110 protein-coding genes and 2 tRNA genes (1 of these 112 running past the window's edge) are annotated in these 115,343 nt (G+C 38.1%); 61 read left to right on the top strand and 51 right to left on the bottom strand.

The features are described from left to right. On the bottom strand, positions 1–101 hold the start of the coding sequence (locus C3K47_RS08025) for a VOC family protein (protein ID WP_103788606.1). The gene continues 331 nt to the left of window position 1, outside the view; only the first 101 of its 432 coding nucleotides appear in the window; it begins with the start codon at positions 99–101; its stop codon lies off the left edge, out of view. A 26-nt stretch (positions 102–127) separates the two neighbouring features. Beyond that, positions 128–658: an SRPBCC family protein gene (locus C3K47_RS08020; protein ID WP_103788816.1), complete on the bottom strand. Its 531-nt coding sequence runs from the start codon at positions 656–658 to the stop codon at positions 128–130. Positions 659–807: 149 nt separating this feature from the next. On the opposite strand from C3K47_RS08020, the gene C3K47_RS08015 reads away from it, so the two are divergent. From C3K47_RS08015 to C3K47_RS08005, 3 genes are all read left to right on the top strand, one after another. Continuing rightward, on the top strand, positions 808–1,791 hold the full coding sequence (locus C3K47_RS08015; protein ID WP_103788605.1) for a GlxA family transcriptional regulator: 984 nt from the start codon (positions 808–810) through the stop codon (positions 1,789–1,791). Positions 1,792–1,920: 129 nt separating this feature from the next. After that, positions 1,921–2,175 carry a hypothetical protein gene (locus C3K47_RS08010; protein ID WP_103788604.1) on the top strand — a complete coding sequence of 85 codons (255 nt, stop codon included), beginning with the start codon at positions 1,921–1,923 and terminating at the stop codon, positions 2,173–2,175. Positions 2,176–2,186: 11 nt separating this feature from the next. Next, positions 2,187–2,984: an SDR family NAD(P)-dependent oxidoreductase gene (locus C3K47_RS08005; RefSeq protein WP_103788603.1), complete on the top strand. Its 798-nt coding sequence runs from the start codon at positions 2,187–2,189 to the stop codon at positions 2,982–2,984. A 4-nt stretch (positions 2,985–2,988) separates the two neighbouring features. Here the strand turns inward: C3K47_RS08005 and C3K47_RS19680 are convergent, their stop codons facing one another. The 3 genes from C3K47_RS19680 to C3K47_RS07995 are packed head-to-tail and all read right to left on the bottom strand — an operon-like array spanning position 2,989 to position 7,348. Next, a complete protein-coding gene (locus tag C3K47_RS19680; RefSeq protein WP_207765258.1) occupies positions 2,989–3,705 on the bottom strand; it encodes a (Fe-S)-binding protein in 717 nt (238 codons plus the stop codon). An 8-nt stretch (positions 3,706–3,713) separates the two neighbouring features. Beyond that, positions 3,714–5,816: an FAD-binding and (Fe-S)-binding domain-containing protein gene (locus tag C3K47_RS08000; RefSeq protein ID WP_207765257.1), complete on the bottom strand. Its 2,103-nt coding sequence runs from the start codon at positions 5,814–5,816 to the stop codon at positions 3,714–3,716. A gap of 17 nt (positions 5,817–5,833) precedes the next feature. Further along, entirely contained in the window at positions 5,834–7,348 is a 1,515-nt protein-coding gene (locus C3K47_RS07995) for an L-lactate permease (protein WP_103788602.1), read from the bottom strand. A 290-nt stretch (positions 7,349–7,638) separates the two neighbouring features. On the opposite strand from C3K47_RS07995, the gene C3K47_RS07990 reads away from it, so the two are divergent. The 26 genes from C3K47_RS07990 to C3K47_RS07860 all read left to right on the top strand — a co-directional run bounded on the left by C3K47_RS07990 (position 7,639) and on the right by C3K47_RS07860 (position 33,851). After that, entirely contained in the window at positions 7,639–8,316 is a 678-nt protein-coding gene (locus C3K47_RS07990) for a response regulator transcription factor (RefSeq protein ID WP_103788601.1), read from the top strand. Continuing rightward, positions 8,313–9,590: a sensor histidine kinase gene (locus C3K47_RS07985; protein WP_103788600.1), complete on the top strand. Its 1,278-nt coding sequence runs from the start codon at positions 8,313–8,315 to the stop codon at positions 9,588–9,590. Before C3K47_RS07990 ends, C3K47_RS07985 begins: the two co-directional genes overlap by 4 nt. A 57-nt stretch (positions 9,591–9,647) precedes the next feature. After that, the gene (locus C3K47_RS07980) at positions 9,648–11,810 is read left to right on the top strand and encodes a TonB-dependent receptor (RefSeq protein WP_165784656.1); all 2,163 of its coding nucleotides are present in this window, start codon (positions 9,648–9,650) and stop codon (positions 11,808–11,810) included. 6 nt (positions 11,811–11,816) lie between these two features. Then, the gene (locus C3K47_RS07975) at positions 11,817–12,623 is read left to right on the top strand and encodes a phosphatase PAP2 family protein (RefSeq protein ID WP_243392516.1); all 807 of its coding nucleotides are present in this window, start codon (positions 11,817–11,819) and stop codon (positions 12,621–12,623) included. A gap of 425 nt (positions 12,624–13,048) precedes the next feature. Then, complete coding sequence (locus C3K47_RS07965) at positions 13,049–15,658, top strand: glycoside hydrolase family 3 N-terminal domain-containing protein (protein WP_207765256.1); 2,610 nt, start codon at positions 13,049–13,051, stop codon at positions 15,656–15,658. Between the two features lie 317 nt (positions 15,659–15,975). Beyond that, positions 15,976–17,181, top strand: a complete 1,206-nt coding sequence (locus tag C3K47_RS07960; RefSeq protein WP_103788597.1) for a site-specific integrase — start codon at positions 15,976–15,978, stop codon at positions 17,179–17,181. 452 nt (positions 17,182–17,633) lie between these two features. Then, entirely contained in the window at positions 17,634–17,912 is a 279-nt protein-coding gene (locus C3K47_RS07955) for a helix-turn-helix domain-containing protein (RefSeq protein ID WP_103788596.1), read from the top strand. Between the two features lie 2 nt (positions 17,913–17,914). Then, on the top strand, positions 17,915–18,277 hold the full coding sequence (locus C3K47_RS07950) for a hypothetical protein (RefSeq protein WP_103788595.1): 363 nt from the start codon (positions 17,915–17,917) through the stop codon (positions 18,275–18,277). Between the two features lie 153 nt (positions 18,278–18,430). Beyond that, on the top strand, positions 18,431–19,579 hold the full coding sequence (locus C3K47_RS07945; protein ID WP_103788594.1) for a hypothetical protein: 1,149 nt from the start codon (positions 18,431–18,433) through the stop codon (positions 19,577–19,579). A gap of 326 nt (positions 19,580–19,905) precedes the next feature. Beyond that, positions 19,906–20,604, top strand: coding sequence for an HAD family hydrolase (locus C3K47_RS07940; RefSeq protein ID WP_103788593.1), 699 nt, complete (start codon positions 19,906–19,908; stop codon positions 20,602–20,604). Beyond that, positions 20,604–21,449 (top strand): phosphoribosyltransferase family protein, encoded by an 846-nt coding sequence (locus C3K47_RS07935; protein WP_103788592.1) that lies wholly within the window; start codon positions 20,604–20,606, stop codon positions 21,447–21,449. The genes C3K47_RS07940 and C3K47_RS07935 overlap by 1 nt, the downstream gene beginning before the upstream one ends. Beyond that, the gene (locus tag C3K47_RS07930; protein WP_103788591.1) at positions 21,439–21,990 is read left to right on the top strand and encodes a TerD family protein; all 552 of its coding nucleotides are present in this window, start codon (positions 21,439–21,441) and stop codon (positions 21,988–21,990) included. Before C3K47_RS07935 ends, C3K47_RS07930 begins: the two co-directional genes overlap by 11 nt. Before the next feature lie 10 nt (positions 21,991–22,000). After that, complete coding sequence (locus tag C3K47_RS07925; protein WP_103788590.1) at positions 22,001–22,612, top strand: TerD family protein; 612 nt, start codon at positions 22,001–22,003, stop codon at positions 22,610–22,612. A 64-nt stretch (positions 22,613–22,676) separates the two neighbouring features. After that, on the top strand, positions 22,677–23,774 hold the full coding sequence (locus tag C3K47_RS07920; protein ID WP_103788589.1) for a toxic anion resistance protein: 1,098 nt from the start codon (positions 22,677–22,679) through the stop codon (positions 23,772–23,774). Between the two features lie 13 nt (positions 23,775–23,787). After that, complete coding sequence (locus tag C3K47_RS07915; protein WP_103788588.1) at positions 23,788–24,750, top strand: hypothetical protein; 963 nt, start codon at positions 23,788–23,790, stop codon at positions 24,748–24,750. A 53-nt stretch (positions 24,751–24,803) separates the two neighbouring features. Further along, on the top strand, positions 24,804–25,358 hold the full coding sequence (locus tag C3K47_RS07910; RefSeq protein WP_103788587.1) for a TerD family protein: 555 nt from the start codon (positions 24,804–24,806) through the stop codon (positions 25,356–25,358). Positions 25,359–25,364: 6 nt separating this feature from the next. Next, positions 25,365–26,024, top strand: a complete 660-nt coding sequence (locus tag C3K47_RS07905; protein WP_103788586.1) for a TerD family protein — start codon at positions 25,365–25,367, stop codon at positions 26,022–26,024. Between the two features lie 17 nt (positions 26,025–26,041). Further along, positions 26,042–26,680, top strand: coding sequence for a vWA domain-containing protein (locus C3K47_RS07900; RefSeq protein ID WP_103788585.1), 639 nt, complete (start codon positions 26,042–26,044; stop codon positions 26,678–26,680). 17 nt (positions 26,681–26,697) lie between these two features. Next, positions 26,698–27,288, top strand: coding sequence for a hypothetical protein (locus C3K47_RS07895; protein WP_103788584.1), 591 nt, complete (start codon positions 26,698–26,700; stop codon positions 27,286–27,288). Next, positions 27,281–27,439 (top strand): hypothetical protein, encoded by a 159-nt coding sequence (locus C3K47_RS19475; protein WP_165784655.1) that lies wholly within the window; start codon positions 27,281–27,283, stop codon positions 27,437–27,439. Before C3K47_RS07895 ends, C3K47_RS19475 begins: the two co-directional genes overlap by 8 nt. 2 nt (positions 27,440–27,441) lie before the next feature. Continuing rightward, positions 27,442–28,077 (top strand): vWA domain-containing protein, encoded by a 636-nt coding sequence (locus C3K47_RS07890; RefSeq protein ID WP_103788583.1) that lies wholly within the window; start codon positions 27,442–27,444, stop codon positions 28,075–28,077. 292 nt (positions 28,078–28,369) lie between these two features. Then, complete coding sequence (locus C3K47_RS07880; protein WP_103788581.1) at positions 28,370–29,416, top strand: TerY-C metal binding domain-containing protein; 1,047 nt, start codon at positions 28,370–28,372, stop codon at positions 29,414–29,416. Positions 29,417–29,420: 4 nt separating this feature from the next. Continuing rightward, the gene (locus tag C3K47_RS07875) at positions 29,421–30,830 is read left to right on the top strand and encodes a PP2C family serine/threonine-protein phosphatase (protein ID WP_103788813.1); all 1,410 of its coding nucleotides are present in this window, start codon (positions 29,421–29,423) and stop codon (positions 30,828–30,830) included. 137 nt (positions 30,831–30,967) lie between these two features. After that, entirely contained in the window at positions 30,968–32,356 is a 1,389-nt protein-coding gene (locus C3K47_RS07870; RefSeq protein WP_243392515.1) for a helix-hairpin-helix domain-containing protein, read from the top strand. Positions 32,357–32,387: 31 nt separating this feature from the next. Continuing rightward, on the top strand, positions 32,388–33,173 hold the full coding sequence (locus C3K47_RS07865) for a TerC family protein (protein ID WP_243392512.1): 786 nt from the start codon (positions 32,388–32,390) through the stop codon (positions 33,171–33,173). A gap of 318 nt (positions 33,174–33,491) precedes the next feature. Then, the gene (locus tag C3K47_RS07860; RefSeq protein WP_103788578.1) at positions 33,492–33,851 is read left to right on the top strand and encodes an SH3 domain-containing protein; all 360 of its coding nucleotides are present in this window, start codon (positions 33,492–33,494) and stop codon (positions 33,849–33,851) included. Between the two features lie 265 nt (positions 33,852–34,116). Here the strand turns inward: C3K47_RS07860 and C3K47_RS19470 are convergent, their stop codons facing one another. Further along, positions 34,117–34,272: a hypothetical protein gene (locus C3K47_RS19470; RefSeq protein ID WP_165784654.1), complete on the bottom strand. Its 156-nt coding sequence runs from the start codon at positions 34,270–34,272 to the stop codon at positions 34,117–34,119. Positions 34,273–34,735: 463 nt separating this feature from the next. Here C3K47_RS19470 and C3K47_RS07855 point away from each other — a divergent pair, with 463 nt between their 5' ends. The 3 genes from C3K47_RS07855 to C3K47_RS07845 all read left to right on the top strand — a co-directional run bounded on the left by C3K47_RS07855 (position 34,736) and on the right by C3K47_RS07845 (position 36,654). Beyond that, complete coding sequence (locus C3K47_RS07855) at positions 34,736–35,164, top strand: hypothetical protein (protein ID WP_103788577.1); 429 nt, start codon at positions 34,736–34,738, stop codon at positions 35,162–35,164. Positions 35,165–35,276: 112 nt separating this feature from the next. After that, positions 35,277–35,807, top strand: coding sequence for a hypothetical protein (locus tag C3K47_RS07850; protein ID WP_103788576.1), 531 nt, complete (start codon positions 35,277–35,279; stop codon positions 35,805–35,807). Positions 35,808–36,003: 196 nt separating this feature from the next. Then, entirely contained in the window at positions 36,004–36,654 is a 651-nt protein-coding gene (locus C3K47_RS07845) for a hypothetical protein (protein ID WP_133159351.1), read from the top strand. A 508-nt stretch (positions 36,655–37,162) separates the two neighbouring features. Here C3K47_RS07845 and C3K47_RS07840 read toward each other — a convergent pair. From C3K47_RS07840 to metG, 7 genes are all read right to left on the bottom strand, one after another. Continuing rightward, positions 37,163–37,384 (bottom strand): hypothetical protein, encoded by a 222-nt coding sequence (locus tag C3K47_RS07840; RefSeq protein WP_103788574.1) that lies wholly within the window; start codon positions 37,382–37,384, stop codon positions 37,163–37,165. Then, complete coding sequence (locus C3K47_RS07835) at positions 37,374–37,622, bottom strand: hypothetical protein (protein WP_103788573.1); 249 nt, start codon at positions 37,620–37,622, stop codon at positions 37,374–37,376. The genes C3K47_RS07840 and C3K47_RS07835 overlap by 11 nt, the downstream gene beginning before the upstream one ends. A gap of 2 nt (positions 37,623–37,624) precedes the next feature. Beyond that, positions 37,625–38,077: a DUF5675 family protein gene (locus C3K47_RS07830; protein ID WP_103788572.1), complete on the bottom strand. Its 453-nt coding sequence runs from the start codon at positions 38,075–38,077 to the stop codon at positions 37,625–37,627. A 1-nt stretch (position 38,078) separates the two neighbouring features. Beyond that, on the bottom strand, positions 38,079–38,882 hold the full coding sequence (locus tag C3K47_RS07825; RefSeq protein WP_103788571.1) for a hypothetical protein: 804 nt from the start codon (positions 38,880–38,882) through the stop codon (positions 38,079–38,081). A 238-nt stretch (positions 38,883–39,120) separates the two neighbouring features. After that, positions 39,121–39,192, bottom strand: a tRNA-Arg gene (locus tag C3K47_RS07820). Positions 39,193–39,203: 11 nt separating this feature from the next. Beyond that, positions 39,204–39,275 (bottom strand) — tRNA-Arg (locus C3K47_RS07815). A 58-nt stretch (positions 39,276–39,333) separates the two neighbouring features. Then, on the bottom strand, positions 39,334–41,445 hold the full coding sequence (gene metG / locus C3K47_RS07810; RefSeq protein WP_103788570.1) for a methionine--tRNA ligase: 2,112 nt from the start codon (positions 41,443–41,445) through the stop codon (positions 39,334–39,336). Positions 41,446–41,629: 184 nt separating this feature from the next. Here metG and C3K47_RS07805 point away from each other — a divergent pair, with 184 nt between their 5' ends. Continuing rightward, positions 41,630–42,535, top strand: a complete 906-nt coding sequence (locus tag C3K47_RS07805) for a S66 peptidase family protein (protein ID WP_103788569.1) — start codon at positions 41,630–41,632, stop codon at positions 42,533–42,535. Between the two features lie 33 nt (positions 42,536–42,568). Here C3K47_RS07805 and C3K47_RS07800 read toward each other — a convergent pair whose 3' ends face one another. The 7 genes from C3K47_RS07800 to C3K47_RS07770 all read right to left on the bottom strand — a co-directional run bounded on the left by C3K47_RS07800 (position 42,569) and on the right by C3K47_RS07770 (position 56,006). Beyond that, complete coding sequence (locus tag C3K47_RS07800; protein WP_103788568.1) at positions 42,569–43,414, bottom strand: hypothetical protein; 846 nt, start codon at positions 43,412–43,414, stop codon at positions 42,569–42,571. Positions 43,415–43,446: 32 nt separating this feature from the next. Beyond that, positions 43,447–45,162: a SusD/RagB family nutrient-binding outer membrane lipoprotein gene (locus tag C3K47_RS07795; protein WP_103788567.1), complete on the bottom strand. Its 1,716-nt coding sequence runs from the start codon at positions 45,160–45,162 to the stop codon at positions 43,447–43,449. Positions 45,163–45,174: 12 nt separating this feature from the next. Next, on the bottom strand, positions 45,175–48,339 hold the full coding sequence (locus C3K47_RS07790; protein WP_103788566.1) for a SusC/RagA family TonB-linked outer membrane protein: 3,165 nt from the start codon (positions 48,337–48,339) through the stop codon (positions 45,175–45,177). Between the two features lie 511 nt (positions 48,340–48,850). Next, positions 48,851–50,227: a SusD/RagB family nutrient-binding outer membrane lipoprotein gene (locus C3K47_RS07785; protein WP_103788565.1), complete on the bottom strand. Its 1,377-nt coding sequence runs from the start codon at positions 50,225–50,227 to the stop codon at positions 48,851–48,853. 12 nt (positions 50,228–50,239) lie between these two features. Then, positions 50,240–53,371, bottom strand: a complete 3,132-nt coding sequence (locus C3K47_RS07780; RefSeq protein ID WP_103788564.1) for a SusC/RagA family TonB-linked outer membrane protein — start codon at positions 53,369–53,371, stop codon at positions 50,240–50,242. A gap of 236 nt (positions 53,372–53,607) precedes the next feature. Further along, entirely contained in the window at positions 53,608–53,859 is a 252-nt protein-coding gene (locus C3K47_RS07775; RefSeq protein ID WP_133159350.1) for a hypothetical protein, read from the bottom strand. An 11-nt stretch (positions 53,860–53,870) separates the two neighbouring features. Beyond that, entirely contained in the window at positions 53,871–56,006 is a 2,136-nt protein-coding gene (locus C3K47_RS07770; RefSeq protein WP_103788562.1) for an elongation factor G, read from the bottom strand. A gap of 317 nt (positions 56,007–56,323) precedes the next feature. Between C3K47_RS07770 and C3K47_RS07765 the strand changes: the two genes are divergently transcribed. After that, entirely contained in the window at positions 56,324–56,893 is a 570-nt protein-coding gene (locus C3K47_RS07765) for a hypothetical protein (RefSeq protein WP_103788561.1), read from the top strand. An 82-nt stretch (positions 56,894–56,975) separates the two neighbouring features. Here C3K47_RS07765 and argH read toward each other — a convergent pair whose 3' ends face one another. The 12 genes from argH to C3K47_RS19795 form a co-directional block, all read right to left on the bottom strand. Further along, on the bottom strand, positions 56,976–58,307 hold the full coding sequence (gene argH, locus C3K47_RS07760; protein WP_103788560.1) for an argininosuccinate lyase: 1,332 nt from the start codon (positions 58,305–58,307) through the stop codon (positions 56,976–56,978). 94 nt (positions 58,308–58,401) lie between these two features. Then, positions 58,402–59,220 carry a class I SAM-dependent methyltransferase gene (locus C3K47_RS07755; RefSeq protein WP_103788559.1) on the bottom strand — a complete coding sequence of 273 codons (819 nt, stop codon included), beginning with the start codon at positions 59,218–59,220 and terminating at the stop codon, positions 58,402–58,404. Positions 59,221–59,352: 132 nt separating this feature from the next. Further along, positions 59,353–60,420, bottom strand: a complete 1,068-nt coding sequence (locus tag C3K47_RS07750; RefSeq protein WP_103788558.1) for a M20 family metallo-hydrolase — start codon at positions 60,418–60,420, stop codon at positions 59,353–59,355. A gap of 107 nt (positions 60,421–60,527) precedes the next feature. Further along, the gene (gene proC, locus C3K47_RS07745; protein ID WP_103788557.1) at positions 60,528–61,346 is read right to left on the bottom strand and encodes a pyrroline-5-carboxylate reductase; all 819 of its coding nucleotides are present in this window, start codon (positions 61,344–61,346) and stop codon (positions 60,528–60,530) included. A 68-nt stretch (positions 61,347–61,414) separates the two neighbouring features. Further along, positions 61,415–62,200 (bottom strand): acetylglutamate kinase, encoded by a 786-nt coding sequence (gene argB, locus C3K47_RS07740; protein ID WP_103788556.1) that lies wholly within the window; start codon positions 62,198–62,200, stop codon positions 61,415–61,417. Between the two features lie 93 nt (positions 62,201–62,293). Beyond that, entirely contained in the window at positions 62,294–63,259 is a 966-nt protein-coding gene (locus tag C3K47_RS07735) for a Rossmann-fold NAD(P)-binding domain-containing protein (RefSeq protein ID WP_103788555.1), read from the bottom strand. Positions 63,260–63,331: 72 nt separating this feature from the next. Continuing rightward, complete coding sequence (locus tag C3K47_RS07730; RefSeq protein WP_103788554.1) at positions 63,332–64,474, bottom strand: aspartate aminotransferase family protein; 1,143 nt, start codon at positions 64,472–64,474, stop codon at positions 63,332–63,334. Positions 64,475–64,535: 61 nt separating this feature from the next. Next, positions 64,536–64,895: a four helix bundle protein gene (locus tag C3K47_RS07725; protein WP_103788553.1), complete on the bottom strand. Its 360-nt coding sequence runs from the start codon at positions 64,893–64,895 to the stop codon at positions 64,536–64,538. 36 nt (positions 64,896–64,931) lie between these two features. Beyond that, positions 64,932–65,939 carry an N-acetyl-gamma-glutamyl-phosphate reductase gene (gene argC / locus C3K47_RS07720; RefSeq protein ID WP_243392511.1) on the bottom strand — a complete coding sequence of 336 codons (1,008 nt, stop codon included), beginning with the start codon at positions 65,937–65,939 and terminating at the stop codon, positions 64,932–64,934. Between the two features lie 82 nt (positions 65,940–66,021). Further along, positions 66,022–67,209: an argininosuccinate synthase gene (locus tag C3K47_RS07715; protein WP_103788551.1), complete on the bottom strand. Its 1,188-nt coding sequence runs from the start codon at positions 67,207–67,209 to the stop codon at positions 66,022–66,024. A 120-nt stretch (positions 67,210–67,329) separates the two neighbouring features. After that, positions 67,330–68,013 (bottom strand): GNAT family N-acetyltransferase, encoded by a 684-nt coding sequence (locus C3K47_RS07710; protein WP_103788550.1) that lies wholly within the window; start codon positions 68,011–68,013, stop codon positions 67,330–67,332. 153 nt (positions 68,014–68,166) lie between these two features. Continuing rightward, positions 68,167–68,292 (bottom strand): hypothetical protein, encoded by a 126-nt coding sequence (locus C3K47_RS19795; protein ID WP_256471391.1) that lies wholly within the window; start codon positions 68,290–68,292, stop codon positions 68,167–68,169. Between the two features lie 264 nt (positions 68,293–68,556). Between C3K47_RS19795 and C3K47_RS07705 the strand changes: the two genes are divergently transcribed. The 10 genes from C3K47_RS07705 (at position 68,557) to C3K47_RS07660 (ending at position 76,572) form a co-directional block, all read left to right on the top strand. Next, positions 68,557–68,844, top strand: a complete 288-nt coding sequence (locus tag C3K47_RS07705; RefSeq protein ID WP_133159349.1) for a hypothetical protein — start codon at positions 68,557–68,559, stop codon at positions 68,842–68,844. 106 nt (positions 68,845–68,950) lie between these two features. Continuing rightward, complete coding sequence (locus C3K47_RS07700) at positions 68,951–69,436, top strand: tetratricopeptide repeat protein (protein ID WP_103788548.1); 486 nt, start codon at positions 68,951–68,953, stop codon at positions 69,434–69,436. Positions 69,437–69,545: 109 nt separating this feature from the next. Then, positions 69,546–70,724 carry a DUF4407 domain-containing protein gene (locus tag C3K47_RS07695; protein WP_103788547.1) on the top strand — a complete coding sequence of 393 codons (1,179 nt, stop codon included), beginning with the start codon at positions 69,546–69,548 and terminating at the stop codon, positions 70,722–70,724. Positions 70,725–70,731: 7 nt separating this feature from the next. Beyond that, a complete protein-coding gene (locus tag C3K47_RS07690) occupies positions 70,732–72,120 on the top strand; it encodes a M28 family metallopeptidase (RefSeq protein WP_103788546.1) in 1,389 nt (462 codons plus the stop codon). Between the two features lie 155 nt (positions 72,121–72,275). Then, positions 72,276–72,761 carry a CHRD domain-containing protein gene (locus C3K47_RS07685; RefSeq protein ID WP_103788545.1) on the top strand — a complete coding sequence of 162 codons (486 nt, stop codon included), beginning with the start codon at positions 72,276–72,278 and terminating at the stop codon, positions 72,759–72,761. Between the two features lie 10 nt (positions 72,762–72,771). Continuing rightward, positions 72,772–73,149, top strand: coding sequence for a hypothetical protein (locus C3K47_RS07680; RefSeq protein ID WP_103788544.1), 378 nt, complete (start codon positions 72,772–72,774; stop codon positions 73,147–73,149). Positions 73,150–73,162: 13 nt separating this feature from the next. After that, positions 73,163–73,726, top strand: coding sequence for a YceI family protein (locus C3K47_RS07675; RefSeq protein ID WP_103788543.1), 564 nt, complete (start codon positions 73,163–73,165; stop codon positions 73,724–73,726). Between the two features lie 7 nt (positions 73,727–73,733). Beyond that, positions 73,734–74,687, top strand: a complete 954-nt coding sequence (locus C3K47_RS07670) for a DUF5777 family beta-barrel protein (RefSeq protein WP_103788812.1) — start codon at positions 73,734–73,736, stop codon at positions 74,685–74,687. Between the two features lie 59 nt (positions 74,688–74,746). Then, positions 74,747–75,334 carry an RNA polymerase sigma factor gene (locus C3K47_RS07665; RefSeq protein ID WP_103788542.1) on the top strand — a complete coding sequence of 196 codons (588 nt, stop codon included), beginning with the start codon at positions 74,747–74,749 and terminating at the stop codon, positions 75,332–75,334. Between the two features lie 11 nt (positions 75,335–75,345). Next, entirely contained in the window at positions 75,346–76,572 is a 1,227-nt protein-coding gene (locus tag C3K47_RS07660) for a hypothetical protein (RefSeq protein ID WP_103788541.1), read from the top strand. Here the strand turns inward: C3K47_RS07660 and C3K47_RS07655 are convergent. Then, complete coding sequence (locus C3K47_RS07655; RefSeq protein ID WP_103788540.1) at positions 76,569–77,063, bottom strand: GNAT family N-acetyltransferase; 495 nt, start codon at positions 77,061–77,063, stop codon at positions 76,569–76,571. The genes C3K47_RS07660 and C3K47_RS07655 overlap by 4 nt on opposite strands. Then, entirely contained in the window at positions 77,063–77,644 is a 582-nt protein-coding gene (locus C3K47_RS07650; protein WP_103788539.1) for a hypothetical protein, read from the bottom strand. The genes C3K47_RS07655 and C3K47_RS07650 overlap by 1 nt, the downstream gene beginning before the upstream one ends. Positions 77,645–77,787: 143 nt before the next feature. On the opposite strand from C3K47_RS07650, the gene C3K47_RS07645 reads away from it, so the two are divergent. Together C3K47_RS07645 and C3K47_RS07640 are read left to right on the top strand one after the other, a co-directional pair. Next, the gene (locus C3K47_RS07645; RefSeq protein WP_103788538.1) at positions 77,788–78,639 is read left to right on the top strand and encodes an alpha/beta hydrolase; all 852 of its coding nucleotides are present in this window, start codon (positions 77,788–77,790) and stop codon (positions 78,637–78,639) included. Positions 78,640–78,677: 38 nt separating this feature from the next. Next, on the top strand, positions 78,678–79,526 hold the full coding sequence (locus C3K47_RS07640) for an alpha/beta hydrolase (protein WP_103788537.1): 849 nt from the start codon (positions 78,678–78,680) through the stop codon (positions 79,524–79,526). Positions 79,527–79,590: 64 nt separating this feature from the next. Here C3K47_RS07640 and thiE read toward each other — a convergent pair whose 3' ends face one another. The 5 genes from thiE to C3K47_RS07615 all read right to left on the bottom strand — a co-directional run bounded on the left by thiE (position 79,591) and on the right by C3K47_RS07615 (position 86,501). Next, positions 79,591–80,229: a thiamine phosphate synthase gene (gene thiE, locus C3K47_RS07635; protein WP_103788536.1), complete on the bottom strand. Its 639-nt coding sequence runs from the start codon at positions 80,227–80,229 to the stop codon at positions 79,591–79,593. 84 nt (positions 80,230–80,313) lie between these two features. Then, entirely contained in the window at positions 80,314–80,814 is a 501-nt protein-coding gene (locus C3K47_RS07630) for a DinB family protein (protein ID WP_133159348.1), read from the bottom strand. A gap of 122 nt (positions 80,815–80,936) precedes the next feature. After that, a complete protein-coding gene (locus C3K47_RS07625) occupies positions 80,937–83,414 on the bottom strand; it encodes a TonB-dependent receptor (RefSeq protein WP_103788534.1) in 2,478 nt (825 codons plus the stop codon). A 345-nt stretch (positions 83,415–83,759) separates the two neighbouring features. Further along, positions 83,760–84,293 carry an AAA family ATPase gene (locus tag C3K47_RS07620; protein ID WP_103788533.1) on the bottom strand — a complete coding sequence of 178 codons (534 nt, stop codon included), beginning with the start codon at positions 84,291–84,293 and terminating at the stop codon, positions 83,760–83,762. Between the two features lie 159 nt (positions 84,294–84,452). Continuing rightward, on the bottom strand, positions 84,453–86,501 hold the full coding sequence (locus C3K47_RS07615) for a M13 family metallopeptidase (protein ID WP_103788532.1): 2,049 nt from the start codon (positions 86,499–86,501) through the stop codon (positions 84,453–84,455). Positions 86,502–86,803: 302 nt separating this feature from the next. On the opposite strand from C3K47_RS07615, the gene C3K47_RS07610 reads away from it, so the two are divergent. The 3 genes from C3K47_RS07610 to C3K47_RS07600 all read left to right on the top strand — a co-directional run bounded on the left by C3K47_RS07610 (position 86,804) and on the right by C3K47_RS07600 (position 90,952). After that, entirely contained in the window at positions 86,804–87,118 is a 315-nt protein-coding gene (locus C3K47_RS07610) for a peptidase associated/transthyretin-like domain-containing protein (protein ID WP_103788531.1), read from the top strand. Between the two features lie 249 nt (positions 87,119–87,367). Beyond that, the gene (gene carB / locus C3K47_RS07605) at positions 87,368–90,181 is read left to right on the top strand and encodes a carbamoyl-phosphate synthase large subunit (protein WP_103788530.1); all 2,814 of its coding nucleotides are present in this window, start codon (positions 87,368–87,370) and stop codon (positions 90,179–90,181) included. A 189-nt stretch (positions 90,182–90,370) separates the two neighbouring features. After that, positions 90,371–90,952 (top strand): hypothetical protein, encoded by a 582-nt coding sequence (locus tag C3K47_RS07600; RefSeq protein WP_103788529.1) that lies wholly within the window; start codon positions 90,371–90,373, stop codon positions 90,950–90,952. 29 nt (positions 90,953–90,981) lie between these two features. Here the strand turns inward: C3K47_RS07600 and C3K47_RS07595 are convergent, their stop codons facing one another. Next, entirely contained in the window at positions 90,982–91,545 is a 564-nt protein-coding gene (locus C3K47_RS07595; protein WP_103788528.1) for a 2'-5' RNA ligase family protein, read from the bottom strand. Between the two features lie 86 nt (positions 91,546–91,631). Here C3K47_RS07595 and C3K47_RS07590 point away from each other — a divergent pair, with 86 nt between their 5' ends. Continuing rightward, positions 91,632–93,527, top strand: coding sequence for an AMP-dependent synthetase/ligase (locus C3K47_RS07590; RefSeq protein ID WP_103788527.1), 1,896 nt, complete (start codon positions 91,632–91,634; stop codon positions 93,525–93,527). Positions 93,528–93,585: 58 nt separating this feature from the next. On the opposite strand, the gene C3K47_RS07585 is transcribed toward C3K47_RS07590, so the two are convergent. From C3K47_RS07585 to radA, 3 genes are all read right to left on the bottom strand, one after another. Further along, on the bottom strand, positions 93,586–93,891 hold the full coding sequence (locus tag C3K47_RS07585) for a hypothetical protein (RefSeq protein ID WP_103788526.1): 306 nt from the start codon (positions 93,889–93,891) through the stop codon (positions 93,586–93,588). Positions 93,892–94,058: 167 nt separating this feature from the next. Further along, on the bottom strand, positions 94,059–94,592 hold the full coding sequence (locus C3K47_RS07580) for a DUF1572 family protein (RefSeq protein WP_103788525.1): 534 nt from the start codon (positions 94,590–94,592) through the stop codon (positions 94,059–94,061). A 2-nt stretch (positions 94,593–94,594) separates the two neighbouring features. Then, positions 94,595–95,983: a DNA repair protein RadA gene (radA, locus tag C3K47_RS07575; protein ID WP_103788524.1), complete on the bottom strand. Its 1,389-nt coding sequence runs from the start codon at positions 95,981–95,983 to the stop codon at positions 94,595–94,597. Between the two features lie 170 nt (positions 95,984–96,153). On the opposite strand from radA, the gene C3K47_RS19865 reads away from it, so the two are divergent. Beyond that, a complete protein-coding gene (locus C3K47_RS19865; RefSeq protein ID WP_103788523.1) occupies positions 96,154–96,387 on the top strand; it encodes a PLDc N-terminal domain-containing protein in 234 nt (77 codons plus the stop codon). A gap of 107 nt (positions 96,388–96,494) precedes the next feature. Here C3K47_RS19865 and C3K47_RS07565 read toward each other — a convergent pair whose 3' ends face one another. The 3 genes from C3K47_RS07565 to C3K47_RS07555 all read right to left on the bottom strand — a co-directional run bounded on the left by C3K47_RS07565 (position 96,495) and on the right by C3K47_RS07555 (position 99,537). Beyond that, positions 96,495–98,045 (bottom strand): Rne/Rng family ribonuclease, encoded by a 1,551-nt coding sequence (locus tag C3K47_RS07565; RefSeq protein WP_103788811.1) that lies wholly within the window; start codon positions 98,043–98,045, stop codon positions 96,495–96,497. A gap of 280 nt (positions 98,046–98,325) precedes the next feature. After that, positions 98,326–99,156: a tetratricopeptide repeat protein gene (locus tag C3K47_RS07560; RefSeq protein ID WP_103788522.1), complete on the bottom strand. Its 831-nt coding sequence runs from the start codon at positions 99,154–99,156 to the stop codon at positions 98,326–98,328. 18 nt (positions 99,157–99,174) lie between these two features. After that, positions 99,175–99,537 (bottom strand): HU family DNA-binding protein, encoded by a 363-nt coding sequence (locus C3K47_RS07555; protein WP_262508178.1) that lies wholly within the window; start codon positions 99,535–99,537, stop codon positions 99,175–99,177. Between the two features lie 61 nt (positions 99,538–99,598). Here C3K47_RS07555 and mutY point away from each other — a divergent pair, with 61 nt between their 5' ends. The 3 genes from mutY to C3K47_RS07540 all read left to right on the top strand — a co-directional run bounded on the left by mutY (position 99,599) and on the right by C3K47_RS07540 (position 102,563). Beyond that, positions 99,599–100,642, top strand: a complete 1,044-nt coding sequence (gene mutY, locus C3K47_RS07550; protein WP_103788520.1) for an A/G-specific adenine glycosylase — start codon at positions 99,599–99,601, stop codon at positions 100,640–100,642. A gap of 44 nt (positions 100,643–100,686) precedes the next feature. Continuing rightward, a complete protein-coding gene (locus tag C3K47_RS07545; RefSeq protein ID WP_103788519.1) occupies positions 100,687–101,154 on the top strand; it encodes a single-stranded DNA-binding protein in 468 nt (155 codons plus the stop codon). Positions 101,155–101,306: 152 nt separating this feature from the next. Further along, the gene (locus C3K47_RS07540) at positions 101,307–102,563 is read left to right on the top strand and encodes an OmpA family protein (protein ID WP_103788518.1); all 1,257 of its coding nucleotides are present in this window, start codon (positions 101,307–101,309) and stop codon (positions 102,561–102,563) included. A gap of 46 nt (positions 102,564–102,609) precedes the next feature. On the opposite strand, the gene C3K47_RS07535 is transcribed toward C3K47_RS07540, so the two are convergent. Further along, entirely contained in the window at positions 102,610–103,929 is a 1,320-nt protein-coding gene (locus C3K47_RS07535) for an amidohydrolase (protein WP_103788517.1), read from the bottom strand. A 117-nt stretch (positions 103,930–104,046) separates the two neighbouring features. Next, the gene (aspS, locus tag C3K47_RS07530) at positions 104,047–105,792 is read right to left on the bottom strand and encodes an aspartate--tRNA ligase (RefSeq protein WP_103788516.1); all 1,746 of its coding nucleotides are present in this window, start codon (positions 105,790–105,792) and stop codon (positions 104,047–104,049) included. A 193-nt stretch (positions 105,793–105,985) separates the two neighbouring features. Between aspS and C3K47_RS07525 the strand changes: the two genes are divergently transcribed. The 4 genes from C3K47_RS07525 to C3K47_RS07510 all read left to right on the top strand — a co-directional run bounded on the left by C3K47_RS07525 (position 105,986) and on the right by C3K47_RS07510 (position 109,184). After that, positions 105,986–106,555: an RNA polymerase sigma factor gene (locus C3K47_RS07525; protein ID WP_207765255.1), complete on the top strand. Its 570-nt coding sequence runs from the start codon at positions 105,986–105,988 to the stop codon at positions 106,553–106,555. Between the two features lie 123 nt (positions 106,556–106,678). Further along, the gene (locus C3K47_RS07520; RefSeq protein ID WP_103788515.1) at positions 106,679–107,224 is read left to right on the top strand and encodes a hypothetical protein; all 546 of its coding nucleotides are present in this window, start codon (positions 106,679–106,681) and stop codon (positions 107,222–107,224) included. Beyond that, the gene (locus tag C3K47_RS07515) at positions 107,199–108,254 is read left to right on the top strand and encodes a hypothetical protein (protein ID WP_133159347.1); all 1,056 of its coding nucleotides are present in this window, start codon (positions 107,199–107,201) and stop codon (positions 108,252–108,254) included. Before C3K47_RS07520 ends, C3K47_RS07515 begins: the two co-directional genes overlap by 26 nt. A gap of 114 nt (positions 108,255–108,368) precedes the next feature. Then, positions 108,369–109,184 carry a TerC family protein gene (locus tag C3K47_RS07510; protein ID WP_103788513.1) on the top strand — a complete coding sequence of 272 codons (816 nt, stop codon included), beginning with the start codon at positions 108,369–108,371 and terminating at the stop codon, positions 109,182–109,184. Between the two features lie 83 nt (positions 109,185–109,267). Here C3K47_RS07510 and C3K47_RS07505 read toward each other — a convergent pair whose 3' ends face one another. Beyond that, positions 109,268–110,455 carry a class I SAM-dependent rRNA methyltransferase gene (locus C3K47_RS07505; RefSeq protein ID WP_103788512.1) on the bottom strand — a complete coding sequence of 396 codons (1,188 nt, stop codon included), beginning with the start codon at positions 110,453–110,455 and terminating at the stop codon, positions 109,268–109,270. 55 nt (positions 110,456–110,510) lie between these two features. Between C3K47_RS07505 and C3K47_RS07500 the strand changes: the two genes are divergently transcribed. After that, entirely contained in the window at positions 110,511–110,975 is a 465-nt protein-coding gene (locus tag C3K47_RS07500; RefSeq protein WP_103788511.1) for a nucleoside deaminase, read from the top strand. Between the two features lie 199 nt (positions 110,976–111,174). Next, positions 111,175–111,780: a superoxide dismutase gene (locus tag C3K47_RS07495; RefSeq protein ID WP_103788510.1), complete on the top strand. Its 606-nt coding sequence runs from the start codon at positions 111,175–111,177 to the stop codon at positions 111,778–111,780. Positions 111,781–111,853: 73 nt separating this feature from the next. On the opposite strand, the gene C3K47_RS07490 is transcribed toward C3K47_RS07495, so the two are convergent. Continuing rightward, positions 111,854–113,254, bottom strand: coding sequence for a DUF4270 family protein (locus tag C3K47_RS07490; RefSeq protein ID WP_103788509.1), 1,401 nt, complete (start codon positions 113,252–113,254; stop codon positions 111,854–111,856). 31 nt (positions 113,255–113,285) lie between these two features. Beyond that, the gene (locus C3K47_RS07485) at positions 113,286–114,107 is read right to left on the bottom strand and encodes a glycogen/starch synthase (protein ID WP_103788508.1); all 822 of its coding nucleotides are present in this window, start codon (positions 114,105–114,107) and stop codon (positions 113,286–113,288) included. A 113-nt stretch (positions 114,108–114,220) separates the two neighbouring features. Here C3K47_RS07485 and panC point away from each other — a divergent pair, with 113 nt between their 5' ends. Next, a complete protein-coding gene (gene panC, locus C3K47_RS07480; RefSeq protein ID WP_317043015.1) occupies positions 114,221–115,096 on the top strand; it encodes a pantoate--beta-alanine ligase in 876 nt (291 codons plus the stop codon). Positions 115,097–115,343 lie beyond the last annotated feature (247 nt).

The raw sequence follows: 115,343 nt of genomic DNA, 5'->3' as shown, positions 1-115,343 counted from the left end.
CGTAAAAGCATGGAGAATTCACCACCAAAAACTGTTTTGTAATGATTGAAAGCGGCTTCTGTAGTGCCTAAAAAGTTCAGATAAGGATTAACGATTGCCATAACTTTAGAATTTAAGAGTAAACGGACTATTGTTTTTCAAGAATTGCTTTAAGGTTGCCCAGGCTTTCATCGAGGCTTTCGCCTAAGGTTTTATTCATAATGAGGTTCATTAGGTTCATTGGAAAAGGATTTCTACCACTCATTTCCCACTTTACCCGGGTTTGCTGAAGCGAAATAGGTTTAGCGTTTATTGAGGTGTTGGCAATACCTTCAAAAGGCTTTATAAACCGAAGTTGAATATCGATCTGGTCCTGGCTGATATGCTTGATCTGTTGTTCACCCTGACCGGCTTGTTTGTTGCCATTCCATGAATAAACAAAACCCACTGTTCCATCTGTGCCTTTAAAATCTTTTTGCAGGTTAGGGTCCATCATTACCCATTTGTTATAATGGTCCTGGTTTTTTAGCAGCTTGATATAATCAAAAACTTGCTGCTGTGGTTTGTTGATCACAATTTCGCGCTCTACTTTATAGTCGTTTTTCACAAATAGGGCGGTAATTAGCAATAAAATCACGACAGAGACCACGATTAGAATTAAGATTCCGATGATTTTCATAATAAGCTGTTTTGAAGTTGAAGTTTGTTTTTTTATCCTGTGATGATCGATCATCAACACAAACCTAGACGAATATTGACTAAGCTAAAAGGCGTATATACGGCATTGTTGAGGGTTGATTGCGACAAGTGTTATCGTTAATTTTAAGTATGAAACACATCTCAATCTTAATACCAGAAGGAACCTCTAGTTTGAGTAATATTGATGGTTCTTATCAGATCTTTTCTGAGGTAAACAACCTGCTTACTAGTCAGGGCAAAGAGGCCATGTTTAATATTCAGCTTGTGGGCTTATCAAAAGCTTCTACCCAACGCAACGGCACCTTTACCATTGTCCCCAATTATTTGATCAATGAGGTTCCAAAAACAGACCTGATCATAATTCCCGCCATGTTTGGTGAAATAAGTACTGTGCATGAAATGAACAAGGAATTTATCCCGTGGATATTGGATCAATATAGAAAAGGAGCAGAGGTGGTGAGCCTTTGTATTGCCGCCTTTTTCCTTGCTTCTACAGGTCTGCTAAATGGTAAACGTTGCGCCACCCATTGGAAATTTGCCAATGAGTTTAGGGCAATGTACCCCGAGGCAATACTCATGGATGATAAAATAATGACCGAGGATCATGGAATATATACCAGTGGAGGGGCATTCTCTTACCTTAACCTGTTAGTGTATTTGGTTGAGAAGTTTGCAGGTCGCGAAATAGCGATCATAATAGCAAAAGCATTTATGATTGATATTGACCGTGCCAGCCAATCGCCGTTTATTATTTTTCAGGGACAAAAAATGCATGAGGATGAGCCTGTGAAAAAAGCTCAGGATTATATTGAAACTAATTTTCATGAAAAAATCACGGTTGACGAATTAGCAGATATGCTTGCTATTGGTCGACGTAGCCTGGAGCGACGATTTAAGAAAGCAACCTGTAATACCGTTACAGAATACATTCAACGCGTTAAAATTGAAGCCGCAAAAAAGGACTTTGAAAGCAGTAGAAAAAACATAAACGAAGTAATGTATGAGGTGGGTTATTCGGATACGAAAGCCTTTAGAACCACATTCAAAAAAATCACTGGTCTTTCACCTATCGATTACAAACATAAGTACAATAAAGAAACAGCCCTTGCATAGTACGGTTTGAAATATTTGTCATAATAACCCCTAAAGAATGCCGTTTTTACACCTCATAAACGGTTGTCAGTTAAAGTAAATTTGAGTAAACATCAGACAAACAGTTGTTTAATCAAATTTACTTTAGCTATGATAGAAGTATTTAAAACGAATGTCCGGATCGAGCATCAGGCCATTGGGCTGATACAGTTGATCCATAAAACCTTCGAAGGATATAAGGCCAATTTCGATTTGCAGGATCGTGATCGCATCCTCCGCGTGGAAAGCAACGACGAACTTATCAACTCCTCAGAATTAATTCTATTATTAAACCGGCTCGGGTTTTCTATCGAAATTCTTGCTGATGAAGTACCTTTTTCATTTCCGGAAATTTTGGTGAACTAAATACTATCGATATGCTCTTATTACACAATAATGCGGTTGTCTACGGAGGTTCAGGAGCCATTGGCAGCGCCGTCGCAAAGGCATTTGCCCAAGAAGGAGCCAAGGTTTTTATTGTTGGCCGAAAGCATGACAAATTGGAAAATGTGGTTACCCAAATTGAAAGCTTTGGTGGATATGTAGAGGCGGCTTCCTTCGATACCTTGGAGGATGAATCGGTAGAAAATCATCTTGCCAATATTGTTGAACGAATGGGAAGCATAGATATCTCATTTAATTGTACCGGTGTATATCATGTGCAGGGCGCACCGCTGGCGGTTATGCGCTTAGAAGATTTTACTTTTCCAATTACAACCTATCTTACTTCAAACTTTAACACTTCAACTGCAGCCGCACGTTATATGGTGAAAGCAAATAGGGGAGTGATACTAACTATTTCCACCCCTGGTGCATTAATGAGCAATGGTTACGCTGGAGGATTTGGTGTAGCATGTGCGGCCATTGAGGGTTTAACCCGACAATTGGCAGGAGAGCTGGGGCCATCAAATATCAGGGTGATCTGTTTACGTCCTGACGCAATCCCGGAAGCCGTTTATGCAGGCTCGCATAGCAGGGAAGTGTTTATGAACCGGGCCGGATTAATGGGGATGTCACTGAATGAATTATTAGAAGGTTCGCAAAACGGAACATTACTGCAACGCTCACCAACCTTACAGGAAGTGGCTAATGCTGCAGTGTTTCTGGCCTCTGATAAAGCCAGCGCTTTTACAGCTACGGTTGCTAATTTAAGTTGCGGATCTGTGGTGGGGTGAGATTCTACCGTGTCACTTCCTCAATAAGATAAAAGATCGATTTAAAATCAATTCCACTCATTTTTTCAAAACCAATTTCGCAGGTTCTGCTGGTGGAATAACCTTGGTTGCAGTTTACCGGAATCTGTTCTTTAAGTTCACGCAGTCCATATTCATTCAACTCAGGAACAAGAAAGCCACGGTCACCGGCAAAACCACAACAATTGCTGTCTATCATGGTTACATTATTTGCACATAGGAGCGACAAGGCTTTTAGTTGTTCCGTTTTACCTATTTTTTTAACTGAACAAACAGGGAAAACAGCAATGGTGTCTTTCTTATTTTTTATGTTCAAATGTGGCATCACGTAATCGAGCATAAACTCAATAGGATCCACAATTTTTAACGTTTTCGGAAATTCTTCTTTCGAATGATAAAAACAGGGGCTCATATCATACAAGATTGGATATTTGCCATTTTCTGAAGCTTTTAGAAGAACGTTTTCTAATGCTTTTGATTTATCATGGTTAGCCTCAGCAAAGCCTTTGCTCGAAAACGGCATTCCACAACAGTGTGAATCCAGTGCTTCGGGGTAAATTATAGTAAAACCTGCACGAGACAACAGCTGCTCGGTTAGCGCCGTCAGTTGAAGGTCGTCAGCACTTTGAAAACTATTTTTCCCCATGCTTCGGTTAATGCACGAAGGAAAATAAACAACTTTTAAATCAGAGGTTGCATTCATTTTTACTGTTATTTCGTGTTTATTTTGCTGGCTCCTTTTGGCATTTCAGGAATCCATTTAGGGACCTTGCCAAATGTGATGTAATGAAAACCATTCGATAAGCCTTTTAAAATGGTTGTCCCCAAGATGGCGTGGAATACTTGAATGATTTTGAGGCTTGTTCGTACTGTTGCCGTTGTTCCGGCCATGTGTGATCCAATGTAGGCTGCAACTTTTTTATTGCCATCCACAAGTTCGTTGGCGCGCCATTTTTTTACAAATTTTCCCGTATCAATATTTACCGGACACGCCAATGCACAAAGTCCATCGGTAGCGCAGGTTTCGTCTAATTGATAAGTAACATCCTTTCTGATATCCGCCAGTCGATCCGGGTCGGCTTTTGAACTTTCCAGTCGGCTAATTTCCCTGGCAATAACAATTCGCTGGCGTGGAGATAAGGTCATTCCTTCCGAAACACAATGCGGTTCGCAAAAGCCACATTCCATGCACTTATCTACAATGCTGTCGCATTCAGGCAAAGGTTTCAGGTTTTTGAGGTGGGCCTTTGGATCAGGATTGATCAGCACATCAGGATTGATCTTATTGTTTGGATCGAAGATCTTCTTGATCCGTTTCATAATCGTATAGGCGGCTGCTCCCCATTCTTTTTCTACAAAAGGAGCCATGTTTCTACCGGTTCCGTGTTCGGCCTTTAAAGAGCCATTAAAACGATCCACCACTAACTCCGCTAGTTCCGACATTAGCTGCTCATATCGATCTATTTCAGCCTGATTTGAAAAGTCCTGAGAGAAAACAAAGTGAAGGTTGCCTTCCAGTGCGTGTCCAAACAATACAGCATCATGATATGCATATTTTTTAAACAGATCTTTCAGGGCTAAGCTGGCATCCGCAAGTTGAGGTAATGGAAAGGCAATGTCTTCAATAATAACAGTTGTTCCTGTTTTTCTTAGTCCTCCAACCGTTGGCAATAAGCCTTTCCGGGCTTTCCAGTTAAAATTATATTGCTTCGGCTCGCTGGTGAACTCATAATCCGAGAACGTTGGAATCGATTGAATTTGCGCGCGTATTTCAACCTGCTTCTGAATTAAAAATGCAAAATCATTGTCTCTGCATTCAACCAACAGGGCACAGGCCGATTCGGGCAATGTTTTGAAAAAGTCGGGAGCATCATTATCATTTTCTACTGAACGGATGGACTCTCTATCGAGCAATTCTACCGCTGCCACCGGACTCGATTTTAACAAAATAGTGGCATTGCAGGCATCCTGAATCGTGTTAAAGATAATCAGCGAACAGGCTTTGTATTTTTCGTCGATGACCGTTTTTAAGGTAACGTTTGAAATAAAAGCAAGTGTTCCTTCTGAACCTACCATTAAGTGTTTAATGATCTCTATGGGGTCCTGATAGTCTACTAAGGCATTGATGCTATAGCCTGTGGTGTTTTTAATTTTGAACTTATTTTTAATAAGATGGTAAAGAGTATCATCATTTTTGATCTCGTCCCTAAGTGCTTCAATTTCTTCAATCAAAGCTGGCTGACTACTTTTAAATGAAGCAACACTTTCCGGTTTGGAAGTATCAAGAATGGTTCCGTCACTTAGTATAATGCGGATATCTGCTATTGTTTGATAAGAATTTTGAGCCGTTCCACAGCACATTCCACTGGCGTTGTTGGCCACAATTCCACCGATCATGGCGGCTCCAATTGAAGCAGGATCCGGACCAATTTTCAAACCATGAGGTGCCAGCAGTGTATTTGCCTTTGCGCCAATAATACCTGGTTCCAATTTTACTTTTTCCTTGTTATTGGAAAGTTCAAATTGTTTCCAGCCATGGGTAGCAACCACCAGCACTGAATCGGTAATGGCCTGTCCTGATAAACTGGTTCCTGCAGCACGGAAGGTTAAAGCAATGTTTAGCAGTTTGGCTTGTTTAATAATTTCAATTACTTCCGTTTCGTTGCGAACCAGAATTACAATTTGCGGAATCAGCCGGTAAAAGCTGGCATCGGTTCCGTAAGCAAGGGTTTGCAAAGGACTGGTTAAAATCCGCTTTGGATCAATAGAAACTGATAAAATATCTTTTAACTTTTGATAGGCCGGAGCTAACATTTTATTGCAATTTTAAATTATTTGCCAAAAAAATACACCATTAAGCCAGCTATAATAATATAAAAGATGGCATATGGCAAAGCTTTTTTCATAATATCACCTTCTTTGCCTTGTTGGTTACAGGCCGAGGTAGCAATTGCTATACTTTGTGGTGATATAATTTTGCCTCCTGTGGCCCCAACTGTATTGGCGGCCGCAAACCAGCTCGGTTCGGCTCCAATGTGGTTGGCGACATTTGCCTGCAGCTTTCCAAATAGAATATTTGAAGAAGTATCGCTTCCTGTTAAAAAAGCGCCTAAGCAACCTATTGCTGGTGCAAAGAATGGATAGAATGTTCCGGTTGCCGTGGCAAGGGCTATGCCTAGCACGGTTATCATTCCGGATAAATCCATGATAGTAGAAAGGACAATCAGACAGATCACAGTTACATATGTCTTTTTCAACTGTATTACGCTTTTCCAAAGTACATCAAATAGTTCGCTTAGCTTTGCTCCTTGCAACAATCCTCCAATAATAGTTCCTAGGAATAGCAAAACTCCTCCATCGGTCAACCAGAATATTTTAATCAACTTGTCCGAACCGTTAATGGTTAAATGTATAGGAGTGGCACTGATGGATTGAAGAAAAGTTCTGAAAGAATTAAACAATGGACTAGTACCGATGATAAACAACAAGATCAGACCGTAAATGGACCAGGCATTCATGATCTCTTTGTTGCTTTTGCTTTGCAGTAGGGTGTCATCGTCTTTTTTTGCTGAAAGCTTACCCCATATAACAATTACAATAATGGAAGCGATGCTGCCTAATATTGCGGGCGTTTCTATTCCGATATAGATAACGGAAAAATATTGAACAGCAATTGATACAAGTCCTACCACTACGCTAAGTGCAATATTTTTGGGCAAAGCTTTCATGCTTGGATCCGTTAATGTTACAATAATAAATGGAATGATAACCATTAATGGGATCAGTTGAAAAACCACTTCAGCACCCAAATGCTGCAGGTTTGTGTGCCCTATCTCTATGGCAACTGCTTTTACCGGAATGCCGACCGCTCCGAACGCGGTAGGTACACTGTTTGAAAGTAGACTCACCAATGCTGAAAAAAGCGGCTTGAAGCCCAGTCCAATTAAAATAGCAGCCGGAATAGCAACTGCTGTTCCAAAGCCTGCCATGCCTTCTAATAAGCCACCAAAGCCCCATGTGAGTAGTAAAACCTGGATGGTTTTATCGGTGGAGATGTTAGAAAACTGGAACTTCAGAACTTCCATTTTTTTTGTAAACACCAAAACATTATAGCTATAGATAGCCATAATGATGATTAAAATGATGGGGAAAATAGCTTTAAGTGTGCCGAAAATGATGGATAGCCCAACCGCCACCATTGAAAATTTAAAGCCCAAAACAGCTAATACAATAGTGGTTATTAGTGTGAAAAGGGCGCTTTTATCTCCCGAAACCTTAAGAAAGCCAAGTAAAAGAATGAGTAGGAAAACAGGAGTTAAGGCAAGAGCAATAGCCAAGTAATCCATAAGCGTTAGTTTGATTAAAATCAATAGTATTAATTTACTAAAAAAAGATTAAAACTAACTTATTTTCAAGCAATTGTGGATAATCGTGATAGTGTTCAAATCACTTTAAAAATCAATAAGCTAGTTTTTAAAATGGCCATTGCTGCAGTTGTTTATTAAGGATTAAGTCAATTCAAATTAACTAACCTTGTAGTAAACTAACTCGTTTTAGAAAGAATCACCTTTATGCTTGATTCTGCTCCCAAATTTCTCCAGATTTATTAATTTGTTTTATCTCGAAAGATTGGGGCATGAAATTACTTATCGTTGAAGATGAACCTTCATTAAATAAAAGCATCGTGGAGTTTCTTACCTCACAGCAATATTTATGTGAATCGGTTGACAATTATCAGGATGCTGCAGATAAGATTAGTTGCTACGAATACGATTGCATCGTACTCGATATTATGCTGCCCGGCGGTAATGGATTGTTATTGTTGCAATTGCTAAAGGAACAAAATAAAACAGACGGCGTGATCATTATATCAGCCCGAAATGAACTGGATGACAAAATAAAGGGCATTCAACTTGGTGCCGACGATTATTTAACTAAACCATTCCATCTTTCTGAATTAAGTGTAAGGATAGCAGCAATCATTCGCCGCAAAAGCCAATACGGAAGCAGCTTGTTAACATTTCATGAAATTCAACTCGATACACTGGCTAAGTCGGTAAATATTAATGGACAAACGCTGGTGCTTACCCGGAAAGAATACGATTTACTTTTGTATTTTATAGTTAATAAAAACAGGGTATTGTCGAAGAACACAATAGCCGAACATTTATGGGGCGACGACATGGATTTGGCAGATAACTATGATTTTATTTATACCCACATAAAAAATCTACGCAAAAAATTACTGCATTATGGCGCCCGCGACTATATCCAAAGTATTTATGGTATGGGCTATAAATTTACTGATCAGTGAAACTAGCTACTAAATACAACCGCATTACCATTGCTGCGTCAATCTTCATTTTTTTGGTTGGTAGCGTAGCTTTTTATTTTGTACTGAAGTACATCCTGCTTAAACAACTTGACGATACCTTAAGAACCGAACAACAAGAAATTGTACAATACACCAAAGAACATCATCAGTTACCTGAAATTTTGCCTGCATATGGGCAGAAGATAGTTTATAAAAGTGTAACTGATTCCTTAGCTTTTTCTGGATTCAGATCTGTAAAACAATGGAGTGATCACGAAAAAGAACTTGAGTGGCAGCGGGAATTAACCTTTCAAATTAATGTTTCAGGTAAACCATACGAAGTAATCGTTAGCAAGTCGCAGGTAGAAACGGAAGACCTGTTAGAACTGGTAATACTAGTTACGGTGAGCATGATTGCCCTGATACTGCTTGTGGGTTATTTAATAAATAGAACTATTCTGAACCGTTTGTGGCAGCCTTTTTATCAAAGCATGATACAGGTGAAAACGTATAACCTCTCTGACCATAAAACGCTAAACTTACCTGCTACTGACATTGATGAGTTTTCGCTTTTGAATCAGAGCCTCAATAGCATGACCGATAGGGCCCAGAAAGATTACTCCATCCTAAAAGAGTTTACCGGAAATGCAGCTCATGAGATGCAAACGCCCTTAGCAGTAATTCGGTCAAAACTGGAAATGCTCATGCAGAACGAGCGCTCGCTTGAACATAATGCAGAACCTCTGCTCGAAATGGAGCACTTTGTTAATAAACTTTCGCGGTTGAATCAGTCACTGTTACTGCTTACCAAAATAGAAGTAAAACGGTTTGAATTAGATGAAGAAATTCAGTTCGATGAGATCCTAAAACAGAAAATAAACGAATTGACCGAATTAATTTCAGCAAATCATCTCGTCTTTAAAACTGAAATCGAAAAATTAACGATTCCTTTTAATCGTCAACTGGCGGAAATCATCATTGGCAATTTGTTAAACAACGCCGTTCGGTATAATTACTCCGGAGGAGATATCGATATTTCTTTAAAAGAAGGCTCTTTGGTTATCTCAAATACATCCTCACTCCCTGAATTAGACAAAGAGAAAGTATTTCAGCGCTTTTACCGTCATCCTGATACAAAGACGGATGGAAATGGTTTAGGACTTTCTATCGTTAGGCAAATTTGCGAAGTAGCAAATTTTCGATGCATTTACCAGTATAAAAACGGTCGACATGTTTTTGTCATTAGGTTGTTAGATCGCTTTTCTTCTCAATAATTTCCTCTCCAATATTACTTCAGAATTGAGTCTTTTCTTTATCTCGATATAAAGAAAATGAATAAAGTAACCCTTCTCATTTTACTGCTGATGAGCATAAATGCCCATGCTCAGCATGTTTTTAGGGCAATAGTAAAGGATTCTCTTTCCCAACAGCCTATTGTAAATGTTTCTGTAAGTGAAGGGAAAAATAAGCGCTCATTAAGTTCTGATAATGGTAAAGTACTGTTTTCTGATTTACAGGCAGGCAAACATCTAATTGTATTTTCTTTAGAAGGATATGACGCTAAGGAAATTCAGATAACCCTGCCCGACACAACCTGGCATGTGATACTATTAAAAGCGAAACAGAAAGAGTTAGCGGAAGTAACTGTTATTGCCTCTTCGCGAAATAACCTGAGAATGGAAAATTCTCCATTAAAAGTGGAGGTGTTAGGAAAGGAAGAGTTAGAGGAAGAGAATACCATCAAGCCCGGAAATATAGCAAGTCTGCTTAGCGATGTTAGCGGCATTCAAATTCAACAATCTTCAGCAGTGTCGGGCAATGCGAATGTCCGAATTCAAGGTCTGGAAGGCCGGTACACTCAGCTGCTTAGAGATGGCGTGCCCTTGTTTGATGGTTTTTCAGGAGGATTTGGAGTCTTGCAAATCCCTCCGCTCGATTTAAAACAGGTAGAACTGATCAAGGGTTGTGCTTCTACTTTATATGGAAGTGGTGCCATAGGCGGACTGATCAATCTTATTTCAAAGCAACCTGTAGAACAGCAGGAGGCCGTTGCAACGCTAAATCAAACTTCGCTTAAAGAAAGTAATGTCAACCTTTATGCTTCAAAACGCTACAATCACTTCGGCTACACGTTCTTTACAGGCCTAACCCACCAAAATGCCGCGGACGTAAATAAAGACGGGTTTTCGGACGTCCCAACACTTCACAGTGTGGTTGTTCACCCGCGCCTATTCTTTTATCCAAATGAAAAAACCAAGATCATCGCTGGATATACTGGGACCTTCGAGAATCGCTTGGGCGGTGATATGAAGGTTATTGGCAATAAGTCAGATGAAATACACCGGTTTTTTGAGCGGAACAACATTGATCGTCATTCCGCTGAACTTTCTTTAGATCATACATTTGCCAAATCTGACCGGCTAAGTGTAAGAGCCAGTTTAAGTTCATTTACCCGGGGGATAAGCACTGCTGATCTTTATTTTAAGGGAAGACAAGTAAGTTATTTTACGGAAGCAGCAGTAATGGTTCCGTTTTCAAAAAACAGCGTGGTTGCCGGACTAAATGTAAGTGGTAACCTTTTCAAAAAACTGCCTTCTGATCCAATCGCGTTAAATAATTTTCAAAACAATACAATAGGGGCTTTCGCCCATTTCACCGCCTGGTTGCCCGGAAATTCAACATTCGAACTAGGCTTAAGAGGCGATCATGACAATTTTGGAAACTTTCTTTTGCCAAGAGTTGCTTTATTGCATCGATTTAATGATGTTTGGGCTGCCCGGCTAGGCATAGGTTTCAGTTACAAATCGCCAAATCCATTGGCACCACAAAATATCGATTATCCGATAGAGACCATTCAGCCATTGCCTGCCGGAATAAAGGCTGAAAGATCGTTAGGCTATAATGCGGAAGTGAATTACAAAAAGACAATAGGAGAGAACTCCTCCCTATTTATCAATCACGCATTTTTCTTTACCGAGGTCAGGCAACCCATTGTCACTATTCAATTGCCAGATGAATCGGTGGTTTTTAATAATGCCACCAAAGCGATTAACACGAAAGGGCTGGATACTTATATCCAGCTAACACTGAACGGTTGGGAGGTTTATGCCGGGTATACTTTAACGGTGGCTGAAAGAAAATACCTGACAACTAACCAGTTCCTGCCTTTAACTACTAAGCATCGCGTAGCTTTTACGCTAGTTAAGGAATTTGAAGAACATTGGCGCTTTGGGCTGGAGGGTTCATATACTGGCTCGCAATACAGAGACAATGAGAGTAAAACTCCCGGATATGTTTTTTTTGCTGCTATGGTGGAGCGAAAATTTGGCAAGTATGTAAGCTTGGTGTTGAATACGGAGAATCTACTTGATTATCGTCAAAGCAGATATGAGTCATTATATACCGGTACAATTACAAATCCAACATTTAAACCGTTGTGGGCACCAATCGAAGGTAGAGTAATAAATATGAGTTTAAGAATTGGATTGTTATAAGAATTTATGAAGAAGGATCAAATGCGGAAGGTTAATAGGTTATCACTGGCTTTACTTTTTGTTTCAATATCGTTTAATGTATTTGCACAACGGGCAGATACTATGATAATGAAACAAGAGCCAACCCTAAAATATGGGCAGTCCACCCCAACCAATGGTTTATTAGAAAAGGCCGTTTTCATAGGAGTGCCCATAGCAATGGTCACTTATGGCTATTGTGCCTTAGACAATGACAAACTGATGGAAATTAATTTGAATACGAAAACTGAAATAAGAGAGGATTATCCTCGGTTTGCAACAAGTGTCGATAATTACCTTCAATTTGCTCCAGCGGTTGCCGTTTATGGCTTAAATGCCATGAATGTGCCAGGGAAAAATAATTTCCGCGACCGATCAATGATCTATTTATTGTCTACAGTTTTTATGAGTACCACCGTTCGGGGGCTTAAAAACGCAACTCACGAACAACGCCCAGATGGATCGGATTACCTGTCTTTTCCTTCCGGGCATACGGCTACAGCCTTTGCTGCTGCCGAGTTTCTGCGACAAGAATATAAAGATCAATCCATATGGTATGGCATTGCAGGATACGGGGTTGCAACTGCAACGGGAGCATTACGCATGTATAATAATAAACACTGGTTCAGTGATGTAGTAGCCGGGGCGGGAATTGGTATTTTATCTACGGAAATGGCTTATTGGGTTTATCCACCAATAAAAAAGCTTTTATTCAAGGATAAATCGCCAAAAGTGTTGATTGTTCCAAATTATAATAATAGAAACCTTGGGCTGGGGATGATGGTTAAGCTATAAATCCTCAAACTTTCATCCTGAGGCGCATGGGGCTAAGCTATCGGGAGGAATTTTCTCATGATGTTGCCGAAGATCAAGCCAAAGTACCCAGGCTCACTGAAACTGTAACGGTGCCATTCAGGCATTTTACTTATTGTTTAAAACCCCTTGTATAACTCCCCTAGACCCAACAGTAAAAGAATTCAAATTTTATGCCCAAGGAGTTGGCTCTGTACTGGAAGTTCAGGATGAAGAAAGACTTGAACTGATCTCAATTAAAACTGATTGCTCGAATAAAAGCCTTTGCTGCTATAAATCAGAGCATCAGAAAAATCTTGTCTTTGTGTGAATTTTACGCAATCGGTTGCACTGTTGCTGGCTCATTTCTTTCATTATTTTTGTGAACCGCCTCTCATTTTTTTCGTGTTATTCAATTATAAAATAATATGTCGCCATTAAAAATCATTGTTTCATTTGGATTGGTATTAGCCTTCTTTTCTTGTACTAAAGGAATGGCTCAGCAGAATGTGGAACTTTATAAAGATCCAAATCAACCTGTTGAGGCACGGGTAAAAGATTTACTCCACCGAATGACACTGGAAGAAAAAATTGCACAGATGCGTCATGTTCACTCGGAGCAATATGATGTAAAGGGCAAGCCAGACATTCAAAAACTGAATGAATTTACCAATGGCATGAGCTTTGGATGTGTGGAAGCTCTCCCTTATTCATCAGAACAATTCCTGAAAGCCATCTATCATATTCAAAAGCATTTGAAGGAAAAAACACGGTTAGGGATTCCGATTATACCAATTATGGAAGGCTTACACGGCACAGTTCAGGATGGTTGTACTATTTATCCCCAGTCTATAGCGTTGGCGAGTACTTTTAATCCAGAACTGGCTCAAAAAATGGCTGAACAGATTGCCGGTGAAATGAAGGTGATGGGGGTTAAACAAGCGTTGGCTCCTGATTTAGATTTGGCACGTGAACAGCGTTGGGGCAGGGTTGAAGAAACCTATGGAGAAGACCCTTTTTTAGTAGGCCGGATGGGTGTTGCTTATGTTAAGGGTTTACGGAAATACAACCTAATTGCCACTCCCAAACATTTTGTTGCACATGGAACTCCGTTGGGAGGCATAAACCTGTCATCAGTGGAAGGAGGAGATCGACAATTGTTTTCAATGTATTTACCTCCCTTTGAAAAAGTGATTAAAGAGGCTAATCCCCTTTCTATAATGAATTGTTACAGTTCTTATGATGGTGTTCCTATCACAGGCTCTTCTTATTTCTTAACTGACATTCTGCGAAAAAGAATAGGGTTTAAGGGATATGTCTATTCCGATTGGGGCTCTGTTTCCATGCTTTACTATTTTCATAAAACAGCCACTAATGGCTCAGATGCAGCTTTGCAGTCGGTAAAGGCAGGGGTAGATTTAGAAGCAGGAGGTGAAGATTATGCAAATTTGTTAAAACTCGTTCAAGAGAAAAAACTAGACGAAAAGTATATCGATTCAGCAGTTAGTCATATTCTGTATGCAAAGTTCTCGTCAGGTTTATTTGAAGATCCTTTGCCTGATACGTTGAATTTTAAACAATATTTCCATACTAAAGAGTCTGTCGCATTATCGAAAAAGATTGCAAATGAGAGTATTGTTTTGCTTAAGAATGAATCCAATATATTACCGTTTGATATCAATAAGATTAAGTCATTGGCAGTAGTTGGCCCTAATGCCGACCAAGTACAGTTTGGCGACTATAGTTGGAGTAGGAATAACAAGGATGGCATTACGCCGCTTGCAGGACTTAGGAAATTATTGGGAAATCGGGTTAAACTAAATTATGCTTCAGGTTGTGATTTGACCAGCCTGAATAAGGACGGCTTTGCAAATGCGATAAAAGCAGCACAAAATAGTGACGCTGTGGTGGTTTTTGTGGGGTCACAAAGTGCATCGTTGGCCCGCGAATATCAAAATTCTACCAGTGGAGAGGGGTTTGACTTATCAAGTCTAACATTGCCTGGAGTGCAGGAAGAACTAATTCAAGCTTTACATGCTACCGGCAAACAGGTTATTGTAGTGTTGGTAAGTGGACGACCGTTTGCACTTCCATTTGAGGCCAAAAATATACCAGCGATTCTTGTACAATGGTATGGAGGAGAGCAGGCCGGAGCAGCAATTGCCGAAGTGCTTTTTGGCGATGTAAATCCTTCAGGAAAGTTACCAATCTCATTTGCTAAAAGTGAAGGGCATTTACCTGCTTATTATAATCATTTGCCTACAGACAAAGGCTATTACAAAAGTCCGGGGACTAATGAAAAGCCAGGTAGAGATTATGTTTTTTCATCACCTGAGGCTTTGTATTCATTTGGTCATGGATTGAGTTATACCAAATTTGACTATACGAACTTGAAAGTCTCAAAAACACAAGTGCAGGAGAATGATACGATTACTATATCGGTTGAAGTTAAAAATACAGGGGATAAAGATGGAGCAGAAGTAGTTCAGCTTTATGTAAGGGATGTGGTTAGTTCGGTGGCTACGCCAGTTAAACAACTGAAGGGTTTTTCGAAGCTGGAAATTAAAGCGGGTGAAATGCAAATCGCGAATATTCAACTTCCAATATCCGAATTGTTCCTTTATAATCAGCAAATGCAAAAAGTAGTAGAGCCAGGTGAATTTGAATTGCAAATTGGAGCCTCATCATCCGATATCAAACTTAAAAAAACGATTACTTTAGTTGATAATAGCATTTCATCGATTGAGAATTCGTTGCCAAAGAGTATTAGTAAGCAAGAAATCACTAATCCTAATGATGGCAAACAATACCTTATAACCGGCACGGTTCGAGATGTACAAGCAACGGTGCTGCCTGGCGTGACTGTGATGTTAAAAGGAAAAAGTCAAAAAACGATCACTAATTCCAAAGGTTCTTACCAAATACAAGCAGGGGTTAATGATGTGCTTCAGTTTTCTGTGGATGGATACACTACCCGAGAGGTAAAAGTTGGAAAAAGTAAGGTGATAGATATACGACTGGCTCCTAGTGGCAAATAAACCGAAGCCGAATTTGGGCTGAAGTAGCCTTTTTTCATGAGGCAGACGGAAATGATTAACTTATATTATACTCTTAAAACGAAAACAGCTGCAAATCAATAATTTGCAGCTGTTTTCGTTTAAGTTGTGGTCCCTACAGGAAGGTAAAATGGCCCCCTTTCTGAAAGAAAAGCGCCTTTTTGAACCATTAAAGCCACTTTTTTTATTTTTTTGATTGCAATTCGCAGCGCCAAAATGCAAGGAGTACTCGCAAATGTTTAACCCATTGTTTTACCAAATAATTGCGAGGAAGTTAGGAAACTAAATACTTTCTTCATATGGCAACATTAAAATTATTCCTTAACACACAAAAAAGGAACAAACAAGACGAGGCCCCTCTATACCTTCGTATTATCAAGGATAGACGTTCAAAATACATATCCACAGGCATCTACATTAAAGAAAAAGATTGGGACAATAAGAATCGAAGAGTCAAAAAATCACATCCAAATTCTGTGAGGATAAATCATGTTATCGCTAATAAACTTTTGGAAGCGGAAGGACAGATAATGGAAATTCAATTAAAGGATAAGTATGCCGATACGAACACCATTAAACGGATTCTCACTGGGCAAGACGATCTAATGTTTAATCAGTTTTCAGATTATTATAAAAAGTCGGTAGAGCACAAATACAAAATAGCAACTCTAAATAAGTTAGACACGGCCATTAAGCGAATCAAAGAGTTCAATGATAACAACGATTTATATTTCCATGAAATTAATGTAGCCTGGCTGAGGAGCTTTGAAAGTTTTCTTAGAACGGATTGCAAGAACGGAACAAATACCATCCATACAACTTTAAAGCACTTGCGCAGGATAATTAACCAGGCAATTCAGGAGGAGCTTTATCCTTTGGAAAAAAATCCATTCTTAAGGTATAAACTTAAGTGGGAAAAGACCAAGCAAGAATATCTTACAATGGAAGAACTAAAGAAAATAGAAGATTTAGCATTGATACCTGGATCGAAAAAAGCAACCCATAGGGATATTTTTGTCTTTTCGGCTTATGTAGGAGGGCTTCGAATTTCAGATATTCTTCAACTGAAATGGGAGAATTATACAGGAGATAAAATAATCATTCAAACTCACAAAACGAGCTCGCTCGTATCAATAAAAATGCCTAATAAAGCGTTACAAATTCTGCATAAATATCATCGTCCAAACATTGAAAAAGAACAGTTCATTTTTCCAATATTAAATCAGAAAGAAGATTATACGGACAGGTTAGTTTTACATAGCGCTATTAGTAGTGCAACGGCATATGCAAACAAAGATTTAAAGCTTTTAGGTGAATCAGCTGACATTGATAAAAAACTTCACTTTCATATGGCTCGACACACTTTTGCAACCATGGCATTAATGAAAGGTATGCGGATCGAATATGTTTCTAAATTGATGGGCCATTCTAATATCACCACCACCCAGATCTACGCCAAAATTGTAAACGAAGAACTCGATAAAGCAATGGAAGTATTCAATTAACACCTATTCAACTACAAATTAGTAGTTAAGTTATCCTTAACTACTAATTGTTTTAATAATGCGTTAACAATGTTGAAAAGTCACTTTTTTCTTCTACTATAATTAAATGATCTAAACTTATCTGTTAATTTTAAGGACCGTCCGATTATTAACACAGCTATCGCAAAGCCCACACTTACAATTTTGTCAGCGACGATATTTCTGGCTTGCAGCCCATTTAAAACGCCATTTTATTGCTGCGCTGATTGCAAAATTCAAAAAATTGAAACTTCATACATGCAAGGAATTTATCAGGTCCCCAAAACCGGCGGGGACCTCCTAAATTCAATCGCCCTCTATTGCTTGCAAACGCGCTTTTTTCTATAAAAATGGTCCCCGGGACCTTTTTGGGACCCGGGGACTTATTCTTTTATTCCTCTTTCGCTTCCATAAAATTTTAAAACATCAAAAACATGGAAGCAGTAATTCTAACTAAAGATGCCTACAATGACCTGGTGGGGAAACTCGAAACAATCCAAAATCTCATCACTCGTAAGGAACGTCCTGAAGACAAGTTCATCGACAATCAGGACTTTCTATTCCTGATGAAAATCTCCAAACGTACTGCCCAAACCTGGCGCGACGAAGGAAAGATTGCTTTCTCTCAAATCGGTGCTAAAATTTATTACCGAATGACCGATGTTCAAGAGCTCCTTAACAAAAACTACAACAAACCTTTTGGGAGGAAATAAATATGGAAACCGGTAAGCCATTAAACTTTCAAAGTTTGTTAAATGAAAGCCAAGCCGTAATTAACGCGGATGCTGAAAAGCTCGAATGGTCAACACAGTTTTATAATAAAGCTCGTAACGACAAAAACTATAATGCAGAGCAGTTGCAAAAAATGTACGATCGACTACAATCAGATTTAAAACGGCAACATCTTTTTTCCGAACTCCTAATCCGTTTATTCGATCGAAATTATGCCCAATGCATTATTGGTATGGAGCAATGCTTTATTGATCAATTAAAACTGAATGGCAATCTACCCATGGATTACGTTTTCTATTACCGTAAAGAAAACGATCAATTCAAAGTTTATTTCATGCCCTTATAGATGAATTATTCCCAACCTATAATCCTTTTAAACAGGTGAGGGGTATAGGTTGGGAATTCGTGTAATTCGTTTTATTAGAGCAATTCGTGTTCTACAATTCGTGTGTTATCGATCAGTGTAATCTAATTTCTAATCAATGTAATCTCAACAAATATGCAAACTCTACCACCGCCTATAAGCTCCACCAATACCGTGGCCAATGAAACTAATCTCCAAAAACTTCTCGAAAGTCAATCCAAAATTCGAGAAAACAAATCGCGCCCTATAACCTTTGCATCCCCGATTTTAAGTCAAAACGAAAATCCAGTATTCTTTCCTCGAACCATTAATGTTATCCAGGGGAAAGCCGGAGTACATAAAAGTCGTTTAGCCGAAACCGTATGCGCCACTTTTCTAAAACAACCACACAGCAACCGTGATTTGTTAGGCTTCAAGTCACAATCAAATTATGGTAACTCTGCAGGGGTAGCAGTTTGCTACGTTGATACTGAACGTAACCTATCCGATCAATTACCCTACGCACTGCAACAAATCCAATTAAAAGCCGGTTATCAAATAGAAGATCATCCAGAGCTCTTCGATTATATTTCACTATTAGAGTTCGGAAGAGAGGAACGCTTCGAAATGTTGAACATGTATTTAGATTATATACGAAACAAGTTTCAAACGCATGTTTTCATTGTATTGGACGTAGTCACTGATTGTATCGAAAATTTCAACGACTCCAAGGATTCAATGCGGTTAATTGATATGATGAATCGGTCCATCAATCGATATAATGTTTCTTTTCTTTGCCTCATTCACGAAAACCCAGGCAACACCGATAAAGCCCGTGGCCATTTAGGCACCGAGATCATGAACAAGGCTTCCACAGTTATTCAGGTAGGTTTTGAAAAAGATTCAGAGAACCGTTTTACTGACTTGATAAAAGTTGCCTATCTAAAATGCCGTAGCTCTCGTAAGCACGAACCATTTTATGTACAGTATTCAGATGAAGATAAAGGACTGATCATTGCCAAACCGGAGTCCGTTGCTGAAATCTTAGGTGAAAGAATTAAAAAAGCGGAGTTAGATGATCTCTGCGAATTTTTAGGAAGAACTCTCGTTGAACCTATGAGCAAACAAACTTTATTCGATATCCTGGCTGAAGAATTCGATTGCAAGCCCCGCACCTTAGAAAACCGAATCAAGCAAATAATGCAAGTTCCCATTACCATTGTAAATGAAAATGGCGAATTCCTAATTCTGTGCAAAAGGCAGGAAAAGAAGGAAGTGTTATACTTTCTGAAAAAGGGCGTTTAGGGCCCATTTTTATCCTTTCTTGACGTTTGCAAACACGCAAGCCCTATATATGGAAAATGCTTTTGCAAACGTCAGAAAGGAGCAGTTACGCATTTGGATTATTTCACTAGTTTTCACTATTTTGCTAACGTATTTAATTAGCTGCAATCGAAATGACTCTGATTACAAATAACAAACATCTGAATCCGAGAAAAGCATTAAATAAAACCTTTTTAAAAGTTAAGCCTAATCCTTGTAGAAGTGAAAATTTAAGACCAATTGATTCATTTAAAGGCTCAGATTAACGAGAATGAACTATCAGCAACGACAATTTATAGTACCAATAAATGACTTTTTATCAGCATTATTCTTTTGATTTGTGGCTTACACTTATTAAATCGAATCCATTATTTAAAACCAAACGCACTCTTTTTTTCTATGAGAATTTTAATACTAAAGGTAAATCTTTAGATGAAGTGGGAGTTGTTTTCCGACAAGTAGATTTGCTATGCAATAGCATTAATGAAAAAACAGGTGGCAACATTGATGCTGAAGAAATGTACCTGATGGTTATAAGTATTATCAATGATTATAGCATTTGTTTTGATGATGTGGATATAAACAGGTTATACGAAGAAATGGAGCTACTTCTATTCAATTTCTTACCACTTGTTTACTGTGATCAAACGCTCAATGTTCTTGAGCGATTAAAAAACAGAGAGAATACAACGATAAGTTTATTAAGTAATACTGGTTTTATAAAAGGGCGTACTTTGCGAAAAGTACTACAGGAATTAGAGGTTGATCAATATTTGGATTTTCAATTGTATTCTGACGAAGAAGGTTTGTCTAAGCCTAATGAAAAGTTATTTCAACTTATGATTAACGAAATTAAAGACTTTAGGAAAGAGGAAATAATAAATAAAAAGCAGATTATTCATATTGGTGACAACGAACACGCAGATTTTTATGGAGCTCAAACTATTGGCGTAAATAGTTACCTAATTAACTCAAATAACAAAAGTATTACCTCTTTAATCTACTAATGAAGATTACCTATTCTTTACATAAAATAACAAATACTGACGATTTTGGATTCTGTCCGGATGATTATAGCCGTTTTAAATTTGGTGACGAACTGATTGCAAAAAAGTTCGGAACTCAATTGGCTAATGGGTTTATTCAGGATCAGTTAGCGAAAGCGCCTATTAAGGAACAAATTGTTGTAGTATCTAGTCCCTATTCATTTATTCCAACGGCTACATTTGCTATGAAGAACCATTTTGTTTTTGCGTTAAACAGATGGTTAGCAACTAATAATTTACCGGTAGTTCAGGAAACAAAAGTGCATCGTACTATTACTTATAAAGAAGATTATGGTGAACTAAATGCAGAAGAGAGAATGCGCTTGATCGGGAATGATTCATTTCATATAGACAAGATGTTTTTAGAAGGAAAAACAATTGTTTTTTTGGATGATATAAGAATCACTGGTGGTCACGAACGTATGATCTTGAAAATGACGCAAGAATACGACTTAACAAATGATATCTACTTGCTCTATTATGGAGAACTCGTCAATAAAGACATTCATCCAAATGTTGAAAACCATTTAAACTATCACAGCGTAAAAAATATTTTTGATCTAGAGGAGATTATTAAGAGTGGACATTTCTCTGTGAATACTAGAATAGTTAAGTATATACTTAACTATGACCCTGCTGCTTTTAGCCTGTTTATTCAAAATCAAAGCAGAGCATTTATAGATCAATTATATAACATGGCACTTGGTAATGGTTACCACACAATCGGAGCTTATTCTTCAAATTTAACTGTTATTAAAGATTATTTAATCAATCACAATTTAAAGGAAATACAATATGGCAATTAACTTGCAAAAAGGACAACGCGAAAAAATTGATGCTCCCAAATTTACTGTTGGTTTAGGATGGGATGCTAACAACTCATCAACAGGTACTGCTTTTGACCTCGACGCCTCTGTTTTTATTTTGGGTGAAAATAAAAAGTTATTATCTGACCAACATTTTATTTTTTACAATAACGTGAAAACTGCAAATGGTTCTGTTGAATATACAGGTGATAATTTAACAGGAGCAGGAGATGGTGATGATGAGCAGATCAAGGTAGACCTATCATCAATTGAAGCTGCAGCTGTTGAAATTTGTATTGTGGTAACTATCCATGAAGCCGAAGCCAGAAAACAAAATTTTGGTCAAGTAAGAAATTCTTATGTACGCGTTTTTGATCAAAATAATGCGGATATATTGAAGTACGAACTTGATGAAGACTTTTCTATTGAAACTGCAGTAGAGTTTGGTCGAATCTACAAACGTAATGGCGAGTGGAAATTTGAAGCAGTTGGAATTGGAATGAAAGGTGGATTGGAGGATTATCTCACAAAATATAACTAATCAAAGAAATATGGCAATTAATCTGCAAAAAGGGCAGCGTATCAACCTTGAGAAAAACAATGGTAGCAAGCTCCAAAATATTTGTGTAGGAATTAACTGGGGGGCAATAGAGAAAAAAAGTTTATTCGGCTCAGTTAGTAAAGAAGCAGTTGATTTAGATGCAAGCTGTGCTTTATATAATGATAGCAAACAAGTAATTGAAACTGTTTATTTTAGAAATCTTCAATCTAAAGATGGTGCAATTAGGCATAGTGGAGATGATTTGACAGGTGATTTGGATGGGGATGATGGTTTAGATAATGAGATTATCACCGTTGATTTTTCAAAATTAAACCCTGCTGTTTCTTTCGTTACGTTTATATTAAATAGTTACCGAGGTCAAGATTTTGGAACTATTCCATTTGCATCTATTCGCATTTATGAAGGAACACCTTCAAAAGTAACTGAGGTATTTGCTAAATATGATATCGTAAATGATGCCGGCTTTAAAGGTCATGTTTCCATGATTATGGGTGTTTTTTACAAAAGAAACGGTGAATGGAAATTTAACGCTATTGGTGAACCTACAAAAGATAAAAGATTAGAAGAAACAGTTAATACTGCAGCTCAAAATTATTTGTAGAACCTATTATTACCTAATGTATTATCTATTTATTAGTGCAATTAAATAAAGACTAAAAATTACAATGGAAGTAAATTCAAATACCGATCATCAGGATACTCTTGTAAAATTGGATAAAGAAGGAAATGTAGATTTATCTTTAATTACATCAGAGGATGCAAGAAAATTTGATGAAATTAACAAAAGTTTAGTTTCTACAGATGTGAATTCTATTTTAAACTATGGCGTCGAGGTTCAAAACTCGATGGAAAAATATAGTAATGAATTCTTATCCTCTGTACGTACATATAATTCGGGAGAAGTAGGTGGATTGATCAATGATTTGTTAACTGAATTGAATTATATCGATGTTGATGAACTTGAACAAGGGACTTTTAAGCAAATTATCTCCAGGATCCCATTTTTGAAGAAACTGATTTTTGACACTAAAAAGTTATTTCAGAAATACGATACCGTTGTTAGTAATATTGATAAAATCACCAATAAAATTAAAGTTGGCAGAGTAAATTCTATTAAAGACAATAGCTCTCTCCAAACAATGTTTGATAGTAATGTAAATTATATCAAACAAATGGAAGAGTTAATCATAGCAGGACAATTAAAGCATTCCCAACTTACTGAAACATTAGCTCAAATGGAAGCTAATGCGTCTAATTATAATGACTATGAAATCGCTGATTTAAGAGAGTTTGTTAACCGTTTAGATAAAAGGTTAGCAGACATGAAGATTGTCCGTTTTATTATGATGCAATCTTTAGCTCAGATTAGAGTAGTTCAAAATAATAATACATCTATTGCTGAAAAAGCACAATCAATTATTTCCACTACCATTCCTGTGTGGAAGAATCAACTAACGATTGCTGTTGCCCTTCAACGCCAAAAAGCAAATGTTGAAATGCAAAAGAAAATCTCTGAAACAACAAATACCATTTTGCAAAAGAATGCTGAATTGCTGAAACAGAACAGTATTGATGTTGCAAAAGAAAACGAGAAAACAGTTGTTTCACTTGAAACCTTAAAACAAACTACCAATTCTTTAATTGAAACCTTAAATGAGGTTAAACGAATTCACGAGGAAGGAAATCAAAACAGAAAAGTTTTAAATACTGAATTGCAGAATTTAGAAACCGAATTAAAGAAAAATGTAACAAACCTTAATTGATTGTCTTTTAATAATGAATGAAGATCGGGCAAGGATATTAAAGGAATCAGTCGCATTTATAAACAGATTACAATTGCTTTCGGCCTTTTTTGAGGAAGAAATTGTATATAAAATTTATTTGCGAAGCCAGATTATTCATCGATCCTTTGAAAACAATACCGAAATAGATATTAATAAACTGGAACTTTTTCATCTTCAGTTTACCAGCAGTGTGATTGAATTGTTGAAAAAGATCAAAAAAAGCAATGAACAAAAAATAAAACTGATCTATGATGAAATTGATTTAAATACGGCATTAGTTGAAAAATTACACAACTCAACAAGTAATGAAGCTGACTTTGATGAAGAAAGGGCAGAACATATTAAAAAGATTAACCTTTCTATACAAAACTTGTATAATAATCTTTCAGATTATTCAAAAGATAATCCTTTTGCCAAGAACATTAATGAGTTCGCAATTCGTTATGCCAAAGAGTTTTTTCATGATATAACTACTGATGTTTTCAATCAATTAATTCATCATGATTCAGATGATGTTTATAAAAATGCCTACGCAACAATTCATAAAAAGCTGTTAGGGATCCAGTGTAAATATAATTTCAAAAATACTTTTATCGGTGGGTTAAGATCTGGCGATGAGGTGCTTGAAGTTTATAAAATAATGGGAACCAGCAAGTATTTTGTGTACTATGGGGAGTCTCGTTTATTTCTGCTTTGTGATATTGCAACAATCCAAAATGTGGATTGGAAAAATACGGTGTCAAAAAAAGTAAAAATAATCCAGGACATGGAAGATAGAAATTGCTTACTGGAAACTCAGGTAACAATAACCAAAAGTTATATCTCTGAAGATGCTAAGCAATTACTTACGGCCTATTATGATAAGATAGAAGATGTGAGTTTTCTGGAAAACATAACCAATATTGACGTGCAGGCAAATATCTTAAAAACAATGCTCAATACAGATTTAATGTAATTGGCGGAACTTATAATTTATCAGAAAGAATTAATTATTCAATATAATAGAACATGGCAATTAATCTTCAAAAAGGACAACGTGAAGTTATCGCTGCCCCAAAGTTTGCGATTGGATTAGGCTGGGATACCAACAATGCATCAACCGGCTCCGGCTTTGATTTAGATGCTTCAGTATTTATTCTTGGTGAGAATAAAAAGCTCTTATCAGATGAACATTTTGTTTTTTATAATAATTTAAAAACAGTAGATGGTTCTGTGGAGCACACTGGAGATAATCTTACTGGTGATGGTGATGGAGATGATGAAACAATTAATGTAGATCTTTCAAAAATTGATGCTAGAGCTACTGAACTATGTGTGGTTGTAACCATTCATGATGCTGAAAAGAGAAAGCAGAATTTTGGTCAGGTTAGAAACTCATTCGTTCGCATTTACAATGTTGATACAAATGCAGAAATTCTAAAGTATGAATTAGAAGAAGATTTCTCTATTGAAACTGCAGTTGAATTTGGCAGAATTTATAAACGTAATAACGAGTGGAAATTTGAAGCTGTTGGAGTTGGAATGCAGGGAGGATTACAAGAATATTTAAATAGATATAACTAAACCTATATGGCAATTAATCTTCAAAAAGGGCAACGTATTGACTTACGTAAACAAAGCGGCGATAGCCTTACAAATTTTTGTGTTGGTGTAAACTGGGGTGCAATTGAATCAAAAGCACTTTTCGGGCTTTCAAAAAAAGTTACCAGTGTAGATCTTGATTTAAGTTGCATTATGCTTAATTCAGCAAAACAAGTATGTGATCACTTGTATTCACCTTTGTACCGTCAGGATGTGTTAAAACAGTTTGGTTTACCGTTAGGCAAATTGGTTACCCGAGAAGGGGCTTTGCGCCATTCAGGTGACGATCTAGCTGGTGATACAGGAGGAGATGATGGTTTAGATAACGAGATAATCACTGTTGATCTTTCTAAATTAAGCGCAGATGTAGAGCAAATTTATTTCTTTCTTAACAACGTTGGTAAAGAAGACTTCTCTCAAATTCCTTTTGCGAAAATTAGAATGTACGAAGGAACAACTAAATCTGTAAAAGAAGTATTTGCTTCTTATAATGTCGCTGCTGAGTCTCAGTATACTGGACGAAAAGCGTTGATTATGGGTAAACTTTATAAAAAAGATGGTGAATGGAAATTCAATGCCATTGGTGATCCTACCGAAGATGTGTTTTTTGGACAAACAATCCAGAGACTATTGCAATCATACGCATAACATTTATCAATAGTTATATGAGAAGACTTCCAGTTTATCTGTTATTAGATACATCAGGCTCCATGAGCGGTGAGCCTATTGAAGCTGTAAAAAATGGGGTGCAAGTAATGATTAGTTCATTACGTCAAAATCCACAGGCTATAGAAACTGCATTTATTAGTGTAATTACATTTGATAGTTCAGCCAATCAAATAATACCCCTTACTGATTTAGCATCTTTCCAAATGGTTGATTTAAAAGCCACAGGCACAACTGCTTTAGGGGATGCGCTAAAATTAGTAAGTAATAAAATTGATAATGAGGTAACTAAAACAACCTCTGAACAAAGAGGAGACTGGAAACCTCTTGTATTTATTATGACTGATGGAATACCAACGGATGATTGGCAAAGTGGATTAAACGAATTCAAAAAAAGAAAAACAGCATTCACTGTAGCTTGTGCAGCTGGAAATGGAGCTGATACAAATATATTAAAGCAAATAACAGCAAATGTAGTAAGTCTTGATACTGCTGATAGCCAAAGTATTTCTAAATTTTTCACTTGGGTAACAGCATCTATTGGGGTAAGCTCTACTAAAGTTGAAGACAGTGGTAAAGAAGTAACTGGATTGAATGAGTTACCTCCTCCTCCCTCAGAATTAAATATTGTTGTTTAATTTCAGATAAGTCACTTTTGAAAATTACTGGGCAAGTTCACAAACCAAATATTACAGTTGGGGAACGAAGAAGTTTTGCATTAGATTCTATCGTACTGTGTGAAATTAATATTGATGCGGACTGTACTTTTAATGATTTGGAACGTTTCGATTCCTTTGTCTTTATTTCAAAAAATGGTGTAATACACAAAAATACAGACTTGGTGTTTTACAACAATTTATCAGATGATAAAAAAATAGTGACTGAAAGTCTTGTTGAAAGCCCAACATACGATATTCAATTAAGATTTAAAGTATCAGAATTAAATTCTATCGATGAAAAGATAGAGGTTTATTTACGGTTTGATTTTTTTAAACCAACGAAGACAATTTTCGATTATTTTAAAAAAACGGTTTCAAAGAAATTAAACATCCAATTTATATTACTTGATAAAAAAATGATTCAGTTTGAAAAGGGTGAGACAAACTTGATGCCATGTAACACTTTGAAATTATTCGAATTGTCGAAGTTAAATGATGAAACTTTTCAAGTTCAATTCACATCTGAAACCAGCGATATTACAATAGAGGAAATCATTGAAAATAAATTAAAAAAAGCTGATGGGTAAATTTGGATTTTCTTTTTCATGGAAAAGGGCATTGGGCATTACTTCTGCAAAACAGAAGTTTGCCCGAAGTACCGGTATTCCCACTTCTAAAAGTGGAGTTGAACAAAAATTAGGGAAACTAATATTAAAGGCGCTATTCAGTAAAAAATAAAAATGAGAAGATTACCCGTTTATTTTTTGTTAGATACTTCTGGTTCTATGTATGGTGAACCTATTCAGGCATTAAATAATGCCTTAAGTGGCATGATAAATACTCTTAGAACCGATCCGCAGGCATTGGATTCACTTTGGATAAGTGTCATAACCTTTGATCGTGAAGTAAAAGAAATAGTACCATTAACTGAATTGGTAAGTTTTCAATTACCCGAAATTGTTTGCCCTCAAAGTGGACCAACACACACTGGAGCTGCTCTAGAAGTGCTTTACCAAAAAGTGATTACAGACGTACGAAAAGGCACTTCAGATCAAAAGGGAGATTGGAAACCCCTTTTCTTTTTGTTTACCGATGGTAAGCCGTCCGATATACAATTGTATAGGCAAATGATATCGCAAATAAAAAGTTTAAACTTTGGAGCGGTTGTAGGATGTGCTGCAGGTCATTTAGCTGATGACAGCTTACTTAAGGAATTAACCGATTCAGTAGTACACCTGGATACTTGTGACAGCACAACACTAAAAACTTTTTTTAAATGGGTATCTGATACTATTGAACAAGGTAATAAAAGCCAAGGAACTGGGGAAAGTGTAGAATTGCCAGCACCGCCTAGTGAAATACATTTAGTTATATGAAATTAATGCTTTTCTTAATTATTAGCTTTTTGATTGTAGGATTATTTCTATACTCAAAATTATTACCTCATAAAGATAGACTTGATAAGCAATACAAAGGGTTGTTTAATTTTTGCAATAGCATTTTTAGTCCATTATTGAACTTTTTGAGATCAATTATCAAGCCGATGAAGGTTGGTCAAGGTTTGGCTGTGGATATGGCACAATTGATTTTATTGATACTGTTTTTAATTCTTATAAAAATACTTTAGGAACCTTTAACTCTATTTCTCCACCAAAAAAACGATCAGTAATGAGAAGACTCCCTATATATTTTTTAATTGATATTTCCGAATCCATGGTTGGAGAACAAATCCAACAGGTTGAAGAGGGTATTGCCACCATTATTAAAGAATTAAAAACGGATCCATATGCTATAGAAACCGCTTGGATATCGATTATTGTTTTTGCAGGTCAAGCAAAAACTTTGGTTCCATTACAAGAGATTGTTAATTTCTATCCACCGAAATTCCCTATTGGGAGTGGCACTTCCCTTAGTAAAGGTTTAGGCCACTTAATGTATGAGCTAAGAAGCAATGTTGTAAAAACTACCGCCGAGCGAAAAGGAGACTGGAAGCCTCTTATATTTTTATTTACAGACGGTGTGCCCACTGATGACACTAAGGCTGCAATTGCAGAATGGAAACTTAATTGGCAACATTCTACTAATATGGTGGCCGTTTCTTTCGGGAGTGAAACTGATACGCAAATATTGAGCGAGCTTACAGAAAATGTATTGTCGTTTAAAAATACAACTACGGCCTCCTATAAAGAATTTTTTAAATGGGTCACAGCTTCGATAAAAACAACCAGTATTAGTGTCGAGAATAATTCAACAGGTTTTGATCTTCCAAGGTTCGAAACAGACATTATCTCGAAGATCGATCTTTCAAAATCTCCTTTAAATAAACAACTTGTTGATAATAACTTCGTGATTCTTGCTGCCAAATGCCAAAACTCACAAAGACCTTATCTAATGAAGTACCGCAAAACAATTAATCCGTCAGGATTTTCTGATTTTCAAACCCTTTCATACAAATTAGTTGGCGCATATCAGATTGACCAAAATTATTTTGAATTATCGGATCAGTCAGGCGTTAATCAAAAAATACATACTGATGAATTAATTGGCTCTCCGACATGCCCTTGTTGTGGTAATCAAATAGGTTTTGCGATGTGTCATTGTGGGGGAATTCATTGTATTGGTGATAGTGAAATTAATACTTGCCCTTGGTGTGAAAATACTAGTCAATACGGAATTGGCCAAGGAGGATTTGATGTAAACCGTACACAAGGTTAAAATGATGAGTGAAGAAATTATATACATTAAAAATCTTTTTGCTAACCGGGGTATCATCCTGAACAACAAGCTTGAGCATCTTTTCGATGCTTTTGTTAAGGATGAATTTAATATTAAAGCTGTACAACAAATCTTAGAAAATCAAAAAATGCTCACTGAAAAATGGAAATTGAAAAATAGGATCTCCGATATACTTCAACAACCGGTAAGCATTCCCAATGGAACTGTAAATAAACCTTATGAAGCCAAGCTTGATTTTATAAAATTAGGTTGGAATGAAATTGTTTTTTTCGAGCTCTTTGGGTTAGATGATCTAGGCTTAATTTATGAACCTCTAGAAGAGGTTATTTCAGGTATACCTTTAAAAAATGGAGATCTTAAATTTGTTTTAAAATTTAGAGTCGAAGGAGAATTAGAAGATTCAGAACTGCACGAAAAAACAATTTCTTTCGTAGTTAACCCCGATCCTAAATCTTTATGGAAAGATATTAAAAGCGACGAATCAGACCCTTACTGGAAAGAGGATAATATAACATCTTCTGGAAAGTTGGGAGAAAAAAATATAGTTGTAGCTTCCAAGAGAGGTCGTTCTCATGCAAATGTCGGATCTTTTCGAGACGATCATTTTACATTTAAACATTTAGATAATACTGGATGGAGTATTATTGCTCTAGCTGACGGCGCAGGAAGTTCCAAGATATCAAGGGACGGTTCAAAAACTGCCTGTGATGGAATTATTAACTATTTTTCAGAGAATTTAAGCACTGAAATCTTTAAAGAGTTTGATATTTTATTAAAGGATCATTGTGTAGGTTCTGGAGAAAACACATTGAAAAAGCTAAACCATTTTGTATACAACAATTTAGGAAAAGCAGCTTTAGATATTCATAAGTCTTTAGAGCAACGGGCCAATAAATTAGAAGTCAACTTAAAGGATTTACACACAACCTTAATATTTGTTCTTTTGAAAAAATATGAGTTTGGATATGCAATTCTTTCCTTTGGTGTTGGAGATTGTCCCATAGGCTTAATCAATAAAGATTTATCATCAGTGAATTTAATGAACTGGCTTGATGTGGGTGAATTTGGCGGGGGCACCAGATTTATTACAATGCCTGAAATATTTCAAAGTGAAAAATTTGCTACCAGGTTCGGATTTAAAATTGTCGAAGACTTTTCTTATTTAATGCTGATGACCGATGGTATTTATGACCCAAAATTTGTAGTTGAAGCGAATCTTGATAAGATAGAGAAATGGCTAGAGTTTCTTGAAGATCTAAATGGGAAAAATGAGGATAATATAAAAGTTGATTTCATAAAAGATAATACTGAAATAGAAACTCAATTATCAAAATGGATGGATTTCTGGAGCCCCGGCAATCATGATGACAGAACGTTAGCAGTAATTTTTTAAAATAAAATTAATTTATAATGACTAAAACCATATCGGTTTCATCAACAATTACGGGTAAATCATACCAATACATTGACACGGGTGAGCCTATGCGAGGCGGCATGAAGGATGTTTTTTTTAGTCCGGATAAGTCTTATGTGGTTGCCTTTTACAGGGATATTCAGGATTTCAATTCCAAAGAACGCCTCAAGAAAATTGTTACTCAATATTATGATAACTTTTTCAATCGAGAAGGTGGTAGCTATTATAAAGATCTGTATTGCTGGCCTACCGACATGGTGGAATTGGATAAAAAAATAGGTTTAATAGTGCCCTCTTACAATAAGAATTTCTTTTTCAAAAAGGGCTATGCCACAAGCGATTTGATTAAAGGAGAAGAAAAACAAGGCAAATGGTTTGCTTCTCCAAAATTTAGAAACAAACAATTTTCTTTACGACTTGATGAGTCGGAGTTAGGTAATTGGTTGAGTTACTTTCAGATATGCGTAAACATTGCCAGAGGGGTAAAAAGATTACATTCGGCAGGTTTGGCTCATTCTGATTTATCATATAAAAATGTATTAGTTGATCCGATAAGTAAATCTGCAGCTATAATCGATATTGATGGGTTAGTAGTCCCAGGCTTATTTCCGCCCGATGTGATTGGAACAGCTGATTTTATCGCACCCGAAGTCTTAGCTACAAAGCATTTAAATATAAAAGATAGTAACAGAAAACTACCCAACCGTTTAACAGATTTACACGCATTGGCAGTGTTGATTTATATGTATTTACTTTATCGGCATCCTTTAAAAGGAGGTAAAATACATGATATAGATCCAGAAAAAGATGACCTGCTTGCAATGGGAGAAAAAGCCCTTTTTATCGAACATCCAACAGATAATAGTAATAAGCCTAAACTAAATCAGATTAACCCAAAAGAATTGCCTTGGGCAGATACTTCTAAATTGAGCTATAAAATAACTGGACCCTATTTAAAATCGTTATTTGAAAGGGCATTTATTGATGGGTTACATAACCCAATGTTGCGCCCTACAGCGGATGAATGGGAACAGGCTCTATTGAAAACAACTGATTTAATGCAAACCTGTCTTAACTCATCTTGTGAGCAGAAATGGTATGTTTTTGATAATACAAATAATCCCAGATGTCCGTTTTGTGGGACTGCTCATAGAGGTACATTGCCTGTTCTCGACTTATATTATCAATTCAGGCCAGCCATATGGAAACCTGAAAACCATCGCTTAATGGTTTATAATAACCAATATTTATTTCAATGGCATGTTAATAGAAATATTATAAGAAACGAAAAATTAACTGAAGCTGATAAAATGCCGGTGGGTTATTTCACTTTTCACAATAATAAATGGGTTTTAGTAAATCAAAAATTATCCTCACTAAAAGATTTAACAGAAGATAAAGAAGTACCCCCTGGAACTATGGTTGAAATAACCGATGGAAAAAAACTATTACTGTCAAAAGAGGATGGTGGTAGAGTAATATTAATTACAATGGCAAATAAATAATTATAAACAAACTTAAATACTAATAAATAACATGATGGATTTTTTGCACCAAATTCTTGGAAACGATTTACAAGCTGCTCTCCTTATTATTTTAAACCTAATAGTAATTGAAAGTCTCCTATCTGTCGATAATGCTGCAGTATTGGCAACTATGGTTATGGACTTACCCAAAGAAGAAAGAAATAAAGCTTTAAGATATGGTATTATCGGAGCCTACTTCTTTAGAGGAGTTTGCTTATTATTGGCTACTTGGTTAGTTAAAATTTGGTGGTTAAAACCCTTAGGAGGTTTATATCTTTTATATCTCACTTATGGATATTTCAAAGGAAAGTCAACTCCACAAGAAGATGATGATATAATTGATAAAAAAGGGAACTGGATATATCGTATGACTGTTGGAGCTATGGGTAATTTTTGGGCAACAGTCGCCTTGGTGGAAGTAATGGACTTAGCTTTTTCCATTGATAATGTTTTTGCCGCAGTGGCTTTCACTGATAATATTTATTTAATATGTACTGGTGTTTTCATCGGGATATTAGCTATGCGTTTTGTTGCTCAAGGTTTTGTAAAGTTGATGGAAAAATTTTCATTCCTTGAAACTGTAGCGTTTATAGTAATTGGAGTATTAGGGTTAAAGCTCTCAATTTCTTTATACACACATTTCTATTCAAATACTGAATTTGCAAAATTATTAGAGAGTGAAAAAACGGATCTTTTTGTGTCAATTTTCACTGTAGGTATTTTTGTTATCCCTGTTTTGACATCTTATTTATTTAATTTTCCAAATAAAACTGCTCAAGCAATTGGGAATGATTAATTTTTTCAGGAGAGAGACTACAAATCTCTCTCCTTTTTAGTAATTAACTTATAGAGTTTTAAATAAATATGGCATCTTGTTATCACTGTGGACGGGGTGGTGCAAGCTACAGGAGAAATGTAGTAACCGGTCTTTCAAATACAACTTATTACGGTAATAGAAATACAAGTTATAGCACAAGAACGTATTCAGGATTAAGAACTGTTTGTGAAAAATGTGCTTTTGACATTGATAAAGGTAGACTCGTCAGAAGTATAATAGGTCTATGGATTTTAAATATTGTATTAGCAGGTTTAATTATTTATTTTAAGTTTTAAAATGGCTGATTGGAGTTCTCTCAAACCTCTTAAGAACCATTCAACGGTTCTTAAATTAATAGCTGTAATTTTAGTTTCTATATTAATTTTCCTTCCAAGACATGCTTTTAATCTAAGCAGTAATTTACTTATTAACGATAAGAAAGCGACTTCCAAAGTTATCGCGATTAGCGGTCTTTCGATTAGAGATAAACCGAGCAAGAGAGGAATTTTACTTACAACGGTACCTTACCAAGAAAAATTGGCAATCATTGACACAAGCGTTTCCCAAGATTATGTAAATGGTAAGAATGGGTATTGGTATAAAGTAGAGTATCAAGGAATAATTGGTTTTGCATGGGGTAACTATATAACACAATAACCATTATTATTGATGATTTGAGGTTGAATATGAAATGAGAGCTATGTTGCATTGGCTTTACCTAGCTCAATAAAGTTTTTTAAAGATCTTATTTTGGCTGTTTTCTAGTTGACCATGAAAAATATATCGTGAGAGGGCATTACAGATATATTTATTTATCTAGGAAATAGTAGGAAATTTCACCATGTATTAACAGTCAAAGTTTCCCACCGCACGACAGGTAAATAGGCATTCCTCAATCGTCGCCGGCAATGGGTACGCCAGCCTATAAAGTAACAATTGGCATTAACACTTTATACCCTTCGGGTGCCTGGCGGCAGGCTGTCATACCCATTGCTTTCGGCTCCTCATTCGTCATAGCAGCTCTCTCCGTGTTGGCAGCCGCTTCATTCCTTACGCCTCGTACCTCGGCTCCATTCATTCAGCCGCTACCATCCCGGTCGCTGCTCGTGTTTAGGCTCGCCTGCTGGTCGGTCAGGCTGCGGGTTGTCATACTTTTTGCCAAGCGTCACCCTGAGCGCAGTCGAAGGGCAAAAAGTCCGCCAACCCTTGTGTAGTGCAGTCCGCCAGGCTTTTGTCCGTACACAACCCCGACTTCCAAAAGCCGCGTCCTTTCTACATAGGTCGCAAACCGCCCTCGTACCTCGGGCTGTAGTTTGCTCCCACCATTCCCTCCACTCGCAAGCGGCTCGCGGCACAAGGCCAACACACGCTCAAGGCTGTTTTACCTCTACCCACTCGCATTCTACAATCTAATATTTGGTTTAAGAAAACAATGGCTATTTTAGCGCAAAATCAATGCTATATGACGTATAGACGCAACTTTATTGCGTCTATTTAATTGTTGTGCGTCATGCGTTTGGACAAGGTGACAACAATTAATTATGGGACTTATAATCGGACTTTTTATGTTTTCAAAATTATTCTCCGGGACAGAGCAGGACGACAAATTTGTTGTGGGACAGGTTTGGGAGTATCACACGAGAAAGGGAGAAGAAAAATCAACTTTGACAATTGTGGGAGTTGAGAAACATAAAAAACTTTGGACAATAATCAACATCTACGTTGGCGGACTTAAGATTAAGAATCCAAATGCAGACAATGGACTTTCTGATGAAATTCAACATCTTCCATTTTCAAAAGAGGCTATTGATAAAAGCGTTACAAAGTTAATTGGGACAACGAAGAAACTGCCAGACTACAAAGACGGCTATGATGAATGGAGGACAGCATTTGACAAGGGTAAAGCCGGAGTTTTTTCTATTACCGTTATGGAATCAATTGACGTAATGGAGAAAACGCTGAATCAATAACAAGAGTGGAGTAAAACGCACGAACGCACAACAATGTGTATATGCAATTTAAATTTGATTAATCATTTTTAAAGGAAAATTTAAACTGCACATACACTAGCGTTATGCGATAATGAAAATGCGCCAAAAAACCATCCTACTAACTCTTTTTGTCCTTACTCTTGCTGGTTGCAAGAGGATAGATAATAATTGGAAATTAAAAACGAAGATTAAAGAAATTACTACCAAAGCTGATCAAGCAAAGAACTCAGTCTATAAGTTTCGTTTGGATAGTTTGACTGATTTTCCATGGAATGAGGCTTACTTTTTTTCAGGAGACTCTGGAGGTATTGGGTTAGATTATATAAGCAAGAACATAGGAGCACAGTGGGATGGACCAAATCTAGATGATGGAGAACTCAGGCTGATATTTGTAAACGACCACGTGGTTGTGTCATACGTTGACTTCGACTTAAATGATCATATTTGGTTTTTAAGTTGTGATTCTTTACCTATGAGTGACCAAAATTCTTTTACATATATCAAAAAAAGTACCTCTAATCAATTTATCACTTATTTACATTGCAATAATACTACTAAAACGAGAATGTTTGTACCGATTCATTGTTACGAAATATTTAAGGATAGAACCGATTGTAAATAATCATCATCGCATAACAACCGCTTGCCGCAATCGCGGTGGACGTGCAATTTTGAACTGAATACTTAATTTATAAATTTACATTCAACATTCGTTCTTCAATTGAACTTCAGTTCCTTCGGCAATACACAAAACATGAGGTGCAAGCGTAAAGAAACCATCAACTAAAACAATTTGCATTCGGATGATAGTTCCATCTATGACCGTTCAAGAAATTCACAAAGAGGTTTTTGAGGATATAAAAGGACTCAAGAACAAGTTGGATGCGTGTAAAAAAAATTTTGAAAGATTAGTTTTAAAATCTACGCGATATCCAGTAATGCAATCATATGCTTGTACAACTCTCGAACGGAAAAATAAATTTACCATCTATTATACGGCGCGTAAGCGAAGCGAACGTAGAACACCAATATTGCACATAATTGGTGTTTATTCTCGACCTGAAGGAAAATATGCCGTTGCTCCTACTTTAGATATGAACCTCGTCTCTATTTATCCTCCGCATTTTTTCAAAAGATATCGTGAAAGAATATTAAAAGATGATTCTATTTCAAACGAAGAAATTATCAATTTGTATTTTAAAAATGATTGGGGTTTTGTAGGCGCAGTTATAAATGAACAGTACGAATCAATTTATCATAGTTTTGAAAATTCCGAAGCGGAAGACAAAGTGAGCTTTGTGGCAGCAACTTCCCAAGGATATTGCTTTGGAGAAAGACAAGGTACAGTGAATATATTGAAAACGATAATTTCAGAGGATATGTTGTTCGACAATCAAAAAGCTATATTCATGAAACTCAAAAATGAATTTAATAATATGATTAAAGACATGTACGGGAATATAAAATAAATATGTCGCCAGCAGCACCTAAAACACACTAAACACAATGCGCGAAGTTGACTAAAAGGAAGAACTAGTTTCGCATTTTTTATCTTCCCCGAGCAATCACCGCCCATAGCGGGGGACCGTTAGCGCTACATCCAAACCTGGCGTCGGCCCCGTTCATCCAACCTTAAACCTCGCTTCCGCCCAAGTTAACCTTTTTTACAGCTATCAAGCCCTACGGGTTTGCAAGCGGTCAGCGGCATAAACCCTCAAGGCAATCTGCACAGTCCATTTATACGCTGCCTCGCTTGCAAAATAGCCGTAAAAAGTTTTGGGTTGCCTAACCGAAGTTTAAGAAGTTCTGTCGGGTTGACATTATTGTCATTTTCAGACGTGGTCAGACTGCTTTCCTTCATGCCTTTAACTACATTTAAGTCATTCTTAAAGAATACATATTTAATGTTTAGCTAAGCGGCTAACAAAAAAGTCCCCGCAATTTGCCAGGACTTTAATTCGATAGATAAAATATAACTTAATCGCGAACGGCCGTTTGGCTTACTGCCGAGGCCACCACGCCAATTGTTGCCAGGTAACCTGCAATGGTTCCAACCACTGCAGGCAGTGCAACAGGAGCAGCCAATAGTGCCCCGCCGATCGCTCCAATCATAAGACCAATTGTGCGGACCTTGCGGAAGAATTTAGGAGTAGGAGATTTTACCCGTTCAGCCAGGGTGATTTTTTTATCAGTGTTCATAGTTTTTAAATTGTTGATGTTCTAAAATTTCAATTCGTTTTTCCAGGTAGCTTACTTTCTGATTTAACAGATCATACCCGTTTTTAAATTCCGATTTGATCAGTGAGGTAGTGGTTTTTACTTCGGACAGATCCCGTTCTACTTTTCTGAAATCAGTATGCAGCTGCCGGATGAAATAGGCTACAGCCGAAAGAAGCAGACTAATTAAGGACCCAAAGAATATTCCAAGTTCTGACATAGTTAGAGGTGTTGATTTGTAACTGTTAAATGAGCAGATTCAGCAGGGATGATCATTGCCAATACCGGATAGATGCGCTCATAAGCCAGGCGCGATTGATAAACTTCAAATTCGCCATTCACCAGATTATACCAGGATCCGAGTAAAGGGCAGCCTGCCGTATCATTGATCGTATTGCCAATGTGCAGGTAGACCGATTTGAAATTGGGAATGCCCGAGATCTCGATCATTCCTTTATGCATCCCTGGGTATTGCTTCCGGCATTCCACGTTCATACCTCCCCAGGTATTTAAAAGGAGTTTGTAAGAACCTTCCGGGATACAAGTTTTCCCTGGTATTTTGATTGGACGAATCGCATCTTCTAAAAGATAGTTGGCAAAAACTCCGTTAATATATAAATGGCTCAGGGTAGATGATTTTCCCTGAGCCATTCGTTTAAGTTCAATGAGCGCCATCTTAAAAGGTAGCAATCAATTTTAACGCATTGCTTCCGTTCAACAAGTAGTAATTGACACCTACTTGCTGGTAGAACTCCACCCCTATGGCAGCCATAACAGTGGCATCGGTTGAAACTGTTGCCAAGTTTGATAAAGCCGCGTTTAAGTTCAGAACTGGTACCGCTTGTTTCAAATCCTGGAAGCCAGAGATTGCTACGGCCGAAGCTTCATTTTCCGCTGCAGCCAAAGGCTCATAAGTTTTCGTTGCTTCATTATAGGCATAATCCGAAACCACGCCCAATGCCAACACTACTTTGAAATGGGTAGCTCCAAGTGGCGCTCTAACCTTGCTGAATGGATCAAATGCTTCCACCTGTAAATCGGCACTCAAACGGTTAACTGCAGTTGTAACAGCAAAAGGAACATTGAACACGGTATCAAAGTTAATCTTGCGATTAAACTGGATTCCCAATAAATACTGAGGTTGTTGAGAAATAAGGATAGCGCGATACCCACGAGCTTCCGATTGATCCTCTAAGTTGATTTTTTTCATCACCGCAGTAACCCGGCCGGTTAGCTGTGAATCAGACATGGAATTGAGTAAAGCAGAAAATGCAGTTCGCAACGATTTGCCAGCTTTGGCCGAACCGCCAAACTCATTCATGTTTTCACGGGTACGACTGAACTCGCTTGCCGTTTTAACCTGCTGACTGGTAGGACCACCAACCATACCCGCAAAGTAACCTTTTTGACCTTTGATTTTGAAGTGGCGGATATCGCCCAGGGTACCCACATACTTTAAGGAGCCTTTTTGTCTTGCCATAGTTTTTAGCTTTTTAAGTGATAAATATTTTAGCTAAAACTATTGGTAATCAGGGATTTATTAAATATTATTGTAATGCATTCGGGTGCAACTACATCGAATTGTAGTGCACAAAGTGGTTCTTTAAAAAACTGTAGGTAGGTAAATTATAACATAAAAAAATGTTTAACCTATGTTGTACCCCTAAAACATAAATAGCCATAAATCATTGATTTATAGCTATTTATGAACTTGGTTGTGGTCCCTACAGGAATCGAACCTGTACCTCGAGAACCGGAATCTCGAATTCTATCCATTAAACTAAAGGACCTTTACTAGTAGTAGCCCAGACGGGAATCGAACCCGTATCTAAAGTTTAGGAAACTTCTATTCTATCCATTGAACTACCGGGCCTGCGATAGGCGGCAAAACTACTGTTTTGAAGCCAAATCTGAAAACGTTAAAAGGTCTTTTATCGAATTTCGCTTCCGTTTTTCACCGAAGTGGTTGGAGCGGCAAAGCATAATTTGCCATCAGCATCTTCAGCCATTAAAATCATTCCTTGTGATTCAATACCTTTAATTTCTCTTGGAGCTAGGTTAACTAGAATGCTTACCTGTTGACCAACAATGTTTTCCGGTTCAAAATATTCAGCAATTCCTGAAACAACCGTACGCTGATCAATTCCTGTATCTATCGTTAACTTTAATAATTTCTTAGTTTTTGCTACTTTCTCAGCTGCTAAAATAGTTCCAACACGAATATCCATTTTCGAAAATTCATCGAAAGAAATATTGTCTTTTGCAGGAGTAACCTCTTTTGCTGCAGCTGCATTTGCTGTTTTTGATGCTTCGAGCTTCTGTAATTGTTGTTCAATAACATTGTCTTCCAGCTTTTCAAACAACAAAGCAGGCTCTGCAATCTGATGCCCTTCTGCTAATAAGTTAATACCACCTGTATTATCCCATGAGCTTTCTGAAAGATTAAGCATGGTTGAAAGCTTTTGGGCACTAAAAGGAATAAAGGGCTCTGCCAAAACAGCAAGATTAGCGGCGATCTGCAAACCAATATTCATGATGGTTTTAACGCGTTCTTCATCTGTTTTGATAAGTTTCCAAGGTTCTGTATCAGCTAAATATTTATTACCTAATCGGGCCAGGTTCATAAACTCCTGCATGGCTTCACGGAAGCGATAAGCCTCAATAGATGCTCCGATTTTTGCAGGATAGCCTTTTAGCTCTTCAATAACTTCTTTGTCGAAATCGGTTAATGTGCCTAAAGCAGGAACTACACCGTTATAATATTTTTGGGTTAGTACTGCTACACGGTTAATGAAGTTACCGAAGATGGCTACCAATTCATTGTTGTTACGGGCCTGATAATCTTTCCAGGTAAAATCATTGTCCTTGGTTTCAGGGAATGTTGAGCACAACACGTAACGCAAAACATCCTGCTTATCTTTAAAATCAACCAAATAATCATTTAACCAAACAGCCCAGTTGCGTGAAGTAGAGATCTTATTATTCTCCAGGTTTAAGAACTCATTTGCTGGAACATCGTCTGCTAAAGTATATGTCCCATCAGCCATTAACATGGCAGGGAAAATCAAACAATGGAACACGATATTATCTTTTCCGATAAAGTGTACCAGTTTAGTGTCATCTGATTTCCAGTGCTCCTCCCAACTTGCAGCACTTGATTGCGGCTGTCGAGCAGTCAGGTAATATTCTTCTTTTTTAGCTTCCGGATAACCTGCTTTTTTCGATTCGAATAACTCTTTAGTGGCTGATATATAACCAATCGGCGCATCAAACCAAACATATAATACTTTTCCATCAGCGCCTTCAACCGGAACTGGTACGCCCCATTCCAAATCGCGGGTTACGGCACGAGGTTGCAAGCCTTGCGATAACCATGATTTGCACTGGCCAAAAACGTTCGATTTCCAGTTTTGATGGTCCTCTAAAATATATTTCTCTAGTTGAGGCTGGTATTTATCTAAAGGTAAATACCAGTGTTTGGTTGATTTTAAAACCGGCTGCTCTCCACTTAATGTCGATTTTGGATTAATTAATTCAGTGGCATTAAGAGTTGAACCGCAGTTTTCACATTGGTCGCCATAAGCTTTGTCATAACTACATTTCGGACAAGTTCCTGTGATATAACGGTCGGCTAAAAACTGCTGAGCTTTTTTATCATAATATTGCTCACTCTCTTCAACAATAAACTCGCCCTTATCATACAACTTTTTAAAGAAATCTGCTGAAGTTTCATGATGAGTTTGAGATGAAGTACGATGATAGATATCGAATGAAATACCAAAATCGCGGAATGAGTCGCCAATAATTTTATGGTACTTATCAACTACTTGCTGCGGAGTAACGCCTTCGGCCTTTGCTTTAATGGTAATTGGAACTCCATGTTCATCGGAACCACAAATAAATACCACTTCTTTACCCTTTGAACGTAAATAACGCACAAAAATATCAGCAGGTAAATAAGCGCCAGCTAAGTGGCCAATATGAACTGGGCCATTGGTATAAGGCAAAGCAGAAGTAACCGTATATCTTTTGAATTCTTTCATCGAAACTATAAAAGTGATTTAATGATAGATTGAGAGAATAATGGGTGTGAATAGCGATGTATAAAGCATTCTTTTCATTATAAATTCTCACGAAACTCGGCAAAGATAAAGAATTTAGTGTAAGCGGGTAATGACATTGCGACTGATTCTTGATTCTTGCATCTAATCCTTACATCTTTGCGCTATGAACAGAACTCCAGCTTACTTACAACCCGGCGATACAATAGGAATATTATGTACTGCCCGCTACGTAACCGCCGAACAGCTTCAACCTGCCATTAAGATATTTGAAGATTGGGGGTTAAAAGTAAAGCTGGGCAGTACAGTTAATGCCGAATGGCATATTTTCGGCGGTGACGATGTGTTGAGGGCCTGCGATCTGACAGATTTTTTTAATGATCCCGAGATAAAGGCTATTGTTTGTGCCCGCGGTGGGTATGGAACTATTCGCATGATCGATAAGGTTGATTTTTCGGGTTTTATAAATAATCCGAAGTGGCTGGTTGGATTCAGTGATGTAACAGCCTTACATACCCATATTAACAGTATGTACGAAATTCCTACCCTACATGCTTCCATGCCGGTTATTATTGATAATAAAACACCCGAAGCAATTGATTCATTAAAGAAAGCTTTATTTGGAGATGAACTCAATTACTCTTATAAAAACACTTCAACATTCGGTCGTAGTGGCGAAGTTGAAGCAGAGATTGTAGGTGGAAATTTATCACTCATCCATACGGTTCAAAATACCGTGTCGGAATTGTTCATGTATGATAAAATTCTATTCATTGAAGAAGTAGGAGAGTGGTTGTATAATATCGACCGAATGATGTGGAACTTAAAGCGCTCAAGTAAATTACAAAATTTAAAAGGCTTGATCGTTGGCGGTTTTAGTGAGCTTCAGGATAATGAAATTCCCTTCGGATTAAGCTATGAGGAAATTATTTGGGAGAAGGTAAAGGATTTTGACTTCCCTGTTTGTTTTGGCTTTCCGGCAGGTCATATTGCCGATAACCGAGCCATTAAGATGGGAGTAAATGCGGTGTTAAGGGTGGGTGAGAGTATTAGTTTTAGCCAGAAGATATAAAAAATGCCCCGATTTCTCGGGGCTATTTTTCGTCTATTTCGAGATAACAATCTTGGCTATTCCAAACGAACCTTCATCAACTGTATTGCTTACATTTATTGTAATGCTTGTTGAACACGCATCTAAAGTTCCAGTTCCCTCTACACTATAATTATGATACCCAAAGAAATCGGCTAATACCGTTTGTTTAGGGATGTTAATTGTTCTGTTAACGGGGTCAACTGTCATTGTAAAGGTCGCTGTTGGATCTTCAACCCATCCAGTTATTCTAAAAGTATTCTCACCCTCTAATGTTATTGTGACTGGATATGATCCTTCCCAGAAGCTTGGGTCGTCAACAGTTACAGATCCCGAAAAAGCATCTAAATTGAGTGGGCAGACAGCATTGAATGTTACAGTAAGGCTGGAGCCAGGGAAGTTTTGAACATCTCCACCATAGGGTTCAATTCCGTTAGAATTAAACCCTGGCACAACAGTGCCATTTGTTAGAACAACATTTGCTCTCATTTCAAAAAAATCACCTGGAACTATGCTGCTTACGTCTATTCCAAATACTTGAGCCAGTTTAGCTCCTGTTACATCAACACTAGTTGGAAAGGCTGTAATATCGGCCTGAAATACTTTTACGTTATTATAATCGCCATTTCGAGCAACCATTAGGTCAATCTTTTTAGGTTTCTCTTTATCTGGAAAATATAAACCAACATCTACTTTGCTTGCAAACTCTGCTGGTTCTTCAATTATGGCGCTAGCTCCTTCTCCTAACTTGACTTGTGGAACGGGAACACTAACGATATCAGGCAATTTGGGATTGTCCTCCTTTCGACAAGAAAGTGTTGCTATCCCAAGTAGAAGTATAATTGATAATATCTTTTTCATAATTAACTATTTTAATGATAGACAATTGCTTTCTATTTATCCCAAAATACTGGGAACTTACTTGGATCAGATTTTTGTGCAGGCGCATTTGCATTTGCATTTAAATCATTTTGACTAAATGGCAATGACAATGGGTAATCTCTACTTTGCTGTACAGGAATTGAAGGCTGAGCTCCCGGATTATCAGGGTCACCATCAATTGGGGGCTGGAATTTTCCTCCTGGGGCTTGTGCTGGATTTCTGGGATTAAACAGTACAGGAAAACCGGTACGTCTGTAGTCACTGTAGGCATCAACACTACTGCCGAAAGCTGCAATCCATTTTTCGGTTAATATAAGTTCTAACTTGCCCGCCGTGCTTTTGGCGTCATACTCGGACATCACCTTAGTAATGTAACTAGTAACAGCGGCTGAGCCAGCTAAAGTTGGAATTGTTTGTCCGGCGTTTGCTAATTCGACTACATAATCAACTTGTTTAAACGATTCAGTTATTGCAGCGTTTAATTTAGCCTTTGCATCTCCTGTCGCTATGCCAGCATTAATTAATTCGGCCTCAAGATAAAGTCTGTCGGCGTAGGTTAAAAACTTATAAGGTGCTGCTCCTGATCCACTTGTTGGGGTAATTTTAACTTTGTTGCCATCTCCGTCTAAGGCTCCATCGTCATATCGTCCACCAACCGGATATATGCCGAATAAGGTCATTGATTGATCTTGGGAGAAATCTCTATTTGGACCTGTAGAACCAAACACAATTGAAAGAAATGAACCATCTCTGTATTCAGTAGGGTTTTGAGCAGATTCAGTAGGAGTTAATTGAGTATAAAAATAATATGGAATTCTTGGGTCCTCATTGTTCGTTAAAATGGTTTCGTTATAACCTTTAAGAATTTCATAAAACCATGGGCTTTGATAATGAGTTTTTTGACCGGCGGGGTAATCCGAGTAACCAGGGTTTCGATCATCCGGAGAAATTGTTGTACCATAGTAAAACATTAATCCCTCTTCGGTTGAACTAATTAATGCCGATGGGTTGCTTAAAAGCTGATTCACAGGTCCGGATACATCTTGCGTTAATCTTATTTGAGTATAGAGCTTAAGCTTGATGGTGTTGGCGGCTTTTTTCCATTTTTCAACACTTCCCTGATACATAATATCACTTGCTCCAGGATCGCTTCCTCCTTTATCTAAATCTTGAATTCCCTCATCTAAAAGCGTAATTAGACTCGGGTAGACATCTTGTCCTTTATCATATTTTGGAAAAATAACCCCTGTTTCCAAAAACTTGTTAGCTTCTGAAAATGGAACATCAGCAAATGTGTCAACTAATTGGCTGAATGCATAAGCCTTCAGAATTTTAGCAATGCCTACGTAAACCATATTGCTTTCGGTGGTTCCCTGAGAAATAATATTTTCAAGATCTTGTAAAGAACCACTGTAAATATCATCCCAGGCACCTAGCAAACTAAAGTTTTCACCCGTGGCATTGTATTGATCCTGTGATTCTCTGACCGTTACCTGATGGGTATAAACAGAAAGGATTTCTGTTAAACCAATAGCTTCGCTACCTCTTGTAAAGCCTAAGCTAAAAGCTAAGTGTTGCTGAGCTGTAGGAAGAAGTTTATTCAGCGAAACTTTTGTTGGATTATTTGGATCCGTATTAACATCCAGAAAGCTTTTTGTGCAACTTGTTAGAAACAAGAAGCATATCCAAAAAACCGAGTACTTTATATTTATTCTTAGAAATTTCATATGTCATAAGTATTAAAATGTAACCTTTAAATTAACACCATATCGTCGGGTTGTTGGGGCTGCCGAAAGTTCAATACCTTGAGTAGATGATGCGAAACTGTTTACATCAGGATTGAAGTTCGTGTTTTTCGGCAAGTTAGGTGCTAAAAACCATAGATTTCGAGCTGTAAATGAAAGTGATAAACTGCCAATTGGAGTTTTTTGGAAGTATTTTTTAGGGAAATCATAACCCAATGTCAGTTCTCTTAATGTATAAACCGTTGCATCATACACATTCCATTCAGTTGCGGAATTGATGGCAAATGATTCACCAAAAAACATCTCATTCATACTCACTACTGTTGTATTAGGGATTTTGTTTCCGCCTGCATCTAATAAAGGCTCTCCGGTATTTGGGTCTCCATAGTAACCAGGGATTACGAAACCTCCTTCGCGGTTTTCGGTGTCTTTGGTAACTCCACGTCCTAGTAAAGAACTTACAGTAACCGAATACATATCACCACCTTGTGTCCAGTCAAATAAGGTATTAAAGAATATACCTTTATAAGTAACACCCAGGCTAATACCTGCTTTGTATTTAGGATTTGGATCACCTATCATTTGTTGTCCCGAGGCCCTGATTAATAAACCGGTTTCTGGATTAATCATTAAGTTGCCCTCACTGTCACGATAGTTAACAGTTCCCCTTAGGTAACCAAAAGGTTTTCCTGGTTCGATATAAGGAGAAATTTCATCCAATACGCCATTCAATGTTAGGCGAGTTAATCCTTCTTCTAAATAGTTTACAGTTGCTTTGTTTTTGGTGAATGTTCCTTTTATGTTAACATTCCAGTCTGCGGTTCTAATTGGATTTAACCCAAGCTCTAATTCTACTCCTTTATTGGTTACCTTACCCACATTAACATATGCATTGCTAAAACCGGAAGAAGTTGGAACCGGTACCGCGGCAATTTGGTTTGTCGACGCCCTTTGGTACCAAGCAAAATCAACACTAATTAGTTTTTTAAGAAACTCTAACTGAGTGCCTATTTCAATGTCTTCGGTGAACTCAGGCTTCAAATTTGGATTTAGTGCCGTATTAGCTTGGGTAGCTGATGGTTGTCCAACAACATTATTGCCAAGAGAGTAAGTATTTTGCAATGAATACGGAGGCGCATCACGTCCAACTTTGGCCCAGCTGGCCCTAACTTTACCAAAATCAAGCGGTCCCCAATTTATTCCAATCGCATCAGTAAAGATTACCGAAGCGGAAACAGAAGGGTAGAAATAACTTCTATTATTCTCAGGTAAAGTCGACGACCAGTCATTTCTTCCTGTTACAGTAAGAAATGCATAATTTTTATATCCTAAAGTTAATTCTGCATATAAACCCCATAGCCTTTGTCTTTCATAAAATGTATTAAGAAGATCTTTAGTGATATCCTTTGTATTGGTAATGGTATATATTCCGGGAGCTATTATTTGCGAACCGTCAAAACCTTGAGTATTTGTAGTTCGTTGGTTAACATTAAATCCTCCCATTGCCCTAAAGGTGAAATTTTCATTGAAAGCTTTATGTGGGGTATAGGTAAATACCAGGTTTGATTCAAGTTCCTGCTTTTTATAGTTTTGTTCAAAAATAGATCCTAAACCTCCTTCAGCCCGGGAGCCAAGATCAATAATCTGGCGTCTGAAGAAATTGCTAGTGTTAGCCCCTGCTTGGTAGCTTACATTTAGATTTATCGGTTTAATATCGTAAGATAACTTTAAAGAAGCAACGTATCTATCGGTACCAGTTTTAACCGTATTATGTTTCCATGACCATAAAGGATTGTCATACTGTGCCGGGCTTGTAGATACAGGAAACCCGTCAGCATCTTCATATGGTAAACCGGCTAAATTCCAGTTACGAGCGAGGAAAAGATTTCGTGCAAAGGAAGAAGCTGCCCCATCCACTTGGTTTTCACCGAAAACACCTCCTGCCTGATTACTGTTTGAATAAGCGAAATTACCTGCAGCGGTTAATCCGTTTGTAAGTTTAGAAAGACCACCAAAACTTAAGCTAACCCGGCTAAAATCGGATTCGGGAACGTAACCACTTTGAGTTAAATAGGATGCTGTTCCACTTAATGATGTTTTTTCAGTACCACTCTGAATGCTTATCGAGTTCTCATATAATGAGCCCTTATCGAAAAGGTCCTTAACATTGTTTGGGTAAGCCTGATATGGTACCGTTGGCCCAAACTGGTCAGGAAATGCTGCCAAATAAGCAGGCCAGGTAGGAATTGTTTCTCTGCTGCCAAATTTTTCTCCCCATGAACCATTAGCATTGGCGTAGGTGAACAATGTTCCTGCACCGTAAGTGTTTTGGTAATTAGGTAAGTTTGCAATTTCTTCCATTGCTGCTGATGAAGCAAATGTTACTTCAAGACCTTTTTGCGAGAGCTTTGAACTTCCTGATTTTGTTTTAATAATCAAAGCACCATTTGAAGCCCTTGATCCGTACAGTGCAGCCGCCGCCGCTCCTTTTAATACAGAAATAGATTCAATATCATTCGGATCCAGGGAAGATAATCCGCTTGAATAAGCACCTCCGCCAGAAGTTGGATCTGAGCTTTCAATTACATCATTCGAATACGGGATTCCATCTACTACAATAAGTGGTTCATTGTCTCCGTAAAATGAAGTATAGCCCCTGATATTGATTCTTGTAGCTGCACCAGGAGTTCCTTGGGATGCCCGAATGTCCACGCCTGCAACTTTACCTTGCATACCCTTAAGCATATCCGGTTCAGATTTCTGCAACAGATTATCTGGTGAAACCGTTGAAACAGCATATCCTAGGGTTTTCTTTTCCCTGCTTACACCTAATGCGGTAACTACAACTTCTCCCAACTGTTTTGAATCTTGCTCCAGAGCAACATTGTAATTATTACCAGCTCCAATTGTTACTTCATGGGTGATATATCCAATGTATTGAAAAACAAGAATTTTGGTTCCGGAAGGAATGGAAATGGAGTATTTGCCTTCTTGATTGGTTTGAGCACCTAAATTGGTCCCTTTTACTTGGATGGTTACTCCTGGTACGGGTTGACCATCTAATTTGTCGGTTACCGTACCTGTAATGGTACGGTTTTGCGCCATGCTAACAAAGGTAAACATCAGTAGCCAGGCGACTAAAAGTAAACTTTTCTTCATGAGAGTGAAATTTAGATAACTGATTTTTAAGCTTTTAACTATTTACAGAAGATCCGTATAAAGCCAAGGACAAATTGTTTGTTTTTTCAAACACTTTATTTCTTTATTGACTTTCTTAACATCTTCTTAAGAGAGAATAAATGCCTCGTATGTAAGTTTGCTTTATTGACTATGCTAAATTATTTGAGGTAAAAATCTCAATGGAAATGTTGAAGGCTGTTATCTTCCTTCGTACTAAATAATGAAAACTTCGATCGGCAAAAACTACATAAGAGGCACGGGTACAAAAATTCTAGCAAAAGTTATTCCGAGTTAAACTTCATCATAAATTACCCTTTTAGCTTATTTATTTGCATCTGTGAGGAAATAAGGCAGAGTTTTAACATCGGTTTTTCATGGATTGATGCCATGTTATGTTAATTTACATAATTGTAAATTCAAATCATAGGTTTAGAAAATAAATTAGTCCAAAAAGTTTGTAACCTTTTGGACTAATTTTTAAGAATAGATTTTATTTATCCCACCAAACAGGAACAGACAAATCACTAGTAACGGTTGCTTGTGTATTATATAATCGTTCGTCGATAGAGGTTGGAAACCTCACTGGTATCCTAGCGGGTTGTCCATTTGGATTAGGCAATAAAGCAGGAAATCCTGTCCTTCGAAAATCATTAAATGGTTCTATTTGTGTAAAAAGCGCAACATATTTCTGAGTAATTATTTGTTGTAATGTAACTGTAGTTGCGGAAGCAATATTTGTAACAAATGTGGGGTCTTCAGTTCCGGTAACTCTTCGTAACGAGGCTTTAATTGCTTCGTTGTATGCAGTAGCAGCTGCGGATCCATTCCCCAAACGTAAATTTGCTTCGGCTTCTATAAATTTAGCTTCACTATAAGTAACCAAAGGCAATGGTGAAGTATTTGAGGCAATTCCCAGCCCAAATGTTGAAGTATTGGTGTTAACTTGGTCACCTGCAGTGTTTCCGGAGTACCCTCCTGCTTGATCTTTTGAAGCAAAAAATGGCAAACGTGGGTCATTGGTAATTTTCATTAAATTAATAAACACGGCTCCCATTTGTATGTAGCCTCCTCTGTTACTTTGAAAAGCAGCCCATTGGTTAAAGCTCGTCGGCACATTAAAGAAAACAGCATCCATATCTCCGGCTTCCTTGCCACTTAAATCTGCAGCTGCCAAGAAACTCAGGGCTTGATTTGCACTTCCAGTAGCATCGATCTGACTTAAACGGTTTGCATATCTAGCTTTAACTATATATGCCGCGCGTTTCCATAAAGCAACATCACCCTCAAAAATAAGGTCATCCGCAGCGGGAAGTGAAATGTTATCTGAAGCAGCCTTGCCAAAATCAACAATGGCCGCATCGAGTAATGATTGAATAGCAGATATAACAGACTCTTGACTATCATAAGGTGATGAATACTGTTGTTCCAGACCTTTAAATGCTTGAGAAAATGGAACATCGCCCCAAAGGTCTGTTGCTGTTCCAATATTAATAGCCATCATTACCTTCGCCATTCCACCGTAATAAGGATTTTGAGCTCCATAGGTGTCGTTTAATGTTTTAGCATTAATAAGAGCTGCTGAATAAATAGTTTGCCAGTTATTGAGAACATCATTTTCTGTATAAACATATCGTGCATACGTTGCATATTGAAAGTTTGTTCCTGCAACATGCTGATCAAATAGGCTGGTTACACGAGCTAAGTCTCCAGTTTGTACCGCAAAGGTTGACACCTCCGATGCACTTAAAAGCAATGCCGCTGAGGCTACCTCGGGAGCATTAGGGTTTTCTGAATACTCTTCGAGTTTGCTATCGCAAGAAGCAGTCAGAAAAAATAATATAGTGGATATTAATGTTAAGCGTTTCATAGTCTTTTATGATTAGAATCCTATGTTAATACCAAAAATAAATGATCTCGATCCCGGATTGTTGAAATAGTCAAATCCTTGTATATTAGAACCCGCACCTGTCAAACTGGTTTCAGGATCAACACCATGATAATTTGTGTTTAAAAACAAGTTCCTGGCAGTAACATTTACACCAATGGAGTTTACATATTTTTCCCAAGGTTTTGGACGGAATGTATAGCTTAGTGTTAATTCTCTAACTCTAAACCAGTTTACATCTTCAATCATTTGCTCTGCTGCAGCTCCATTATCTCCTAGATAAAAATTATAATAGTCAAATGCACTAATTGAAATATCATTAGGTGTTCCATCGGCTTTCACTCCCGGAACTATATAAGTGCGTTCACGATCAGCAGAGGCCTCTGATCGGCCAATTCGGTTAAGACGAGCTCGTGTTCCATTCCAAATAGCTCCACCGTGCCTTATATCAAATAAAACATTCAACGAAACACCTTTATAACTAAATGTATTTCGAATACCTCCGGTCCAATCAGGCCAAGGGTTTCCTAATATTCCAAACTGTGGGTCCAGAAATGGTAGTCCACTTTCATCTACCAGTAGATTTTTATTGGCATCTCTGGCCCATTTGGTTCCATAGAGCATTCCTAATGGCTGACCAACAATGGCATAAGCGCCCGGATCTCCAAAGCCTGATTCTATTTCAAATTGGTCTACACCATCGGCTAACTCAAGTACCTCACTCTTATTTTTTGACCAAGTGATTCCCAGATTCCAATTGAATCCATCTCCTTTAAATAGATCTCCTGATGCTTCAATTTCTAACCCTTTATTTCTAAGTCTTGCTGAGTTTCCATAAACACTTCCAAAACCAGAGCTTGAGGCTAATGGCCGGAATAAGAGAACATCTTTTGACTCCTGATTATAGCCTGTTATATCCAGGTTTATGCGATTGTCTATAAACTTTAGATTTACACCTAGCTCATTGGCAATTTGGCGTTCAGGTTTTAAATCTGATGAGCCGATATTTGATAATGAATATCCAAAACCACTAACCCCCCCGTATGGAAATGATAGACCATTTGTAAAACCGTCCGTAAGAATTGGAACTTTTAAGTAGGTTTTTGCCTGATATGGCTCTGGAGATATACCAGATTGCGCATAAGCATATCTTAACTTGCCAAAACTAAACCATTCGGGTAGTTTGAAAGTTTCACTAAATACCCATGAAAGGTTGGCCGATGGATAAAAGAAGTTATTTTTTGCTGTACCAAAAGTTGATGACCATTCATTCCGACCAGCTAGTGAAATAAACAGCATATTGCGAAATGAAAAATCTAACTGACCAAATAATGCCCAGGTATACTGCCTTGTTTTTAACGTAGATGAGTATAAATTGGCCGCATTCGATAAGTCATAAAAATTAGGAATTGAAAGCACCGTTCCTCTGGAATATAAGCTTCCAAAGTTCTTATTTGTGATATTATGACCTGCAGTATAGTTTAATGTCCAATCTTTAGCAATATTACCACTGCCTGTAAAAATAAGGTCGCTGTAAATATCTCTATTTGTAATAGTGTTATAGTTTACCTGACCCGTTTGATCGGCGGCGTCATTGCCAAAAGAAGAAATTGCGAATACTTGTCGCCGATCATCTGAATAAGAATCGATCCCCAATTTATAAGTAACATTAAACCATGGCTTTCCAAGATAAGAAAGGTAAATATTTCCTAATACACGGTTCACATTATCATTAAAGGGGTTTTCATAAGAGGTATAATAAGGATTGTCGTAACCTAAGCCAAAATAAGTCCGTTGAAAACCATTATTGAATGTATAAGGATTTATATCAAAGGATGCGGGCATGCGCATTAGGCCTAACATTACTCCTCCCAAGGTGCTGCCGTTTTGCACCCTTTGTCCAGCTGATTTAATATAGTTCGCAGTACCACCAATTTTCAACCAGTCTTTTATATATCCATCGGCAGTAAGTCTGAAAGAAGTCCGTTTGAAATCTGTTCCGGGTACCACCCCATTCTGATTCGTATTGCCCACCCCAAACCTAAACGTAACTTTATCAGAACCCCCATCAACAGAAACATTAGTTGTATAAGATGTTGATGTTTCAAAGAATGTTGAGGCATTATCGTGTGAAGCAATTCCTGCCACACTCGAAATAAGCGGTCCCCAACTGGCCGATGTTCCAGCAGAAACATCATCGGCTGTGTTATATAAATTGTCAGGTCCGGGGTCTGCTGTAACATAGGTAGGAACCCCATTTTGTATAGTTCCCTGGGCATAAATGCTTTGTCTTTCTGGGAGATCGGTAACATTGGCAATCTCAATTGTTTGTCCCAAAGTAACTCCTAATCCTTTTTTATTCTTTCCTCTTTTAGTGGTGTAAACAATAGCTCCATTTCCGGCTCTTGCTCCATATAGGGCAGCTGCGGCAGGACCTTTAAGTATGGTTACAGATTCAATATCATCAGGGTTTAAGTCTATTGCTCTGTTTGAATTATTTACACCGCTAAGATTTTGATTAAAAGGATAATCACCGGCAGTACTTTGCGTAGTAGTATTATCTATTGGAACTCCATCCACAATAATTAAAGGTTGCACCTCTCCGGTAATAGTGGCAGGTGCTCTTAGCACTACTTTGCTGGAGGCTCCTGGAGTTCCTGCAGAACTCGTTACTTGCACACCCGCTGATTTTGCCGATAAGGCTTCGATAATATTAACTTCCCCAGAACGCTTAAGCTCATCACCTTTGAGATCAGTAACAGCATAACCTAAAGCCTTTTTTTCACGGCTTATTCCTAAAGCTGTCACAACAACTTCTCCTAATTGCTTAGAGTCCTGCTCCAATGCAATATTGACAACATTGCTTGCCCCTAATGCGACTTCACGAGTTATGTATCCAATGTATTGGAATGTAAGCGTTTTTGCATCACTTGGAATTGAAAGGGAATACTTGCCTTCTTGGTTGGTTTGGGAACCTAAATTGGTTCCTTTAACTTGGATGGTAACCCCGGGGACAGATTGACCATCTGATTTGTCGGTAACCGTACCTGTAATGGTACGATTTTGTGCCACGCTAACTAAAGAAAATAACACTAGCCAGGTGACTAAGAGTAAATTTTTCTTCATAAGAGTAAAATTTAAATAGCTGATTACCACCAAGTTAGTAAAAAAATAGTGGTTTGTCCATCCAAATATTTACCCGAGGGAGCTGGATTTCAAGTTATGTAACAAGCTTTTATCGATTTAGTTACACAACCTCAATTGTTGGCCTTTAAAACCAATGCTCATTTTTAGAACCCTAAATCTGTAACTTTTTTGAAACAGTGAAGAAGGCTGATTTAAGAGCTTACAACACATCGTTTTCAACAATAATTGTCAAAATTAACAGCACTTATTCCATCTACATTAACGATTGATCCGAGGGCTATTTCCACACCATTATCCAATTTCACAAACTCTTTATTATCCCTTTCAAAAAGATCAACTATCAATCCCATCGCATGTTTTTGCCGATTATCTTCATCATTATAAATGATCGAGCAAGGTGTTTTATTGGCTGCAAATGTTTCGAGTTTGCCAGAGAATAAGCTACTGAGTAATTTATATCGACCCATTTTTGAGATCATTAATGACTTTCTGTTGCCAGCTCCTTTTGATGCTCTTCTGTTAGTTTTCGCTGTAGTTCACCCGGAACCGGGGCATATTCGGCAAATTCAATACTTACTTTTGCTCGACCCTGACTAATATTTCGCAATACTGAAAAGTACTTATCAAGTTCAGCTAATGGTGTTCGGGATTTGATCACCTGAAATCCACTTCGATTATCCATCCCCGTAATAATACTTCTACGGCTTTGAAGTTCCGTCATCACATCGCCCATCATTTCATCCGGCACAGTGGTTTCAACATCATAAACCGGTTCAAGTAATTGAGGCTCAGCTTGATGAAAAGCCTCTTTAAAAGCCATCATTCCCGCAATTTTAAATGAAATATCATTGCTGTCAACCGGGTGCATTTTACCATCGTAAACGCTTACCCTAATGTCGCGCACATAGGATCCTGTTAAAGGCCCCTCGTGCATCTTTTCCATAACGCCTTTCAGTATTGATGGAATAAAACGGGCATCAATTACGCCACCAACAATACAGTTATTAAAAACCAGTTTTCCACCCCATGCTAATTCATGCGTCTCAGTATCTCTAACCGGGAACTCCTTGAGTGGAGCCATGCCATCAAAATAGGGCTCTATCTTCATAAATACTTCTCCAAACTGTCCCGCTCCTCCTGATTGTTTTTTATGGCGATAGGAAGAATTAGCGGCTTTTTGAATGGTTTCGCGATAGGGAATTCGAGCCTTAATAAACTCGACCTGCATCTTGTAAATATTTTCAAGTCGCCATTTGGTCAACGATAAATGAAGTTCACCCTGTCCATGAAGAATCACCTGTTTTAGTTCACGATTGTATTCGACCTCAATGGTAGGGTCCTCCATGTGGATTTCGCTTAGTACTTCGCTTAGTTTCTCGTCATCCTGTTTATTTCGTGCAATTATAGCTACTCTAACTTTTGGATGAGGAAACTTGATTGGAGCAATAGATCCGCTAGCTCCTTTAAAGTTTAGCGTATGATTGGTATAGGAATTCTTTAGTTTAAGAGTGCAACCAATGTCGCCGGCCTTTAATTTGTCAACGGCATTACGGTTTTTACCATCAGCAATAAAAAGTTGATTTAAACGCTCAACGGTGCTAGTTTTTTCATTAGTAAATTCCTGTCCAACGGAAACTTCACCTGAGATCACCTTAAAAAAAGAAAGCTTACCTAAATGAGGTTCAACCAATGTTTTAAAAATAAACAGGCGGGTTGGTCCTTTAGGATCACAGGGAGCTTCTTTTCCATTTTCCAACAGTTCTGCAGGCATGTCAACTGAGCTGGGGGCTACATTGTCAATAAATCCCATTAAACGGCCACTACCCATGTCTTTTTTTGCGGCTAAACAAAACACCGGAAAAACCTGATGTTTCATCATGCCAATTTTTAAGCCTTCACGCAGTTCATCCTCGTCTAAGTTGCCTTTTTCGAAATAAAGTTCCATTAGGCGTTCATCGTTTTCAGCCGCCTTTTCAACCAATTCATTATGTAGTTGATCTGCAGTTCCCTTTTCTGAATCAGGTATAGGTAGTTTTTCCGGCTTACCACCTTCTGCCGGAAACTTATACATGGTCATCTTCAAGAGATCAATGATGCAGTTAAAATTCAATCCGGCATTTAGCGGATATTGCATTACAGTAACTGCTGGTCCGAAGAATTTTTTAGCTTCTTCAATAGTTTGACTAAAATTGGCTTTGTCAGAGTCAAGTTGATTTACAGCTATTATTGTAGGTTTCTGATATCGGTCTATATAATCCCATAATAGCTCTGTACCTACTTCCACTCCATATTGTGCATTTAGTAACATTACCGCAGTGTCGCAAACACGTATTGAAGAAGCCACTTCTCCAATAAAATCATCCAATCCGGGGGTATCAATAAGATTTATTTTATAGTCGCGCCATTCGGTATGTAAAGAGGTCGCATAAACTGAATTACCACGTTCGTGTTCAATTTCATGATAGTCAGAGATGGTACTTTTATCCTCCACTGTACCTCGTCTGTTAATCAATCCTGCTTCAAATAACATGGTTTCGGCAAGCGTGGTCTTGCCGCTTTTCGCAGAGCCCACTAACACTACATTTTTAATGTGTTTTTCATCGTAAGTCTTCATAAATTTTCCTTTTTAGGTGGGTGAAAAGGCTTTATACGATTATTGAATTGGGAGCGGTAAGTAAAGCCTTTGCTTGCTGTTTTGTTGAAAATCAGAGGTTTAATTTAATTTTAATTTTTGATTAATGAAAACAAGAGGATTACTAATTTTATATAAGGTTAATAAAAACCAACGAACAGGTTAAGCGCAGATAGTAGTTCGATAATCTAATGGAGAAATTAGATCAAATTTTATTAGTAGTAATTTAATTTTATCTATGAGCAATTGTTTTGAAAATGATTAATTTCCACTTAATTAAAATCAAACCTTAGAAACACATGGAAACTAAAAGTACTTTATTTATGAAGATAAAAACTGTAGGATTGTTATCAATTGTATTGCTGGCAACTTCTTGTTCAAACGAACTTAAATTTGTAAAAGTAAAGAGCACTGAACCTGTATATGTGAGAACTACTGAAGCAGTTCAAATAGAAGCACAAAGTACCGAAACACGAGCTCAGGAAACGGAAAATACGGAAGCATTGGTTTCAAATGTGACACCTGATGGAGCAGCTCAAGCAACTGAAAGCTTAACAGGCCAACAAACTACTTCAACCCGTCAGTTGGTTCGTTCCGAAATGAGTAAAAATGTTGCTTTCAATAAATTATCGGCAAGCCAGCAAGAAAAGGTGGAGAAATTAATTACTAAACGTGTTGACAAAGTGGTGGCTAAGAAAAAAGCGGCTCCAGCTCCGGCTCCAAACGTTCAGTTCACACGTATTATGCTTATTGGTTTAATTATTCTATTAGCCGGTATTATTTTAGGTGCCATTGTTGGAGGTTTAGGCTGGATAGCTTTCGTAGTAGGTTTAGGTCTTATTGTTTACGGATTGATTGTTCAACTATAAAAATATCCTTTTACACTATTAATAAAGCGGCCTTGCAGGTATATTCTGCAAGGCCGCCTTATTATAAAATGAAGCAATTCTTTTATTTTAATAGCTTCTCAATAGCTTTTTCAACTTTTTCAAAGCCAAAGCCAGCAATAACGCTATCCATTGCGGTTTTTATTTGAGAGGTACAAAGATTGCCAATGCTTCCTTCGTGTGTATGGTTAATACTATCAGGGACTTCAAAATTGCCATCTTCTATTGCTAAGCCAACGCTTTTATAAGCTTCGCGAAACGGTACACCCTGTAATACCTGGTTATTCACTACTTCAACGCTAAATATGTATTTATACTTTTCATCATTAGTGATGCCATCATTGCAGGTAATATGCTGCAGCATGTAATTACAAATTTGAAGGCAATCGGTTAGCTCTTCAAATGCCGGAATGATCAGTGCCTTGGTGATTTGCATGTCGCGGAAATAACCCGATGGCAGATTATTCGTTAATAAGGTGAGGTCATTAGGTAAGCCTTGCAATTTATTGCATTTAGCCCGGATCAGTTCAAAAACATCAGGATTCTTTTTATGCGGCATTATGCTCGATCCGGTGGTCAAATGATCAGGAAAGCTGATGAATCCGAAATTCTGACTGATGTATAAACAAACATCATAAGCGAATTTTGATAAGGTAGCAGCTACCGATGCTAAAGCCATAGATACGATCTTCTCTGACTTTCCGCGTGTCATTTGTGCATAAACTACATTGTGGTTTAAGGCGCCAAAACCCAATAGTTCAGTAGTTAGAGTACGGTTTAATGGAAATGAGGAGCCATAACCTGCAGCCGAGCCTAAGGGATTTTTATTGGAAACCTTATAAGCGGCCAATAGCAACTCCATATCGTCAACCAGCGATTCGGCGTAAGCACCAAACCATAAACCAAACGATGAAGGCATAGCGATTTGCAAATGCGTGTATCCCGGAATTAGTTTTTCTTTATGTTCCTCACTCAGTCCTTGCAGCGTATCGAATAACTGCTGTACCAATTGCACAATTTGCTTTAATTCATTACGCAGGTATTGTTTAATGTCAACTAATACCTGGTCGTTACGCGAACGACCACTGTGAATCTTTTTTCCGGCTTCACCAATTCGTTGAGTCAATAAGTATTCTACCTGTGAGTGAACATCTTCAACCCCATCTTCAATTTTAAATTCTCCGCGCTCAATTTCACTGTAAATTTTTACCAGCTCTTTTTTTAAGGTCGAAAGGTCTTCTTTGCTTAATAGTCCAATGCTCTCTAGCATGGTAATATGTGCAATGGAGCCTAACACGTCAAACGGTGCCAGGTACATATCCAACTCACGATCGTTACCTACTGTAAATTGTTCTACTTCTTTTTGTACGTTGGTGTTTTTTGCCCAGAGTTTCATTTAAACACTAATTTTTCGAATTAATCGAATTTCACGAATTTATTTTTATCTCACATCTCACATCTCACATCTCACATCTCACATCTCACATCTTTTATGAAGTATACGCCTTAGCCTGTACAAATGAGTAAAAAAATACGGCATTTGGGTTTTTGGCTACGGCTTTCATTTCTTCTTTTACTTTTTCGGCAGTTTCAGCCTCCACATATCCCGAATCAATTAAGTTAGGCATTCCGCTCATCAACAGATCAGCCCAAAAATTGATCATCTCGGCCCGCTTCCCCGGTTGACGATTATCCAAATGAATGGTTTTAACCGTTGTTTGAATATTGGAATAGCCTACACTTTGCAGCATGTTTCCTAATTTGGCTCCAATAAACGGATCTCCGCCCATGTCATATTGTAAGTCGTTGTAACGCTTCCAATAAAGCCAGGTGTTGGGAGAATAGGGGTCGAGAAAAAAACTCGAATTCAATACCTCCGTCAGATAAACTACACTTCCTGGTTTTAGCACCCGTCTGATCTCTGATAGCACTTTTACGGGGTTAGGGATATGCTCCAATACCCAGCAAAGAAAAGCCCCGTCGAATTTATCATTTGCATTAAAATCCATATCGGTGGCATCCATCTGCAAAATCTCATAGCGGTTTTTTGCCACCGGATTTTCACTTAAAAAAGCACGCGCTGTTTCAATCTGGCTCTCCGAAAAATCAACACAGGTTAATTGTGTTGAAGGGAATCGGCGTAGCAAAATTTCTGTTTGTGCACCCACACCGCTACCCACCTCCAGCAGATTCTCAACTGATGAAAGATCGATGTCTGTATAAATATAGTTTTCGAGAAAACGAGCCTGGCGCATTAAGCGCTCCTGTTCAGTTTTCGAAAAGCCGTGAAGGTATTTTTCCTTTAGCATAAGATTACGGGTTTCGAATTTCGTGTTGAGTTTCTAATTTAAATAATTAATCATTGTAATATCTTTCTAAGTCTTCTGACTAGATCAAATGATTATTAAAAAGTTTACAATGTGAAACCCCTAACCCGCAACTTACAACCCCTTAATCACCTTACTCAATATCTGTATATAAAGGTCAATACCCTCTTCAATTTCATTCAAATAGATGTACTCATCTGCAGTATGAGATCTTGCCGAATCGCCAGGGCCTAATTTTAAAGAAGGCACCGGAATTAAGGCCTGATCGGAAGTAGTAGGAGAACCATAGGTTTCTCTGCCTAATGCCAAACCCGATTGAACAATCGCGTGATTGATATCAATAGCTGAAGAACGCATACGCATAGATCGTGGTGTAACCTCACTGCTTACATTGGCCCGAATGGTTTCCAAGAGTTCCTCATGCGTATACTGCTCGGTAACGCGCACATCAATCGTAAACTCACACCTATCAGGAACTACATTGTGCTGAGAGCCTGCATGAATGATGGTCACACTCATCTTAATGGGCCCCATAAATGGAGACACTTTAGGGAATTGATAGGAACTCAGCCACTGAATATCTTTTAATGCTTTGTAAATAGCATTGTCGCCTTCTTCACGTGCCGCATGTCCCGATTTTCCGTAAGCAACACAATCGCATACCATTAAACCTTTTTCGGCAATAGCCAGGTGCATTTGAGTAGGCTCTCCAACAATGGCAAACTCTACAGGTCCAAGTTCGGGCACAATAAGTTCGATGCCATTAAAACCCGAAATTTCTTCTTCAGCCGAAGCGGCAAAAGCTACATTATATTTTAAGTTTTCCTGATCGTGATAATAAAGGAAGGTGGCCATAAGGGAAACTAAACATCCGCCAGCATCATTACTGCCCAAGCCAAATAGCTTGCCGTCTTCAACAATTGGAGAGAAAGGATCTTTGGTATAACCTTTATTAGGCTTTACTGTATCATGATGTGAGTTTAAAAGAACAGTGGGCTTTTTAGGGTCGTAATGCTTATTAAATGCCCAGATATTATGCATTTTGCGAAAAGTAAATACACCTCTTTCTTTTAAGAAAGATTCGATCAGATCGCCGGTAACATTTTCTTCCTTACTAAACGACTGAATAGAAATCAGCTTTTTCAGCAATTCTATAGCGTCGTGTTTAAGTTCATGGTTCATTATATAGTATACTTTATAGCACTCTTCTATTTAATATAAATCGAAGAATCTCTAAATTTCGAATCGATTCTTTAAGGTTAATGGTTCCCTTTTCAGGGATTGCAAAACTAAGAATCCTTCGAATACAATCCACCAGCTTTTATTGCAGAAGTTCGGATACCTTTAATAAGTGCTGAGCTAAAACCCTGATGCTCCATTTCATTTAATCCGGCAATGGTACAACCACGAGGAGAAGTAACTTTATCAATTTCTCGTTCTGGGTGAGCGTCTTCTTTAGCTAATAAGGCAGCAGCTCCTTTAGCTGTTTGCACCGCCATATTTAAAGCTTCTTCAGAATGAAACCCGATCTCAACACCTCCTTGCATGGCTGCACGGATAGAGCGCAAGAAAAAGGCGATACCGCATGCACATAAGGCGGTGGCAGAGGTCATTAGTTCTTCTTTAATTTCCTGCGTAATTCCAACGGTATTGAAAATTTCATTCACCAATTCTTTGCGCTCGGCACTAACGCCATCAAATGATATACAGGTCATCGATTCACCCACAGAAATAGCGGTGTTTGGCATTGCTCTTACTACGGCCGGAGCTTTTCCAAGATTGTCTTTTACATCCTGAATTGATACGCCTGTAACTAAAGAAATGATGAGCTGGTTTTCGTTGATCGAATCCTTGATCTCGGCTAATAAACCATTTAATTGCTGCGGAAGTACTCCCAAAACAACAATATCAGCAGATTTTGCAGCGGCATTATTATCATTGGTGATTTTATAACCTTGGATAGAATAGGGCTGTAAGGCGCCAAGGTTACGACGGGTAATGGTAATTTGTTCGGCGTTATAACTGCCTGATGTTACGAGTCCTTTGGCAAGAGCCAAGCCAATGTTTCCACCACCCAAAATGGCGATGTTGAGGTTTTGTGTTGACATGTATTAAGCTTTTGAAGTTTATAAAATAAACTTCATGTGGTTTAGCGTTGGTAGCGCTTTATAATCGATTACGAAATTTTTGTCCCCGAATTCCGATCGTTGTTGATCAAATCTTTTAATCCATCAGCGTGCATAATGTAAACCGAAGAAACGCCCTTGTCAATAGCGGCAAAAGCATTGTCAAGTTTAGGTATCATACCCGCCACAACAATTCCCTGCTCTTTCAGTTCAGCAAAGTACGTTTTGCTGATTGCAGGAATTACTTTATCTTCTCCATCCAACACACCATCTTTTTCAAAACAATAAATCAGGTTTACTTTAAAGTTTTTTGAAAGTGAAACTGCAACTGTTGATGCAATGGTATCGGCATTGGTGTTTAGCATGTTCCCCTGCTGATCATGAGTCAATGGCGCCAAAATAGGGGTGAGCTCAGCTTGCAATAAAGTAGAAAGAATTTTTCCATCCATTTTACCTTCTTCCACATCTCCCACAAAACCGTAATCAATTTCTTTAACTGGTCGTTTATGAGCCGGGATAATATTTGCGTCAGCTCCTGTTAATCCGATAGCATTACAACTCAACGCCTGTAACTTAGCAACAAGGTTTTTGTTAATTAAACCTGCATACACCATCGTTACGATCTTCAAGGTCTCATTATCAGTAATTCGGCGGCCATCCACCATCTTAGCTTCAATGCCTAAACCTTTGCTTATTTCGGTAGCTACTTTGCCACCACCATGAATTAATACCTTTAATCCCTTTAGTTCCGAGAAATCTTTTAAAAACGAAGCGAGCTTTTCTTCGTTATCAATAATGTTTCCGCCTACTTTTATAATGTTGACAGCTTGTTGCATGTACTTAAATATGATTGAATGACAGAATGATAGATTGAGAGAATAGAAAGGCTTTCTTCAATCGTTCTCTTCTTCAATCCTTCTTTCATTTTATTAAAGTTTGTTTCCTTCTATTAACTTTTTAAGGACGGTTTGTGCCGCATAAACGCGGTTGGCGGCTTCATGGATAACCAGGGAGTTTTTACCGTCTAGGATATCATTGCCGAGCTCCAGTCCACGGCGAACAGGTAAACAGTGCATCACTTTGGCATTATCGGTTAGCTTTAGTTTTTCATTGTCCATCATCCAGCCCTTGCCATCAGTTAAAATCTCGCCGTAATTACTGTAGCTTGACCAATTTTTCACATACACAAAATCTGCGTCTTTCAATGCCTCATTCTGATTGTGAGTAATTTTGGCACCTTTTGTAAATTCTTCAGCGAGTTCATAGCCTTCAGGATGAGTGATCACAAAATCAACCATATTTAACTCTTGGGCCTTAACCATCCATTCCGAAAACGAGTTTGAAACGGCCTGTGGTAACGGTTTTACATGCGGGGCCCAGGTTAAAACTACTTTAGGTTTTGACTTGGTGGCATGTTCTTTTATGGTGATTAGATCAGCAAAACTTTGCAGTGGATGACGGGTAGCGCTTTCGAGAGAAACCACCGGTACACCACAATATTTAATGAACTTATTCAGAATGTCTTCACTGTAATCTTCCTGTTTATCTTTAAGATTAGGGAAACAGCGAAGGCCCAAAATATCGCAATATTGACCTAATACTGCGGCGGCTTCCTTAATATGTTCAACCGTATACCCATCCATTATCACATCATCATTCATTTCCAAGCGCCAGCCTTCTTTATCCATATTGATAACCATAGTATTCATGCCCAGATTCATAGCCGCCTTTTGGGTACTCATGCGGGTACGTAAACTAGGGTTTAGAAATACCAGGCCCATGGTCTTCTGACCTCCGATATCGACAAAGCCAAGAGGGTCACTTTTAATTTTAAGCGCCTCGCTAACCCATTTATTCAGGTCATTAACATCGTTTACTGATGTGAAATGTTTCATTGGCAAAACTTGAGTTATGTTATTAATGCTCAGATGCTTTTCAGACTGTTAATATAATAATAGCTGCTAAACTTATTTAGCAACCGCAACCGAATTCAATACCTGCTCAAAAGCCTGCAAGAATTTCTCTGCTTCAGCTTTGGTGATATTTAAAGGAGGAAGCAAACGAATTGTATTTTGCTTACCCGAAACACCGGTAAGAATCTTAAAGTCGTTCATAAGTTTTTTGCGTACCTCAGCATAGTTATCCAGCTCCACCCCAATCATTAATCCATAACCACGAACATCTTTAATGCCTTCGAACTTTTTAAGTTCAGCCATTAAATAAGATCCAACTTCTGCAGCATTTTGCATCAGTTTTTCTTGTTTAATGATATCGCAAACTGCAATTGCTGCCGCGCAGGCTAGATGATTTCCTCCAAAAGTGGTTCCCAACATGCCGTGCTTAGCTTCAATGTGAGGAGCGATGATAATTCCTCCGATTGGAAAGCCATTGCCCATGCCTTTGGCCATTGAAATAATATCGGCTTTAACATTTGAATGCTGATGTGCAAAGAATTTACCTGAACGTCCGTAGCCTGATTGGATCTCATCCATGATCATTAACGCGCCGAACTTATCACACAACGAACGTACTTTTTGTAAGAATGAGTCAGTTGGCACCTGCACACCGCCAACACCTTGTAAGCCTTCAATAATAACTCCTGCAATTTCATTATTCATTACAGCTTCTAAAGCCGCTTCATCATTAAATGGAACAAAGATGATATTGCTCGTTTCGTTTATAGGAGCAATGATCGATTTATCATCCGTTGCAGCAACAACAGCCGAAGTGCGACCATGGAATGATTTGCTAAATGCTACAATTTTCTTTCTTCCGGTATGAAATGAAGCTAGCTTTAACGCATTTTCATTCGCTTCGGCACCTGAGTTACATAAAAACAGGCTGTAATCTTCATAGCCTCCTGTTAACTCACCCAATTTTTTAGCTAATTCTTTTTGAATAGGAATTTGAACTGAGTTAGAATAGAATCCGATTTTGTTTAGCTGCTCATTGATCAGCTTTACATAATGCGGGTGGGTGTGGCCAATGGAAATCACGGCATGACCGCCATATAAGTCTAAATATTTATTTCCGTTTTCATCCCAAACGTAAGAGCCTTCAGCTTTTACCAATTCAAATGGGAATAATGGATATACATCGAATAAATTCATAGTTCTAAGTTTTGAGTAATTAGTTTTGAAGTAATTCTATGATTGTTAAAAGCATGGAATTTTATTCATTTCCTCTTACTTTGTTGATTAATGCAATCATCATTGCTCTAATTTCATCTATTTCTGAATCTAACTTATTGTAGCTCTCTTTTGATATGTATTCTAGGTCTTTTGAAAGAAGTAATAAGTATGAAACTTCGTTTACGGAGCCTAAAGATGTTTGAAGATAGTTCGCCAAATCATTTTTTGTATACTTTCCGCATCCTTCGGCCACATTGCTTTGAATTGAAAAAACAGCACGTCTAATCTGACTAGTAACACCGAACTGTTCAGATTTTGGAAAATCCGTCGAGATTTTATAAATCTCAAGAGTGAACAGATGTGAACGTTGCCAAACGAGTAGTTTTCTATAATCCTGCATTTACTTATTACTAAATACTTATCACTTAAAACTACCCTAAAATCCTACCGGTTTTAGTCTCAATCCGGCGTTTTCATCTAAGCCAAACATTAAATTCATGTTTTGAACCGCTTGTCCCGAAGCTCCTTTTAACAGGTTATCGATAATGCTCAGTACCATTAGCTTACTGCCATGTTTTTCTACATGAACTAAGCATTTGTTGGTGTTCACTACCTGCTTGAGGTCAATATTGTTACCTGAAACATGCGTAAACGGATGTGAAGCATAGAAATCTGTATAAAGCTTCTCTGCCTCTTCTTGTGTACCCTCAAATTCTGTATAAGCGGAAACCATGATTCCTCTGGCAAAGTCACCTCTGTAAGGTATAAAATTAATTTCCTTGGAAAAACCGTTCTGCAATTGCTTTACACTTTGAGTGATCTCTTTTAGATGCTGATGACCGAAAGCTTTGTAAACAGAAAGATTATTGTTTCGCCAAGAGAAATGTGAAGTAGTACTTAATGATTGGCCCGCCCCAGTTGAACCGGTTGTGGCCGAAATATGAACTTCTTCGTTTAACAAACCTTTGGCAGCCAATGGCAATAATGCTAACTGAATACAGGTGGCAAAACAACCTGGGTTAGCAATGTTTTGAGCTGATTTAATGTCCTCCCGCTGAAGTTCAGGCAATCCGTAGGTAAAAGTTCTGTCGCCTTGTTCTGCATTTAAAATATGGCCATCCGCCTTATTTAAACGGAAATCCTGGCTTAAGTCAATGATTTTAATTCGTGCATCAAAGTGATTTGCTGAAAGGAATTTCTTAGCATCGCCATGACCCACACATAAAAACAAAACGTCGATATTCTGGGATGTTTCTGCCGCAAATTTCAGATCGGTATCACCCAGTAGATCGGTGTGGACATCTGAAACTAAATTGCCGGCATTACTATTACTATGTACAAAGGCAATTTCAACATTTGGATGGTTAATCAGGATGCGTAATAATTCGCCGCCTGTATAACCAGCTCCGCCGATGATGCCTGCACGTATGGTAGTTTGTTGCATTAGTACTATGGTTGAATGAAAGAAGGATTGAATGACAGAATATTCACTCATTCTATCATTCAGTCATTCTATCACTTAGCGTTTATAAATTGTTCACTTTATGATATATACTCACCTGGTTACCGAATATCTTGGTAAAGCCTTTAACATCTTCGCCACTCCAGGTATTGTTCATCTCGCCGTAGCTGCCAAATTTGGCGCTCATCAAATCATGATCTGATTCAATACCCGTAACCAAAAACTGGTAAGGGCGAAGACTTACAAATACTTTTCCGGTAACAAACTGTTGAGTGCTCTGTAAAAATGATTCAATGTCTCGCATTGTTGGATCAAGTAGCTGACCCTCATGCAACCAGTTTCCGTAGAACATGGCTAGCTGGTCTTTCCAGTACAACTGCCATTTGGTAAGCACATGCTTTTCTAAAGTGTGGTGTGCCTTAATAATAATCAAAGGAGCAGGTGCTTCAAAGCCTACACGGCCTTTAATACCTATAATGGTATCACCAATATGAATATCACGGCCAATTCCGAAAGGAGCAGCAATTGCAGTTAAGGCTAAAATTGCGTCAGCCGATTTTTCATATTTTTTATCATTGATGCCTTTAAGTTCACCTGCTTCAAAATGCAAAGTAATATCTTCTGGCTCTGATTTAGTTACCTGCGTTGGCCATGCACTTTCCGGTAAGAAACCGTTAGAGGTAAGGGTTTCTGCACCGCCAACAGATGTTCCCCAAATGCCTTTGTTAATAGAGTATTTAGCTTTTTCCGCACTGTAAACAACATCATATCTTGCTAAGAATTCGATCTCTGCCTCACGCGAAAGTTTATTGTCGCGGATAGGAGTGATGATCTCAACTTCAGGAGTTAGAATTTGGAAAACCATATCAAAACGTACCTGGTCATTGCCCGCTCCGGTAGAACCATGGGCAATTGCTTCAGCTCCAATTTCCTTAGCATATTTTGCAATAGCCATAGCCTGTGCAATGCGTTCCGCGCTTACAGAAAGGGGATAAGTGTTATTTTTTAAGATATTTCCGAAGATGAGATACTTAATGCAGCTTTCGTAATAGTTGTCTATTTCGTTAATGCATCGGTAGGTTTTTGCGCCAAGGGAAAGTGCGCGTTCTTCAATCTGAACAAGTTCTTCTTTGCTAAAACCGCCTGTGTCAACAGTTACGGCATGTACCTCCATGTTTTTTACCTTCGACAGGTATACGGCGCAGTAAGAGGTGTCCAATCCGCCGCTAAAAGCCAATACTACTTTTTTCATTTGGGGGGTTAAGAAATAATAAAAACAGCCACTAATGATCCGGAAGACTTTTTCCGTGTGATTGCTTTGGTTTTATAAAATCAGTTAATATCATGTTACGCGTTTTTAGCTGCGTTGCAATTAGTATTTGTTTAAAAAGAAAGCATTAAACAGTTTGAACGAACCAAGTTTGCGTTCAATACGTTCAAACAATTTCGATTTATGAGTAACCTTTTCCAGGTGCTCCTCTTTTTTTACTTCTTCTTCTTCTTTTGGAGGCTCTTTTTCAGCCGGATCGTAAAGCATTGCCGTACAAAGGCAGTTTTTGCGGCCTTTGCTCATTAAAATATCATGATTTACACAGCTCTGACAGCCTTTCCAAAACTCTTCATCGGTGGTGAGTTCTGAATAAGTTACAGGCTCATAACCTAATTCGGAGTTGATCTTCATCACTGCCAAACCGGTAGTTAGTCCGAAAATTTTAGAATCGGGGTATTGCTGACGAGAAAGTTCGAAGATTTTGTATTTGATAGCCTTCGCAAGGCCTACTTTTCTAAACTCAGGATTGACAATTAAGCCTGAATTGGCAACGAATTTTCCATGGCTCCAGGTTTCGATATAACAGAAACCAGCCCAGGTTCCGTCTTTGTGCAAAGCAATTACGGCTTTGCCTTCTTGCATTTTATTCGCAACGTAATCGGGTGAGCGTCTGGCAATACCGGTTCCTCTGGCTTTGGCCGATTCAGCCATTTCCTCCACTATTTGCTCAGCATATGAAATATGTTGCTCGCTGGCAACAATTATGTCAAAATCAGAAAGTTGCACTTCTTCTAAAATGAAATGATTACAAAAATACCAACTAAATCAACAGTGCTGGTTTAAAATTCAGCTTTTAATGTTTAGTTAACGTTAAATGTTCAGGAAAACTTTATGTGAGGCTTGACCATCGCGTAGACAGTCGGTGATAAAATGGACGCATCAGCGTCGCGGGAAATAAGCAACCGGGGTTGGGTGAACAAAAACTACACTCATTAGCGTAGAAAAAACCACTTCTTTCGAAGCGTTTATCATATCGGTTACGTATGATAAAAAGTGTTTTTTCATCTGTTTTGGATTCTTTATTGTTTTAACTAATTGCTCAATCAGTATGAATGAAGACTATTAGTTATATAATTAATAAACAGTTAATTAATTTATTATGATTTTTTACAAATATTCACATTTTAATTTAAAAATCGCAAATAAAAAAAATATTAATTGCCAAACTGTTAATGCACAATAGATTCATTGGAGTATTTGGGCTTTCATCAGGCTTTGAGTATATTTATAAGTAATTGAAAATGATTTTATTACAATAGATTTATTTCTATGAAAACGTTCTTTTTTGATACCCACAACGACAGCCAATTCAATCGAAACTCATGGATGATTTTGATTCTATGCATGGCTATTTCCGCAGTAATTCTTTTCACCGGCGTTTTTAGTGATTATCGTTGGACCATTTTATTGGCCTATTGTATTCTGTTACCAGGCCTGATTGTTCGCGAATGGTATAACCTGGGGCACAATGGTTTCGCATTTGCACTTACCGTATTGTTTTTAGTGGTAGCTACTTTATATGTGTTATTTCTTTGGACGGGCTTTCTTCATCATTAGATAAAATAACTATACCGGTTTGAAAGAGATCTGCTTTAATTAAAGTGGATCTCTTTTATTATAATCATCACATCTTTATTATTGCAACTGTTATACTCAATAAAGAATGATGAACCGTTTAGAAGACCTGTACCTGGAAGCAGAAGCTTCAATAAGAAATAGTGCTTACCTTGAAGCAAAGCAAATGTATGAGCAAATGTTAACGGAAGAACCCACCTCTGCTCATGTTCATAATTCGTTGGGATGGATTTATAAGACCCAATTGGAAGATTTTGAGAAAGCCGAAAATCATTATCGTGCGGCAATAAAATATGAACCTTCCTATCCGCATCCATACATTAATTTAGCCGCATTATTAACTGATGCCGAAAGATGGATTGAGGCTGAATTAATTTTAGATGCATCATTATCAGTGGCAAAGGTTGATAAATGCGCGGTTCATATCAGGTATGGATACTTGTTTGAACTACGCCAGGATTTTGATCTCGCTATTGAACATTTTAAAAAAGCATTGAAATTTGCACTCACCGATGAGCGATTGGAGGCTCTTAAAAAAGATATTGCCAGGTGTGAATTTAAAACTACACTTTAGTATTAACTGCCAAATGTATCTTTCGCTCAGTTGGTTTTTGCAACAAAAATATTTCAGAAAATTTGCCGAAAAACATCAACCTTTGTAATACATACAACCATGTATAGCAATGGATAGATTACAACGTTTTTTTTGGTTTTGTTCAGGCGTTAATAAAGAAGTTCTCTTAAAACATACAACTGAGCATAATAAGTATTTCAGTATTGGTGCAACTGTGTTTTTTACAGCCGTTTTTGCAGCCTTGTCTGGAGGTTATGCATTATGGTTTGTTTTTTCGGGCAGTAATTTGGCTGTTGTTTTTGCGTTGGTATTCGGACTGCTGTGGGGCCTGGCAATTTTCAACCTCGACCGATACATAGTTTCCAGTATCAGCAAACACGGATCCTGGTTCAAACAATTGCTGCAGGCATTGCCGCGTTTGATTTTGGCTATTCTTGTGGCGGTGGTAATAGCCCGGCCATTGGAATTAAAAATATTTGATAAAGAGATCCGCTCGAAACTAAAGGAAAATTATTTATCGGACCACAAAGCCAAAATAGATACCATTAATCTAAGCTTTGCAAAAAAGTATACCATCGAACTGAATAAACGGACTTCGTTACAAAAAGAGGCCGACAGTTTGGATAAAGAGGTAAAACAATTACGCTATGTGTTGAATCAGGAGATATTTGGTGACCGAACCAACCAAACTTCTGGTAAAATGGGCTATGGTCCGTATGCTAAAATGAAAGAAGGCGTAATTATTGAGAAGGAAAAACGTTTAGCATTTTTAAGGGCCGAAGGTTTAACGTTAGACAGTTTAATTGCCAGTCGGAAAGAGCTGGATGGCTTAAACCGTCAGGTAATTTTGGATGAAAGGTCATTGGATAGTATGGCCAATGTTGCTGGATTTGCTGACCGAAACCGGGGTTTGGCACAAATTTCGGTATTAAGAAATGGGAAAGATGATGGATCAACGCCAACCGCGGTCTTATTTATCAGTTTGCTATTTGTTGCATTTGAATGTTTGCCTGTAATCGTTAAATTGCTAACAGCAAAAGGACCTTATGACGAAGAGATATTTGCGATTGAATCTGTAAAAATGCATGAGCTTTTAAAGGAAGGCGAGAAGAAGATCGAGGTTCGTAACGCAATGCAGGAAAGAGCGGTTGAATTGGAATTGAATAAGCAACTTAAGCTAAATGAAGAACGCACAGAAGCGGAAACAATTACTGAACTGGCAGAAATTGAAGATTGGAAAAAACAAAAGCTAACACCTAATAAGGAATTATATACAGATCAGACTTAAAAAATAGATGAAGCGTATTATTCTCGTACTTATCGCCGTTTTTATAGCCAACTTAACATATGCCCAAAAGGTTGACACTGCCTATAAAAAGATTACCAATACTATTAATATTAAAGAGGATGAACTAAAACAGATCATCTCAACACTGGCGGCCGATTCTATGCTGGGACGCGGATTGTTTAATCACGGGGCCGAAAAGGCTGCGAACTACATCGAACATCAGTATAAACAAATTGGGCTTGAACCCATGAAAATGCAGGGCGTTGAAGGTTACCGTCAAGGATTTCCTTCTGTTCGGGTTAAATCATTAGCTGGAGTTGTTAAAGTTGGCGATTCGGTGGTTGATAATAAGAACATTATTTATATCTCCGACAAAAAAGAGCTTAGCTGGAAGAACACAGATAAAGACACAGTAAGGGTTGAGTATGTAGGCCCGAATGATGATATTCTAAAGCGGCTGAAGGATATTGAATCAACAAAAAAAGACGCAATTGTATTAATTGATAATCAATTAAAGCCATTCTTTAGTATTTATAAATCGAGGTTTAAACGTGATCGTTTTGAAAGCGACACTACTTCTTTATCGAAAAACGCGTATGTATTTATTCTTACCGACAAAAAGAAACTTCCAATGTATGATATCTCCATTAAAGCAGAGGTGAATCATGTGCCGATGAGCAATCTAATTGGAACTATCCCCGGAAAAAGTAAAAAAGATCAGTATGTGATTTTCTCGGCCCATTATGATAACCTTGGAGTAATTAATGCCAATAAAGGCGATTCGATTGCGAACGGAGCCGATGAAAATGCTTCGGGAGTAACTGCAGTATTGGCACTTGCCAAGTATTTTAAAGAAAAGGGTGATAACGAAAGAACCTTGGTATTTGTGAACTATGGCGCCGAAACGGTGAGTTCTACCAGCTCAAAATATTTCGCTAAGCATTTTGAAGCGGAAAATACTGTTGCCGTAGTTAATATTGACGCAATCGGAAAGGAATCAAAGTTTGGCCTTAGATCGGCATTTATAACCGGTTATGATAAGAGTGATTTAGGTAAGCATTTTTCAGATGCTGCAGAAAAGATAAAATTCAAATTCAAAGCTGATCCGTACAAAGAAAAAGGGCTTTTTTATCAGGCTGCCAACACTCCATTGGGGATGATGGGTGTTCCATCGCATACGTTTTCTACGGTTCAAATCGACATTGATCGTTACTTTAACTCTGTTAGAGATGATATGAACACGATTGAGGTGGAGAACATGCTCGACATTGTTAAAGCCATAGCCTACGTTTCTGACGATCTTATAAAAGGACGGTTTACACCAACGCGGATTACTAATTACAAAGATGATCCAAGTAGTCCAAAGAATATAAAAAGAGCACAAAGCAACCGGTAACTATAACCCGTAAGGTATTTTAAAGGTCTGATGCACTCACTGCATCAGACCTTTTTGTTTGCATTAAAAGTTGACAAGGCAACCATGTTCAGTTTACATCCGTAACGATTAAAAACTAATTAAAGTTTAGTTCTATCGTTTCAAAAATATGATGTATGAAAAAGCTGATTACGTTTTATAAAAGCGAAGTATGGTTGCTAGCTTTTATTATCATTCACTGTGCTGTATTAGTGGCTTGCAGTAAAAGCGATGACCAGTCAAATGGGGATAAACAGGTGCAGTTTACAGCAACATTTACCAAATCTAATGGGTCGGTAGTTTCCGCCGCCACAGGTACAGTTTCGGGAACCTATAATCCTTCTACTTACGAATTAACCTATACCATTAATTGGAATAATTTAACCAGTACTGTTGCAGACATGCATTTTCACGATAATGGACCAATAATCATCCATATCGAAGGATTTCCTACTGCAATAACGGGAACATTTTCAGGTAAGGCCATCTTTACTGCAACTCAGGGCGCTGATTTGATGGCAGGCAAAGTGTATGTTCAAATTCATACTGCCAATTTCCCGGGAGGAGAGATTATTGCCGCTCTTAACAAGTCTGCTTCTTCACCTCCGCCATCTGGCTATTAATGAAAGTGAGATGTTAAAAGGAATTATCATGACACTTGTTGCAACAACAGTTTTAATGAGTTGCACCCGTATGGCACCGGAAACAGAACCGGAAGATAATGGACCTTCTGATTGCAGCCCGGTGTTTCCTGATAAACAGGTTACTTACAATGGGTATGTGAAGCACATTATTGCTGCCCATTGTACCCAGAGTTGCCATCGAGGAGGAAACACGCTTGGCACTGGTAATTTTACCAGCTATGAAGGATTGAAGCCTTTTGCAAATGATAATTTCTATATCAGAGTGGTGCAAGACAATGCCGACATGCCTCAAGGTATGGCTCCTCTTCCCAAATCAACCCGAGACTCTCTGAATGTTTGGTTAAAAAACTGTATTCCGGAGAATTAAAACGAATAGAAACATGAAAATTGCTTTGTTCATAGTAGGTTTAATTGTTTTCATAGGAGCAGAAACTACATGTGCTCAAACCCAGTTGGTAAGCAGAAATGCCATAATGAGCTTCTTTTCTTCTGCTCCTATTGAAGATATTAAGGCCGAATCAAAAACAGGATATTCGATTTTGGATGTGCAGGCCAACACGATTTACTTTAAGGTTGACATGCGTACGTTTAAGTTCAGAAAGGGATTGATGCAGGAACATTTTAATGAAAATTATATGGAAACTGATAAATATCCATATGCCGAATTCAAAGGAAAAATTAAAGAGCCGGTTGATTTCTCGAAAGACGGAACTTATGATATTACCGTTACTGGAGATCTCCTATTGCATAATGTAAAACAAAATTATTCTACGAAAGCTGTACTCACCATTAAAAATGGCAATATTTCCGGCTCTTCTAATTTTCCGGTTAAACTGGAAGATCATAACATTAAGATCCCAACTTTATTGATTAAAAATATTGCGGAGGTGGTGCAGGTTACGGTAAATGTAACATATGAAAACAGTTTGGCCAGAAAAATGTGATCGCCCTATGAAAGCAGTATCTTTATTTCTGTTTAGTTGCTTGCTAACAGTTATGGCAATGGCACAACAACCCGATTCGGTTAAGGCAATTGACACACTTGGTGGCGAAGAGCATATTCCGGTTATAGCAACCTTTAAATCGGGCCTGATTATTAATGGCCAATCTAACGAAACACTTCACAAATCAGATCTTTTAGTTGATATCGCTCACCGCTTTGGAGATATAGGCGGAGCGAATGGAGGTGTTCATAATTTCTACGGATTAGACAATTCAACCGATATCCTGATTTCGCTCAAATACGGAATTACGGATAGGCTAATGATAGGTGCAGGCAGAGCCAAAGGAGCTCCTAATGGAGTAAATACTTTTCAAAAGGAGCTCTATTATTTAAGCTTGAAATACCGTCTGTTCCAACAAACAACCGATGATCATATTCCACTTTCAGTTACATTGTTTGGCAATACAGTGATTTGTGGTATGGAGCCCCTTGATCTGGCCACTTCTGATGCAGATTTCCAAAACTTTGGAGAGCGAATGAGTTATACCATCCAGGCTGTGTTGGCTCGGAAATTCAGTCGAACATTTTCACTTGCCCTGATGCCAACATACGTAAGGAGAAATTATGTATCTTTTCAGGATATGAATGACTTGTTTGCACTGGGCGCAGGAGCGAGGCTGAAGTTCTCGCCGCGCATGGCAATAGTAGCTGATTATTTTCATTCGTTTAGAACCGAGGCCAGTAAAGACTATTATGAAACTGTTCAGGATTTTAAGTTTTATAATGCCTTAGGCGTAGGATTGGAAATTGAAACGGGGGGGCATGTATTCAATATAAGCTTTACCAATTCAACAGCGATACTTGATAATCAGTTTATTCCAAGTACGAGTTCAGCATGGTCCAAAGGACAGTTCAGGTGGGGCTTTAATATTTCAAGAACTTTTACTTTGTCAAAAAAATAAAAGAAGTAACTAACTAAAATAAAAGGGATTTGAGAAACTTATAGAGATAGAGAATTTGCATGACTGATGAACAATTAAGCCTTTTAATAGAAGGTTGTATGCGAAACGACAGACAAAGTCAGAAAATGCTTTACCAGGCATTTTATGGCTTTGCTATGGGTATTTGTTTACGTTATGCAACTAACCGTTACGAAGCCGCAGAGGTGGTTAATGAAGGATTTTTTAAGCTTTTCACTAACATTGGAAGATATGATTCCTCGCGGTCTTTTAAAAGCTGGCTGAGTTCTATTATGCATAATGCCTCTATTGATTTTTACAGGGCCAACATTAAAAGAAATCTTACGGACGACCTTGAGTCGGCGCCTGAGATTGAAGTGAATGCCACAATTGAGCAAAAGCTGGCTTATGATGATCTGCTAGCCATTGTTCAAAAACTTCCGCCAGCCTATAGGGCAGTTTTTAACCTTTATGCAATCGACGGTTATTCACATGAGGAGATCGCTCAAATGCTGCATATTTCATCCGGAACTTCCAAGTCGAACTTGTTCAAAGCCCGGGCAAAATTGCAAAAAATGATAATTGACAAGCAAAACGGAACGGAGGTTAGGGAAAAGTTAATTGTGAACATTAATCAATCAGGAGGATAGAAAGGGGAACGATGAAAGAACAAGAAAGAATAGACGATTTATTTAAAGCTGCTTTTAATAAAGCGGATGAGCCTGCTGCATTCAGTGAAGAGCAATGGGAGCTGCTTGAAAAGCGTTTGGATAAAAACGATCGCAAAAAGGTTCCAATATTCTGGATTAGCCTGGCAGGAGGTATAGCAGCTTGTCTTATTCTTGGTATTATTTGGATGCAAGGTAGTCAGACTAATAAACAGCAGAATCAGCAAGCCGAAATAAAGAAGGAAGCAAAACAATCAGAACAGAAATTAGCCGGCAATAAGGCGAAGATCTCAAATGGAATACCTTTAAATAAATCAGATAATAAAATAGCCCCTGCAAATCAAGATTTCGCTCAAAATCAAACTAAAGCCAGCAATAACAAAGCAGATGAGCAGAGGAATGATTTAGATGAAAAACAACATGACGTTGTTATTGCATCAATTGGATCAGACCAAAATATGACCGGGCTTAGTTTTATTAATAAGAATGGAATTGTTGATTCGAATAAAACAGTTTTAACAAATCCATTGCAGAATAACTCAATAAAAGGAGTTGGCCTAGCAGGCGCTGCAAATGATAAGAAAGCAAAAGGAAATAATCAGTTTGGAAAATTAACATTTTCGGTAAGTGCCGCATCTTCTATAAATGGAGTTAATACCTTAAAGGGTGGCAGTTTAGGTGGAGATTTTGGTGGTTTCCTTACTTTAGGGTTAACCAAAAAGTGGAGTGTAAGTGCCGGAGCAATTTATGCGAAGAAAGTGTATTCAACAGGATATGAAAATTATAACCCTGTTTATTCTCCACCATTCACTTATCATCCAACTTCTGTGGATGCCGATTGCCGGGTGCTTGATCTTCCGCTAAACATTAATTATAAACTCCTGGATAAACATAAGAATGCCTTGTCGCTTACCACGGGTTTATCTTCTTATATCATGCTGAATGAAGATTATCACTTTAACTACAAATATCCTTCGCCTTCAGATCCGCAGGAATATTCCGTGAGCAATCAAAACAAGCATTGGTTCAATGTAGTAAATCTACAGATACAGTATGAGCGAAAGCTTTCCCCTGCTACCAGCGTGGGTATTCAACCGTTTGTTAAAATTCCGATAAACGGCGTGGGTTATTCACGGGTTGACCTGAAATCGGCTGGAGTTGCCATTAACTTTAACCTAAATATTAACGGCAATAAGGCGAAGTCTAAACCGGGTCATTAAACCAAGTCCAATTGCATTACGTAGTCGTTTAAAACAAATTTTCCGTAAGGTATATCCACTACCTCATGAACTTTAAAGCCAAGTTTGTCATAAAACTGTTTCGCTTTATTGTATCGGTTAACGTTTAGCTCTAAAATAGTAGCGCCCTGGGGCTTAATTTCCTTTATAACCGAATCAATTAAAAACCGGCCAATACCTTTTCCTTGCGTTTCGGTTAAAACATACAGCTTATGGATCTTAAACTTATTTTCTTCAATTTTTGAAAATGAGGAAAAGCCCATTGGCGTATCGCCATCGTAAGCAATAATAAAGGTATTATCTTCTTTTTGCTGCTTTTTTAAAGCCTCAGCAGTATACATGTTGCTGTACATGTATTCAATTTGTTCATCCGAAATTACTCCCCGATAGGTTTGTTTCCAAATACGGTCGGCTAAAGAAACTATGAGGTCTATGTCTTCGGCTTGGGCAATTTTATAAGTGTAGGAGCTCATCAGGTAAGTTTTTCAATCACAAAAATAGGTGATTTTGCAGCGCTAAATGTCACAATGCCGTTGTTTTCGGTTTCAAAACAATTGTTTTCAATTTGAATTGCACCTGTAATGAAATATTGGTTGTCGATATTAAAATCAATTATCGTGATTTTCTCATTCGCCGGGTACCACTTCTCCAGTTTATCTTTTACCGGAAAAACTTTTATATCATCCTGTAATAGAACAATATCAATTTGATTTAAAAAGGGTTGTAGGGACTGCAGTTCAGATGTTTCGGCAATAATATTTACCGATGGAAACTCATCCTCGATCAGGTATCGCAGTGCTTCTTCCAAAGTATTTGAGGCTAGTGGAATTACCTTTGTAAATTCCTGCAGTGAATCAATTTCTTTATCCATAATTGTAAAAACACCATCCACTTTAATTTCTTTCGATAGTAAATTTTCCAGCTCGTTTTCAAACACAAATACTACCGGGCTCCATTCCAACAATTGTCCTAAATATTCATCATCAAAATTATTGTACGACAAAATGATGAGTGCTGGTTCTTGTTTTTCTCTTACAACATGATGTGATGACATATAATCAAAATACTATTTGGGTTTATTGACTAAAAAGCTGATTATTAAGTTGATTATTTGGGTTTTAGCTTTAAAAAACTGATTAAAAAAGCCGTAAAAATGGAGTGTTTTTTGTAAATTATTAAGACCTAATCTCCCTCTTTATGAAAAAATCTCTACTTCTTTTCGTGCTTTTTCTGCTGTCTCTTCAGCTAGGTTCCTGTAGCCAGGTTAGCCGTTCAAACATGACCTCCGACAAACCTTTGCAAATTGTAGAGAATTTGTCATATGGCAAAGATCCGGAGCAAAAACTTGATATTTTAATGCCAACCCAACGTACCCAGCAAACAAAAGTAATTATCTTTTTGCATGGAGGGTCATGGAAAAAAGGAGATAAATCTGATTACACCCCGGCTCTTAAAGCATTTGCTGAGCGCGGTTTGGTTGTTGTTAATATGAATTATCGGCTGGCAGAAAAAAACAAAAATAAGTTTCCGGCCCAAATGGAGGATATTTCTGAAGCGATAGCCATGCTCGACCATAAAGCAAAAGATTTGGGGTTTAATTTAACCAGCGTTGGACTTGCCGGGCATAGTGCCGGAGCTCATCTCGCGCTGTTATACAGCTATCATTTCAACAAAACCGGCAAGGTTAAAGCAGTGGCTGCATTGGCACCTGTATCTGATTTGACTGAGGCCGCTCGTGTAGGAAGTTCGGCCTACCTGAATCCGATTGTGAATTTCCTAGGAAAAAAGTTTATGCAAGATTCAACGCTATGGATAGCCGCCAGTCCTTATTGGATGGTAACAGCCGCTGCAGTACCCACCTTGCTTTTTCATGGTACGGAAGATAAGGTGGTTCCCTGTAACCAGAGTGCTAAACTCGAAGAGCGATTGGAGTGTTATAATATTCCTTCGAAATTTATCAAATATGATGCGGGCCATGTATGGCTGGGTGCCGATTTACGTGATACCCGCGAAAATGTGATAAAATGGATGAACACTTACGTAAAATGAATGCTTTGGCTTAAATTTATGCTAAACACCGTTCATATATGAAAGCGCTCTCTACACAACTCTTTTTATTTCTCTTAGCTTTTGTCTTACCCTCTTGCCAGCAAAACCTAAAGGAGCCTACGCCTACCCTGGAGGCTAAACAGGTAATGGATGTGGCCTATGGCAATGCAACAGAACAGTCCTTTGATGTTTATCTCCCTAAAGCAAGAAGCTCTTATACTAAAGTTATTTTGTTTTTACATGGCGGAGGATGGAGGGATGAGGATAAGAGCTTTTATGCCCCTTTGCTCACTTATTTTGTTGATAATGGCTTTGCGGTGGTTAATGCAAATTATCGCTTAGCAAAAGATAATACTGATAAGTTTCCGGTTCAAATGCAGGATATAAAATTGATCATAGACAAGGTGCTGGCCAACCGAAATGAGTACGTGGTTTCCGATAAGCTTGCTTTAGCAGGCAATAGTGCCGGTGCACATTTGGGCCTTCTCTACGCTTACGCTTATGATACCGAAGGCAAGATTAAAGCCGTTGCGGCACAATCGGCGCCTACAGATTTGGTTCAGGCGGCTAATTCAGGAAATACACAAGCCATTAATACCATTGTTTATTTTTTGGGTAAAACATATGAAGAGGATGCGGAATTGTGGAAAAATGCCAGTCCTTATTGGAAAGTTACAGATAAGGCGCCTCCAACTATACTTTTCGTGGGAGAAAAAGACGATGTGGTTGTGCCATTACAAAGTGTAACATTGCAGCAGCGCCTTAATTCATTACAAGTAAAAAATCAGTTGATAAGTTACCCCGATGAGGGCCATGCTTGGTTGGGAGCTAATTTAGATGATACACGAAAAAAGATAGTTGACTGGTTTAATGTGAATATGGAATGAAAAATGGCTGTATTGTTAAGCGGATAAGTATTAAGCACTAAAACAATACAACCATTTGGCAGTTTTAATAGATCCTTTTATAGATATCCTTATAAACTTCTTCAGGGTTTTCGGCTTGGTTTATGGCTGAGCAAACAGCTACCCCATGTATCCCTGTTTTCATTAGCTCTTCAACATGCTCGGGTTTAATGCCTCCGGCAGCAATTACAGGTAAATCAATTCCTTCGGCTTTCATACGTTCAATAATAGAAGCGTAATCATCAAGTGTTAAATGACCCACGTTGTATTTTATGGTTGTAGTAGCTTGGTATGGACCAAGCCCGACATAATCGGCGCCCGAATGGTAAACCGCTTTTATTTGTTCAAATGTATGGGCCGATCCACCAATTATTTTGCTTTCTCCCAGCAATTCACGGGCTTCTTCTACCGAAATATCCGCCATTTCAATGTGTACCCCTTGAGCATCTTCAACAGTATTTACCACCTCAACATTTGAGCAAACGATCAGGGTTGTTCCCCAATCGTCACAAATATTGGCCAGTTGAGTAGCTTCGGCAATCCATTCTTCTGTTGAACGTTTGTTTTTGGTTCGATATTGAACCCATTTTGCACCTGCTTTGCAGGCCATTTCTACCTGCTGAGCATGGCTGAAATTATCCATGTCGAGTGTGAGGTAGTGGAATTTTTCTATGTGTTTTTTCATTTTATAGCAATTGGCTTTTAGCCGTTGGCATTTATTGATTTTTGAAATTTGATTTACGTTTTGCTAACAGCCAATAGCCAGAAACTACTTAGCAGCGGTCATGCCCATAGACGACCATTCTTCCTTTGCCGGACCATAAACTCCTGTAACAACTAAGCCTGCCTGACGCATCAAAACTGTAAGCTGTCCGCGGTGATGCGCCTGATGAAGGATGAGTACGGTAAGAATTTTTCCCTTCGACCACATTTCGCCATACATGTTAACTTCATTTTCAAGTTCGGAGTCGAGCCATTTGGCAAGCACTTGTTCTTTTACCTGGTCGGCAGCTTTTGAAAAAGCTTGTCGTAATTCATCTGCCGATTGAGGTGCATCTAAGCTGTCATCTATTTCATCCAGTTCAAGTCCCGCTCGGTTTAAGATCTCCGGAATACTGCCGGCAATATGCCAAACAAGCTGTCCTAATGATCGGCCTTCATCATAAACCTTTTGATTTAATGAGTTATCGGTTAGTTGGCGAAGTAAGGTTTCAGTAACCTGGTTTTCGTAACTCCAAGCGTTTAAAAAGTCTTCAATTGTTCTAAACATAATAGTAGATTTTTCTTTTGATTCGAAATTTAATAAAAAGAAGACTTTTTCAAAAAGGTTACCCTTAACCAATTAAGGCACGAAACTTTTGGGAAGCTTTGTGCCTTAATAAATGATAAGTGCTAGAATTTCAAGTTTAAGCCAACCAAAACATTTGTTCCTGCTTGCGGAAAATAGAAGTTCTCATTTATTCGTTCACCACCAGTAATATAGCCCCAAGTGTAGCCATTCGGTTCATACTTAGCATTAAACAGGTTGTTAACCATTACCGTAAAGCCTAAGTTTTTAACGGCTTTAAATTGAAGGTTGTAATTCAGCAATAAGTCACTCACAAAAAATGCATCCATTGAACGAGAACTACTTGAAGTATTGTCGAGGTATTGTTGGCCAACGTATTTACCCGATATACCAGCTGTAAAGTTTTTAAAAGGGCTAAGGTTAAACTGTGTGCCGGCAATAAAGTTAGGTGAATAAGCAATATCAGTTGTTTTGTAACTGATCTGATCGATATTACCCGTGTCGTAGTTTGTTACAAACTCGCTAAAGTTTTTAACCTTATTAGCACTTAATGCGGCGTTTAAATTCCAGGTTAGGATACTGGTAAGCTTAAAGCTTCCGTCAAATTCAATACCCGCACGGTAGCTCTCAGGAGTGTTCACCCTAATGGCTTCACCTACATCATTAACCTGTCCGGTTAAAATCAGCTGATCCGTGTAGTTCATGTAATACAGGTTCAATCCCAAATTATGGGTCGAGGTTTGATTACGGTATCCCAGTTCTATATTGTCTAGTTTTTCAGGTTTAGGTCTACTTTGTGGGGTCGATTTGGTATACTCATCACGACCAGGCTCTTTATTGGTATGAGCATATGAAACATACGTATTGTTGCTTTCGTTGATCTGGTAGCTTAAGCCCACTTTGGGGTTAAAGAAGTTCAGAATGGCATCCTGTTGAACGTTTACTAATTCATCGCCACTATGCTCATAACCTAAAAATGAGTAATTGACACGACGATATTGCAGGTCGGCAAAAGCAGTTAATTGATCATTAATACCATAAGTTGCCTTTCCATAAATATTGAAATCCTTTTTATTGGCGTTGTCTTCATAGTATTTTCTATCCGGATCGCTGTTTGAAGCATACTGGGCCCAAATCACTTTCCCATAATGAGCACCATCGTAATTGTTGTAGGCTCCGCCCAATGTTAAATTCAACCTGCTAACCGGCTTATATTCCAGAGAGAAAACAGTTCCATAGAAATCATTATTCAGCCATTTCTGACGAATAAGATTTGAGTTGGTAATGGTTTCTCCTCCTATAACAACATTATCAATTCCATACTTGGCCAGCTCAGCATTGTATTTATATTCTTCATAATAGCCTTCGCCGTGCGTATAATGTAAGCCAATATTAAAATTCAGCTTTTCATTGATAGATTGTGAATAAAACGCCTGGTAATGATCTTGGCGATAATTGTCGGTTTGGTTGTTATAAGTGAAATAATTGTAGGTGCGTGGGTTTGACTGAAACAAATTCAAGGAATCCTCCTTGGTGTTATACATGGCTCCATCGTAACCCGCGTTGCGCTCATAATGAGCCTTCAAATCATCAGATTTGCCAAAAAGTTTAGCCCCTGGAATGCCGTTCCAAGCTTGGTAGGTCTTTTCTTTACCCGAGATCACATTAACTTTTAGCAAACTTTTTTTACAATAATAACCGCCAGAAAGGAAGAAAGAACGCAGATTTGATGAACCCCGATCTATAAATCCATTAGAGTTGATCATCGATAAACGTCCGTCAAAAGCAAATTTGCCCATTAAGCCGGTTCCAACATTTAAAGTGTTCTTCACTGAACCAAATGATCCTCCCGAACTGGCGATCTCTGCATATGGCTTTTCGTTTAAGGTATTGGTTTGAATATTGATACTTGCGCCAAAAGCACCTGCGCCATTGGTTGAAGTTCCTACTCCGCGTTGAATCTGGATGTTGTCAACTGAAGATGCAAAATCCGGTAAGTTAACAAGGAATGACCCCTGTGATTCTGCATCATTTAAGGGAATTCCGTTAATGGTTAAATTGGTACGAGAACCGTCGCTACCACGAATGCGGATTCCTGTATAACCAATGCCGTTACCAGCATCCGAAGATATTACTGCTGAAGGGGTTTGGTTTAAAAGAAAAGGGAGGTCTTGTCCAAGGTTCTGTTTCTCCAGATCAGCTTTGCTAACATTTTTAAAGGTAGTAGCCGAGTTTGCTGAAGCCCTGGTTGAACGAACTACCACCTCGTCGGCAATAATGTTGCTCCGATCAAGTTTAATTTCAAGGGCTTTATCAGCTGTAAGTTCTACCTTTTCTTCGACCGAAACGTAGCCGACAAACGAAATAAGCAATGTGTAATTGCCTTTTTTTAATTTTTTGAAACTGAAGGCTCCTGATGTGCTGGTTTGTGTACCGTTTGAAGTTCCTTTAATGCTAACATTGGCTCCCGCTAAAGCAAGGTTAGATTGCTTGTCCATAACTTTACCACTCAATTGCAACTGTGCAAGAGCGAATAAAGGTGTTACCATGGCCAAAAGTGCCATAAGTAAAACTTTTTTCATTTTGTTTAGTGTGTTTTTGTTAAAAATTGCGAATGCAAAGGGTATACAAACGCCTAAATTTAACTTTACCTCCCTACGCCGGCATTATCCGGATCAGGTGCTCAATGTTAAGTTTTGAGTAACTCAACAATTGATGGGTATAATCTCAGCCTGTATAGAGTTATAAGTCTGGAGTTTTGAGTTTTAAGTTATACTTAGAACTTTTAACTGTTTGCTTCTAAATCTTGTCGGCACCCCTTAAGAATTAAAGCAAATGTAGGGATAATTTCAAAATTTGAAAATTGTTAACGAAATAGGTTGGTAAATGCACGAAAGAGTGCGAAAAAGTAGATATAAATTGAATTCTTATATTTTATTTGATATTGCTTTTACAGCTTGAATGCCATTGTTAAATCGTTGTTGCCCTAAACCGGTAATAATAGTATAAGAAGCACCTAATGCATCTAATTCTTGTTTGTAGATATTGAAAAAGTATTCTCTTTTATGTGGAAAATCTCTTAAAGGGTCTTCTTCCCAAGGGTTATCAACATACATGAGCAGGTAATGATCGTAATGTCGGTTTTGAATTTCATCAGTAATAAACTGTGGAGTTGATCCAAAAACTTCATCGCACCAGATCTTTACTGTTAGAACAGTTACATCGCAAAAAAGTAATTCATTAGCTTGAGGTAATAACTTTTCTTCCAGCGCCAGTTGACCATAAAACATGTTTATTTCATCTTCAAGTGTACATTCGCGGTCAAGGCCAGCACAATACTCTCTTGAATATTCAGGAACCCAAACGGTATTGAAATATTTTGCCAGGTATTGGGCCATGGTTGATTTGCCTGTAGATTCAGGGCCAACAATAGCGATCTTTTTTATAGCTGAATAAGTCACCAAAAGATTTTTAGATTTTGAAGTACAATTTTAGAGTAATTTGCTGAGGTTGGGAAATCTAAGCAATCGTTTGTTCCAGATTTTCAGGAGGAAATAATTTTAGAAGTGCGATTTAAGTTTTTACCCCCAAAAATCGCACTTCCAAAATCTAAATTGGTTTTACCAGATATTCACTCTTAAGCTATCAGGTCTGTACATTGGATCGCCAGGTTTGATATTAAAGGCTTCATAAAATGCCGGAATATTTGCAAATGGTCCATTTACGCGCAAATTTGCAGGAGCATGAACATCAGTCATAATCTGGTTGGCAAGACTTTCATCGCGCTGATGGCCTAACCAGCCAATAGCATATCCCAGAAAATAGCGCTGTGCGGGTGTTAATCCGTTTATTTTTTCTCCTTTTTTGTACTGCTCAGTTTTTATAAATGCATCCCAGCCCAGCAAAATTCCTCCTAAGTCCGCAATGTTTTCGCCCTGAGTAGCGTCCCCATTCACATGCAAACTGTCAAGCACTTTAAATTCATTAAATTGCTTAACAATCATTTTGCAGCGCTCTTTAAATTTGGCTTCATCTTCTTTGGTCCACCATTTTTTAAGGTTTCCTTTTGCATCAAACTGGCTACCCTGGTCGTCAAAGCCATGGGTAATTTCGTGTCCAATGGTTGAAGCAGCAGCATAGCCATAAACAACAGCGTCATCAACATCTTCATCATTCCATCCCGGAATTAGGAAAATGCCGGCAGGTAATACAATTTCGTTGTTAGATGGATTGTAATACGCATTATAGGTTTGCGGGGTCATATCCCATTCAGTTCTATCCACTGGTTTTCCAAGTTTGTCCACATTGTAGTTATACCAAAACTCCGAACCACGTTTCATGTTGGTCACATAAGCACTTTTGTCAATCTTTAATGCCGTGTAATCTCTCCATTTATCAGGATAGCCTACTTTTTTGGTCATTGAAGCAAGTTTCTCCAAAGCCTTTTTCTTAGTCTCAGCACTCATCCAATCCAATTTCTGAATACGTTCTTTGTAGGCATCACGAATAGCCTCCACTAAATCCTCATAGCGTTTTTTGGTTTTTGCCGAGTAGAATTGCTTAACATATAGTTGTCCTAAAACCTCACCCATAACTGATTCTTCAGCCGTAAGAACACGTTTCCAACGAGGACGTTGTGCTTTTTTGCCTGTAAGTACAGTTCCATAAAAGCGGAAGTTTTCATCGTCAATAGATTTATTCAAATACGAAGCTGCCGAAGTAAAGTAATGCCAGCGCAGGTAGTTCTTCCAATCGTTTACTGAAACCGTTTTTAAACTTTGCTCCACCTGTTTCAAAAACTCAGGCTGACCAACAATTATTGAATCCACCTTTTTGATTTTCATTTTTGATAAAAGGTCCGTCCAGTTGATGGAAGGGGTGAGCTTATTTAAATCGGTGATCGACATTTTGTTATAATTGGCATATGGATCACGCAGCGCTTCAAGTTTACGCGAAGCTTTTGCTAATCCTTCTTCCAGTTTATAAGTGCTTTCGGCAGCAGTTTTTGATGAGGCTTCGTCTAATCCCGAAAGCTTAAACATTTGTACAAGGTGCTGTTGTCTGTAATCAGTGCGAACAGACTTGGTACGTCCATCGGTATTGAAATAATAATCGCGATCTGGCAAACCAATGCCGCCTTGGTTAATGTAAAGCGCCATTACCTCACTGTTCTTCATGTCCTGGTAAACGCCCAAGCTAAAAAGAGGATCATTATCCTGCGTATGTTGCAAGGCAACTTCAGCTAAAACTCCCTGGATATCCTTAATCGAATTTATTCGATTTAAATCAGCTTCTATTGGTTTAATTCCTTGTTTTTCAATGGCAACAGTATCCATGCCCGCTTGCCAGAAATCGCCAATTTTTTGTGAATTACTTCCTTCACTGGCGTTTTCCTTAGCTGCATCCTCGTTTATCTTCTTCAGTTTATCATAGATCTCATCGTTAACAAGGTTGCCAATGCCCCAACGGCTGTATGCAGCCGGAATAGGATTGTTTTTGATCCAGGTACCATTAGCATGCATAAAGAAATCTTTGCCTGGATTTACTGTAGAGTCAATATCAGTCTTTATTAAATCGACGGTTGATTTAGGCTCCTGCTTGCAGGCCATTACAGCTGAGGCCAAGCCGCCCCATAATAATAAATGAGTTTTGGGTTTAAATAGGTTCATGATCAGTATTTATTTCTTTAAAAATAAGAAAGAAAACTATTACGATTAAAAAATAAATATGTAACGGCTGTGTTGCATAATAGGGTCGATATTATCCTCAAAAGTCGCAACTTTTCCACAGTTAACTGACTAAAATTCAATTATATAAGTATTGAATCATCGATTTAAGCCATTTAAAGGCTTTTTTTCAAGAATCAACTCAAAAGGCATATTATTTGGAACTCTGAGATTACACCAAGATAAATGATATGAACTGAAGTTTTACTTGACATTAAAAATTGTAAAAACTAAAAATCAACATCATGAAAAAAATTATGAGTAGCGCTTTAGCGCTAATAGGTTTATCTGCGGGCTTAGTTGCCTTCACTATAGCTGAAAATTCGGGCATTAAGGGAAATGTTGTACCGGCGGAAGGAGCAACTTCTGTATGGGCAATTACAGGTGCTGATTCATTGAAAACAACTGTAAACGCGGGTGGTTTTGAATTCAACAATATCAAGCCCGGCAATTATAAAGTGATTATTGATGCCATTGAACCCTTAAAAGATGTCCAGTTTGAGGTTTCAGTACCTGAAAATAAAATTGTAAATGTAGGTGATATTAAGCTCGCTCAATAATATAGGCTTAATCCTATAGGGTCGGTCTTTTATTGTCAGGCCTTATAAATTTTAACTCAAATCCCAGCTATATTTATTCCAGGCAGATAGAGCTGCTCCGTTCCCCATGGAGTGGCTCTTAGCTTTAATAGGGCTAAAGAATTACCTTTTTGTTAAACATTTAGTAGCTAATATAAAAAACTCAAATTAATCGATAAATTATGGTCTGAAAATGATAACTTTGCACAATTTTTAGACTCCCTTCAAGAAATGCCAAGAAACGAAAGTATTAAATCTGTCCTCATCATCGGTTCTGGTCCTATTATTATTGGCCAGGCATGCGAATTCGATTATTCAGGTTCCCAAGCAGCATTATCATTAAAAGAAGAAGGTATTGAGGTTTCGATCATTAACTCGAATCCCGCTACCATTATGACTGATAAGGTTATTGGTGATCATGTTTATCTTTTGCCGCTAAATTGTGAAAGTATTGAACAAATTTTACAAGAGCGTAAAATCGATGCGGTATTACCTACCATGGGTGGACAAACAGCGTTAAATCTTGCTAAAGAGGCAGAAGAACGTGGAATTTGGGAAAAATATGGTGTAAAGGTAATCGGTGTAGATGTTGCAGCGATTGAAAAAACTGAAAATCGTGAAGAATTCCGCCAGTTGATGATTGATATAGGAGTGGGAGTTGCCCCTTCTAAAATTGCCAACTCTTTCCTTGAAGGTAAAGAAGCCGCTCAAGAAATTGGTTTTCCATTGGTAATCCGTCCTTCTTATACCCTTGGTGGTTCAGGAGGCGGTTTCGTACATAAAAAAGAAGAATTTGACGCTGCTCTGAACCGTGGTTTGCAAGCTTCACCTACCCACGAGGTACTGGTTGAAAAAGCGGTTATCGGCTGGAAAGAATATGAGCTTGAGCTTTTGCGCGATGGAAATGACAATGTGATCATTATCTGTTCGATCGAAAATTTCGATCCTATGGGTATTCATACAGGAGATTCGATTACAGTTGCACCTGCAATGACCCTGTCTGACCGTTGTTACCAGGATATGCGAAACCAAGCGATCAAAATGATGCGTGCGATTGGAAATTTTGCCGGTGGATGTAATGTTCAGTTTTCGGTAAGTCCGGATGATGAATCGATCATTGCCATTGAAATTAACCCTCGTGTTTCGCGCTCCTCGGCACTTGCCTCAAAGGCTACCGGTTATCCAATTGCTAAAATTGCAGCCAAGCTTGCAATCGGTTATAACCTTGATGAGATTGAAAATCAGATTACAAAAACCACTTCAGCTTATTTCGAGCCTTCACTTGACTATGTAATTGTTAAGGTGCCTCGCTTTAACTTCCAGAAATTCAAAGGAGCCAACAAACAGTTAGGTCTTCAAATGAAGTCGGTAGGAGAGGTAATGGCAATTGGCCGCAGTTTTACTGAAGCTCTTCAAAAAGCATGTCAGTCATTAGAGATCAGCCGTTATGGGTTAGGGGCTGATGGCAAGCAATTAAAAGATCTTGATAAGATCATGTATAGCCTTGAGCACCCAAGCTGGGATCGTTTATTCCACATTAAAGATGCTTTGGCTTTAGGTGTTCCGGTATCTTCAGTTCAAAAAGCTACTAAAATTGACCGCTGGTTTTTAATGCAAATCCAAGACCTGGTTCATATTGAATTAGAGATCAAGCGCTATACATTGGCCAATCTTCCAAAAGAATTATTGATCAATGCTAAGCAAAAAGGATATTCTGATCTTCAGTTAGCTTATTTGCTAGGTGTTGAAGAAGATGATATTTACAATAAACGTAAAGAACTAGGCATTCGCAGGGTTTATAAAATGGTAGATACCTGTGCGGCTGAGTTCCCTGCTCAAACTCCTTATTATTACTCAACTTACGAAGGTGAGAATGAATCGATCCCTTCTGATAAGAAAAAGATCATTGTATTAGGTTCAGGACCTAACCGTATCGGTCAGGGTATTGAGTTTGATTATTCATGTGTGCATGGATTATTAGCTGCTAAAGAAACCGGTTTTGAAGCGATCATGATTAATTGTAATCCTGAAACGGTTTCAACCGACTTTAACATGGCCGATAAATTATACTTTGAACCGGTATTCTGGGAGCATGTTCGTGAGATCATTGACCTTGAAAAACCTGAAGGTGTGATTGTTCAATTAGGTGGTCAAACTGCTTTGAAAATGGCAGAATTGCTTCACAAGCATAATATTAAGATCATCGGTACCTCATTCCCAGACATGGATGTGGCTGAAGATCGTGGCCGTTTCTCGGATTTGTTAAAAGACCTGGATATTCCTTATCCTAGATACGGAGTAGCTCACTCAGCCGATGAAGCAATTAAAGTGGCTAATGAGGTTGGTTATCCTGTCTTGGTTCGTCCTAGCTATGTATTGGGTGGACAAGGTATGGAGATTGTGATCAATGATGAAGAATTAGAGCGCGCAGTTGTGAAATTGCTTCGTCACATGCCTGATAATAAGATTTTGATTGACCACTTCCTCGACAGAGCAGAAGAGTCAGAGTCTGATTCGATTTGTGACGGTGAGGATGTTCACATTGTAGGTTTAATGGAACATATTGAGCCTGCAGGTATTCACTCAGGCGATTCAAGTGCAGTGCTTCCTCCTTTCAGCTTATCTGAAAACGTTCAGAATAAAATGAAAGAGTACACCATCAAATTGGCTAAATCATTAAATGTAAGGGGCTTGTTGAATATTCAGTTCGCCATCAAAAACGAAAACGTGTATGTCATTGAAGCCAATCCTCGTGCTTCGCGTACAGTTCCGTTTATCGCTAAAGCTTACGACGTACCTTACATTAATATTGCTGCCAAAATTATGTTAGGGGTAAATAAATTGAAAGACTTTACCATCGTTGAGAAACTTAAAGGTTATGCTATCAAAGAACCTGTTTTCTCGTTCGAGAAGTTCCCTGAAGTAAACAAGGAGTTAGGACCTGAGATGAAATCAACCGGTGAAGCCATTCGATTTATTAAAGACCTGGAAGATCCGTACTTCCGTCATTTAGTAAAAGAAAAATCGATGTATTTATCGAAATAGATAAGGACAAAAACCTTGATAAAAAACTCCCGGATAGCTTTTATTCGGGAGTTTTTTGTTTTAGTAAGGTTTTTCCTTCGGTTTAAAACCAGCTAAAGCTTTGTATTACAGGCAAACATGACTAAATTAGTATACCATCTAAAATTTGTGAAAGGTCAATACACGCTATTTATCTAAATTTTAATCGTTATGAAAAAGCTCTCTACACTTCTTATTTTGCTTTTAACAGTTATGCTTACTGCTAAGGCACAAACCCAACGAGGCAATTTTCTCATTGGGGCTCAACTTGCCAATATTGGTGGCGTTTTTCAAAGTGGCAACACTACTTTTAGCGCAGGAATAACCCCTATGGTGGGTTTCTTTATTAAAGATAATGTGGCTGTTGGGCCACGAGTTAATTTTGAATATACTCATACAAGCGGTGAGGATTATTTTCTATGGGGTGTTGGCGTTTTCGGACGTAAATACTTTAATGATCCTTCCATTGAGTTTTCAAAGCATAGCAGTTGGTTCTTTGAAGCAAATGCAGGAATTCAAGGTGTTAATGCCGCAGGAAGTAATACTAATGGATTGGGCTTAGGATTTGGTCCGGGATTGGCTTATTTCCTTACTCCCAATATTGGGCTTGAAGGTTTATTAAAATACGATCTAACCTTAGGTTTCGGAAGCTCAACAACCACTAACCAGGTAAGTTTAAATCTTGGCTTCCAAATCTATCTTCATAAAGACAAAGCCAAAAATATTATTGAACAGGAGAAAAGTGGACAATAAGATCATCCCCATAATAGGAGAACCGGTAATTAATCACAGGGTTCTCCTTTTAATTTTATAGCTGTATGCTTTCTCCATTGTCTCCCGTCGTGCTTCAACAGATAAAACTCGTTTATAGTTAATGTTCGTATATAATCCAATTGCTCAAATTCAGTCCAAGCCTTTTTTCGGTTTTCGGTTGATAAGTCGCGATAGGCAATGGTCATATGGGGGGCATATGAGTTAGGTGGGTCTAAATGAAGTAAATGGTTTGTTTGGCTGTTAAGAAAATTAGCTAATTTGGCATAAAATACCTGAAGAGCTGAACTTTCGGAAATTTTCACATAGATCACGTCACTTCTTTTTCCGGTAAAAAAACCAAAACCATTTAAAGTTATGGTAAACGGAGATTCTTGTTTACCGAATTGATTTAATTCGTTTACCAGTGATGGAATAAAGGAGTCGTCGATAGTGAAAGGTTGTTTTAAGGTGATATGAGGCAAAACTTTAAGACCGTATGAGGCGTTATAAGTTTCTGCCATATGTTTCTTCCACTGAATTACTTCCTGTGCAACTTCTTCAATGGGTAAAATTGCTAGTAAATAGAGTCCCATTTTTTTAGTTCAGCTGGTAAACAATAATTCATCTCATTTCTTCCGACGATGAAAGAAATTATATTTGTTGTCCTTTTTAAATATTTATGAAGACAATAATTGATCTTTTTGAAGAAAGTGTAACTAAATATAGCAAGAATCCATTTTTATGGGAGAAACGCGAAACGGAATTTGTTCCATTAACCTATAGTGAGACGCATGCTCAAGTACACCAGCTAGGTGCGGGCCTAATGGCTTTGGGTGTGGAGAAAAATGATAAGATTGCATTTCTTTCAGAAGGACGTAATGCATGGGTTATTGGCGAGTTGGGTATTCTTTATGCAGGAGCGGTTAATGTTCCGCTTTCGGTAAAGCTGGAAGAAAGCAATGACCTGGTCTTTCGTATCCAGCATTCGGATGCGAAGTTTGTGATGGTTTCTGCCCGAAACTTACCGAAAATACAAGCTATTGTTGCTGATTTGCCTAACATAGAAAAAGTTATTGTTTTCGATCAATTGGAGAATTATGGGGCAAAAGAAGTTTACATTGGCGATGTTCTGCAATTGGGACGAGAATTTCTGAACACCAAACCTTCGGCCTTTGAGAATCGCTATAAATCAGTAAAAGATAATGACTATGCGAATATCAGTTACACATCTGGTACAACCGCCGATCCAAAGGGAATTATTCTTTCTCACCGTAATTATACCGCAAATGTTGAACAGGCGCTTAGCCTGATGAATATCCCCACCAATTGGAAAACGCTGATCATTCTTCCGTTGGATCACTGCTTCGCGCATGTTGCGGGCTTCTATAGTTTCATGGCCTCAGGAGCGAGTGTAGCCACTGTTGATCCGGGTAAAAACGCAATGGATACCCTGAAGAACATCCCGATCAATATGAAGGAAGTTCAGCCAAATTTGCTTTTGAGTGTGCCCGCTTTGGCTAAAAACTTTAAAAAGAATATTGAAACAGCGATAAAGCAAAAGGGAGGGTTTACTGAAAAGCTATTCAATCACGCATTGAAAGTTGCCTACACTTATAATCGTGAAGGATTTAATAAGGGAAAAGGGGTAAATCCTTTTTATAAAGTCTTACTGGTAGTTTATGATAAACTCGTTTTTTCAAAAGTCCGTGCTGCTTTTGGCGGGCAATTGAGCTTCTTTATCGGCGGCGGGGCTTTATTAGATATTGATCTTCAGCGATTTTTCTATGCGATTAATGTTCCCATGTTTCAGGGTTATGGCTTATCAGAAGCTACACCAATTATTTCCTCCAATTCCTTGAAAAAACATAAACTGGGGTCTTCGGGTTATTTGGTTCAGCCTATGGAACTTAAAATTTGTGATGATAACGGTAACGCTCTGCCTGTAGGACAAAAAGGAGAGATTGTAATTAAGGGTGAGAATGTGATGATCGGTTACTGGAAAAATGAAGTAGCAACAGCCGATACGATAAAAAACGGATGGCTTCATACTGGTGATTTAGGTTATATGGATGAGGACGGCTTTTTATATGTGTTGGGCCGTTTTAAAAGTTTATTGATAGGTAGTGACGGAGAAAAATACAGTCCTGAAGGTATTGAAGAGTCATTGGTGCAAAACTCTAAATTTATTGACCAGGTAATGCTGCATAATAACCAGGACGCTTACACTACGGCTTTAATTGTTCCCAACAAAGAATCATTGAAGGCTTATTTGAAACAGCACCACCTTAGCTGGGATAGTGATGAGGGCAAAACAGAAGCGATAAAGGTATTGCAATCTGAAATAAACGAATACAAGAGTAAAGGCAAGTATGCAGGAATGTTTCCTGAGCGCTGGTTGCCGGCTGCATTTGCTGTTTTGCCTGAAGGTTTCACTGAGCAGAATCATTTCTTGAATAGTACCATGAAAATGGTTAGAGGGAAAATAACTACCCATTACCAACCGAGAATAGATGCATTATATACTTCCGAAGGAAAAAATATTTTAAATAAAGAAAACCTTAATGCTTTAGCTTAATATAAAAAACGGCCGATAGAAGTATCGGCCGTTTGCTCAAAATATGATTAAAGAGTAATTATTTCTCATTTTCCCTAAATACTTTGTAACAAGAAACAATGTACCATATACAGCCAATTGATATCATTACAAGTTCTGGAATTGAAATGCCTGTGTATTTTCCAACTATCAATGTTATGATCATTAATAAAGCCGGAAGAATTATTTCCTTTCTATAGAACCGATTTTCTGAATGCTCATCAATTGATTCTTCGGAAATCTCATAGATAGAAGATGCTTTAGTAAGTTGTGAGATGCTCGGGATTTTTTCTCTTTGGGCTTTTATTTTTAGATTCAAGGCTTTTGTTTCAACATTTAATTCCATAGTTTCGAAGTTGTTGAGCAAAAATATTCCTTTTTCACAAAATAAAGATTAATTCATTATAATATTTTCAATTTAAGTATAAATACGTACAACTAATAGTCAGGCATTCTTCTTAAAGTTTTAATCTTTTAAGTAGAGGTAAAAACAAAAGGTTCCTTAATTTATTGTTAAGATTTGTTAAGGAAAGAAGTATTGAATTGCTTTGACTTATTTTTGGGAATGCTCAATGAATTCCATTCATCCTTTTTAATGAGCTTGCCTAATTGAACAATTTGCCCTACATGGTAAGCATAGTGGTTTACCTGTCTGTTAATGGCATCCAAAGCTGTATGAGCTTCGCCCCTAATATAAACTGTATTCAACAGCTCGTTTTCAGACATGTTTTCAAGTAAATTAAAAAGGACCATCCAGCCATTCTCCCAGGTTTTAAACAACTCTTCCTTGGAGAGCTGCTGTTCATTGAACTCTCCATCGCGGTTACGATCTGGTTTTTCACCGTCAGAAGTAAAAAAATCAACAAACCTCGATCTTATATTGCCGGTTACGTGTTGTATCTGAATGGCAATCGAATTTGTGTTTTCATCGGGAGTGTAGTGCATTTCCTCCTCCGAAAGCTGAGCAAAGGTTTTGTCTCCAAGATCTTTTTGGGAAGCAAACACCTTTTTAACGTTTTTAAGGTAAACCAGTCCTATTGTCTCCATTTTTATCCAAATAAATAACCAAAAACTTCTTCAATTTTACCTACACTAACAATTGCAATTTTAAATCGTTTTAAATCGAGTGATTTTTGATTGTATTTAGAAATAAAGATTTGCTCGAAGCCCAATTTTTCGGCTTCGGCAATTCGCTGTTCAATACGGTTTACAGCGCGGATTTCCCCGGATAAACCTACTTCGGCAGCAAAACAGGTCTTATAAGAAACAGGAATATCTTCATTGGAAGAAATAATAGCAGCCACAAGGCCCAGATCAATTGCCGGGTCTTCAATTCGTATGCCGCCAGTAATATTTACAAAAACATCTTTCATACCCAGTTTAAAGCCACCTCTTTTTTCAAGAACAGCTAAAAGCATATTCATCCGTCGGGTGTCAAAGCCTGTAGCCGATCGTTGTGGTGTTCCATAAGCCGAATGACTAACCAATGCCTGGGTTTCAACCAGCATGGTTCGAGCTCCTTCTATAGTAGCTGATACGGTAACGCCACTTAGCGGCTCGTCACGTTGCGATAATAATATTTCCGATGGATTTGACACTTCGCGCAGTCCGCTGCCCTGCATCTCGTAAATGCCCAATTCAGAGGCCGAGCCAAAACGGTTTTTTACAGCTCTTAAAATGCGGTAGGAATAATGCCTGTCGCCTTCAAACTGCAATACCGTATCCACCATATGTTCCAGTATTTTAGGACCCGCAATCATGCCATCTTTAGTAATATGACCGATCAAAAAAACAGGGGTTGCGGTTTCTTTAGCAAATCGCAATAATTCTGCTGTACACTCCCTTACCTGCGAAACACTTCCAGGTGTTGATTCAATATGAGCTGAATAGAGTGTTTGTATGGAATCAATGATTACAATACCCGGATCAAGCTCTTCTATTTGTTTAAAAATATTTTGAGTAGATGTTTCGGTAAGAATATAACATTCACCGCTTTGGAGATTTTGGTCTAAACGCTCGGCGCGCATTTTTATTTGCTGATCACTCTCTTCACCCGAAACATATAAAACGCGATGTCCATTAAGGGTTAATGCCAGTTGCAGCATTAAGGTCGATTTTCCAATACCAGGTTCGCCCCCAATTAATATGAGCGATCCAGGAACAATTCCCCCACCTAGAACACGGTTTAATTCTTCATCTGAAGTTTGTATTCGCGATTGTTCTTTATAATTGATCGCATTAATGTCTTGTGGCTTTTGAGCTCGCTGGGTGCTTGTTGATTGCGATGCAGCTTTCCAGTCAGGTATACTTGCATTCGGTTTCTCAATTACTTCTTCAACAAAAGTGTTCCATGCCGAACATGCTGGACATTTGCCAAGCCATTTAGGTGATTGATAACCACAGCTTTGACAGAAATAAGAGGTTTTTATTTTTGACAACGTAAGTGAATTTGAAAATTTGAGGATATGAAAATGTGAAAATTATGGGCAATAAAACTAATTAATTTTCAAATTGCTTGGTTTTCAAGCTAAAATAGGATTGTCTGGATGAGGGGTTTTTCTTTTTGACAATAAAAAATTAAGTTTGAAAATAACCTAAATTTTTATTTATGAATCATTTATTAGCTTTTCTTAACCTAGGTATACCCGAATTAGTATTGATATTTTTTGCGGTTATCCCCGCAATGGTGTTATGGATTGTGTGTTTAGTAGATATTGTGCGTTCCAAAATGTCAGTTACCAACCTATTGTTGTCAATCCTTTTGATTGTAATGTTTCCCTTGATTGGAAGTATTCTTTATCTAATCATAAGGAATAAGTTGAAAGAACCTGCTCAAGCTTAGTGATGAGAATATCAAAAACGCATTTGAAAGGAGCTTTTGCTCCTTTTTCTGCTTTTAGGAATTTAGGTTCAAGATAGATCGTTAAAATTTATCTTCTTTCTTCTACTTTAAAACGAGATTTCTTCTTCGTTTGGATTAAAGAAATGATATTCAGTAAGCGCATAAGAAGTAATAGATTTAATTTTTACCCACTTACGATATTTGAATAACCATTTCAATCGAATTGAAGAAAATCCTTTAGTTAAATAAGCAGCAATGTAAGGGTGAACACATAGCGTAATGTTATTCTCATTCTGCTCTTCTAAAATGTATTGAAGATTATTCTGAATATCATCAACCAGTGTAATGGTTGCTTTAACTTCACCGGTTCCATTGCAGGTAGGGCATTTTTCTACCGTTACAATGTTCATTTCTGGACGAACACGCTGACGGGTAATTTGCACTAATCCAAACTTGCTTGGAGGAAGGATAGTGTGTTTTGCACGGTCTTCCGACATTTCCTTACGCAAAGCATCATAAAGCGCTTTCCGGTTTGCCGGTTTGTGCATGTCGATAAAGTCAATAACTATAATTCCACCTAAGTCGCGCAATCGTAATTGACGGGCAATTTCTTTAGCCGCTTCAACATTTACAAGAAGAGCATTTTCTTCCTGCGTATCTTCACTGGCGTTGCGGTTACCGCTATTAACGTCGATAACATGCATTGCTTCTGTGCTTTCCAAAATCAAGTAAGCACCGCCATGGAAATTGATTGTACGACCAAAGGATGATTTGATTTGCTTTTCAATTCCATATTGTTCAAAAAGAGCCTCTCGGCCTTTGTGCAGTTTTACAATTTTCTCTTGTTCAGGAGCAATATTGTGGATATAGGAACGAATCTCTTCGTAAATACTCTGATCATCAACAACGATGTTTTGAAAATCAGGGCTTAGAATGTCGCGTAAAATGCTCGATGTTCTGTCAATTTCTCCTAAAACCTTACGGGTAGGATCAGCTGATTTTAAGCGACGGGCAAACTCTTCCCATTTATTTACCAGCTCAGTAAGATCTGCATGCAATTCAGCTACACCTTTGTTTTCAGAAACGGTACGAATGATTACACCAAAGTTTTTAGGTTTGATACTTTCGATCAGTTTTCTTAAACGCATGCGTTCCGCAGAGCTCTTAATTTTTTTGGAGATGGAAACGGTATCAGAGAACGGAACCAGTACAACAAAACGGCCGGCAAGAGAGATATCTGAGCTCAAGCGCGGACCTTTAGTTGAAATAGGTTCTTTTGCAATTTGTACAGGAATTAATTGGCTTTTGCTAAGAACTTCGGAGATCTTACCACTTTTATTAATATCCTCTTCGCCGTTAAAACTTTGAAGATTGTGGTAGTTATGACTTCCGTTACGTACTTCTTTGGTTACCTTTAATAGCGATCGTACCTGCGGCCCAAGGTCGAGGTAATGTAAAAAGGCATCCTTCTCATAGCCTACATCCACAAACGCGGCATTTAACCCCGGCATAATTTTTTTAATTCGACCAAGATAAATATCGCCAACAGCATAATTCTTATTACGCTGCTCTTGATGTAGCTCTATAAGTTGTTTATCTTTTAATAAGGCGATGGTGACTCCGGTAGGAGTTGAGTTGATTAGAAGTTCCTTTACCAAAAAATAAATCCTTGATAATCCCAATGGCTCATAAATGAGCAACATTGGAGTTGGTTAGAAATACGATTAATTCTCTACTTAAATCCAATGAAAAACAAGGACACAAGTGCATTCGTTTGCATTTCATGTCCTTGTAAGCAATAATAGCGAAAAGAAGATTAATTATTTCTTCTTATGTCTGTTTTTTCTTAAGCGTTTTTTGCGCTTATGAGTAGCCATTTTATGTCTTTTTCTTTTCTTACCGCTTGGCATAATTTCAACTCGTTTAAAGTGTTACAATTTATTTAAGCTCTTTTATAATCATGTCTACCTGCGCTATAAATTGCGGGTCTACAATGAATTCTTTTGATTTCTGATAGGCTTCAATTGCTTTAGCTTTTTCACCCATATAGCGATAGGTTTCGCCTAAGTAAAAATAAGCATCTCCGCTTGGAGCTTTTTTCAGAACAGTGATAAAGCGCTTCTCTGCCTTATCATATTGTCCCGAACGCATAGAAAACAAACCTAAACTTAGGTTGGCTTTTATGTTTTCAGGTTCTTTTGCAATAACCTCACGGAGCAAGGTGATACCCTGCATTGGGTTTTGCGTGGTTTCAACATAGCAAATTCCTAAACCTGTTTTAGCATCAAGATTATCAGGTTCAGTTTTTAAAACGTGCTGATAAGCATCAATGGCTTTATCGGCAACGTAACGAACGATCAAGCTATCGCTAATAGAAGCGGTGCCGGTTTGTAATTTGTCGGCAGCAAGAAGCCAGTTTTTTGCCTCAGGTTGGGCTTTAGCCGCATCATAATAGTATAAGCCACTCACGTAACTTAAACTTTTGTCGGTGTTTTCCCATTGTTTTGCTAACGACCTTTTCAATTCAGCATTTTGAGGATCTTTAGAAAGTTGTGTTTCTAGCTCTTCAATTTGCTTAACAGCTCCTGTACTTAGTTGCTTTTTAGCAGATTTAGAAATCGATACTGTTGAAATCTCCGAAGAAACTTGCGTATTCTCCGGTTTTTTGCCCTCTTTTGGATTTACCAGTCCTTTGATGTCGAGTGAATACAGTACACCAACCAGTGCAACTGATGATCCAATAACTATTATTTGTTTTCTCGACAGCAATTCGATAGGGGGTTAAAATTACAATTCTACTTTTTCTTCAGCAGAAGCAGCCATTTTAGCTTTTGCGCTACTGTTCTTAACTTTTTCTACAAATACTTTTGCAGGTTTAAAGCTAGGGATAAAGTGTTCAGGAATAATAATCGCAGTGTTTTTAGAGATATTTCTGGCAGTTTTTTCAGCTCTTTTCTTGATCACAAAGCTTCCAAAGCCTCTTACGTACACGTTATCACCCTCAATCATTGAGTTTTTGATTACCTTAAAAAATGCTTCTACGCATTCCGCTACATCAACTTTCTCAATTCCAGTTTTTTGTGCAATTTCTGCAATTACCTCAGCTTTAGTCATCTTTTTTCTTTTTAAAGTCCTAACGTCTTCATTAATTTGGGGTTGCAAAGTTATGTGTTTAAACCGATTATAAAAATCTAAATAATATTTTTTTAAATTGTTTGTTCAAGAAGTTACAAAGTGGTATCAAATTAACAGGAGAACCTTACCCTGGAGAAATACCAATGACGCTTATATCATATGGTTGTCAGAAATTATTTTACAGCAAACCCGTGTAGAACAGGGACTTCCGTATTTCTACAAGTTTCAGGAACGATTCAAGACGGTAAAAGAGTTTGCCTTGGCTTCAGAGGATGAAGTATTAAAGCTCTGGCAGGGACTTGGTTATTATTCAAGGGCGCGCAATATGCATGCTACGGCAAAAGCTGTAATGGAGAAACATCATGGAGTTTTTCCAACTCGATATGAGCAGTTACTGCAGCTAAAGGGAATAGGAGAATATACAGCTGCAGCTATTTCTTCCTTTTCGGCAAATGAGCCTCATGCTGTGGTTGATGGAAATGTTTATCGCTTATTGTCGCGGTTTTTTGGCATTTCAACTCCCATTGATTCAACCCAAGGCCGAAAACAATTTAAGGAATTGGCTTATGAACTGCTGAAAGAGGCTCAGCCGGCAGAATATAATCAGGCAATTATGGAATTTGGTGCAATTCAATGCAAACCTGCAAGCCCAAATTGTGCAGAATGCCCGCTTTCAGTTAATTGTGTAGCTTTTATTGAGGGAATTGTAAATACGTTGCCAATCAAGACAAAGAAAACGAAGGTTAAGGAGCGATTTTTTAATTACCTGGTCTTTAGAAACAATAATGATTTGCTGTTAAATAAGAGAATTGCCAAGGATATATGGCAAAATATGTATGATTTTCCATTGATTGAGAGCGCAAATCGGCTAAGTGAAAAAGAATTATTGATTTCCGATGATTTTAAACAGTTGATCAGTACAAAATCAGTGATAATTAAGGCCGTTTCTGAAGAACTTAAGCACGTGCTTTCACACCAGGTTATTTACGCTAAGTTTTGGGAACTAGAGTGTAATCATCAGGAAAACAGTACAATGCAAAATGGTTTTTGGGTAGCCGAAGAGGAACTTGAAAGTTATGCTTTCCCAAAATTAGTTGATAATTATTTAAAAAAGTTTTAACTTATTCTGATAAATCTAAATTTACGCTCTAATACAATTTATCTATGTCTGGAATTAATAAAGTTATTCTAGTTGGACATTTGGGCAAGGATCCCGAATTAAGACACCTGGAAGGCGGAGTAAAGGTAGCTAGTTTTCCTTTGGCCACTTCCGAAACATACACTAAGGATGGTAAAAAGGTAGAACAAACAGAATGGCACAATATTGTGATGTGGCGCGGTTTGGCAGATATTGCTGAAAAATTTCTGGTGAAAGGAAAGCTGGTTTATATTGAAGGTAAACTCCGGACCCGTTCATGGGAAGATAAAGAAGGCCACAAACGTTATCAAACGGAAATAGTTGCCGATAACTTTACCATGCTTGGCAGAAAAAGTGATAACGAGCCTGTTAATGGCGGCTATCAATCTACCGGATCGTACGAAAGTTCTCATGGAACTACAAAAATTGACGATCACGTTCCTGCAGCTATTTCGGCCAGTCAGGATGCCGCGGAAGATGATCTTCCTTTTTAATTTAAAACATCTATTTTTTTAATACTTAGCAGGTTCCTCAAAAAAAGGAACCTGTTTTTTTTATATAAATAATTGATTAGTAGTTATTTGAAATTCATAACTTTAATCAACCTCACAAATAAACCTTCTATTCTAACCTAAAATCTAAATTTATGGCAACCAATATTGTTGATAGCTTAAAAAGCTTGGTCACTCCTGATTTGGTTTTAAATACCTCTTCTATGCTGGGTGAATCTTCAGGAAATATTAGTTCGGCCTTTGGACTTTCATTTCCAAGTATTCTGGCGGGTTTATTAAATAAATCTACAGATATGAGTGCAATGAGTGGTTTATACAGTATGATGCAGGGCGCCGGAACCAGTAATATATTATCGGATCCAGGTAGTTTGGTTTCGGAGCTGGGCGCGGGAGGCAGCGGTATTATTGATCAGGGTAAACAATTCTTATCTTCTTTGTTTGGTAATAAAACGGCTGAGCTTTCAACTACGATTGGTTCGGCTGCAGGAATAAAAAGCTCCTCAGCTTCCTCCATTTTAGCAGTGGCTGCGCCTTTGGTGTTGAGCTTTTTAGGAAATAAAGTGAACACTGAAGGTTTGGGTTTAAGCGGCTTAACCAGTTTTTTAGGCAGTCAGAAAGACAATATTATTAACGCGGCTCCTGCAGGATTAGGAAGTTTGTTAGGAATTGGCAGTTTGTCGAATTTAGGATCAAGTGCAGCAAGCGCTGTTAAAAGTACAATGGAAGGAACCGGTAAACGAGCAGAATCTTCAACCGTTCGAAATCTAATTTTATTGGCAGTAGGCATATTGGCTGTATTCTTTTTATGGAGAAGCTGCAATAAGAAAGAAGATATGAGTACAGTGCCTTCGACAGTTGATTCGTTGGCTAATAAAGCCGAAACTATGGCCGATTCAGCTGCTTCAATGGCTTCGGATGCCTTAGCTAAATTGGGTGCTTTCTTTAAAAAGAAACTGCCGAACGGGATTGAACTTAATATTCCGGAAATGGGCATTGAGAATAAGCTCCTAGCTTTTATTGAAGATACAAGTAAGCCAGTGGATAAAACAACATGGTTCTCTTTCGATAGGTTAACCTTTGAAACTGGTTCTGCAGTTTTAAAACCTGAATCGGAAGAGCAGTTGAAAAATATTGCGGAAATTTTAAAGGCCTATCCTAATGTGGAGGTTAAACTTGGTGGTTATACCGACAATGTAGGTGATGCGGCCACTAATCTGAAGCTTTCAGCTGATCGTGCCAATAACGTTAAAGCAGAACTTGAAAAATTAGGAATAGATGGGAAACGTATAGCTGCTGAAGGCTATGGTCAAGACCATCCGGTGGCCAGTAATGACACCGAAGAAGGAAAAGCTCAAAACAGAAGAATTGATATCAGGGTGACGAAAAAATAATGAAAAATGGGGCCAGGTCAATTTTAGGATCTGGCCCCATTTTTATTTATTGAGCTGTTTTATTCATATAATCAATAGTGAGATTAGCCAGTGCTTTTACACCCAGCTTAAATCCGCTTTCATCAATGTAAAAATCGGCGGTATGATGTGATGCCACTTCTTCAGGTTTTTTACCTTTCTCCATTCCACCTAGAAAGAAATATAATCCAGGTACTTTTTTAGCAAAGAATGAAAAATCCTCAGAACCCGTCATTGGTTTCCGAAGAATAACATTGTCTTCCCCTGCGGTTAATTGTAATGAAGGAAGCATTAAAGCAGTAAGAGCAGGATCATTAAAAGTAACCGGATATGAGGCACTGAACGGGATTTTAACATCTGCTGTAGCGCCCATACTTTCTGCCGTTTTTGTAGCGATGGTTTTAATACGTTCTTTTGTCAGCTGATCATCTTCGGCAGTAAATGTTCGAATGGTGCCAATTAGCTCCACTTCTTCCGGAATAATATTGAAACGTGTTCCTCCCTTTATACCTCCAATAGTTACAATAGCAGGGTTTTCAGTAATGTCTATATTTCGGCTTACAACTGTTTGTAAGCTAGTGATAATTTGCGCAGCTGTAACTACAGGATCAACTGATGACCATGGTGCAGCACCGTGTGCTCCCTTGCCTTTTACAACAATCTTCATATCATTTACACCTGCCATTATAGCTCCTGGGCGATAGGTAATCGTTCCTGCTTCGGTTTGGGAATTAATATGTAAGCCGAAAATAACATCTACGTGAGGATTCTCCAATACGCCCTCTTTTACCATCTGTTCAGCTCCACCAACTTCTCCGGGAGGAACTCCTTCTTCCGCGGGCTGAAAGATGAACTTCACATTGCCGTGTAGCTGATCTTTCATGGAGGTTAAGATCTCTGCGACACCCATTAAAATAGCAGTATGAGAATCATGCCCGCAAGCGTGCATTACCCCAACATCTTGTCCGTTATAAATGGTGTGTATTTTAGATGCAAAAGCAACAGGCGTCCGTTCAGTAACCGGAAGTGCATCGATATCGGCTCTAAGCCCAACTGTAGGGCCAGGTTTGGCGCCTTTTAGTAAAGCAACAACACCCGTTTTAGCTACTCCGGTTTTAACTTCCAAGCCTAAGGAACGTAAGAAAGTGGCAATTTTTTCGGCGGTCTTTATCTCCCGGTTTCCGAGCTCAGGGTTTGCATGAAAATCTCTTCGCCAATTGATCACTTGTTGCTCAATGGCATCGGCTTTTTGGTTTACTGTGTTGCGTAAATCTTGTTTCTGTTGTGAAAAGGCTTCAAAAGAAATTGAAATGCAGGCAATGGGGATAAGCAGGTAACTTTTCTTCATATCTTATTAATTAGTAGATTTTTATAAAGATATAATTTGAAGCGAAAAATATACCAATGAAAAACGGGTCAAAAGATGTACCCTTGACCCGTTTTAAATTTTATGAATAAAACTGAACTAAACAGTTGTTTTAATTTTTAGTTCATCTAATTGTTCTAATGCAATTGTTGATGGAGAGTCGATCATCACATCACGACCTGAGTTGTTTTTAGGGAAGGCAATTACATCGCGAATGGTATCTAAGCCTGCAAATAACGAGCATAAACGGTCGAAGCCAAAGGCAATACCTCCGTGTGGAGGAGCTCCGAATTCAAAGGCATCCATCAAAAATCCAAACTGCTTATGTGCTTCTTCAGTGCTGAACCCTAAGTGTTTGAACATCAAGCTTTGCAATTCTTTGTTGTGAATACGAATCGATCCTCCACCAATTTCAGTTCCGTTTAATACCATGTCATAAGCATTAGCACGAACAGCTCCAGGATCAGTTTCTAACAAGGCAATATCTTCAGGTTTAGGAGAAGTAAACGGATGGTGCATTGCATGCCAGCGTCCGCTTTCTTCATCAAACTCCAATAATGGGAAATCAAGCACCCACAATGGAGCAAATGTATCTTTATTACGGAAACCTAAACGATTTCCCATTTCTAAACGAAGTTCATTTAGTGCTTTACGCGTCTTGTCAGTTTTTCCAGCAAGAATCAGGATAAGGTCTCCTTTTTCAGCGCCGAAAGCATTTACCCATTTCTGAAGTTCTTCTTCCAAATAGAATTTATCAACTGATGATTTAATGGTTCCATCTTCGTTGTAACGGCAATAAACCAAGCCTGTAGCACCAATTTGTGGTTTTTTAACAAAATCAGTTAACTCATCAACCTGTTTGCGGGTGTATGGCGCGCAACCTTTAGCACAAATACCAACCACTAATTCGGCATCATCAAATACTTTAAAGTCTTTGCCTTTTACTATGTCATTCAGCTCAACAAACTTCATGTCAAAACGAATATCCGGTTTGTCAGAACCATAGTATTTCATAGCGTCAGCATAGGTCATGCGTGGCACCTCAGCAATATCAATTCCCTTAATCGACTTAAATAAATGTTTAAATAAGCCTTCGAACATATTTAAAATGTCTTCCTGCTCCACAAAGCTCATTTCGCAGTCAATTTGAGTAAACTCAGGCTGGCGATCGGCTCGTAGGTCTTCGTCACGGAAACATTTTACAATTTGAAAATAGCGGTCGAAGCCCGAAACCATTAGCAGTTGTTTGAATGTTTGAGGTGATTGAGGAAGTGCATAAAACTCACCCGGGTTCATACGGCTTGGCACCACGAAATCACGAGCTCCTTCAGGTGTTGATTTGATCAATACCGGCGTTTCAACCTCAATAAACTTATGATTGCTTAAATAATTGCGGGTTTCATGAGCCATTTTATGGCGTAGCTCCATGTTTTTACGCACAATTGCTCGACGTAAATCGAGGTAACGGTATTTCATGCGTAAATCATCGCCACCATCGGTTTCATCTTCAATTAAAAAAGGAACTGTTTTGGCAGCATTTAATATTTCAAGTTTAGAAACTTTAATTTCAATTTCTCCGGTAGGTATTTTAAGGTTCTTGCTTGAACGCTCAATCACTTTTCCGGTAATTTTAATTACAAACTCACGGCCCAATTTACGTCCCTCAGCACAAAGCTGCTCGTTATCATCCATGTTAAAAACTAACTGGGTAATTCCATAACGATCACGTAAATCTATAAATGTCATTCCTCCCAAATCACGCGATTTGGCAACCCATCCGCTCAGGGTCACTTCTACCCCTAAATCTTTTATCGTTAACTCTCCGCAAGTGTGTGTTCTATGCATATACTTATGTTTTGCAGTCTGTTGAGGCGCAAAAGTAATTATTTACACCGAAATTAGTTGCTTGTTGACATGCAATTAAAGTAGTAAAATCTAACTAAATTAAGGCTTGCAATATCATTTTATCAGTGGAAATGCTTTTTAACTGCATTTTCGAAAAATATTTAAGTAATGTGCAACATTTTGTAAAGTGCCTATGTCATTACAACGAAAAACAAATCCATTGGAAACACTAATTCTCGACAGGCATATAGACTTGGTAGAAAAATGTCGAACGGGCAGCAGTAAAGCTCAATATGAACTTTACCGTTTGTACTCACGCAGTATGTTTAGCGTGGCAATGCGCATATTAAATGATACAGGAGATGCAGAGGATGTGTTACAGGAGTCGTTTATTGATGCTTTTGATAAGCTCGAAAGCTTTAGAAGCGAATCGACTTTTGGCGGCTGGTTAAAACGCATTGTAATTAATAATTCGATCAATTACCTGCGAGCAAGGCGGGTAAAGTTTGAAGATATTGACAATCATCCGGAGGTAGATATAGAAGATGAAACCGTTGATGAAGAAGAGTTGGAACTAAGAGTCTCGGAAGTACGGGCTGCTATTCAAAAATTAGCTGACGGTTATCGTACTGTATTGACGCTTTACCTGTTAGAGGGGTATGATCATGAAGAAATAGCGGAGATATTGAACATAAGCGAGTCAACTTCCAGAACGCAGTATATACGAGCCAAGAAACGCTTGCTGGAGATTTTGAAAAAGTAGTCAGTCTGCAGTAAGCACACTCCGGTAGGAGGGAGAATAAAATTTAAGTAGTTAGAATAAAAATCGATTTAAGATGGAGGTGTATTTCAAATCCGAAATCTAAAATCTCAAATCTAAAATAAAATGAAAGATCGTTTGGAAAGTTTTGTTGAAGAGCACCGTGATGAGTTTGATGTTTACGAACCCAATCCGCAAGTGTGGCGCTCAATAGAGAAGACCATGCGAAATGAGCCTAAAGTGCTTAAGCTGAGTTTTAATTGGCGTATTGCAGCCGCCATCGCATTAATAATTGGTTTTGGATTTACTGTTTTCAGAGTGGCCAACAGAACTCCGCAACCGGAAGACAGTTTGGCGAAAATCAATCCTGAATACGCTCAAACTGCTTATCATATGGCGGCTTTAATTGATATAAAGCGCGATGAGCTTAAGCAAATTCAAAAAGAACAGCCTGAGTTATATCAGGAATTCTCGGGTGATTTGGAACGTCTGGATAAGAATTATCAGGCCATGAAAATTCAATTGGGAGGTGCTGCCAACCAAGAAACCGTGGTGGAAGCCATGATTCAAAATTTACAATTGCAGATCGATCTGTTAAATCAACAGTTAACAATAATTCAACGAATAAATAATAAAAACAAACAATATGAGAACAAAGGTATTGCATTATAGATTTTTACTCATTGCCTTTTTAATGCTTGCATTGGGCGCCAAAGCCGCTGATGGAGAAAGTGGGGAGTTTGGTGTTCAGAAGAGCAAGAAAATAATCAGAACTTATCAGGTAAGCACTAAAGATGGACTTTCTATAGATAATAAATTTGGTTCTGTTACCATTAATACCTGGGACAAAAGCGAGTTTAAGATTGAAATTACCGTAGTAGCCAATGATAATTCAGATGAAAAGGCTCAGAAACAGTTAGACAGGGTTAGCATAACAGATAGTAAATCAGGGACCGAGGTTAAATTCGTAACTAATATTGCCAGCGGTAATAGCTGGAACTGGAAAGGAGATGATGATAAAAAAGGGCTTGAAGTGAACTATGTTGTTTATATGCCTTCAACCAATTCGTTAAGCATAGAGAATAAATACGGTCCGACCAGGGTGCCTGATTTTAATGGTCCGTTAACTGTTAACCAGACTTACGGGAATTTCACCGGAGGCAATCTTAGAAGCAGTGCAAATTCAATAAACATTAAATACGGAGGAGGAACTGTAGAAAGTATTAAAATAGGAAGTTTTGATGTGTCATATTCAAAGTTAAGCGTTGGAAAGGCTGGAAATATTTCTGTTGTGCACCGGTACGGAAATCTGGATATCGATGAAGTGGATCAGTTAAGTGCAGATATTGACTATTCAGGAATAAGAATTAATCAGATCAACCAGTCAGGATCAATTAACAGCAAATATTCGAGTGGAGTTAAATTGAATAATGTTTCCAAGTCATTGAAATCATTGGTTATCAATTCTGCTTATTCAGGGGTTACGCTCAGCTTTGCCGACAATGCCACCTTTGATGTATCAGTGAATGTTTCTTATGGCGATTTTGCATATGATAATAGCAAGTCAGCCGGTATTTCACAACAGGGTAATGATGGAAAAGATTGGAAACCCTCAAAAAGCTTCAGTGGGCGTTACGGTACCGGAACGGTTAATGGAAAGATCTCAATAAGTGCTAAGTATGGCAATGTAAGGTTTAATTAAGCTTCAATTGAAATTGAATGAAAAGCCCGGTTTTGTCGGGCTTTTTTTATTCTAATGGAGCAGAAAACCTCAATATTATTTATCTTCGGGACTCTTTAAAACTATAAATTATCTATGGAGTGGATATCCAATCCCGACGCTTGGTTGGGGCTTTTAACATTAACGTTTCTTGAAATAGTATTAGGGGTTGATAATATTATTTTCATCTCTATTGCCTCGGGCAAACTTCCCCCTGAATTACGTAAAAAAGCAACCAATATCGGTTTGTTATTGGCGATGGTTCTACGTATTGTCTTATTGTTAGGTATTAACGTACTAATCTCTATGAAAAAGCCTTGGATTAGTTTCCATGCTTCATGGTTTCATGGCGATTTTTCAGGGCAAAGTTTAATCTTGCTTGCAGGAGGAATCTTTTTACTGTATAAAAGTACATCAGAAATTCACCATAAATTGGAAGGGGAGGAGCATCCTGAGCAATCAACAACTAAAAAGGCAGCTTCAAGTTTAGGCAGCGCAATTGCTCAAATTACGGTTATTAACATTGTGTTTTCATTCGACTCAATTTTAACAGCGGTGGGAATGACCAACGGACTACCGAATGCACTTGTTTTAATGATTGTTGCCGTGATATTATCAATGGCCGTTATGATGCTTTTTGCAGCTCCAGTTGGAAAGTTTGTAAACGACCATCCCACTATTCAGATGTTGGGAATGGCGTTTTTAATTTTGATCGGCTTTATGTTGATAACGGAATCTGCGCATTTGGGCCATGTTTCCGTTTTGGGAAGTGAGGTTGGTGCCATTCCAAAAGGCTATTTATACTTTGCCATTGCATTTTCGTTAGGGGTGGAGTTCCTTAATATGCGACTGAGGAAGAAAGGGCCTCCAGTTCATCTGCATGGGCCTACATCTGACGAAATTGTAAAATAGATTAATAGAATGATAGAATGATAGAATGATAGATGAGCTTTAAGCACTTTATTCAATCATTCTATCATTCGGGCATTCACTCATTAAATAACCCTGCACATCACACCTTTTAAATATTCCGATTCCGGGAATGATGCCAAGATTGGATGATCTTCCGGATGACCGAACTGCTCGATAAACTGTACCTCTTTGCCTGCGTCCAATGCCGCCCATGCAACCGCTTGCTTAAGCATGCCTAATTCAACCCCTCCGGAACAAGAGAAAGTTGCTAACAATCCTCCTTTGCCTAATAATTTTAAGGCCTGAAGATTTAAGTCTTTATAGGCTCGTAAAGCCCTATCAACTGCCGATCGGCTAGGAGCAAGCTTCGGTGGGTCTAGAATAATCAAATCGAAATTTCTATTCTCTTCCTGAAAACGTCGTAAAGTGTTATTCGAATCCCCTTTTATCAACTCATCTTCTAAAAAAGTAATATCATTTGCTTTATGATTCCTTCGAACCATGTCAATAGCTAAGGCTGATGAATCTACACTCATAACTGATTTGGCTCCGGCCTTTTTTGCATTTAATGTAAAGCCGCCTGCATAGCAAAAACAATCTAAAACGTTTAACTCTTTGGCATAATCAGCAACACGTTTACGTGTATTTCGCTGATCTAAAAAGTATCCTGACTTTTGACCGTCTGCTATATTAACCACGAATTTTAATCCATTTTCAGTTATTTCGGTAAACTCTGCGGGTTCGATGCCTATCAACAATCCATTTGAAGCTTTTAAGCCTTCTAAACTGCGGGCGGTAGCATCGCTTCTTTCGTAAATCCCTGTTGGCTTTACTAATTCAAATAAATATTCGGCAATCAGTTGTTTTCGTACTTCAATGCCGACAGTTAATACTTGAACCACCAAATGATCAGCATATTTATCAACTATTAAGCCCGGTAAACCGTCTGCCTCACTATAAATTAATCTAAATGAATTCGTGTCTTTAGAATTCAATAAATGCTGGCGGCGATTAACTGAAGCCTTGATCTTTTCTTTCCACCATTGGTCGTCAACTTGAGTTTCCTCATTCCACTCGATGGCTCGCACCATAATTTTTGAGAGGTTATTAAAATAACCATAGGCAAGAAATTCATTTTTTGCATTAACAAGCTTTATGATTTCTCCTTGTTCAGGGTTTTGTTTTATGGTTTCGAGAGCACCTGAAAAGACCCAAGGGTGATGTTGTTTTACAGCTTTGTCTTTTCCGGCTTTAATCTGCAGCGTTTTCATGCTGCAAAAGTAGACTTTTGAATACACAGATTAGTATTAATGCTAGTTTTGCACTATGATATTCAAATTTGATGAAGATCCGGGCGTCTCGACCGATGAATTTTATATGAAGCAAGCCCTGAAGGAGGCTTATTTGGCAATGGAAGCGGATGAAGTGCCAGTAGGAGCAATAGTGGTTTGCCGAAATAGGGTTATAGCTCGTGCTCATAATTTAACCGAGCGATTGAATGATGTAACTGCACATGCAGAAATGCAAGCCATTACTGCGGCTGCCAATTTCTTAAACGGGAAATATCTGGATGAATGCACACTGTATGTAACCTTAGAGCCTTGTGTAATGTGTTCGGGAGCTTTGCATTGGGCACAAATTGGACGTATTGTTTTTGGAGCATTTGATCCGAAACGTGGTTTTATGAGATTAATTCCAAGTCCTTTACATCCGAAAACAGAATTTGTTGGAGGGATTTTAGAAAATGAATGCGGTCAGCTGATCAAAGATTTTTTCAAACAAAAAAGGTAAACAAAAGTTAAAATAGAGGGGGCAGTTGAGTTTTCATGTTTCAGTTTGAAGATTGATTAATCTCCTGAATTCTTCGTTTTAATTCTTTTCAGTTTTACACTATGCTCTTTAGTGCTAAACAAGTAATTTTACAAGCAAACTATTGAGCTTATTAACAATTATCTATTCATCTATTGTTTAACTATATAAATCTATAAAAATGTCATTTGAATTACCTGCGTTACCATACGCTTTCGACGCCTTAGAGCCAAACATCGATAAATTGACTATGGAAATTCACCATGGTAAACACCATCAGGCCTATGTAACTAACCTTAATAATGCTATTAAAGGTACAGATGCCGAGAAATTAAGCATTGAAGAAATCTGTAAAAATATCTCTAAATATCCGGTTGCAGTTCGTAACAATGGCGGTGGTCATTATAACCATTCTTTATTTTGGGCAGTAATTGGCCCTAATGCAGGTGGTTTGCCAACTGGCGATCTGGCTAATGCTATTAACAGTGCATTTGGATCGTTTGATGCATTTAAAGAAAAATTTGCTGCTGCAGGTGCTACCCGCTTTGGTTCTGGCTGGGCTTGGTTATTGGTAAAAGATGGTAAACTAGAAGTTTCCTCAACCCCTAATCAGGATAATCCTTTAATGGATGTTGCCGAAGTAAAAGGTACTCCAATTTTAGGAATGGATGTTTGGGAACACGCTTATTATTTAAAATATCAAAACCGTCGTCCAGATTATATTTCAGCATTTTTTAATGTGATTAACTGGAATGCAGTTGCTGAACGTTTTGCAAAAGCAAAATAGTTTACGATGTTTTATAAAAAAAGAAACCCTGATTCAATATTGAATCAGGGTTTCTTTTTTTATAGTTAACCAATTAATTGGTTTGTTTTACATCAGAGAAAATAATGCGCAATTTCATGCTGTAATTGACGCCTTTCGGGCCACCAAATGCGCCTCGCTCACTAGATATTGCCGGATTATCGAATGTCAAAAACAATTCGTCATCATTCGCTTTTCCATCCAAAATATCTTGTATGTATTTAGTGACTAATATAGAATAGTTCTTTTTACTGGAGTTATAGTAACCACTGTATGCAGCTCCTGTAGTCGAGTATCGGTTATCCGAAGGATTGTTGTCAGGTATTTGAATAAATGCTCCTGATTTTTTTTGTCCCTGGTTAAGTAAAATACGTAGCGGGCTTGCAAAGGTTCCATCAGTTCCCTGATCAATACTCACAACTAATTCAGCTTTGTTGATCGCTTTTTTACTATCCTTAATGATTGATTTTACGTATGGGAACCTAACTTTTGTTTTTACTCCCGCCATTGATTGGGCATACACGGTTTGTTGTGTGTTAGCGCCACCACCTAATAACGTTTCTATAACCGTTCCGGCATAATCATGGTTAAAATAATTGCTTTGGGCAACAGTGCCAGATAACCTGAGTGTATGGAATGTAGTGTCGGTTGGTGTATGGTAGTAAAAATTTATTACAGACTTATCGTAGGTTTGAACATCCAGTTTAAATATTCCTCCCAAGCCTGTTGTTTCATTGGGGTTAATTCTTAGTTTGATTCCTTTGATATACGAATTAAAGTTGGCCACATTTTTATAAATGGTTGCCGGAGCATTAACAAACTTTAAAATAGCGTATTCTTTATCGATTGGAATTCGAATTTGTGCCTCAACCGTTTTTAATGTATCAGGTTTGTCTTTGATGAAATCAAAGATTTTGATCTTGCTTAAATTGGGTGTTATTAATGCCGTACCTATGGCAGTTGAACTTTTTGGGTTGAAGTATTGATCAGAGAAATAAGAAGTGTCCACTCTCATCGGGTCGCCAAGTTCCTCTACCAAAAAGCGAAACTTCGAAGTAGAAGCGCCATAGAAAGTGTTTGCCATTTTCGATGTATCCTGATAGGCTAATACCAGTACAGCCGAATCGAGCACAGTTCCTGCAGGAAATGCAAATGCCGCCGAATCAGGTTTTAATAATTGTGTATTTATTTCTGCATAGCTTTTGCCAAAAATGTCATCGTTCATATAGCCTAAAAGCTTGGTATTGTTGGCTAATGAAGTTCCGTTATAGCTAAAATGATTATCTGTACGAACCGGTTGATCAGCAACCAGCAGTGTTTGTACAGTAAAGGTGTCTGTTTGTACACCATTTTGGTAATCGGTATCACTTAATCCGATTCCATCAGGGTTTTCGCAACCCGAAAAAATAAAAAGACTTATTAATAGAATTAATAAGTCTAGTTTAACTAATTTCATATATGACTTAATGATCTCTAATTACTTGTTATTAAGCTGAAACCAATTCTGCATTAGCCATTTCCTCATAAAACTGGGCATATGTTTCAGTTTGGTCAAAGGTAGTATAATTCATGACAGGTTTGCCGCTTGCTGCAATAAATTCTTCAACTTTCGGATCAATTCGCTCGTCTCCTTTAATTACAGCGTCAGCAAATGCAATAGCTCCCATGTGAAGTGCTGAATTTGTTGCCGGTGCATAATGAGTAAGATCTTGTTCCGTCATTTGACTCATTACTGCTTTTTTGCTAAAGTCAGCATGTAAACCTCCGTTAAAGCTGTTTTCATAAACCGAATAGGCGACCTTAGTGTTTTTAAACATTGGGTCGTTTTTATAGGTGGTTTTTAAATAAGCAGGAACCAAACTGCTCATCCAACCATGACAATGTACAATGTCAGGAGTCCAACCTAATTTTTTAACGGTTTCAATAGCACCTTTGCTGAAGAAAATGGTACGCTCATCGTTATCGTCAAAGAACTTTTCTTTATCATCACTAAAAACGTGTCTTCTTTGGAAATATTCTTCGTTATCCAAAAAATACACCTGCATTTTTGCCCCTTGAATCGACGCTACTTTGATAATCAGCGGGTTATCATTGTCGTTAATAACAATATTCATCCCTGATAAACGAATAACTTCATGCAAACGGTTACGACGCTCGTTAATGCAACCGAAACGGGGCATTAAAACTCTGATCTCATAACCTTGTTCTTGGATTGCTTGCGGAAGTTGGCGGGTGATTTTTGAAATTTCGGTCAACTCTAAAAACGGTGACATCTCGTGGGTGATGTACAGAACCTTCTTCTTTGCCATGCTCTTCTGTTACTTAAACTAATTGTGTACTAAGCCAATAATGCTGCAAATGTACGAATATTTTCTTAATTATAAAGGATTTAACAATTTCTCTTGCATATTAGGCTTGGTTTTTGCAAAATTTGCGGTTTTTAAACTTTTTCACCTTGTTACAAATAATAACTACAAGAGTTAAAATGCAGCAGATAGCTGTTGACCTAAAGGCTCAGGGTAAATCACTAGGTTTTGTACCGACAATGGGAGCTTTACACAATGGGCACTTAAGTCTGATTTCCAGGTCAATTGCTGAAAATGACGTAACTGTTTGTAGTATTTTTGTTAACCCCACCCAGTTTAACGACCCCGCAGATTTAGATAAATATCCACGCCCAATTGAAGCGGATATCGAAAAACTGAAGTCAGCCAATTGTGATTATTTGTTTCTGCCTTCGGTAGATGAAATGTACACTAAAGGTGAAACCTGGCACCTGGAACTTGGATACCTCGAAACTATTCTTGAAGGGGCATTTCGCCCGGGCCATTACCAAGGGGTTACACAGATAGTAAAAAAGCTGTTCGATATTGTTCAGCCAACCCGTGCTTATTTCGGACAAAAAGATTACCAACAAATCATGGTTATTCTTAAAATGGTGGAAATGTTTAATATTCCTGTAACTATTATTCGGTGCCCTACCGTTAGAGAAGAGGAAGGATTAGCTATGAGTTCGCGAAATGTTCATTTAAAAGAAAAGGAACCACAGACAGCCCTTAAACTTTCAGAAGCTTTAGCATTTATTAAAAGCAAAACAGGAAAAGGTAGCCTGCCTGAAGTTTTAAAAGAGGCAAAAGACCTGATTAACGAAGCTCAAATTGGCTTGGAATACCTTGTAATTACCGATGGAGCCACACTTAAGGAGATATCTGAATGGGGTCAATCAGCAGAACCCGTTGCTTTAATTGCCGCCAAAGTAGGTAATACCAGGTTGATCGACAATATGGTGTTGGTATAAAATGTTCAATCAATTTAATCCTTTCCAGAGTTAAGGCAAGATATGAATGATATACATTCAATATACACTATCTATGCTTTATCCATGCCTTATATATGGCTTTGCCCCGTCCTTGATCCCGTCCATGACCCGTCCTGAAATAACTATACAGATTAGTGAATAAATCCTGGATTAACTATACACTGGATGTTGTTAATCCTAATTAACCTATACAGGCTGTTTTTCGAAGTTACTTTTTTTAGTGTTA

Source organism: Solitalea longa (genome assembly GCF_002920915.1).
Classification (GTDB): domain Bacteria; phylum Bacteroidota; class Bacteroidia; order Sphingobacteriales; family Sphingobacteriaceae; genus Solitalea; species Solitalea longa.
Note: the sequence above shows the minus strand (reverse complement) of the source record. Positions and strands in the feature narration are given on the sequence as shown.

Excerpts from the sequence above, each read along its gene's own strand:
- C3K47_RS08020 (WP_103788816.1), bottom strand. The coding sequence starts at position 658 with ATGAAAATCATCGGAATCTTAATTCTAATCGTGGTCTCTGTCGTGATT.
- C3K47_RS08015 (WP_103788605.1), top strand. The coding sequence starts at position 808 with ATGAAACACATCTCAATCTTAATACCAGAAGGAACCTCTAGTTTGAGT.
- C3K47_RS08010 (WP_103788604.1), top strand. The coding sequence starts at position 1,921 with ATGATAGAAGTATTTAAAACGAATGTCCGGATCGAGCATCAGGCCATT.
- C3K47_RS08005 (WP_103788603.1), top strand. The coding sequence starts at position 2,187 with ATGCTCTTATTACACAATAATGCGGTTGTCTACGGAGGTTCAGGAGCC.
- C3K47_RS19680 (WP_207765258.1), bottom strand. The coding sequence starts at position 3,705 with ATGAATGCAACCTCTGATTTAAAAGTTGTTTATTTTCCTTCGTGCATT.
- C3K47_RS08000 (WP_207765257.1), bottom strand. The coding sequence starts at position 5,816 with ATGTTAGCTCCGGCCTATCAAAAGTTAAAAGATATTTTATCAGTTTCT.
- C3K47_RS07995 (WP_103788602.1), bottom strand. The coding sequence starts at position 7,348 with ATGGATTACTTGGCTATTGCTCTTGCCTTAACTCCTGTTTTCCTACTC.
- C3K47_RS07990 (WP_103788601.1), top strand. The coding sequence starts at position 7,639 with ATGAAATTACTTATCGTTGAAGATGAACCTTCATTAAATAAAAGCATC.
- C3K47_RS07980 (WP_165784656.1), top strand. The coding sequence starts at position 9,648 with ATGAATAAAGTAACCCTTCTCATTTTACTGCTGATGAGCATAAATGCC.
- C3K47_RS07975 (WP_243392516.1), top strand. The coding sequence starts at position 11,817 with ATGAAGAAGGATCAAATGCGGAAGGTTAATAGGTTATCACTGGCTTTA.
- C3K47_RS07965 (WP_207765256.1), top strand. The coding sequence starts at position 13,049 with ATGTCGCCATTAAAAATCATTGTTTCATTTGGATTGGTATTAGCCTTC.
- C3K47_RS07960 (WP_103788597.1), top strand. The coding sequence starts at position 15,976 with ATGGCAACATTAAAATTATTCCTTAACACACAAAAAAGGAACAAACAA.
- C3K47_RS07955 (WP_103788596.1), top strand. The coding sequence starts at position 17,634 with ATGGAAGCAGTAATTCTAACTAAAGATGCCTACAATGACCTGGTGGGG.
- C3K47_RS07950 (WP_103788595.1), top strand. The coding sequence starts at position 17,915 with ATGGAAACCGGTAAGCCATTAAACTTTCAAAGTTTGTTAAATGAAAGC.
- C3K47_RS07945 (WP_103788594.1), top strand. The coding sequence starts at position 18,431 with ATGCAAACTCTACCACCGCCTATAAGCTCCACCAATACCGTGGCCAAT.
- C3K47_RS07940 (WP_103788593.1), top strand. The coding sequence starts at position 19,906 with ATGACTTTTTATCAGCATTATTCTTTTGATTTGTGGCTTACACTTATT.
- C3K47_RS07935 (WP_103788592.1), top strand. The coding sequence starts at position 20,604 with ATGAAGATTACCTATTCTTTACATAAAATAACAAATACTGACGATTTT.
- C3K47_RS07930 (WP_103788591.1), top strand. The coding sequence starts at position 21,439 with ATGGCAATTAACTTGCAAAAAGGACAACGCGAAAAAATTGATGCTCCC.
- C3K47_RS07925 (WP_103788590.1), top strand. The coding sequence starts at position 22,001 with ATGGCAATTAATCTGCAAAAAGGGCAGCGTATCAACCTTGAGAAAAAC.
- C3K47_RS07920 (WP_103788589.1), top strand. The coding sequence starts at position 22,677 with ATGGAAGTAAATTCAAATACCGATCATCAGGATACTCTTGTAAAATTG.
- C3K47_RS07915 (WP_103788588.1), top strand. The coding sequence starts at position 23,788 with ATGAATGAAGATCGGGCAAGGATATTAAAGGAATCAGTCGCATTTATA.
- C3K47_RS07910 (WP_103788587.1), top strand. The coding sequence starts at position 24,804 with ATGGCAATTAATCTTCAAAAAGGACAACGTGAAGTTATCGCTGCCCCA.
- C3K47_RS07905 (WP_103788586.1), top strand. The coding sequence starts at position 25,365 with ATGGCAATTAATCTTCAAAAAGGGCAACGTATTGACTTACGTAAACAA.
- C3K47_RS07900 (WP_103788585.1), top strand. The coding sequence starts at position 26,042 with ATGAGAAGACTTCCAGTTTATCTGTTATTAGATACATCAGGCTCCATG.
- C3K47_RS19475 (WP_165784655.1), top strand. The coding sequence starts at position 27,281 with ATGGGTAAATTTGGATTTTCTTTTTCATGGAAAAGGGCATTGGGCATT.
- C3K47_RS07890 (WP_103788583.1), top strand. The coding sequence starts at position 27,442 with ATGAGAAGATTACCCGTTTATTTTTTGTTAGATACTTCTGGTTCTATG.
- C3K47_RS07880 (WP_103788581.1), top strand. The coding sequence starts at position 28,370 with ATGAGAAGACTCCCTATATATTTTTTAATTGATATTTCCGAATCCATG.
- C3K47_RS07875 (WP_103788813.1), top strand. The coding sequence starts at position 29,421 with ATGAGTGAAGAAATTATATACATTAAAAATCTTTTTGCTAACCGGGGT.
- C3K47_RS07865 (WP_243392512.1), top strand. The coding sequence starts at position 32,388 with ATGATGGATTTTTTGCACCAAATTCTTGGAAACGATTTACAAGCTGCT.
- C3K47_RS07860 (WP_103788578.1), top strand. The coding sequence starts at position 33,492 with ATGGCTGATTGGAGTTCTCTCAAACCTCTTAAGAACCATTCAACGGTT.
- C3K47_RS19470 (WP_165784654.1), bottom strand. The coding sequence starts at position 34,272 with ATGAATGGAGCCGAGGTACGAGGCGTAAGGAATGAAGCGGCTGCCAAC.
- C3K47_RS07855 (WP_103788577.1), top strand. The coding sequence starts at position 34,736 with ATGGGACTTATAATCGGACTTTTTATGTTTTCAAAATTATTCTCCGGG.
- C3K47_RS07850 (WP_103788576.1), top strand. The coding sequence starts at position 35,277 with ATGAAAATGCGCCAAAAAACCATCCTACTAACTCTTTTTGTCCTTACT.
- C3K47_RS07845 (WP_133159351.1), top strand. The coding sequence starts at position 36,004 with ATGACCGTTCAAGAAATTCACAAAGAGGTTTTTGAGGATATAAAAGGA.
- C3K47_RS07840 (WP_103788574.1), bottom strand. The coding sequence starts at position 37,384 with ATGAACACTGATAAAAAAATCACCCTGGCTGAACGGGTAAAATCTCCT.
- C3K47_RS07835 (WP_103788573.1), bottom strand. The coding sequence starts at position 37,622 with ATGTCAGAACTTGGAATATTCTTTGGGTCCTTAATTAGTCTGCTTCTT.
- C3K47_RS07830 (WP_103788572.1), bottom strand. The coding sequence starts at position 38,077 with ATGGCGCTCATTGAACTTAAACGAATGGCTCAGGGAAAATCATCTACC.
- C3K47_RS07825 (WP_103788571.1), bottom strand. The coding sequence starts at position 38,882 with ATGGCAAGACAAAAAGGCTCCTTAAAGTATGTGGGTACCCTGGGCGAT.
- metG (WP_103788570.1), bottom strand. The coding sequence starts at position 41,445 with ATGAAAGAATTCAAAAGATATACGGTTACTTCTGCTTTGCCTTATACC.
- C3K47_RS07805 (WP_103788569.1), top strand. The coding sequence starts at position 41,630 with ATGAACAGAACTCCAGCTTACTTACAACCCGGCGATACAATAGGAATA.
- C3K47_RS07800 (WP_103788568.1), bottom strand. The coding sequence starts at position 43,414 with ATGAAAAAGATATTATCAATTATACTTCTACTTGGGATAGCAACACTT.
- C3K47_RS07795 (WP_103788567.1), bottom strand. The coding sequence starts at position 45,162 with ATGAAATTTCTAAGAATAAATATAAAGTACTCGGTTTTTTGGATATGC.
- C3K47_RS07790 (WP_103788566.1), bottom strand. The coding sequence starts at position 48,339 with ATGAAGAAAAGTTTACTTTTAGTCGCCTGGCTACTGATGTTTACCTTT.
- C3K47_RS07785 (WP_103788565.1), bottom strand. The coding sequence starts at position 50,227 with ATGAAACGCTTAACATTAATATCCACTATATTATTTTTTCTGACTGCT.
- C3K47_RS07780 (WP_103788564.1), bottom strand. The coding sequence starts at position 53,371 with ATGAAGAAAAATTTACTCTTAGTCACCTGGCTAGTGTTATTTTCTTTA.
- C3K47_RS07775 (WP_133159350.1), bottom strand. The coding sequence starts at position 53,859 with ATGGGTCGATATAAATTACTCAGTAGCTTATTCTCTGGCAAACTCGAA.
- C3K47_RS07770 (WP_103788562.1), bottom strand. The coding sequence starts at position 56,006 with ATGAAGACTTACGATGAAAAACACATTAAAAATGTAGTGTTAGTGGGC.
- C3K47_RS07765 (WP_103788561.1), top strand. The coding sequence starts at position 56,324 with ATGGAAACTAAAAGTACTTTATTTATGAAGATAAAAACTGTAGGATTG.
- argH (WP_103788560.1), bottom strand. The coding sequence starts at position 58,307 with ATGAAACTCTGGGCAAAAAACACCAACGTACAAAAAGAAGTAGAACAA.
- C3K47_RS07755 (WP_103788559.1), bottom strand. The coding sequence starts at position 59,220 with ATGCTAAAGGAAAAATACCTTCACGGCTTTTCGAAAACTGAACAGGAG.
- C3K47_RS07750 (WP_103788558.1), bottom strand. The coding sequence starts at position 60,420 with ATGAACCATGAACTTAAACACGACGCTATAGAATTGCTGAAAAAGCTG.
- proC (WP_103788557.1), bottom strand. The coding sequence starts at position 61,346 with ATGTCAACACAAAACCTCAACATCGCCATTTTGGGTGGTGGAAACATT.
- argB (WP_103788556.1), bottom strand. The coding sequence starts at position 62,200 with ATGCAACAAGCTGTCAACATTATAAAAGTAGGCGGAAACATTATTGAT.
- C3K47_RS07735 (WP_103788555.1), bottom strand. The coding sequence starts at position 63,259 with ATGAAACATTTCACATCAGTAAACGATGTTAATGACCTGAATAAATGG.
- C3K47_RS07730 (WP_103788554.1), bottom strand. The coding sequence starts at position 64,474 with ATGAATTTATTCGATGTATATCCATTATTCCCATTTGAATTGGTAAAA.
- C3K47_RS07725 (WP_103788553.1), bottom strand. The coding sequence starts at position 64,895 with ATGCAGGATTATAGAAAACTACTCGTTTGGCAACGTTCACATCTGTTC.
- argC (WP_243392511.1), bottom strand. The coding sequence starts at position 65,939 with ATGCAACAAACTACCATACGTGCAGGCATCATCGGCGGAGCTGGTTAT.
- C3K47_RS07715 (WP_103788551.1), bottom strand. The coding sequence starts at position 67,209 with ATGAAAAAAGTAGTATTGGCTTTTAGCGGCGGATTGGACACCTCTTAC.
- C3K47_RS19795 (WP_256471391.1), bottom strand. The coding sequence starts at position 68,292 with ATGAAAAAACACTTTTTATCATACGTAACCGATATGATAAACGCTTCG.
- C3K47_RS07705 (WP_133159349.1), top strand. The coding sequence starts at position 68,557 with ATGAAAACGTTCTTTTTTGATACCCACAACGACAGCCAATTCAATCGA.
- C3K47_RS07700 (WP_103788548.1), top strand. The coding sequence starts at position 68,951 with ATGATGAACCGTTTAGAAGACCTGTACCTGGAAGCAGAAGCTTCAATA.
- C3K47_RS07695 (WP_103788547.1), top strand. The coding sequence starts at position 69,546 with ATGGATAGATTACAACGTTTTTTTTGGTTTTGTTCAGGCGTTAATAAA.
- C3K47_RS07690 (WP_103788546.1), top strand. The coding sequence starts at position 70,732 with ATGAAGCGTATTATTCTCGTACTTATCGCCGTTTTTATAGCCAACTTA.
- C3K47_RS07685 (WP_103788545.1), top strand. The coding sequence starts at position 72,276 with ATGAAAAAGCTGATTACGTTTTATAAAAGCGAAGTATGGTTGCTAGCT.
- C3K47_RS07680 (WP_103788544.1), top strand. The coding sequence starts at position 72,772 with ATGTTAAAAGGAATTATCATGACACTTGTTGCAACAACAGTTTTAATG.
- C3K47_RS07675 (WP_103788543.1), top strand. The coding sequence starts at position 73,163 with ATGAAAATTGCTTTGTTCATAGTAGGTTTAATTGTTTTCATAGGAGCA.
- C3K47_RS07670 (WP_103788812.1), top strand. The coding sequence starts at position 73,734 with ATGAAAGCAGTATCTTTATTTCTGTTTAGTTGCTTGCTAACAGTTATG.
- C3K47_RS07665 (WP_103788542.1), top strand. The coding sequence starts at position 74,747 with ATGACTGATGAACAATTAAGCCTTTTAATAGAAGGTTGTATGCGAAAC.
- C3K47_RS07660 (WP_103788541.1), top strand. The coding sequence starts at position 75,346 with ATGAAAGAACAAGAAAGAATAGACGATTTATTTAAAGCTGCTTTTAAT.
- C3K47_RS07655 (WP_103788540.1), bottom strand. The coding sequence starts at position 77,063 with ATGAGCTCCTACACTTATAAAATTGCCCAAGCCGAAGACATAGACCTC.
- C3K47_RS07650 (WP_103788539.1), bottom strand. The coding sequence starts at position 77,644 with ATGTCATCACATCATGTTGTAAGAGAAAAACAAGAACCAGCACTCATC.
- C3K47_RS07645 (WP_103788538.1), top strand. The coding sequence starts at position 77,788 with ATGAAAAAATCTCTACTTCTTTTCGTGCTTTTTCTGCTGTCTCTTCAG.
- C3K47_RS07640 (WP_103788537.1), top strand. The coding sequence starts at position 78,678 with ATGAAAGCGCTCTCTACACAACTCTTTTTATTTCTCTTAGCTTTTGTC.
- thiE (WP_103788536.1), bottom strand. The coding sequence starts at position 80,229 with ATGAAAAAACACATAGAAAAATTCCACTACCTCACACTCGACATGGAT.
- C3K47_RS07630 (WP_133159348.1), bottom strand. The coding sequence starts at position 80,814 with ATGTTTAGAACAATTGAAGACTTTTTAAACGCTTGGAGTTACGAAAAC.
- C3K47_RS07625 (WP_103788534.1), bottom strand. The coding sequence starts at position 83,414 with ATGAAAAAAGTTTTACTTATGGCACTTTTGGCCATGGTAACACCTTTA.
- C3K47_RS07615 (WP_103788532.1), bottom strand. The coding sequence starts at position 86,501 with ATGAACCTATTTAAACCCAAAACTCATTTATTATTATGGGGCGGCTTG.
- C3K47_RS07610 (WP_103788531.1), top strand. The coding sequence starts at position 86,804 with ATGAAAAAAATTATGAGTAGCGCTTTAGCGCTAATAGGTTTATCTGCG.
- carB (WP_103788530.1), top strand. The coding sequence starts at position 87,368 with ATGCCAAGAAACGAAAGTATTAAATCTGTCCTCATCATCGGTTCTGGT.
- C3K47_RS07600 (WP_103788529.1), top strand. The coding sequence starts at position 90,371 with ATGAAAAAGCTCTCTACACTTCTTATTTTGCTTTTAACAGTTATGCTT.
- C3K47_RS07595 (WP_103788528.1), bottom strand. The coding sequence starts at position 91,545 with ATGGGACTCTATTTACTAGCAATTTTACCCATTGAAGAAGTTGCACAG.
- C3K47_RS07590 (WP_103788527.1), top strand. The coding sequence starts at position 91,632 with ATGAAGACAATAATTGATCTTTTTGAAGAAAGTGTAACTAAATATAGC.
- C3K47_RS07585 (WP_103788526.1), bottom strand. The coding sequence starts at position 93,891 with ATGGAATTAAATGTTGAAACAAAAGCCTTGAATCTAAAAATAAAAGCC.
- C3K47_RS07580 (WP_103788525.1), bottom strand. The coding sequence starts at position 94,592 with ATGGAGACAATAGGACTGGTTTACCTTAAAAACGTTAAAAAGGTGTTT.
- C3K47_RS19865 (WP_103788523.1), top strand. The coding sequence starts at position 96,154 with ATGAATCATTTATTAGCTTTTCTTAACCTAGGTATACCCGAATTAGTA.
- C3K47_RS07545 (WP_103788519.1), top strand. The coding sequence starts at position 100,687 with ATGTCTGGAATTAATAAAGTTATTCTAGTTGGACATTTGGGCAAGGAT.
- C3K47_RS07540 (WP_103788518.1), top strand. The coding sequence starts at position 101,307 with ATGGCAACCAATATTGTTGATAGCTTAAAAAGCTTGGTCACTCCTGAT.
- C3K47_RS07535 (WP_103788517.1), bottom strand. The coding sequence starts at position 103,929 with ATGAAGAAAAGTTACCTGCTTATCCCCATTGCCTGCATTTCAATTTCT.
- aspS (WP_103788516.1), bottom strand. The coding sequence starts at position 105,792 with ATGCATAGAACACACACTTGCGGAGAGTTAACGATAAAAGATTTAGGG.
- C3K47_RS07525 (WP_207765255.1), top strand. The coding sequence starts at position 105,986 with ATGTCATTACAACGAAAAACAAATCCATTGGAAACACTAATTCTCGAC.
- C3K47_RS07520 (WP_103788515.1), top strand. The coding sequence starts at position 106,679 with ATGAAAGATCGTTTGGAAAGTTTTGTTGAAGAGCACCGTGATGAGTTT.
- C3K47_RS07515 (WP_133159347.1), top strand. The coding sequence starts at position 107,199 with ATGAGAACAAAGGTATTGCATTATAGATTTTTACTCATTGCCTTTTTA.
- C3K47_RS07510 (WP_103788513.1), top strand. The coding sequence starts at position 108,369 with ATGGAGTGGATATCCAATCCCGACGCTTGGTTGGGGCTTTTAACATTA.
- C3K47_RS07505 (WP_103788512.1), bottom strand. The coding sequence starts at position 110,455 with ATGAAAACGCTGCAGATTAAAGCCGGAAAAGACAAAGCTGTAAAACAA.
- C3K47_RS07500 (WP_103788511.1), top strand. The coding sequence starts at position 110,511 with ATGATATTCAAATTTGATGAAGATCCGGGCGTCTCGACCGATGAATTT.
- C3K47_RS07495 (WP_103788510.1), top strand. The coding sequence starts at position 111,175 with ATGTCATTTGAATTACCTGCGTTACCATACGCTTTCGACGCCTTAGAG.
- C3K47_RS07490 (WP_103788509.1), bottom strand. The coding sequence starts at position 113,254 with ATGAAATTAGTTAAACTAGACTTATTAATTCTATTAATAAGTCTTTTT.
- C3K47_RS07485 (WP_103788508.1), bottom strand. The coding sequence starts at position 114,107 with ATGGCAAAGAAGAAGGTTCTGTACATCACCCACGAGATGTCACCGTTT.